Origin of the sequence: Arthrobacter sp. zg-Y1171 (assembly GCF_025244845.1) — a bacterium.
In the GTDB taxonomy this organism is placed as follows: domain Bacteria; phylum Actinomycetota; class Actinomycetes; order Actinomycetales; family Micrococcaceae; genus Arthrobacter_B.
In genome coordinates this window covers 1,020,169-1,135,511 of record NZ_CP104264.1, presented here as the reverse complement: position 1 = coordinate 1,135,511, position 115,343 = coordinate 1,020,169, and the positions used below count along the sequence as shown (strand labels likewise).

General features: G+C 66.7%; 96 protein-coding genes, 3 tRNA genes and 1 riboswitch (2 of these 100 only partly in view). Of the genes, 28 read left to right on the top strand and 71 right to left on the bottom strand.

Annotated elements, in window-relative coordinates; translation table 11 throughout:
• A protein-coding gene (locus tag N2L00_RS05275; RefSeq protein ID WP_255863375.1) for a biotin carboxylase N-terminal domain-containing protein crosses the window boundary here: on the bottom strand, positions 1 to 1,307 show its 5' portion. It extends 856 nt beyond the left edge of the window; only the first 1,307 of its 2,163 coding nucleotides appear in the window; the start codon lies at positions 1,305 to 1,307; its stop codon lies beyond the left edge, outside the window.
• Positions 1,308 to 1,313: 6 nt separating this feature from the next.
• A complete protein-coding gene (locus N2L00_RS05270; RefSeq protein WP_255767156.1) occupies positions 1,314 to 2,918 on the bottom strand; it encodes a carboxyl transferase domain-containing protein in 1,605 nt (534 codons plus the stop codon).
• A 142-nt stretch (positions 2,919 to 3,060) separates the two neighbouring features.
• On the opposite strand from N2L00_RS05270, the gene N2L00_RS05265 reads away from it, so the two are divergent.
• Entirely contained in the window at positions 3,061 to 3,687 is a 627-nt protein-coding gene (locus N2L00_RS05265) for a TetR/AcrR family transcriptional regulator (protein WP_255767155.1), read from the top strand.
• A 61-nt stretch (positions 3,688 to 3,748) separates the two neighbouring features.
• Entirely contained in the window at positions 3,749 to 4,216 is a 468-nt protein-coding gene (locus N2L00_RS05260; RefSeq protein WP_255863376.1) for a GNAT family N-acetyltransferase, read from the top strand.
• Between the two features lie 403 nt (positions 4,217 to 4,619).
• Here N2L00_RS05260 and N2L00_RS05255 read toward each other — a convergent pair whose 3' ends face one another.
• From N2L00_RS05255 to pdhA, 3 genes are read right to left on the bottom strand one after another with little or no spacing between them, the layout of a single operon-like run.
• Complete coding sequence (locus N2L00_RS05255; RefSeq protein WP_255767154.1) at positions 4,620 to 5,972, bottom strand: dihydrolipoamide acetyltransferase family protein; 1,353 nt, start codon at positions 5,970 to 5,972, stop codon at positions 4,620 to 4,622.
• A complete protein-coding gene (locus N2L00_RS05250) occupies positions 5,972 to 6,991 on the bottom strand; it encodes an alpha-ketoacid dehydrogenase subunit beta (protein ID WP_255767153.1) in 1,020 nt (339 codons plus the stop codon). Before N2L00_RS05250 ends, N2L00_RS05255 begins: the two co-directional genes overlap by 1 nt.
• Positions 6,991 to 8,133 (bottom strand): pyruvate dehydrogenase (acetyl-transferring) E1 component subunit alpha, encoded by a 1,143-nt coding sequence (gene pdhA / locus N2L00_RS05245; RefSeq protein WP_374676616.1) that lies wholly within the window; start codon positions 8,131 to 8,133, stop codon positions 6,991 to 6,993. Before pdhA ends, N2L00_RS05250 begins: the two co-directional genes overlap by 1 nt.
• Positions 8,134 to 8,299: 166 nt before the next feature.
• On the opposite strand from pdhA, the gene N2L00_RS05240 reads away from it, so the two are divergent.
• Positions 8,300 to 8,839 (top strand): Lrp/AsnC family transcriptional regulator, encoded by a 540-nt coding sequence (locus N2L00_RS05240; protein WP_255863377.1) that lies wholly within the window; start codon positions 8,300 to 8,302, stop codon positions 8,837 to 8,839.
• Positions 8,840 to 8,872: 33 nt separating this feature from the next.
• On the opposite strand, the gene N2L00_RS05235 is transcribed toward N2L00_RS05240, so the two are convergent.
• Both N2L00_RS05235 and N2L00_RS05230 read right to left on the bottom strand, forming a co-directional pair.
• Positions 8,873 to 10,429: a cation acetate symporter gene (locus N2L00_RS05235; RefSeq protein WP_255863564.1), complete on the bottom strand. Its 1,557-nt coding sequence runs from the start codon at positions 10,427 to 10,429 to the stop codon at positions 8,873 to 8,875.
• 68 nt (positions 10,430 to 10,497) lie between these two features.
• Complete coding sequence (locus N2L00_RS05230) at positions 10,498 to 10,869, bottom strand: DUF485 domain-containing protein (RefSeq protein WP_255767151.1); 372 nt, start codon at positions 10,867 to 10,869, stop codon at positions 10,498 to 10,500.
• A 224-nt stretch (positions 10,870 to 11,093) separates the two neighbouring features.
• On the opposite strand from N2L00_RS05230, the gene N2L00_RS05225 reads away from it, so the two are divergent.
• Genes N2L00_RS05225 through N2L00_RS05210 form a run of 4 tightly spaced genes read left to right on the top strand, consistent with a single transcriptional unit; the run spans position 11,094 to position 14,963 of the window.
• Positions 11,094 to 12,302, top strand: coding sequence for a sensor histidine kinase (locus N2L00_RS05225; protein ID WP_255767150.1), 1,209 nt, complete (start codon positions 11,094 to 11,096; stop codon positions 12,300 to 12,302).
• A 10-nt stretch (positions 12,303 to 12,312) separates the two neighbouring features.
• A complete protein-coding gene (locus N2L00_RS05220) occupies positions 12,313 to 13,053 on the top strand; it encodes a LytTR family DNA-binding domain-containing protein (protein WP_255767149.1) in 741 nt (246 codons plus the stop codon).
• The gene (locus N2L00_RS05215; protein ID WP_255767148.1) at positions 13,050 to 13,436 is read left to right on the top strand and encodes a hypothetical protein; all 387 of its coding nucleotides are present in this window, start codon (positions 13,050 to 13,052) and stop codon (positions 13,434 to 13,436) included. Before N2L00_RS05220 ends, N2L00_RS05215 begins: the two co-directional genes overlap by 4 nt.
• 27 nt (positions 13,437 to 13,463) lie before the next feature.
• A complete protein-coding gene (locus N2L00_RS05210; RefSeq protein WP_255767277.1) occupies positions 13,464 to 14,963 on the top strand; it encodes a cation acetate symporter in 1,500 nt (499 codons plus the stop codon).
• Positions 14,964 to 14,969: 6 nt separating this feature from the next.
• On the opposite strand, the gene N2L00_RS05205 is transcribed toward N2L00_RS05210, so the two are convergent.
• From N2L00_RS05205 to rpsB, 6 genes are all read right to left on the bottom strand, one after another.
• Positions 14,970 to 15,548: a DivIVA domain-containing protein gene (locus N2L00_RS05205; RefSeq protein ID WP_255767147.1), complete on the bottom strand. Its 579-nt coding sequence runs from the start codon at positions 15,546 to 15,548 to the stop codon at positions 14,970 to 14,972.
• 173 nt (positions 15,549 to 15,721) lie between these two features.
• A complete protein-coding gene (locus N2L00_RS05200) occupies positions 15,722 to 16,609 on the bottom strand; it encodes a phosphatidate cytidylyltransferase (protein ID WP_255767146.1) in 888 nt (295 codons plus the stop codon).
• Positions 16,610 to 16,689: 80 nt separating this feature from the next.
• Positions 16,690 to 17,247, bottom strand: coding sequence for a ribosome recycling factor (frr, locus tag N2L00_RS05195; protein ID WP_227924437.1), 558 nt, complete (start codon positions 17,245 to 17,247; stop codon positions 16,690 to 16,692).
• 202 nt (positions 17,248 to 17,449) lie between these two features.
• A complete protein-coding gene (gene pyrH / locus N2L00_RS05190) occupies positions 17,450 to 18,181 on the bottom strand; it encodes a UMP kinase (RefSeq protein WP_229953202.1) in 732 nt (243 codons plus the stop codon).
• 139 nt (positions 18,182 to 18,320) lie between these two features.
• Positions 18,321 to 19,160 (bottom strand): translation elongation factor Ts, encoded by an 840-nt coding sequence (gene tsf, locus N2L00_RS05185; RefSeq protein WP_255767144.1) that lies wholly within the window; start codon positions 19,158 to 19,160, stop codon positions 18,321 to 18,323.
• 128 nt (positions 19,161 to 19,288) lie between these two features.
• Positions 19,289 to 20,188 (bottom strand): 30S ribosomal protein S2, encoded by a 900-nt coding sequence (gene rpsB, locus N2L00_RS05180; protein ID WP_227924434.1) that lies wholly within the window; start codon positions 20,186 to 20,188, stop codon positions 19,289 to 19,291.
• Between the two features lie 444 nt (positions 20,189 to 20,632).
• Here rpsB and N2L00_RS05175 point away from each other — a divergent pair, with 444 nt between their 5' ends.
• Positions 20,633 to 21,172: a M23 family metallopeptidase gene (locus N2L00_RS05175; RefSeq protein ID WP_255863378.1), complete on the top strand. Its 540-nt coding sequence runs from the start codon at positions 20,633 to 20,635 to the stop codon at positions 21,170 to 21,172.
• Positions 21,173 to 21,273: 101 nt separating this feature from the next.
• Here the strand turns inward: N2L00_RS05175 and N2L00_RS05170 are convergent, their stop codons facing one another.
• The 9 genes from N2L00_RS05170 to N2L00_RS05130 form a co-directional block, all read right to left on the bottom strand.
• On the bottom strand, positions 21,274 to 22,458 hold the full coding sequence (locus N2L00_RS05170; protein WP_255767142.1) for an acyl-CoA dehydrogenase family protein: 1,185 nt from the start codon (positions 22,456 to 22,458) through the stop codon (positions 21,274 to 21,276).
• Positions 22,459 to 22,735: 277 nt separating this feature from the next.
• A tRNA-Ile gene (locus N2L00_RS05165) sits at positions 22,736 to 22,809 on the bottom strand.
• Between the two features lie 56 nt (positions 22,810 to 22,865).
• Positions 22,866 to 24,065 carry a glycosyltransferase gene (locus N2L00_RS05160; RefSeq protein WP_255863379.1) on the bottom strand — a complete coding sequence of 400 codons (1,200 nt, stop codon included), beginning with the start codon at positions 24,063 to 24,065 and terminating at the stop codon, positions 22,866 to 22,868.
• Positions 24,062 to 24,994 carry a DMT family transporter gene (locus N2L00_RS05155; protein ID WP_255863380.1) on the bottom strand — a complete coding sequence of 311 codons (933 nt, stop codon included), beginning with the start codon at positions 24,992 to 24,994 and terminating at the stop codon, positions 24,062 to 24,064. The genes N2L00_RS05160 and N2L00_RS05155 overlap by 4 nt, the downstream gene beginning before the upstream one ends.
• Positions 24,995 to 25,042: 48 nt before the next feature.
• Entirely contained in the window at positions 25,043 to 25,684 is a 642-nt protein-coding gene (locus N2L00_RS05150) for a CDP-alcohol phosphatidyltransferase family protein (RefSeq protein ID WP_255863381.1), read from the bottom strand.
• 36 nt (positions 25,685 to 25,720) lie between these two features.
• The gene (locus N2L00_RS05145; RefSeq protein WP_255863382.1) at positions 25,721 to 26,509 is read right to left on the bottom strand and encodes a phage holin family protein; all 789 of its coding nucleotides are present in this window, start codon (positions 26,507 to 26,509) and stop codon (positions 25,721 to 25,723) included.
• Between the two features lie 101 nt (positions 26,510 to 26,610).
• A complete protein-coding gene (locus N2L00_RS05140) occupies positions 26,611 to 28,047 on the bottom strand; it encodes a sugar porter family MFS transporter (RefSeq protein ID WP_255767137.1) in 1,437 nt (478 codons plus the stop codon).
• Between the two features lie 286 nt (positions 28,048 to 28,333).
• The gene (locus tag N2L00_RS05135) at positions 28,334 to 29,536 is read right to left on the bottom strand and encodes an NADP-dependent malic enzyme (RefSeq protein ID WP_255863383.1); all 1,203 of its coding nucleotides are present in this window, start codon (positions 29,534 to 29,536) and stop codon (positions 28,334 to 28,336) included.
• A 400-nt stretch (positions 29,537 to 29,936) separates the two neighbouring features.
• A tRNA-Asn gene (locus N2L00_RS05130) sits at positions 29,937 to 30,012 on the bottom strand.
• A gap of 834 nt (positions 30,013 to 30,846) precedes the next feature.
• Between N2L00_RS05130 and N2L00_RS05125 the strand changes: the two genes are divergently transcribed.
• Positions 30,847 to 31,293, top strand: a complete 447-nt coding sequence (locus N2L00_RS05125) for an NUDIX domain-containing protein (RefSeq protein WP_255863384.1) — start codon at positions 30,847 to 30,849, stop codon at positions 31,291 to 31,293.
• A 35-nt stretch (positions 31,294 to 31,328) separates the two neighbouring features.
• Here the strand turns inward: N2L00_RS05125 and N2L00_RS05120 are convergent.
• The 5 genes from N2L00_RS05120 to dusB form a co-directional block, all read right to left on the bottom strand.
• Positions 31,329 to 31,401, bottom strand: a tRNA-Asn gene (locus tag N2L00_RS05120).
• Between the two features lie 73 nt (positions 31,402 to 31,474).
• The gene (dnaG, locus tag N2L00_RS05115; RefSeq protein ID WP_255863385.1) at positions 31,475 to 33,520 is read right to left on the bottom strand and encodes a DNA primase; all 2,046 of its coding nucleotides are present in this window, start codon (positions 33,518 to 33,520) and stop codon (positions 31,475 to 31,477) included.
• Positions 33,521 to 33,635: 115 nt separating this feature from the next.
• Positions 33,636 to 37,037 (bottom strand): thioester domain-containing protein, encoded by a 3,402-nt coding sequence (locus tag N2L00_RS05110; protein ID WP_255863386.1) that lies wholly within the window; start codon positions 37,035 to 37,037, stop codon positions 33,636 to 33,638.
• 141 nt (positions 37,038 to 37,178) lie between these two features.
• On the bottom strand, positions 37,179 to 38,462 hold the full coding sequence (locus N2L00_RS05105; RefSeq protein WP_255863387.1) for a deoxyguanosinetriphosphate triphosphohydrolase: 1,284 nt from the start codon (positions 38,460 to 38,462) through the stop codon (positions 37,179 to 37,181).
• Between the two features lie 8 nt (positions 38,463 to 38,470).
• On the bottom strand, positions 38,471 to 39,763 hold the full coding sequence (gene dusB, locus N2L00_RS05100) for a tRNA dihydrouridine synthase DusB (protein ID WP_370647075.1): 1,293 nt from the start codon (positions 39,761 to 39,763) through the stop codon (positions 38,471 to 38,473).
• Positions 39,764 to 39,823: 60 nt separating this feature from the next.
• Here dusB and N2L00_RS05095 point away from each other — a divergent pair, with 60 nt between their 5' ends.
• Both N2L00_RS05095 and N2L00_RS05090 read left to right on the top strand, forming a co-directional pair.
• Positions 39,824 to 41,284, top strand: coding sequence for a short-chain fatty acid transporter (locus N2L00_RS05095; RefSeq protein WP_255767130.1), 1,461 nt, complete (start codon positions 39,824 to 39,826; stop codon positions 41,282 to 41,284).
• Between the two features lie 72 nt (positions 41,285 to 41,356).
• Positions 41,357 to 41,941 carry a TetR/AcrR family transcriptional regulator gene (locus N2L00_RS05090; protein ID WP_255767129.1) on the top strand — a complete coding sequence of 195 codons (585 nt, stop codon included), beginning with the start codon at positions 41,357 to 41,359 and terminating at the stop codon, positions 41,939 to 41,941.
• 65 nt (positions 41,942 to 42,006) lie between these two features.
• Here the strand turns inward: N2L00_RS05090 and N2L00_RS05085 are convergent, their stop codons facing one another.
• The 3 genes from N2L00_RS05085 to N2L00_RS05075 form a co-directional block, all read right to left on the bottom strand.
• A complete protein-coding gene (locus N2L00_RS05085; protein ID WP_255863388.1) occupies positions 42,007 to 42,912 on the bottom strand; it encodes a GNAT family N-acetyltransferase in 906 nt (301 codons plus the stop codon).
• Positions 42,912 to 44,300, bottom strand: coding sequence for a glycine--tRNA ligase (locus N2L00_RS05080; RefSeq protein ID WP_255767127.1), 1,389 nt, complete (start codon positions 44,298 to 44,300; stop codon positions 42,912 to 42,914). The genes N2L00_RS05085 and N2L00_RS05080 overlap by 1 nt, the downstream gene beginning before the upstream one ends.
• A 190-nt stretch (positions 44,301 to 44,490) precedes the next feature.
• Complete coding sequence (locus N2L00_RS05075) at positions 44,491 to 45,486, bottom strand: DMT family transporter (RefSeq protein WP_255863566.1); 996 nt, start codon at positions 45,484 to 45,486, stop codon at positions 44,491 to 44,493.
• Between the two features lie 98 nt (positions 45,487 to 45,584).
• Between N2L00_RS05075 and N2L00_RS05070 the strand changes: the two genes are divergently transcribed.
• Positions 45,585 to 45,815: an RNA-binding S4 domain-containing protein gene (locus N2L00_RS05070; RefSeq protein WP_229953222.1), complete on the top strand. Its 231-nt coding sequence runs from the start codon at positions 45,585 to 45,587 to the stop codon at positions 45,813 to 45,815.
• On the opposite strand, the gene N2L00_RS05065 is transcribed toward N2L00_RS05070, so the two are convergent.
• Entirely contained in the window at positions 45,812 to 46,474 is a 663-nt protein-coding gene (locus tag N2L00_RS05065) for an alpha/beta hydrolase (RefSeq protein ID WP_255863389.1), read from the bottom strand. The two genes, N2L00_RS05070 and N2L00_RS05065, sit on opposite strands and share 4 nt — an antisense overlap.
• 88 nt (positions 46,475 to 46,562) lie before the next feature.
• Here N2L00_RS05065 and N2L00_RS05060 point away from each other — a divergent pair, with 88 nt between their 5' ends.
• A complete protein-coding gene (locus tag N2L00_RS05060; RefSeq protein ID WP_370647089.1) occupies positions 46,563 to 47,405 on the top strand; it encodes an SGNH/GDSL hydrolase family protein in 843 nt (280 codons plus the stop codon).
• Positions 47,406 to 47,414: 9 nt separating this feature from the next.
• Here the strand turns inward: N2L00_RS05060 and N2L00_RS05055 are convergent, their stop codons facing one another.
• Complete coding sequence (locus N2L00_RS05055; protein ID WP_255863390.1) at positions 47,415 to 47,855, bottom strand: SRPBCC domain-containing protein; 441 nt, start codon at positions 47,853 to 47,855, stop codon at positions 47,415 to 47,417.
• A 117-nt stretch (positions 47,856 to 47,972) separates the two neighbouring features.
• Between N2L00_RS05055 and N2L00_RS05050 the strand changes: the two genes are divergently transcribed.
• Positions 47,973 to 48,752, top strand: coding sequence for a VOC family protein (locus N2L00_RS05050; protein ID WP_255863391.1), 780 nt, complete (start codon positions 47,973 to 47,975; stop codon positions 48,750 to 48,752).
• Positions 48,753 to 48,757: 5 nt separating this feature from the next.
• Here the strand turns inward: N2L00_RS05050 and N2L00_RS05045 are convergent, their stop codons facing one another.
• Entirely contained in the window at positions 48,758 to 49,867 is a 1,110-nt protein-coding gene (locus tag N2L00_RS05045; RefSeq protein WP_255863567.1) for a homoserine O-acetyltransferase, read from the bottom strand.
• Positions 49,868 to 49,905: 38 nt separating this feature from the next.
• Positions 49,906 to 51,222: a bifunctional o-acetylhomoserine/o-acetylserine sulfhydrylase gene (locus N2L00_RS05040; protein WP_255767123.1), complete on the bottom strand. Its 1,317-nt coding sequence runs from the start codon at positions 51,220 to 51,222 to the stop codon at positions 49,906 to 49,908.
• Positions 51,223 to 51,299: 77 nt separating this feature from the next.
• Positions 51,300 to 51,416, bottom strand: a riboswitch (SAM riboswitch).
• A gap of 160 nt (positions 51,417 to 51,576) precedes the next feature.
• On the opposite strand from N2L00_RS05040, the gene N2L00_RS05035 reads away from it, so the two are divergent.
• The 3 genes from N2L00_RS05035 (at position 51,577) to N2L00_RS05025 (ending at position 54,627) form a co-directional block, all read left to right on the top strand.
• On the top strand, positions 51,577 to 52,227 hold the full coding sequence (locus N2L00_RS05035) for a VOC family protein (RefSeq protein ID WP_229953226.1): 651 nt from the start codon (positions 51,577 to 51,579) through the stop codon (positions 52,225 to 52,227).
• 516 nt (positions 52,228 to 52,743) lie between these two features.
• On the top strand, positions 52,744 to 53,685 hold the full coding sequence (locus N2L00_RS05030; protein ID WP_255863392.1) for an endonuclease domain-containing protein: 942 nt from the start codon (positions 52,744 to 52,746) through the stop codon (positions 53,683 to 53,685).
• A gap of 264 nt (positions 53,686 to 53,949) precedes the next feature.
• Positions 53,950 to 54,627, top strand: coding sequence for an alpha/beta fold hydrolase (locus N2L00_RS05025; RefSeq protein ID WP_255863393.1), 678 nt, complete (start codon positions 53,950 to 53,952; stop codon positions 54,625 to 54,627).
• Positions 54,628 to 54,782: 155 nt separating this feature from the next.
• On the opposite strand, the gene N2L00_RS05020 is transcribed toward N2L00_RS05025, so the two are convergent.
• From N2L00_RS05020 to N2L00_RS04990, 7 genes are all read right to left on the bottom strand, one after another.
• Positions 54,783 to 56,591 (bottom strand): glycoside hydrolase family 2 protein, encoded by a 1,809-nt coding sequence (locus tag N2L00_RS05020; RefSeq protein WP_255863568.1) that lies wholly within the window; start codon positions 56,589 to 56,591, stop codon positions 54,783 to 54,785.
• Between the two features lie 47 nt (positions 56,592 to 56,638).
• Positions 56,639 to 57,427, bottom strand: coding sequence for a CPBP family intramembrane glutamic endopeptidase (locus N2L00_RS05015; RefSeq protein ID WP_255767120.1), 789 nt, complete (start codon positions 57,425 to 57,427; stop codon positions 56,639 to 56,641).
• An 87-nt stretch (positions 57,428 to 57,514) separates the two neighbouring features.
• A complete protein-coding gene (hutI, locus tag N2L00_RS05010; RefSeq protein WP_255863394.1) occupies positions 57,515 to 58,738 on the bottom strand; it encodes an imidazolonepropionase in 1,224 nt (407 codons plus the stop codon).
• Positions 58,735 to 60,171: a formimidoylglutamate deiminase gene (locus N2L00_RS05005; protein WP_255863395.1), complete on the bottom strand. Its 1,437-nt coding sequence runs from the start codon at positions 60,169 to 60,171 to the stop codon at positions 58,735 to 58,737. Before N2L00_RS05005 ends, hutI begins: the two co-directional genes overlap by 4 nt.
• Entirely contained in the window at positions 60,168 to 61,373 is a 1,206-nt protein-coding gene (locus N2L00_RS05000; protein ID WP_255767117.1) for an allantoate amidohydrolase, read from the bottom strand. The genes N2L00_RS05005 and N2L00_RS05000 overlap by 4 nt, the downstream gene beginning before the upstream one ends.
• 21 nt (positions 61,374 to 61,394) lie before the next feature.
• Positions 61,395 to 63,080 carry a urocanate hydratase gene (hutU, locus tag N2L00_RS04995; protein WP_255863396.1) on the bottom strand — a complete coding sequence of 562 codons (1,686 nt, stop codon included), beginning with the start codon at positions 63,078 to 63,080 and terminating at the stop codon, positions 61,395 to 61,397.
• 24 nt (positions 63,081 to 63,104) lie between these two features.
• Complete coding sequence (locus tag N2L00_RS04990; protein WP_255863397.1) at positions 63,105 to 63,938, bottom strand: IclR family transcriptional regulator; 834 nt, start codon at positions 63,936 to 63,938, stop codon at positions 63,105 to 63,107.
• Positions 63,939 to 64,061: 123 nt separating this feature from the next.
• On the opposite strand from N2L00_RS04990, the gene hutH reads away from it, so the two are divergent.
• Together hutH and N2L00_RS04980 are read left to right on the top strand one after the other, a co-directional pair.
• On the top strand, positions 64,062 to 65,639 hold the full coding sequence (hutH, locus tag N2L00_RS04985; RefSeq protein ID WP_255863398.1) for a histidine ammonia-lyase: 1,578 nt from the start codon (positions 64,062 to 64,064) through the stop codon (positions 65,637 to 65,639).
• Positions 65,640 to 65,726: 87 nt separating this feature from the next.
• Complete coding sequence (locus tag N2L00_RS04980; RefSeq protein WP_255767113.1) at positions 65,727 to 66,026, top strand: acylphosphatase; 300 nt, start codon at positions 65,727 to 65,729, stop codon at positions 66,024 to 66,026.
• A 217-nt stretch (positions 66,027 to 66,243) separates the two neighbouring features.
• On the opposite strand, the gene N2L00_RS04975 is transcribed toward N2L00_RS04980, so the two are convergent.
• The 9 genes from N2L00_RS04975 to N2L00_RS04935 all read right to left on the bottom strand — a co-directional run bounded on the left by N2L00_RS04975 (position 66,244) and on the right by N2L00_RS04935 (position 74,894).
• The gene (locus N2L00_RS04975) at positions 66,244 to 67,143 is read right to left on the bottom strand and encodes a hypothetical protein (protein WP_255863399.1); all 900 of its coding nucleotides are present in this window, start codon (positions 67,141 to 67,143) and stop codon (positions 66,244 to 66,246) included.
• Positions 67,144 to 67,326: 183 nt separating this feature from the next.
• Positions 67,327 to 68,451, bottom strand: coding sequence for an FAD-binding oxidoreductase (locus tag N2L00_RS04970; RefSeq protein WP_255863400.1), 1,125 nt, complete (start codon positions 68,449 to 68,451; stop codon positions 67,327 to 67,329).
• Positions 68,441 to 69,181 (bottom strand): protein phosphatase 2C domain-containing protein, encoded by a 741-nt coding sequence (locus N2L00_RS04965; protein ID WP_255863401.1) that lies wholly within the window; start codon positions 69,179 to 69,181, stop codon positions 68,441 to 68,443. The genes N2L00_RS04970 and N2L00_RS04965 overlap by 11 nt, the downstream gene beginning before the upstream one ends.
• 61 nt (positions 69,182 to 69,242) lie before the next feature.
• Positions 69,243 to 70,142: an aminoglycoside phosphotransferase family protein gene (locus N2L00_RS04960; protein WP_255863402.1), complete on the bottom strand. Its 900-nt coding sequence runs from the start codon at positions 70,140 to 70,142 to the stop codon at positions 69,243 to 69,245.
• Between the two features lie 111 nt (positions 70,143 to 70,253).
• Entirely contained in the window at positions 70,254 to 71,771 is a 1,518-nt protein-coding gene (gene gatB / locus N2L00_RS04955; protein WP_255863403.1) for an Asp-tRNA(Asn)/Glu-tRNA(Gln) amidotransferase subunit GatB, read from the bottom strand.
• Positions 71,772 to 73,274: an Asp-tRNA(Asn)/Glu-tRNA(Gln) amidotransferase subunit GatA gene (gatA, locus tag N2L00_RS04950; RefSeq protein WP_255863404.1), complete on the bottom strand. Its 1,503-nt coding sequence runs from the start codon at positions 73,272 to 73,274 to the stop codon at positions 71,772 to 71,774. It lies immediately after the preceding gene.
• 8 nt (positions 73,275 to 73,282) lie between these two features.
• The gene (gatC, locus tag N2L00_RS04945) at positions 73,283 to 73,579 is read right to left on the bottom strand and encodes an Asp-tRNA(Asn)/Glu-tRNA(Gln) amidotransferase subunit GatC (RefSeq protein WP_227924393.1); all 297 of its coding nucleotides are present in this window, start codon (positions 73,577 to 73,579) and stop codon (positions 73,283 to 73,285) included.
• A gap of 193 nt (positions 73,580 to 73,772) precedes the next feature.
• Positions 73,773 to 74,267 carry a GNAT family N-acetyltransferase gene (locus N2L00_RS04940; RefSeq protein WP_255767105.1) on the bottom strand — a complete coding sequence of 165 codons (495 nt, stop codon included), beginning with the start codon at positions 74,265 to 74,267 and terminating at the stop codon, positions 73,773 to 73,775.
• Between the two features lie 120 nt (positions 74,268 to 74,387).
• The gene (locus N2L00_RS04935; protein WP_255863405.1) at positions 74,388 to 74,894 is read right to left on the bottom strand and encodes a TraR/DksA C4-type zinc finger protein; all 507 of its coding nucleotides are present in this window, start codon (positions 74,892 to 74,894) and stop codon (positions 74,388 to 74,390) included.
• A gap of 148 nt (positions 74,895 to 75,042) precedes the next feature.
• On the opposite strand from N2L00_RS04935, the gene N2L00_RS04930 reads away from it, so the two are divergent.
• Positions 75,043 to 75,801, top strand: a complete 759-nt coding sequence (locus tag N2L00_RS04930) for a bifunctional 2-polyprenyl-6-hydroxyphenol methylase/3-demethylubiquinol 3-O-methyltransferase UbiG (RefSeq protein WP_255863406.1) — start codon at positions 75,043 to 75,045, stop codon at positions 75,799 to 75,801.
• Between the two features lie 255 nt (positions 75,802 to 76,056).
• Here the strand turns inward: N2L00_RS04930 and N2L00_RS04925 are convergent, their stop codons facing one another.
• Positions 76,057 to 77,700 (bottom strand): HNH endonuclease signature motif containing protein, encoded by a 1,644-nt coding sequence (locus N2L00_RS04925; RefSeq protein ID WP_255863407.1) that lies wholly within the window; start codon positions 77,698 to 77,700, stop codon positions 76,057 to 76,059.
• A 315-nt stretch (positions 77,701 to 78,015) separates the two neighbouring features.
• On the opposite strand from N2L00_RS04925, the gene N2L00_RS04920 reads away from it, so the two are divergent.
• Positions 78,016 to 78,174: a hypothetical protein gene (locus tag N2L00_RS04920; protein WP_255863408.1), complete on the top strand. Its 159-nt coding sequence runs from the start codon at positions 78,016 to 78,018 to the stop codon at positions 78,172 to 78,174.
• A gap of 14 nt (positions 78,175 to 78,188) precedes the next feature.
• Positions 78,189 to 78,788: a GNAT family N-acetyltransferase gene (locus N2L00_RS04915; protein WP_255863409.1), complete on the top strand. Its 600-nt coding sequence runs from the start codon at positions 78,189 to 78,191 to the stop codon at positions 78,786 to 78,788.
• 13 nt (positions 78,789 to 78,801) lie between these two features.
• On the opposite strand, the gene N2L00_RS04910 is transcribed toward N2L00_RS04915, so the two are convergent.
• From N2L00_RS04910 to N2L00_RS04885, 6 genes are all read right to left on the bottom strand, one after another.
• Complete coding sequence (locus N2L00_RS04910; RefSeq protein ID WP_255863410.1) at positions 78,802 to 79,596, bottom strand: inositol monophosphatase family protein; 795 nt, start codon at positions 79,594 to 79,596, stop codon at positions 78,802 to 78,804.
• Entirely contained in the window at positions 79,593 to 81,842 is a 2,250-nt protein-coding gene (ligA, locus tag N2L00_RS04905; RefSeq protein WP_255863411.1) for an NAD-dependent DNA ligase LigA, read from the bottom strand. The genes N2L00_RS04910 and ligA overlap by 4 nt, the downstream gene beginning before the upstream one ends.
• Positions 81,843 to 81,944: 102 nt before the next feature.
• On the bottom strand, positions 81,945 to 82,526 hold the full coding sequence (locus N2L00_RS04900; protein WP_255863412.1) for a hypothetical protein: 582 nt from the start codon (positions 82,524 to 82,526) through the stop codon (positions 81,945 to 81,947).
• A gap of 7 nt (positions 82,527 to 82,533) precedes the next feature.
• The gene (locus N2L00_RS04895) at positions 82,534 to 82,992 is read right to left on the bottom strand and encodes a hypothetical protein (protein ID WP_255767096.1); all 459 of its coding nucleotides are present in this window, start codon (positions 82,990 to 82,992) and stop codon (positions 82,534 to 82,536) included.
• A gap of 251 nt (positions 82,993 to 83,243) precedes the next feature.
• Positions 83,244 to 83,549, bottom strand: a complete 306-nt coding sequence (locus N2L00_RS04890; RefSeq protein ID WP_227924368.1) for a pore-forming ESAT-6 family protein — start codon at positions 83,547 to 83,549, stop codon at positions 83,244 to 83,246.
• A gap of 79 nt (positions 83,550 to 83,628) precedes the next feature.
• Positions 83,629 to 83,964, bottom strand: a complete 336-nt coding sequence (locus N2L00_RS04885) for a hypothetical protein (protein ID WP_255767095.1) — start codon at positions 83,962 to 83,964, stop codon at positions 83,629 to 83,631.
• 337 nt (positions 83,965 to 84,301) lie between these two features.
• Between N2L00_RS04885 and N2L00_RS04880 the strand changes: the two genes are divergently transcribed.
• Positions 84,302 to 86,650, top strand: coding sequence for an FdhF/YdeP family oxidoreductase (locus N2L00_RS04880; RefSeq protein ID WP_255767094.1), 2,349 nt, complete (start codon positions 84,302 to 84,304; stop codon positions 86,648 to 86,650).
• Positions 86,651 to 86,737: 87 nt separating this feature from the next.
• Here N2L00_RS04880 and N2L00_RS04875 read toward each other — a convergent pair whose 3' ends face one another.
• On the bottom strand, positions 86,738 to 87,055 hold the full coding sequence (locus N2L00_RS04875; protein ID WP_255767093.1) for a DUF6457 domain-containing protein: 318 nt from the start codon (positions 87,053 to 87,055) through the stop codon (positions 86,738 to 86,740).
• A gap of 143 nt (positions 87,056 to 87,198) precedes the next feature.
• On the opposite strand from N2L00_RS04875, the gene N2L00_RS04870 reads away from it, so the two are divergent.
• From N2L00_RS04870 to eccCa, 4 genes are all read left to right on the top strand, one after another.
• The gene (locus N2L00_RS04870; protein ID WP_255863413.1) at positions 87,199 to 87,576 is read left to right on the top strand and encodes a hypothetical protein; all 378 of its coding nucleotides are present in this window, start codon (positions 87,199 to 87,201) and stop codon (positions 87,574 to 87,576) included.
• Between the two features lie 5 nt (positions 87,577 to 87,581).
• Entirely contained in the window at positions 87,582 to 88,907 is a 1,326-nt protein-coding gene (eccD, locus tag N2L00_RS04865; RefSeq protein WP_255863414.1) for a type VII secretion integral membrane protein EccD, read from the top strand.
• A 91-nt stretch (positions 88,908 to 88,998) separates the two neighbouring features.
• On the top strand, positions 88,999 to 89,967 hold the full coding sequence (locus tag N2L00_RS04860; RefSeq protein ID WP_255863415.1) for a hypothetical protein: 969 nt from the start codon (positions 88,999 to 89,001) through the stop codon (positions 89,965 to 89,967).
• Positions 89,964 to 93,971 carry a type VII secretion protein EccCa gene (eccCa, locus tag N2L00_RS04855; protein ID WP_255863416.1) on the top strand — a complete coding sequence of 1,336 codons (4,008 nt, stop codon included), beginning with the start codon at positions 89,964 to 89,966 and terminating at the stop codon, positions 93,969 to 93,971. Before N2L00_RS04860 ends, eccCa begins: the two co-directional genes overlap by 4 nt.
• Before the next feature lie 27 nt (positions 93,972 to 93,998).
• Here eccCa and N2L00_RS04850 read toward each other — a convergent pair whose 3' ends face one another.
• From N2L00_RS04850 to N2L00_RS04790, 13 genes are all read right to left on the bottom strand, one after another.
• Positions 93,999 to 95,159, bottom strand: a complete 1,161-nt coding sequence (locus tag N2L00_RS04850; RefSeq protein WP_255863417.1) for an RDD family protein — start codon at positions 95,157 to 95,159, stop codon at positions 93,999 to 94,001.
• Positions 95,160 to 95,957 (bottom strand): hypothetical protein, encoded by a 798-nt coding sequence (locus N2L00_RS04845; protein ID WP_255863418.1) that lies wholly within the window; start codon positions 95,955 to 95,957, stop codon positions 95,160 to 95,162.
• 90 nt (positions 95,958 to 96,047) lie between these two features.
• Entirely contained in the window at positions 96,048 to 97,649 is a 1,602-nt protein-coding gene (locus N2L00_RS04840) for a serine/threonine-protein kinase (RefSeq protein ID WP_255863419.1), read from the bottom strand.
• Positions 97,646 to 99,166 carry an FHA domain-containing protein gene (locus N2L00_RS04835; protein WP_255863420.1) on the bottom strand — a complete coding sequence of 507 codons (1,521 nt, stop codon included), beginning with the start codon at positions 99,164 to 99,166 and terminating at the stop codon, positions 97,646 to 97,648. Before N2L00_RS04835 ends, N2L00_RS04840 begins: the two co-directional genes overlap by 4 nt.
• Positions 99,163 to 100,077: a PP2C family serine/threonine-protein phosphatase gene (locus tag N2L00_RS04830; protein WP_255863421.1), complete on the bottom strand. Its 915-nt coding sequence runs from the start codon at positions 100,075 to 100,077 to the stop codon at positions 99,163 to 99,165. Before N2L00_RS04830 ends, N2L00_RS04835 begins: the two co-directional genes overlap by 4 nt.
• A gap of 7 nt (positions 100,078 to 100,084) precedes the next feature.
• Entirely contained in the window at positions 100,085 to 102,562 is a 2,478-nt protein-coding gene (locus N2L00_RS04825; protein WP_255863422.1) for a transglutaminaseTgpA domain-containing protein, read from the bottom strand.
• Positions 102,559 to 103,917: a DUF58 domain-containing protein gene (locus N2L00_RS04820; protein WP_255863423.1), complete on the bottom strand. Its 1,359-nt coding sequence runs from the start codon at positions 103,915 to 103,917 to the stop codon at positions 102,559 to 102,561. The genes N2L00_RS04825 and N2L00_RS04820 overlap by 4 nt, the downstream gene beginning before the upstream one ends.
• A gap of 8 nt (positions 103,918 to 103,925) precedes the next feature.
• Complete coding sequence (locus N2L00_RS04815; protein WP_255767272.1) at positions 103,926 to 104,903, bottom strand: MoxR family ATPase; 978 nt, start codon at positions 104,901 to 104,903, stop codon at positions 103,926 to 103,928.
• 71 nt (positions 104,904 to 104,974) lie between these two features.
• Complete coding sequence (locus N2L00_RS04810) at positions 104,975 to 110,992, bottom strand: Ig-like domain-containing protein (protein ID WP_255863424.1); 6,018 nt, start codon at positions 110,990 to 110,992, stop codon at positions 104,975 to 104,977.
• A gap of 236 nt (positions 110,993 to 111,228) precedes the next feature.
• A complete protein-coding gene (locus N2L00_RS04805; protein ID WP_255863425.1) occupies positions 111,229 to 112,377 on the bottom strand; it encodes an adenylate/guanylate cyclase domain-containing protein in 1,149 nt (382 codons plus the stop codon).
• Entirely contained in the window at positions 112,370 to 112,939 is a 570-nt protein-coding gene (locus N2L00_RS04800) for a PH domain-containing protein (protein WP_255863426.1), read from the bottom strand. The genes N2L00_RS04805 and N2L00_RS04800 overlap by 8 nt, the downstream gene beginning before the upstream one ends.
• A gap of 34 nt (positions 112,940 to 112,973) precedes the next feature.
• Positions 112,974 to 113,861 (bottom strand): biotin--[acetyl-CoA-carboxylase] ligase, encoded by an 888-nt coding sequence (locus N2L00_RS04795; RefSeq protein WP_255863427.1) that lies wholly within the window; start codon positions 113,859 to 113,861, stop codon positions 112,974 to 112,976.
• Positions 113,862 to 113,920: 59 nt separating this feature from the next.
• A complete protein-coding gene (locus N2L00_RS04790) occupies positions 113,921 to 114,778 on the bottom strand; it encodes an NAD(P)-dependent oxidoreductase (protein WP_255767075.1) in 858 nt (285 codons plus the stop codon).
• A 264-nt stretch (positions 114,779 to 115,042) separates the two neighbouring features.
• Here N2L00_RS04790 and N2L00_RS04785 point away from each other — a divergent pair, with 264 nt between their 5' ends.
• On the top strand, positions 115,043 to 115,343 hold the start of the coding sequence (locus N2L00_RS04785) for an acyl-CoA carboxylase subunit beta (RefSeq protein WP_255863569.1). It continues 1,289 nt past the right edge of the window; only the first 301 of its 1,590 coding nucleotides appear in the window; its start codon is at positions 115,043 to 115,045; its stop codon lies off the right edge, out of view.

Here is a 115,343-nt window from a genome sequence, read left to right as displayed (position 1 = left end):
AACCGGAGGTATTCCACGTTGGTGCCGATGCCCAGCACTGCGGTACCCGCAAGCGCCGTGTCCAGGCGGGCCAGTGCGGCAGCACGGTCCGGCCCCCAGGCGATGACCTTGGCCAGCATCGGGTCATAGCTGGAGGAAACGGCCAGTCCGGGCAGCAGGGAGGAATCCACCCGGACGCCGTCGCCGGCGGGTTCGCGCAGCCACTGCACCGAGCCCGACGTCGGCAGGAAGTCCCGCTCCGGGTCCTCCGCGTAGATCCGGGCTTCCACCGCATGCCCCGTGAGGGTGACCTCTTCCTGTTTGAGGGACAGCGGATGACCGGCGGCAATGCGGATCTGCTCGGCCACCAGGTCCACGCCGGTGACCATTTCGGTCACCGGATGTTCCACCTGCAGGCGGGTGTTCATTTCCATAAAGAAGAACTCGTCCGGAGCGGCGTCGGACACCAGGAACTCCACGGTTCCCGCGCCGGTGTAATCCACGGACCGGGCGGCATTGCACGCCGCCTCGCCGATGCGTTCCCGGGTGGCCGCATCCAGCAGCACGGAGGGTGCTTCCTCGATGACTTTCTGGTGCCGCCGCTGCAGGGAGCATTCCCGCTCCCCCAGATGGACGACGTTCCCGTGCGTGTCCGCGAGGATCTGCACCTCGATGTGCCGGGGTGAGGAGACCAGCCGTTCCAGGAACAGGGTGTCGTCGCCGAAGGCCGACGCGGCCACCCGCCGGGCCGTCTGCAGCGCCGCAGGCAGGTCGGCGGGGTTCTGCACAGCCTGCATGCCTTTGCCCCCGCCGCCGGCGGAGGGCTTGATCAGGAGGGGATAGCCGACGTCGGACGCGGCGGCCAGCAGGCGGGCATCGTCCAGGCCCGGTTCGGCGATCCCGGGAACCACCGGCACGCCGTGCGCCTGTACATGGTTCTTGGCGCGGATCTTGTCCCCCATCAGATCAAGGGACCGGACCGGCGGGCCGATGAAGGTGATTCCGGCATCTGCCAGGGCGGAGGCGAAGTCCGCGTTTTCGCTCAGGAAACCGTAGCCGGGATGCACTGCCTTCGCCCCGGTGCTGCGGCAGGCGGCGAGCACTGCGTCCACGGAGAGGTAGCTCTGCCGGGCGGGTGCCGGCCCGAGCCGGACCGCGAGGTCGGCTTCGCGCACATGGCGGGCACCGGCGTCGTCGTCGCTGTAGACGGCCACCGACCGGATCCCCAGCGTCTTCAGGGTGCGGATCACGCGGCAGGCGATTTCGCCGCGGTTGGCGACCAGGACGGTGTCGAAAAGCGGTGCGGCGTTATAGGGCTGCGGGGTCATAGTCGCTCACATCCGGAACAGGCCGAAGGAGGTCTCCGGCAGGGGTGCGTTGGCGCAGACGTCCAGGGCCAGGCCCAGGACGGTGCGGGTGTCGAGTGGGTCGATGATGCCGTCGTCCCACAGCCGTGCCGTGGAGTAATAGGGGCTGCCCTGGGTTTCGTAGGTTTCGCGGATCGGGGCCTTGAAGGCTTCCTCGTCCTCCGCCGGCCATTCCTCGCCGCGGCCCTCGAGCTGGTCCCGCTTGACGGTGGCCAGGACCGACGATGCCTGGGCCCCGCCCATGACGGAAATCCGGGCCGCCGGCCACATCCACATAAAGCGCGGCGAGTACGCCCGCCCGCACATGGAGTAGTTCCCGGCGCCGAAGGAACCGCCCACCACCACCGTCAGCTTGGGAACCCGGCAGGTGGCCACCGCGGTGACCATCTTGGCGCCGTTCTTGGCGATTCCGCCCGCTTCGTAGTCCCGGCCGACCATGAACCCGGAAATGTTCTGCAGGAACACCAGCGGGATGCCGCGCTGGTCGCACAGCTCAATGAAGTGGGCGCCCTTGAGCGCGGATTCGCTGAACAGCACGCCGTTGTTGGCGACGATGCCGATCCGGTGGCCGTGCAGCCGGGCGAACCCCGTGACCAGGGTAGTGCCGTACTCCTTCTTGAACTCGTGGAACTCGCTGGCGTCCACCAGGCGGGCGATCAGTTCGCGTACGTCATAGGGGGTCTGCAGGTCGGTGGGAACGGTGCCGTAGATCTCCGCGGGGTCCTCGGCGGGCGGCCGGGACTCGGCAATGTCCCACACGGGTTCCTGCTGCGGGAAGGTCTCCACGATGCTGCGCACTATCTCCAGGGCGTGGGCGTCGTTTTCGGCCAGATGGTCGGTGACGCCGCTGGTGCGGGAGTGCACGTCTCCGCCGCCGAGTTCCTCCGCGGTGACGATCTCGCCGATGGCGGCCTTCACCAGCGGCGGGCCGCCCAGGAAGATCGTCCCCTGGTTGCGCACGATCACCGTTTCGTCGCTCATTGCCGGCACATAGGCTCCGCCGGCGGTGCAGGAGCCCAGGACGGCGGCGATCTGCGGGATCTTCCGCGCGGACATCTGCGCCTGGTTGAAGAAAATCCTGCCGAAATGCTCACGGTCGGGAAAAACCTCGTCCTGCCGGGGAAGGAAAGCCCCGCCGGAGTCCACCAGGTAAATGCACGGCAGCCGGTTTTCCAGGGCGATTTCCTGTGCCCGCAGATGCTTTTTGACCGTCATCGGGTAGTACGTTCCGCCCTTGACCGTGGCGTCATTGGACAGGATCATCACCTGCCGGCCCTGCACCAGGCCGATGCCGGCGATCAGTCCCGCACCGGGGCACTCGCCGTCGTACATGTCCGCGGCGGCCAGCGGTGCCACTTCAAGGAACGGGCTGCCCTCGTCCAGGAGACGGATGACCCGCTCGCGGGGCAGCAGCTTTCCGCGTGCGGTGTGCCGCTCGCGGGAACGCTGCGGTCCGCCGGCGGCGGCGTCCGCCAGCCGTCCGCGCAGCTCCTGTACCAGCGCCTGCTGCGCCGCGGCATTGGCGGCAAACGCGGCCGAAGCCGTGTCCAAGCCGGATTTCAGTGTCTCCATTGACGTCTTTCTGCAACAGTGGCGAGGGAAAACCAGCACTAAGCTGAGTTAATAACCCCTAACCCAAGTCAGGTTATTGGTTATTAACTCACCTGTCCACCACAATAGGAATAAATGCGCAGTCCAATCAGAAGGGGTGGGAATGGACGTAGCAAAAGACGAAGCAACAGCGGAGGCCCGAATGACCGGGCGCAGCCAAGCGAAGGCCTCCCGGCGGGCAGTAATGCTCGACGCCGCCGCATCCCTGTTTGCCGAACGCGGCTACAACGGTGTCTCCATTGAGGAGCTCGGTGCCGCCGCAGGGGTCAGCGGACCGGCGGTCTACCGGCATTTCAGCGGCAAACCTGCAGTGCTCTCCGCCCTGCTGATCGGTGTCAGCGAGGACCTGCTGGAGGGCGGGAAGGCGGTGGTCGCCGAATCTTCGACCCCGGAAATCGCCCTGCGCGGCCTGGTGGAATTCCAGGTTGATTTCGCGCTGCGACAGGCGGACGTGATCCGGGTCCAGGACCGGGATCTGGGCAGCCTGCCGGAAAGCGACGAGCGGCGGGTACGCTCCCTGCAGCGCCAGTACGTCGAGGTCTGGGTGGACGCGCTTTCCGCGCTGCACCCCGGCTCCGACCTGCCGTTGCTGCGCCACCGGGCCCAGGGTGTCTTCGGCCTGATCAATTCCACCTCCCATACTGTCCGCGGCCGGATCAGCGCCCGCGAGACGGCAAGGCTGCGTACGCTGCTCGATAGAATGGCGTGGGCGGCCTTGAACGTCCGATAGCTGTCAGGCCTGCCGGCTTCCCGGCAGGCAGAACTCCACCCCCCGAGCAGAAAGACCTGCCGTGATTGAGCTTCGTGCCGTAGTTCCCGCCGACCTGGAGGAGTTTTTCTCCCACCAGCTGGACCCGAGTGCCAACCATATGGCCGCGTTCAGCGCCAAGAACCCGGCGGACCGCGGCGTCTTTGACCACCATTGGCAGAGCATCCTGAACGATCCGACCGTCACCGTGCGCACCATTGTGGCCGACGGCGAAGTGGTCGGCAGCATCCTTGCCTACCGTGACGGCGACATTCCCGAGATCAGCTACTGGATCGACAAGGCGCACTGGGGGCAGGGCATCACCACCGCGGCGGTGGGGTTGTTCCTGGAGGAATTCGCCGAACGCCCGGTCCGGGCACGTGCCGTTGCGGACAACGTCAGTTCCATCCGCATCCTGGAGAAATACGGCTTCACCGTCATCGGTGAAACGCAGGGCTTCGCCAATGCCCGCGGCGCCGTGGTCAAGGAACTCGAGCTCGAGCTGGCCTAGCTCCCACGACTTTCCTGCCACGCAGGACCGGGAAGCGCGTGATTTCAGGGCACCGGGAACGGATTCCCTTCGGTTTGTCGGAATCCCTACGGTTTGTGACAATCCCTACGTCGCGCTGCGCAGGGATCCGGACAATCCGGAGGGATCTGGACAAAACGAAGGAAAGGCCGGGCAGCGTCCGCCCCGGGAACGGAACGGGTCCGACGTCGGCGCCCGGATAAGGCGGCTTTAATATCCCGGCGAGCTCTGCGAGCAAGGGATTTCGTTGCCGCCGTTCCGGGCACCGAAGCGGGCCCCGCCGCCGGGCACCGAAACTGGCACCGTCGCCGGGCACCGGGTGCGGCAGGGCCAAGGGCCGCCTGCGGATTTCTCCGCAGGCGGCCCTTGATGCGTCTAAACGCTTCTACGCCATGGCCAGTGCCAGTGCGGGCTCGGCCAGCACGGCTCCCACTTCGCTCAGGAACCCTGCCCCCTGCTCGCCGTCGACGAGCCGGTGGTCAAAGGAGAGGCTCAGGGTCATTACCGAGCGCAGGGCAATGGCTCCGTTGTACTCCCACGGCTGCCGGCGGACGGCCCCCAGCGCCAGGATGGCTGCCTCTCCCGGATTCAGGATGGGCGTTCCGGTGTCGACGCCGAACACGCCCACGTTGGAGATGGAGATGGTCCCGCCTGCCAGGTCCGCGGGCTGCGTCCTGCCCTCCCGTGCGGTCTGTGCCAGGGATGTCACCGCAGCAGCCAGGCCATGCAGGCTCATTGTCTGGGCATCCTTGATGTTGGGAACCATCAGCCCGCGCGGCGTGGCCGCGGCAATGCCGAGGTTCACGTAGTTGTAGCGGATGATTTCCCTCGCGGACTCATCCCACCGTGAATTCAGCGACGGGAAACGCTTCAGCCCCAGACAAACCGCCTTGGCTGCCATCGTCAGCGGAGACAGCTTCAAGCCGTTGAAGGCCGGCTGCTGCCGGAGCCGTTCCAGCAGTTCCATGGTGGGAGTGACGTCCACCGTGAGGAACACCGTGGCATGGGGAGCAGTGAAGGCGCTGGCCACCATGGCGGCAGCAGTGTGCTTCCGCATGCCGGAGATGGCGATCCGTTCCTCCCGTCCCTCCGGCACCGGCGGGGCAGGCACGGCAGCGGCGGAGTCAAATACGGACGTTGGCTCCGTTTCGGCGGCGGGTGAAGCAGCACGGACGACGTCGGTACGCACCACGAGCCCGCCCGGGCCGGAGCCCTGTACCTGGGTGAGATCCACTCCCATATCCCGGGCCAGCTTGCGGACCGGCGGGGTGGAGCGCGGACGCTCCTGCTCGGGATCAGGCGCGGGTGTAGGCACGGGTGCAGCTGCAGCCACAGGTGCAGGCACCGCGGCAGATACGGGTCCCGGGGCAGGAGCCGCCCCGCGGCGTCGTCGGGCGGGGCGGCCGGTGGCATCCGGCACCGCACCGTACCCCACCAGGTTCGGCTCCCGCTTGGCCTGCACCGGCTCACCGGCCGCTTCTGCATCGGCACCCGCAGGCACCGCTACCTCGAATGAAACGATCGGGGATCCGACCTCGACCACCGTTCCGGCCTGTTCGTGCAGGTGCGCCACTGTCCCGGCATACGGGGATGGCAGCTCCACCACCGCCTTGGCGGTTTCCACATCGGCAATTACCTGGTTCAGCTGGACTATGTCCCCCACGCTGACGTGCCAGTTCAGGATCTCGGACTCGGTGAGCCCCTCCCCCAGATCGGGGAGGCGGAATTCGCGCAGCATCAGCTCGCCGCCGATCCGGAAACGGCGCCGGCCAGGGAACTGGGCCGGTCCATGGCGCAGTCCACTCCGTCGAGGATGCGGTCGAGGTCCGGCAGGTGGTGGGACTCGAGCCGGGAGGGCGGATACGGGATGTCAAAGCCCGTGACCCGCACCGGAGCATGCTCGAGGTACTCGAAGCAGCGCTCGGTGATGCTGGCCGCGATTTCCGCGCCCAGGCCGCCGGACTGGGCCGCCTCGTGGGTGATCACCAGCCGTCCGGTCTTGCGCACGGAGGCCTCCACGGTGGCGAAGTCGACGGGTGCGAGCGAGCGCAGGTCGATGACCTCCACCGAGACGCCCTCATCCGAGGCCGCGACTGCGGCGTCACGGGCGGTGGGGACAAGAGGGCCGTAGGCGACCAGTGTCACGTCGCTCCCCTCGTTCAGGACCCGGGCGGAACCCATGGGCAGCTGCGGTGCCGCTGCCTCGTCCACCTCCCCCTTGACGTGGTAGCGCCGCTTCGGCTCGAAGTAGAGCACCGGATCGTCGGAAGCGATGGCCTGCTGGATCATTGTGTACGCGTCCTGCGGGTTGGACACGCTGATGACGCGCAGCCCCGAGGTATGGGTGAAATAGGCCTCGGGTGATTCGGAATGGTGTTCAGGTGAGCCGATGCCCCCGCCGAACGGCACCCGGATGGTCAGCGGCAGCTTCACAGCTCCGCGGGTCCGGTAGTGCATCTTGGCCACCTGGGAAACTATCTGGTCGAACGCCGGGTAGATGAAGCCGTCGAACTGGATCTCCACTACGGGGCGGTAGCCGCGGAACGCCAGCCCCACGGCTGTGCCCATGATCCCGGACTCGGCGAGCGGGGTGTCCACGACGCGCAGCGGACCGAAGTCCTTCTGGAGTCCGTCGGTGATCCGGAAGACGCCGCCGAGTTTGCCGACGTCCTCGCCCATAATAAGGACGCGGGGATCCTGTTCCATTGCCCGGCGCAGGCCGGCGTTGATCGCCCGCCCGAAAGTCATGCTGGTCATTAACGGTTCTCCTCGCCAGCGAAACCGCTGAGATAGCGCGAGTACTGCTCCTGCTGGCGGTCCAGCCAGGAGTTGGGCTCGGAATAGACATGGGCAAAAACATCCGCGGGCACCGGATCCGGCATCCCGAGGCACGCGGCGCGCAGCTCGGCAGCCACGTCGTCGGCCCGGCGGCTGGCTTCGGCGGCGAACCCGTCGGTGAACAGCCCCATGGAGGCCAGCAATGCCTGCAGCCGGGACAGCGGATCCTTTCGCCGCCACCGTTCCAGTTCGGCCTGGTCCCGGTAGCGCGTGGGGTCGTCTGCCGTGGTGTGCGGACCCATCCGGTAGGTGACCGCTTCAATGAAGGTCGGTCCGTTGCCGGAGCGGGCCCGGTCCAGTGCCTCCCGGGTTGCGGCCATAACCGCAAGGACATCGTTGCCGTCCACCCGGATGGACGGGATGCCGAGGCCCGGGGCGCGGTTGGCGATGGGTACCTGTGCCTGCAGCGTGACCGGTTCGGAGATGGCCCACTGGTTGTTTGAGCAGAAGAAAACGACCGGCGAGTTGAAGCTCGCGGCGAAGACCATCGCCTCGTGGACGTCCCCCTGGCTGGTGGCGCCGTCGCCGAAGTAGCTGATCACCGCGTCATCGGTACCGTCGCGGGTGATGCCCATGGCATAACCGGCGGCGTGCAGTGCCTGGGCGCCGATAATGACCTGGGTGGGCGCCATGTTCACTTGATACGGATCCCAGCCGGCGCCGGCATTGCCGCGCCAGACCCGCATCAGGTCGCCCACGTCCACACCGCGGCAGAAAGCCACGCCGTTCTCCCGGTAGCTGGGGAAAACGAAGTCGGAGGAGCGCAGGGACCGTACGGAGCCGATCTGTGCGGCTTCCTGGCCGAGCAGCGGAGGCCACAGCCCCAGCTCGCCCTGCCGCTGCAGGGCGGTGGCTTCGGTATCTATCCGGCGGATGACCGCCATGTCGATGTAGAGCTCCTGCAGCCGGGCGCCGTCGATATCCTCGACCCAGCGGTCATACAGGGGGTCCGGGGTACGGACGCCGTCGGGGGTGACAAGCTGTACGTATGGGTCGGTGGGTGAGCTGCCGGAGTTTTCCGGGTGCCGCACCGGGGTATGCAGGGACACTTGGATACGCATCCTTCCGTGTTTGGGCCTCTGGGGTGGCGGGGCCAAACCGACCCCGGGCTCCATTGCCCGGGTACATGTGACCCTACTCACACTCAGCACCCGGCACAACCATTCCGGCAAAGACCGAGCATCCTGCCCTGTAAACGGCCAAAACACCGTGCTAGCGTTGCGCACTATGCAGCCCCTCGACACCACGGACCTACGCCTCCTCCTTGCCCTGGCGGAGGATTCAACACGTACGGCCGTGGCCCTGGCGGCGGTCCTCGGCCTCTCCCGCAACACCGTCCAGGCCCGGCTGGCCGGACTGGAACGCAAAGGAGCGTTCCTGCCGTTTGAACGCCGGATCAGCACTGCCGCGCTCGGCTACCCGCTGATGGCGTTTGTGCATGTCCATGTCCACCAGCCGAGCCTGGCGCGGATCACCGAAGACCTGGCCGGGCTGCCCGAGGTTGTCGAAGCGCACGGCCTCACCGGGGACGCGGACATCCTGCTGCGCGTCGTAGCTGCAGACGCCGAAGACCTGTTCCGCATCAACAAGCAGATCCTCGCCGTGGACGGCGTCCAGCGCTGCGACACCAATCTGGCCATGGGTGAACTCATTCCCCTGCGCGCCGCTCCCCTGCTGCGCCGCGGAGCAGGGCTGCCGCAGCCGCCGTCGTCGGCCCCCGAACGGCGGGACCAGGCCCCGGCAACGGCAAAGGCAGGCCCCGCCTGAGCGGAACCTGCCTTTTGCCGAGGCTGTTGCCCCCTAGTGGTCGACGGCCTTCTCGGCGCCGACGCCGGTCAGGGACCGGACTTCCATCTCCGCCTGCTTGACGGCGGATTCGGTGTTCTTGTCCAGCACGGTGCCCAGCCAGCCAAGGAAGAAGGCCAGCGGGATGGACACGATGCCCGGGTTGTTCAGCGGGAACCAGGCAAAGTCCGCGCCGGCGATCATTGAAGTTTCCGCGCCGGAGACGACCGGCGAGAAGGCAATGAGCACAATCGCGGAGCCGAGGCCGCCGTACATGCTCCACAGCGCGCCCTGGGTGGAGAACTTCCGCCAGTAGAGCGAGTAGATAATCGTGGGCAGGTTGGCACTGGCCGCCACCGCGAAGGCGAGGGCCACCAGGAAGGCCACGTTCTGCCCCTGGGCGCCGATGCCGCCGAGGATCGAGATGATACCGATCACCACTACCGTGGTGCGGGCTACCTTGACCTCGCCGTCTGCGTCCACCTCTCCCTTGCGGATGACGTTGGCGTAGATGTCATGGGCGAACGAAGCAGCTGCCGTGATGGTCAGCCCCGCGACCACCGCGAGGATGGTGGCGAAGGCGACGGCGGAAATCAGTCCCAGCAGTACCGGCCCGCCGAGCGCGAAGGCCAGCAGGGGTGCTGCGGAGTTCACGCCGCCCGGAGCGCTCTTGATGGCGTCTGAACCGATCAGCGCCGCGGCGCCGTAGCCCAGGACCAGGGTGAAGAGGTAGAAGATGCCGATCAGCCAGATGGCCCAGACAACGGACCGGCGGGCTTCCTTGGCGGTGGGGACCGTGTAGAAGCGCATCAGCACGTGCGGCAGGGCGGCGGTGCCGAGCACCAGAGCCAGGCCGAGGGAGACGAAGTCCAGCTTGGAGGTGTCCGACTTGCCGTACTGCAGTCCCGGATCCAGGATGGCGGGGTTGCCGGTGGTTTCGACGGCGGCACCCAGCAGTTCGGAGAGGTTGAAGCCGTGCAGGGCCAGGACCCAGACGGTCATGACGGCCGCGCCGACAATCAGCAGGAAGGCCTTGATGATCTGCACCCAGGTGGTGCCCTTCATGCCGCCGACCAGTACATAGATGATCATCAGGGCGCCGACGACGGTGATGACCACGGATTGACCGACCTTGCTGTCAATCCCCATAAGCAGGGAGACCAGTCCGCCGGCACCGGCCATCTGGGCCAGCAGGTAGAAGAAGCAGACCGCCAGCGTGGTGATGGCTGCGGCAATGCGCACCGGCCGCTGCTTAAGGCGGAAGGAGAGCACATCGGCCATGGTGAACTTGCCGGTGTTGCGCAGCATTTCAGCGACCAGGAGCAGGGCGACGAGCCAGGCAACGAGGAAGCCGATGGAGTACAGGAAGCCGTCATAGCCGTTCACGGCGATGGCCCCGACAATGCCGAGGAAGGACGCCGCCGAGAGGTAGTCGCCGGCAATGGCGGTGCCGTTCTGCGGTCCGGTGAAGGACCGGCCGGCGGCGTAGTAGTCGGCCGCCGTCTTGTTGTTGCGGCTCGCGCGCAGCACCACCACGAGGGTGACGGCCACGAAGACACCGAAGATGACCATGTTGAGCAGGCCGGTGTCCTTGATGGACTCGGCCGTCACTTCGGTGGCGGCGGAAATGTGCAGGCTGTTCACTTCGTCTCCTCCGGGCGGCTTACTCCGTGGGCCTCAAGGTCACGGCGGAGATCCGCCGCAATCGGGTCCATCTTGCGGTTGGCGTAGCTGACGTACCACATGGTGATGCCGAACGTGCTCACGAACTGGAGCAGGCCGAGGATCAGTCCCATGTTGATGTTCCCGATCACCGGGGTCGACATGAAGTCGTGGGCGTAGTCGGCCAGCAGGACGTACGCGAAGTACCAGACCAGGAAAACCACGGCCATGGGGAAAATAAAGCTGCGCTGGCGCTTGCGGAGTTCCTGGAACTCAGGCGAGCTCTGGACGTCCCGGAAGTCCACCTGTTCCGGGTGCGCAGCGTGTGAAACCGGCTGCTCTTCAGCCATTGTTCCTCCTCTAGTGGGGCCCGCCGCGCGGCATCCACCTGTGGAGGTCAGGACACGACGCTGTGCAAGCTGTGACGCTGATCACTTTCCTATAGTCCCGGCACGGTGTCGATCCGCCGCCCCGCGGCGTCGGTGAACGGTTGGTTCCGTGCGGTGAACGGCGATGAACGGCGTTGAACAGCGATGAACGGCGTTCCGGCCGGACGGGCCGTTAGGGTTGGTCCATGCTCAGTCCCGCCGTCGATATTGCCTTGGTCTGCGCCGTTGCCGTGCTGACCGTCGCCGTCGTGGGCGCGCTGGGCTTTCGGCTCAGCCGTTCGCAGCGGGATCTGGGGTCCGACGCCGAGCAGGCCACCTACTCAACCCTCCACACGGCGTCGCTCGCCTCGGCGCATCTGCGGGCCGGCCTGACCCCGGCCGGCGCCCGCAAGGCCAGCCGGCACCTGCGCGACCTGCTGGACTGCGACACCCTGGTGATCACCGATGCATCCGCCGTGCTGGCGTGGGACGGCGCGGTCAGCGACACTCCGTTCCGCCGCCAACGGCTGTTGTCGGCAGCGGCGCTGGTGCTCGAATCCGGCCGGACACGCGTCTTCCGCGGCGCCGCACTGCGCGCCCTGGGCATGGAGGACTGCGGCGAGCTGCTGGTCTCCCCGTTGCCGGTCAACGGCCAGACCCTCGGGACCGTCGCCGTGTTCGCCCCGACCGTCCGCGCCGGCCTGGTCCGGGCAGCCAACGAGGTGGCGGCCTGGCTCGCCACGCAGGTGGAGCTGGCGGAGCTGGATGCCTCCCGCGCGCAGCTGATGGAGGCCGAGGTCCGGGCACTGCGGGCACAGATCAGTCCGCACTTCATCTACAACTCGCTGAACGCGATCGCGTCCTACATCAATACGGACCCGGCCCGTGCCCGGGAGCTGGTGGTTGAGTTCGCGGATTTCACCCGCTATTCCTTCCGCCGGCACGGCAACTTCACCACCATCGCCCAGGAACTGGAATCCGTGGACCGGTACCTCCTGCTGGAACGGGCACGCTTCGGCGAGCGGCTGAAAGTGGCCCTGCAGATTGCCCCGGAGGTACTGGGTACGGTCATCCCGTTCCTGTCCCTGCAGCCGCTGGTGGAGAATTCCGTCCGCCACGGACTGGAGACCAAGGACGGGCAGGGCCGGATCAGCATTGCCGCCGTCGACGCCGGAGCGGACGCCGTCATCACTATCGAGGACAACGGGGTGGGCATGGACCCCGAGTACCTCCGCTCCGTCCTGGCCGGCCACGCCGACGGGGACCATGTGGGCCTGCGGAACGTGGATGTACGGCTGCGGCAGGTCTACGGCGAAAAGCACGGGCTCGTCATTGACACGGCACCCGGTGCCGGCACCTTGATCACCATGCGGGTACCCAAGTCGCAGCCGGAGAACCGGCCCACGAACGCGTAACCTGTTCTCCATGCGCAAACCTCTCCGGCCGCTCACCGTGGTAGTGGCCGACGACGAAGCCCCCGCCGTCGAGGAGCTCGCCTACCTCCTGGGCCTGGATGCCCGGATCGGCACGGTCCACCGGGCCGCCAGCGGCGCCCAGGCACTGCACGAAATCGAGACCCGCGACGTCGACGCCGTCTTCCTCGACATCCACATGCCGGCCCTCTCCGGCCTGGACATCGCTAAGGCGCTGGGCCGGCGCGAGCGTCCGCCCGCCGTCGTCTTCGTGACCGCGGATGAGGACCAGGCACTGCGGGCCTTTGACCTCGCCGCCCTCGACTACCTGCTGAAACCCGTCCGGCCGGAGCGGCTCTCCGAGTCGGTCCGCCGGATCTGCGAGCTCGCGGCCGACGCCGAACCGGAGGACGCCGACGTCGTCACGGTGGTCCAGGGCGCGACGACGAGGATTATCCCCCGCGGCGACATCCGCTACGTCCAGGCGCAGGGCGACTATGCCCGGCTGCACACCGCGGACGCCAGCTACCTGATCCGGGTTCCGCTGGCGGACCTGGAGGAGCAGTGGGCCGGTGCCGGGTTCGTGCGCATCCACCGGTCCTTCCTGGTGGCCCGGACCCACATCCGCCAGGTACGGCTGACCGGAGGGCGGGCAAGCGTGCGGCTGGGCGAGGTGGACCTTCCGGTCAGCCGGCGGCATCTGCCCGCCGTGCGCAACACACTCGCCGCCGGCCGCGTCCGGCCCACGCAGTGACCGGGGAATCCACTCCCGCCGCCGAACCTGGTTCCCGGCGCGTCCGGGTGACCGCACCGGGCACGGGCGCGGCCCCGTTCCCGGTGTCCCGGGAGCTGGACGAGCAGTCCGAGGTGGGCGAGCTGATCATCGGTTCCCTGATCCGCAGCCAGCTCCGGCTGGCGCTGGTGGTGGGCGGCGGCTTCCTGCTGATCCTGCTCAGCGTTCCGGTGCTGCTGGCTTTCCTGCCCGTGATTGCCGAACTGTCCGTTTTCGGTGTCCCTGCTCCGTGGATCCTGCTCGGCGTCGGCGTTTATCCGCTGGTCATCGGTTGCGGGCTGCTCTACGTGCTGAGTGCCCAGCGGAACGAGAACCGGTACCGCGACCTGGTGGACGGACGGTAGCCGGTGAACTGGGATGTGGCCGCAGGCATGAACCCCGGCATCGGCTACACGGCGCTGGCATTGGTTTCCGCCGCGACCCTGCTGATCGGTTTCTACGGCCTGCGGATCTCGCGGACCACCAGCGACTTCTATGTTGCCTCCCGGACGGTGAAACCTTGGTGGAACGCCTCGGCCATCGGCGGCGAATACCTCTCGGCAGCCAGCTTCCTGGGTGTGGCGGGGCTGATTGTCGCTTCCGGGGTGGACGCGCTCTGGTTCCCCATCGGCTACACCGGCGGCTACCTCATGCTCCTGCTCTTCGTCGCGGCGCCGCTGCGCCGGTCCGGCGCCTACACGGTGCCGGACTTCGCCTCGGCCCGGCTGGAGTCGCTCCCCGTGCGGCGCCTCACCAGCCTGCTGGTGATCGCCGTCGGCTGGTTGTACATTGTGCCGCAGCTGCACGGTGCGGCGCTGACCATGCGCATCACCACCGGGCTGCCCGCGGAGATCGGCTGTCTGGTGGTCACCGGCGTTGTCTGCCTCAGCGTGGTGACCGGCGGGATGCGCTCCATCACGTTTGTGCAGGCTTTCCAGTACTGGCTGAAGCTGGTGGCGATTGCCGTACCGGTGCTGTTCGTCCTCTTCCGCCTCGCCGGTGACGGCCCGCCGGCCGGCGGCGGGCAGATCCTGGCGGAGGCACTGAACCCGGAAACCCACGCTCCGCTGTACCGCAATATTTCGCTGAGCATCGCCCTGCTCTGCGGCACCCTGGGACTCCCCCACGTGCTGGTCCGTTTCTACACCAACCCCGACGGCCCCTCCGCCCGGCGGACCACCCTGATTGTCCTGGGGCTGCTCTCGCTCTTCTACATCTTCCCGATCACCTACGGCGTGCTGGGCAGGATCTATACCCCGGACCTGGCCGCCGGAGGTGCCGCGGATGCGACCGTGCTGCTGCTGCCGGGGCGGGTGTTCGACGGCGCCACCGGCGACCTGCTGGCGGCCCTGGTCACGGCTGGGGCATTCGCGGCGTTCCTCTCCACGAGCAGCGGGCTGACGGTCTCGCTCGCGGGAGTGATCAGCCAGGAGTTCTTCCGCGGCAGTGTCGGCGGGTTCCGGGTCTCCGCCGTGCTGGCCGCCGTCGTCCCCCTGGTCATTGCCCTGCTGACCGAATCCTCCGCGCTGGCCGGCAGCATCGGCACGGTTTTCGCATTCACGGCCTCCACCCTGTGCCCGCTGCTGGTGCTGGGCATCTGGTGGCGCCGACTGACGGCGGCGGGCGCCGGAGCGGGAATGCTGACCGGCGCGCTGCTGTGCGGCGGGGCAATGGCCGCCGCGGCCATCCTGCCGCGGGCGGGTGCCGGCGTACCCGCCTGGATCGAACAGCCCGCGGCCTGGACAGTTCCCGCAGCGTTTGCCGTGATGGTGGTGGTGTCCCGGCTGACCGCCGGATCAGCGCCGGACGGAACGGCAAAGTTCATGGCGCAGCTGCACACGCCGGAACCACTGGATCGGCCCCGGCCGGGGACAGGAACAGGGGCCCGCTAGGACCACCTAGTCGATGGAAGCCATCAGTTCGACCACCCGGTCGAGGAAGGCATCCACCTGGCTTTCCTCGTATCCCTGCTCGCCCTTGGCCTCACGGAAGACGGCGCGGCGCACCACGTCTACGCTGAGGGGCCGGTCGTGTTCGAAGTATCCCAGGAGTTCGTTGCACAGTGCGTCAACGTCCTCGACGTTGTAACTGGTGACGCGTTTCCTTCCGGGGCGGCGGAACCGCTCCCCCGGCTTGCGGTGCAGGCGGGCCCTGAGGACCGCGGACATCCGCCCGATCTGCAGCAGCCAGGCTTCTTCGCCGCGGTCGGAAATCAGGCGGTCCCGTTCCCGCTGGGCGAAAACGTCCTCCAGCCGGTCCAGCGCGGCGTCCACCGCCTGCGGCTCGTAACCGCCCTTCGCCGGGTCGAACGCCATGGACCGGACGTCCGCGCTGGTCACCGGATTAGCCGACGTGGAATCCGAGTTGTAGTAGTTCCTGGCTTTCGTCAGGAACTCATCGACCTGGCGGATGTTGTAGCCGTAGTCCCGTCGTCCCACGCGTTCGAAAGGGGCACTGGCCTGCCGCACATCGTCCATGAATAAATTGTTCCTCTGTGGTTTTTCCCCGCGGAGTTATTGCCGCTGGAGCCGGTTGTCCCTACAGGGCGCCTGCCGGGCATCGTCTGAAAACTCTCAAACATCTTACGATGCCCGTGCCGTGGACGTGATCCGGCACACCGGCCGTTGCCGGACCGTTACGGTTGCTCCTGCTAGGAAGCCGTAGAGAGCAGCACCGACAGCAGGAACACCACCGGGGAGGCGAAGACCACGGAGTCCAGCCGGTCCATTACACCGCCGTGTCCCGGCAGGAGGTTGGACATGTCCTTTACCCCGAGTTCCCGCTTGACCATGGACTCGGAGAAGTCGCCGGCGGTGGCCGCGGCCACTGTCGCCACTGCGAGCACCACGCCGAACCACCAGGGCTGGTCCAGGAACAGGACTGCAGCCCCGACGCCGACGATGGCGGCGCCGACGGCAGAGCCTGCAAAGCCTTCCCAGGACTTCTTCGGGCTGATCTTCGGCGCCATCGGGTGCTTACCGAAGAAGGCACCTACCAGGTAGCCGAAGGTGTCATTGGAGACCACGAGCAGGAGCAGTACGGCGACTCGAACCTGTCCATCGGGTTCGCGCAGCAGCAGGAGCGCAAAGCTCAACAGGAACGGCACCCAGAGAACCACGAAAATACCGGCGAGGATGCTCTGGATCGCTTCGGCAGCGGTGTCGATGCTCCGCCACAGGAGGATGGCAACGGACGTTGCGACCATCGCAAAGGCCAATGCTTCTGTGCCGCCGAAGAACGCCGCGAACGGCAGCGCCACGGAACCGACCAGCACCGGCACCTGCGGCACTTTCATGCCGCGCACTTCGAGCGCACGGTTGACTTCCCAGACGCCGACGGCAGCGAAGCCGACCGCAATAATCACAATGGCGAAAGGGAAAAAGAGGAGGCCGCTAAGCAGGGAGCCGAGCAAGATCACGCCAACAGCGATGGCAGCAGGCAGATTGCGTCCGGCGCGCGAGACCTTTACGGGTTTCTCGGCAGACCGGCGGCCCCGGGCGGTGCGGCCGCCGACCTGTCCTGAATCAGCTGCACTCATTTCCTTGGCCTTTGCTGCTGCCGGAACTGTCTCGACGGACGGTGAACCGCCAGCCCGGGTTGGAGGCTGGGCGTCACTCATCAGACCTCGAGAAGCTCGGCTTCCTTGCGCTTGAGGAGCTCGTCAATGGAATCCGTGTGCGCCTTGGTCAGTGCATCGAGATCCTTTTCCGCACGAGCGCCGTCGTCCTCGCCCACTTCGCTGTCCTTCACCAGGCGGTCAATGCCGTCCTTAGCTTTGCGGCGGATGTTGCGGACGGAAACCTTGGCATCCTCGGCCTTGCCGCGGACAATCTTGACGTATTCCTTACGGCGGTCCTGCGTCAGCTCGGGCATGATGACCCGGATGACCTTACCGTCGTTGGACGGGTTGGCGCCGACCTCGGAGTCGCTCAGTGCCCGCTCGATGGCGCGCAGGGCGCTGACATCGTAGGGCGTGATGAGCAGTGTGCGGGCGTCAGGAGTGGCGAAGGATGCCAGCTGCTGCAGCTGCGTCGGGGAACCGTAGTAGTCCACCAGCACCCGGTTGAACAGCGCCGGGTTGGCGCGGCCTGTGCGGACGGAGGAGAAGTCCTCCTTAGCAACTTCCACCGCCTTGTCCATCTTGTCGGCGGCCTCTTTCAAGGTGTCTTCGATCACGGTCTCTCCTCATAAAACAGTGTCCACCAAGCGCTATCAGCTTAGTGGCCGGACTCTTCTATCATCCTAAGCCAAAAGGGTGCGGGTTCCCTGCACCGAGCCTGCGAGGTGAAGGGGAACCCTTTCGGCGCAAAAGGGTACGGGTTCCCTGCACCGAGCCTGCGAGGTGTAGGGAACCCGCACCCTGTATATCGCTCCAGAGTTAGTTGGAGACGATGGTGCCGATCTTCTCTCCGCGGAGTGCCCGGGTTACGTTGCCTTCACCCTCCATGCCGAAGACAACCATGTTCAGGTCGTTGTCCTTGCACATGGTCATGGCCGTCTGGTCCATAACGCGGATGTCCTGGCGCAGGGCGTCGTCGTACGTCAGGGTCTCCAGCCGTACCGCGGTGGAATCCTTGTTCGGATCGGCAGTGTAGACACCGTCCACGCCGCTCTTGGCCATCAGCACCTCGTCTGCGTGCACTTCCAGCGCGCGCTGGGCGGCGACCGTGTCGGTGGAGAAGTACGGCAGGCCTGCGCCGGCACCGAAGATGACCACGCGGCCCTTTTCCAGGTGTCGGATGGCGCGCCGCGGAATGTAGGCCTCAGCCACCTGTCCCATGGTGATGGCGCTCTGGACGCGGGTCTCGACGCCGGCCTGCTCCAGGAAGTCCTGCAGTGCCAGGCAGTTCATCACGGTGCCGAGCATGCCCATGTAGTCCGCACGGGAGCGGTCCATGCCGCTGGTGGACAGCTCCGCGCCGCGGAAGAAGTTGCCGCCGCCGACGACGATGGCCACTTCAACCTCGCCCACGGTCGCAGCGATCTGCTTGGCCACTGCCCGCACGGTATCCGGATCCACACCGAGTTTGCCGCCGCCGAACACCTCTCCCGAGAGCTTCAGCAGGACGCGTCGTCGCGGGGAATCGGTTTCTTTCAATACGTGGGCCATTGTGCCTCCCGGGCATAGGTGCTGGTGCTGCTTTTAAGACTAGTGAGCTGTTCTGGGCAGAGAAAAGGGGTGGTCACCCGTGGTGACCACCCCCTTTGCTGTGATGACGTTTCCGTCGAAACCGTTGTTACCTAACTAATTAGGCGCCTACACGGAAGCGGGCGAAGCCTGCCGGTGCAACACCGGCTTCTTCGAGAACCTTGCCCACGGTCTTCTTGGCGTCCTTGGCGAACGGCTGGTCCACCAGGACGATTTCCTTGAAGAAACCAGTCAGGCGGCCTTCGACGATCTTCGGCAGTGCGCCCTCGGGCTTGCCCTCTGCGCGTGCCGTCTCGTCTGCAATGCGGCGTTCGTTCTCGACCGTCTCTGCCGGAACTTCGTCGCGGGTCAGGTAGGTCGGGGCGTACGCAGCGGTGTGCACGGCGATGTCGTGGGCGGCGGTGGCAGCTTCTGCGCCTTCGCCGTCAACGGCGAACAGCACGCCGACCTGTGCCGGAAGATCCTTGGAGGTCTTGTGCAGGTACGCGTCGACGGTCTTGCCTTCGATGCGTGCCACGCGGCGGACGACAACCTTCTCGCCCAGGATGGCGCCTTCTTCGACAACAACCTCGGACAGCGGCTTGCCGTCAACGTTGTAGGCGAGGAGGGATTCGGCGTCGGCAGCAGCAGATTCAACTGCAGCGGCCAGGACCTTGTCAGCCAGTTCGATGAACTTCGGGGACTTGGCAACGAAGTCAGTCTCGCAGTTCAGCTCGATCATGACGCCAACCGTGCCGTCGATGACCTTGGCGGCAACCAGGCCTTCAGCGGTGGAACGGCCTTCACGCTTGGTCGCGCCCTTCAGGCCCTTGATGCGGATAAGCTCCATGGCCTTGTCGGCATCGCCGTTGGCCTCGTCCAGAGCCTTCTTTACATCCATCATGCCTGCGCCGGTGCGCTCGCGCAGTGCCTTGATATCAGCAGCAGTGTAGTTCGCCATTTGGACTCCAGTCCTCCCGTAATAAGTATTGGTGCGGTTCTGCCAGTGCGGCTGGCCGGTAAACCGGCCAGCCGCACCACAACCCATGTCCAGGGGATAACTTCCCCCGGACTAAGGAAATACGTTCTTTACTTCTCGGTTACTTCAGCGGCCGGGGCGTCAACGATGGCGTCGACATCAGCGGCGGGAGCCTCAGCAGCTTCAGCGGCCGGAGCGGCTTCAGCAGCGGGAGCTTCAGCAGCGGCGTCAGCGGCCGGGGTCTCAGCAGCACCTTCGAGGAGCTCGCGCTCCCACTCGGCCAGCGGCTCGGCCGGGGCTTCCGTGTTGCCGGACTTGTTGTGGCGGACGATCAGGCCCTCGGCCACGGCGTCGGCAATGACGCGGGTCAGCAGGTTGACGGAGCGGATGGCGTCGTCGTTACCCGGGATCGGGAAGTCGACGTCGTCCGGATCGCAGTTGCTGTCCAGGATGGCAACAACGGGAATGTTCAGCTTCTTGGCCTCGTCAATGGCGAGGTGTTCCTTCTGCGTGTCAACAATCCAGAGCAGGGACGGAGCCTTGGTCAGGTTGCGGATGCCGCCGAGGTTGGTTTCCAGCTTGGTCAGTTCACGACGGAGAAGCAGGAGCTCCTTCTTCGTGTGGCCGGAGGAAGCGACGTCCTCGAAGTTGATCTCTTCGAGTTCCTTCATGCGCTGGATACGCTTGGCGACAGTCTGGAAGTTGGTGAGCATGCCACCGAGCCAGCGCTGGTTCACGTACGGCTGGCCAACACGGGTGGCCTGCTCGGCGATTGCTTCCTGCGCCTGCTTCTTGGTGCCGACGAACAGTACGGTTCCGCCGTGGGCAACAGTGGCCTTGACGAACTCGAATGCACGGTCGATGTAGGACAGCGACTGCTGCAGGTCAATGATGTAGATGCCGTTGCGCTCGGTGAAGATGAAACGCTTCATCTTCGGGTTCCAACGGCGGGTCTGGTGACCAAAGTGGACGCCGCTGTCGAGCAGCTGGCGCATTGTAACGACGGGCATGTCGTCACTCCTTCCGGCAGCAGCCGTGCGCACGGCGCACTGGTCCTACTGCCAATTGACGGTTTTAGCTGTACGCCCGGGCGGGCGAAGCTCCTGGTATCCATCAGCCGCTGCCCCGTAGGAGCTGCGGCATGCCTCCCCTGCCGGCGTTGCCGGACCGTTGGAGATGCACCCCCTGTGACGGGGATAATTGGGATACGCGTAGTCAGCCTCCATGCCGGTGGGTGAACCCGGTGAATACCGGACAAACCCGGGACCGGACCTGGACTAAAACGTCCGGGCAGGTCCCATGGCACAGCAAGCTGCTCCGTCAAGTGTACTACAGCGCCGGACCCCCGCCATCCGGCGTCAACCTTTCCTCCCCACCCGGCTTCCGCGGCCGGGCTCCGAACAGGACGCCCGGGAAATCGGCAACGGGAGCCCGCGCGGATGCACCGTTGCTCCATGAAGCGAACACCTGTCCTGCTCCTCGCGGCGGTACTGTCCGTCCTTGCCCCCGGGTCGGTGGCAGTCGACCCGCCGTCCGCTGCCACCGCGTCGGCATATTCCCCGCCCTGGAGCTGGCCCCTGGCCCCGGAGCCTGCCCTCCTGCGGTCCTTCGATCCCCCGGCACAGCCGTGGCTGGCGGGGCACCGCGGTATCGACGTCGCCGCGGCCGAGGGCGCCGCGGTCCTGGCCCCTGCGGACGGGCGCGTCGTTTTTGCCCGCCGGGTGGTGGACAGGTCGGTCCTGACCATTGACCACGGACGCGGCTTGTTGAGCAGTTTTGAACCCGTCGAAGCTTCCGTGCCGGTGGGTACCGAAGTGCCCAAGGGCACTGCGGTGGGGTCCGTCCGGTCGGGATCGCACTGCGGCCCGGGTTGCGTACATTGGGGAGTCCGGCTGGACGGGGACTATGTGGATCCGCTCAACTATGTATCCGACCGCCGGCCCTCGGTCCTGCTTCCGGTGCCGCCGCCGGCCTCCCGTGAACCGCCCGGGTAGACATTCCGGCTAAACGCCCCGGTTAAACGTCCCGGCCGGACCCTTTGCAGGATCCGGCCGGGGTTCTTTGCTGGTCTAGCGGACGTTGATTCCGAAAGCGGCTATACGAACGCAGCCACTCCGGTGATCGCGCGTCCGGTGACCAGAGTATTGATCTCGTACGTGCCTTCGTACGAGTAGATGGCCTCCGCGTCAGCGAAGATCTTAGCCATGCCGTAATCGGTGACAATGCCGTTTCCACCCAGGATGCTGCGGCCCATGGCAACGGATTCGCGCATCCGGGCCGTGGTGAAGGCCTTGGCGAGGGCGGACTGCTCATCCTTGGCCTGTCCGAGGTCTTCGAGCTGCGCCAGGCGGACCATCATGCCCAGCGAGCTGACGGTGTTGCCCAGGATCTTCACCAGCTGTTCCTGCACCAGCTGGAAGGATGCCAGCGGCTTGCCGAACTGCTTGCGCTCTACCGCGTACTTGCGGGCGACGTCGAAGGCAGCCATCTGCTGGCCCACGGCCTGCCAGGCCACGGCAAGGCGGGTGACCTTCAGGACCTTGTTGGTGTCGCGGAAGCTGTTGGCGCCCTTGAGGTGGAACTCGTCGCTCACCACTACGTTGTCGAGGACAATGTCTGCGTTCTGGACCGTGCGCAGGGCGATCTTGTTTTCGATCTTCGTGGCCGTGTAGCCCGGGGTCTTGGTGTCCACCAGGAAACCCTTGACCTGGTTGTCCTCGAGGTCGCGGGCGTAAACAACCACCCAGTCGGAGAAGGTCGCATTGCCGATCCAGCGCTTTTCACCGTTGAGGATCCAGTTGTCCCCCTCGCGGCGGGCAGTAGTGCGGGTGCCGCCGGCAACGTCGGATCCGCCCAGCGGTTCCGTCAGGCCGAAGGCGCCGATCTTCTTCATGGCGTAGATGTCCGGCAGCCAGGCTGCCTTCTGCTCCTCGGAGGCCAGGGCCTCGATGGAGCCGGTGAAGAGACCGTCGTGGACGCCCATGAAGGTCGCGAAGGACGTGTCCGCACGCGTCATTTCGGCATGGCAGAGGCCCGCGAAAAGGTTGGAGTAACCCTGCCGGTAAACCGGGCTCATAACGTCCAGTTCGGCAATCTTGGGGATCATGTGGTGCGGGAATTCTCCGGCGTTCCACCAGTCAGCAGCATGCGGCTTGACCTCGGCTGCGAGCCAGGCACGGATCTCGTGCAGGCGGTCGCGCTCCTTGTCAGTGAGCAGATCTTCAAATGCGTAGAAGTCGCCGTCCGGGTACGGAAGGTTGTCGACGTCGATAAGTGCCATGGAAATTGTCCTTCGCTGCTGATCATCGGTGATCCGCTGGTGCCCATCCGGGAACCGGCTGAGCCCATGTTACCCACCAGTAACAACGATCACAACGTCTGCGGAAAATTGCCTCCGACGGCGTGCGGCGGCGTGCGGCCCACTGGGAGGACAGATAAGGGGCTTACGGGGTGCCTCCGGCGACATCGCAGGAATGCCCAGGCAAAAGAAAACGCCCCGGTCCGCAGACCGGGGCGTTTATCAAGGCGGATCGGGACGTCGTCCGATCCATTACAGGTAGGGCTGGTGGGGCTTGAACCCACGACCCACGGATTATGAGTCCGCTGCTCTGACCAGCTGAGCTACAGCCCCGGGTGCCCAAGAAGGCAACGATGCCATCCTAGTGGGTCCGGGGACTGGACAACCAATCAGCGCGCATCCACGCGTTTCCCCGGATCCCCGCGGTAGAGATCTTCAAAGGTGGACAACGTGGCTTCCAGGCTGTGCCGGTCCACCATCTCGCGGCTGGTCCGGCCCATCTTCGCCCGCTCGTCGGCGGGCAGCTCCAGGATTTCCGTGATGCGCCCTGCCAGCTCGGAGCTGTCGCCCGGCGTAAACAGGTAGCCGTTGCGTCCCTTGTCCACGAGGTGCGGCAACGCCATCGCATCGGCCAGCAGGACCGGTTTCGATGCCGACATCGCCTCCAACGTCACCAGTGACTGAAGCTCGGCGGTACCCGGCATGCAGAACAGGTCGGCTTTGAGGTACGCCTCGCGCAGTTCTTCATCGGAGACCAGTCCGCGGAAGACCACCCGGTCCTGCAGTCCCAGTCGCTGCACCTGGGCTTCCAGCCCGGGACGGACTTCGCCGCCGCCGATGATTTCCGCCCGCACTCCGAGGTGGGCGGGAGTCTTCGCTACGGCGTCAATCAGCACGTCCACGTGCTTTTCCTCGGCCAGCCGGCCGACAAAAAGAACCGTGGGCGCTTCGTGCGGGGGAATCTGCTCCCCGTCGCGCAGCTCGTAAACCGACGCGTCAATGCCGTTGGACAACGGCATCACGTCGTGCAGGAAGGCGTGGCGGTACATCGCCTCGGCAGCCAGCGGCGTGGGCGTGGTGACCACGTGGGCCTGGCCCATGACCTTGCCCATGTCCTTCCAGGAGTTGGTGGCGACAATCTGCTTAACCCATTTCGGGAAGGGCAGGAACGGATCCAGGTTTTCCGGCATGAAGTGGTTGGTCGCGATGACACGGATGCCGCGCTTACGGGCTTCGTAGAGCGTGTACTCCCCCACCATGTAGTGGCACTGGATGTGCACGACATCGGGCTGCACCCTGTCGAACAGCAGGGTGATTTCCTTCTTGATCTCCCAGGGCAGGCAGATCCGCCAGTATTCATGGGTAGGCACCCCGTGGGAACGGAGCCGGTGGACCGGCCACTCTCCCTCAAGGTCGCTTCGGCTGCCGCCGTTGACATCATTGGGAGCCAGTACGTGGACGTTGTGCCCACGCCCGTGCATCCCCCGGGCCAGCCGGTAGCCGAACTGCGCGGCGCCGTTCAGGTGGGGAGGATAGGTGTCACAAGCGATGAGGACAGTCAGCGGTTTGTCTACCGGGGCGTCGGTCACGTTGTAGGTCCTGCTTTCGGATTCTTTGAGGCCGGCTTCTGCCGCCTCCGCTCTTCGTTCCGACGCTGGATAACGTCAGGGTGATACCTCGAAAGGGCAACGACCCCAACAATAGCAATCAGGGCCGCCACGGACATGGCCACCGCGGCCACGGCCGGCACATCCGGCCGCAGTTCGTGCAGGACTCCGATGCCGATGGCGATCCCCACCATGGGGTCGATTACCGTCAGCCCCGCAATCACCAGGTCCGGCGGGCCGCTCGAGTAGGCGTTCTGCACGAACCAGGAACCGAGTGCACCGGCAGCGGCGATCGCCACGATGGTGTACCAGGGCACGTTCAGGAGGAACCGGCCGTTCGGGTTGAGCAGGTCCCCGGCAATGACCTTGGTCAGGACGGCAACAAAGCCGAACAGGATGCCGGCGCCGAGGATGTGGGCGATTGCGCGGAGCCGCTTGCCGAAAAGCACGTTCAGTCCGCCGAAGAAGATCACGACGACGGCGAGGATGAGGACAATGGTCACTTCCTGCCGCGGTTCCACGACCTGCTCTGAACGGGTGACCATGATGGCCAGCGACACAAAAAGCATGCTGCCGGCCACGCACGCCGTAATCGCCGCGACCGTAATGCGGTTCATGTGCAGGCCCTGGTCCCGGGAATTCACCACTGTCGTGATGACCAATGCGATGGAACCAATCGGCTGCACCACCGTCAGGGGCGCCATCGAGAGTGCAGCCACGTTCAGGGCCATGCCCGTCCCCAGCAGCAAAAGCCCGAGAAGCCAGCGGGGGTTGCGCAGCAGGCGGCTGATCTGGGAGGAGTTCAGGCCCAGGCCGCCGGTGTCCGCCTTGACGGCGCTGCCTTGGCGCTGGGCACCGAAGGCAAGGAAAAAAGCGCTGGCCAAGGCACAGGCTACGGCGATCCCTACCATCGGCCCGGTCCAGGTGCTGCCGTGCTGTGCGGGGAAACGGAGTGTGTCCTAGGGTGCATGGCCGGTTCCGGTTCCGGCCGGTACATGCTCGCGCTGGTGCAGGTATTTGCGCCACGCAGCCACGAGGTATCCGGCGGCCGCCGCAACGTGGCCGATGCAGCCCAGTGCCAGCACGGCGGAACCTGCAACCGAGAGCCAGTGGTGGTCAAATCCCTCCACCCGTTCCAGCAGCAGCAGGGGCGCACCCAACAGCAGCAACGCGGTGCGGATTTTCCCGACAATGCTCACCGGCAGGTAGGGGTTGCCCCGGAACAGCAGGAGCGAATTGGCGATCAGGACGGCGTCGGGGATGGCGATGCTCAGGATCAACCAGGCCGGTGCGATGCCGTCTGCCACAAAGGTGGCAGCCACTATGATCAGTGCCAGCCTGTCGGCGACCGGATCCAGCCACTGGCCGGTAGCGGAGACCTGGTTCAGCCGGCGGGCCAGGTAGCCGTCTATCCAGTCGGTACAGCCCACTGCCACCAGGGTGAGGAACGCACTCCCGTAGCGGTCCTGGCTGATGAACAGCACAAACAGGGGGATGCCGAGAAAGCGAAGGACCGTGACCAGATTCGGTAGGGTCCAGAAGCGTTCCAATACGGTAATTTCCGTATCGGGACGCGCTCCGGCACCGATAAATCTGATCACGGTCCGTTCCCCTCGTCAAAGATGTACGAGTACAGCTTACTTTCGCGCGAGCCGACGGGACATGAGGAGCAGTGCCAGCAGGGATGCGGCCATTACCGAAAGCGGCTGCCAGCGTTCCTTGATCATGGCCAGCACGTCGTCGGCCGTGGAGGGACCGTCGCTGCTGCTGTCCTTGCCTCGGGCTGCAGCGGCGCGGCGGGACTTCAGCTCCTGGATGCGGGCCTTGACGTCCACCTTCTCGCCGAGCCCGTCCCGGACTGCCGCGAGGTGCTCGCGGCGCTGCCGCGCACGGGTGCGCAGTTCTTCCGGAGTGGGCTGCTTCGGGCCTTCAGGCTTGTCGTCCTTCTCGGCCTTCTTGTCCTTCTTTTCCTTCGGTTCCTTGGGCTTGTCCAGCGTGGCCGGATCGAAGCTGCGGCCTTCCTTCAGCACGCCGACGTCGTAGCGGATGCCGCGGATGGCCTCCTCCGGAAGCAGCGGGAGGGTCTTCTTGAATCGGCTGTAGCCAATGAATCCGGCGATGCCTGCAATCACCAGGAACAGCGCGGCAACCAGCAGGGCAGCCAGCCAGCCCGGCAGGACCAGCGACAGTGCGAGGATGCCGGCTACCAGCAGCGAAATGGCCAGCGCTGCGACCATAAGCAGCGCCACCACCATAAACGCGGCAGCAACGCCGGCCTTGATGCCCTTTTGCTTCATTTCGGCTGTGGCGAGGGCGAACTCGTCATTCAGCTGACGCGGCGTCAGGCGGGCCATGACTTTCGCCAGCCCAACCAGCGACGAGCTTCCCGCCGTTCGCTGTGTCCGAGTGCTAGCGGAGCGGTTCATGCGCCCAGCCTCCGTCCCCTGTTCAGTATTCACCGTTGCCATAACCCCAAATTACCATTCTCCTCAGTGTTATCAGTTTGCCCATCCGCACCAGCTGCGCGTCAGGACGTTTCGAGGCCCTCGCGGTCCTCGAGTTCGCGGCCGGACAGCTCGGGAAGTTTGGTCTTCACGAACCAGAAGGACAGCACCGCGAACGCGGTAAAGATGGCGTACATGATCCAGACCCCGAAGTTATCGCTGACCCACGGGAAGGCAAGGGTAACAATGAAATTGAAGATCCAGTTGACCATCGCGCCCAGGCCCAGGGCCAGGGACCGGATGTTATTCGGGAAGACCTCGCCCAGGGTTACCCACATGACCGGCCCCCAGGTCGCCGCAAAGAAGACCACGAACAGGTTCGCGCCCACCAGGGCAACCGGTCCCCAGATACCGGGGAGGGAGACTTCGCCGTCTACGTCCACGGCCTGGAAGAACGAAACCGTGGCTGCCAGCAGGCCCACGAACATACCGGCCGAGCCGATCATCAGCAGTTTGCGGCGGCCGATGCGGTCCACGAAGGCGATGGCAACCAGCGTCATCACGACGTTCACGATCGAGGTGATCACCGACGTCGTGAAGGAATCGCTTTCGCTGAAGCCTACGGACCGCCACAGAGTGGTGGAGTAGTAGAAGATCGCATTGATGCCGACCAGCTGCTGGAATGCGGCAATGGCCATACCGACCCAGAGGATGGGCTGGAGCCCGAACTTGGGACCGCGCAGGTCCCGGAACGTCGGCTGCGGGCTCTTGAAGCTGTCGCGGATGTCGGCGATCTTGCGGTCCGTATCCGTCACACCGGAGATGCTGGTGAGCACCTTGGCGGCTTCTGCGTCGCGGTTCTTCCGGACCAGGTACTGCGGGGATTCCGGAATGGTCAGTGCCAGGACACCGTAGACAATGGCGGGGACGACGCCGACCAGCAGCATCCAGCGCCAGGCCGGCAGGCCCCACCACAGTTCGCCAAGCGCGCTGCCTGCGGTGTTCGCCAGGAAGGCGTCGGAGAGCAGGGCGGCAAAGATGCCGATCGTGATTGCCAGCTGCTGGACTGAACCCAGCGCACCGCGCCACTTTGCGGGTGCTACTTCGGCAATGTAACCGGGGGCGATGACGGACGCGGTACCGATGGCCAGGCCGCCGATCAGCCGCCACAGCATGAGGTCCCACTCCGAGAAGGCCAGTGCCGAGCCCACGGAGTTGGCCGCAAACAGCACCGCGGCACCGACCATAACCAGTTTCCGGCCCAGCTTGTCCGCCAGCTGGCCGGCAAACCATGCACCGGCAGCACAGCCGAGCAGCGTGATGGCCACGGTAAAGCCGAGGATGCCCGGGCTGAGCGTGAATTCCTCGCCGATAGCATCCACCGCACCGTTGATCACTGCGGTATCGAACCCGAAGAGCAAGCCGCCCACCGCTGCGGCAACGGTGACGCCGATCACCTTGCCGGGGTGGGCCACCCGTTCGGATCCGCCTTTGTTAGGTCCTGGCTGCGTCGCGCCCATCGACCGTTCCTCGTTTTCTACTCAACTAGCTTCGTACATGTGACTGGTGTCAAAACACTTAAGCCTACGCATAACACTAAGCATGCTTGTTCATGCACGGTAGCCGGAGCACGCCTCCAGCAACAGATACGCACCCATCGATCCGCCCCGGCTGGAGGTCCCCGCCCTGGAATTCCGGCGCAGGCACCGGGCGGAGCGCCCCGTCGGGGCACCGGAACCGTGGAAGGGGAACATGCCCAATGTCGTCCACTTCACACGGCCCCGGCTTTGCTTCGACCGCAGCCGGTTATCCTGATGCCGCCGCCACGGCTGCTGCGACCGCGGGTGCCACCCTGGGATCCAACGGGCTGGGCACGATGTATTCCGCGTGCAGGTCCTCCCCCACGAGATCCGCAATTGCCGCAGCCGCGGCAACCTTCATCCGGGCGGTGATTCGGCGGGCGCCGCTGTCCAACGCGCCTCGGAAGACGCCCGGAAAGGCCAGGACGTTGTTGATCTGGTTGGGAAAGTCGCTGCGGCCGGTGGCGACGACGGCGGCGTGCCGGCGGGCGATGTCCGGATGGACTTCGGGATCGGGGTTGGACAGGGCAAAAATGATGGCTTCGGGTGCCATGCCGGACAGGACCTCCTCCGGGACCGTTCCCGAGGAGACGCCGACAAAAACGTCTGCACCCTTCAGCGCCTCGGCCGCGCCGCCGTCGACGCCCCGCGGATTGGTCCGGGCGGCCAGGTCCGCCTTGATGCTGGTGAGTCCGCTCCGGGAATCCGAAACGATGCCCTGTGAGTCCAGCACAACGACGTCGGCAATCCCCGCCTCCCGCAGGATGTTGGCGCATGCGACCCCGGCAGCGCCGGCGCCGGAAATCACCACCCGCAGGTCCCGCAGTTCCCGGCCGGTCACGCGGGCGGCGTTGCGCAGTGCTGCCAGCACCACAATGGCGGTGCCGTGCTGGTCGTCGTGCATTACGGGACAGTCCAGCGCTTCGATCAACCGCTGCTCCAGTTCGAAGCAGCGCGGCGCGGAGATATCCTCCAGGTTCACGGCTCCGTAGCTGGGCCGCAGCCTGACGAGGGTTTCGATGATTTCGTCCACGTTGGTGGTATCCAGCACCAGCGGAATCGAGTTCAGGCCGCCGAAGGTGCGGAAGAGTGCGGATTTCCCTTCCATCACCGGCAGTGACGCGGCCGCACCGATGTCGCCCAGTCCCAGGACGGCGGTGCCGTCGCTGACCACCACCACCAGCCGGGAGGCCCAGGTGTGGGTTGCGGCCAGTTCCGGGTCGGCGGCGATGGCCCGGCTGACCTGGGCGACACCCGGCGTGTAGGCAATGGACAGGGCCCGCTTGGAATCCAGCGGCAGCCGGGTTTCCACGGAGAGTTTCCCTCCCTTGTGCGCGGCAAGGATTTCTTCGGCCGTAATGGGATCGGCACTGTTCAAATTGGCGGCGGCGGGCGCGGGCGCGGGCGAAGGAGTTTCTGATGTAGGCATAGCGGTGTGCTCCAGCTGTTGGTTCCAGGGAAGGTCCCGCCGTGCGGGCCCGGGATGAACGGGCACAGGGACGGCGGATACCGGAAGCCGTGGGGCTCCGGGCCAGAGGCAACAGGATGGGATGCCTTAGCGGCCGGGGGCGGGGTCCGGGGATGCCGGAACTGCCCTGCCGGGCGCGATAACTGCCAGTGTAAGCGCAGGAATGGGCCAGCCGTCCACTTGGCGCGCGAGCTAATCCCCCCGGGGAGCGGGTGCATCCCTGCGTTTTGTGCAGATCCCTGCGCCGCGCACCGCAGGAAACCGGACAAAGTGCGGGGATCCAGACACACCGCGGGAGGACCGCTGAAGCGCCCACGAAAAAGGGCCTGAAACACGGGAAACCCGGTCACAGACCCTTTGCTGGCTCCCCCGACTGGACTCGAACCAGTAACCCTTCGATTAACAGTCGAATGCTCTGCCAATTGAGCTACGGGGGAAAGCGGCGTCCTCAACTATACAGGAAGTTTCCGGTCCTTCCGAACCACACCTCCCTGGAGGTGTTCCACCCATTCGTACCGGTCGGCCCACCACGGCGTCGACCTACCCACCCCCGGCTGACGGGGCTGACAGCGGTTCACAACTGACCGTTGTCAACTGGTTACTGCCGTGGTTGAGCACTATCAGCCGATCGGGTAAGGGGGTTAACTCTTCCACGCCCACAAGCGCACCCGCTTCCGTGGGGATACTCGCCGGTTCCCCGTTCCCGGCAAAGACCACCTGCCCCATCTGAACGACGAGGCGGTTGTTGCCCGCCAAGCGTCCCCGGGAGTAATGATAACCAAGGTCTAGGACAGGGCAGTCGGTGAGAAACAATTCCGCTTGGGTAACAGGGTCCACTGAGGACGCACCCGGGACGGCATAGATGCTGAGGTCAACCTGCCAGAGCCCGTCCTCCCCCACTCCCGGAGTCCCGGGCTGCTTGCACCCTCTGATCACATAAGCGGGCGGTTGTCCTTGGTCCACTTGGTCCACTTGGACCGGGGTGCCGTCCGCCTCGGGGTGTTGCTTCCGGCACTCGGCAACAGGATCAGCCAGCGGCTGCAGCTCCGCTGCCAAGGTCCATGCCGCGATAGCTAAGCCAGGCACTCCCAGAACGATCTCAGGCCGCTTCCACCACCTCGCGCTCGAGTCCCTGCCGCCGCTTGTCGGCGGTTCCTCCCGCACTATCCCGCCTCGTCGACGTTCATACGGGGAGTATCCGCCCGGCTCTCCACCCCGTCAATGAATACATCGAAGAACGACCGCCGGACTCCGGCATGAGACAGTTGCGCATGATCACGCATACCCGGAAAGTCGTCTGCTATGCGGTACAGCAGGGCCACCTGCTGGTGTTTACCCATAAGGAAGTGCCCCTGGAAGTCACGGGCGTGCAGGTTCCGGCGGGAACGATCCGGCCCGGTGAAGAGCCGGCCGATGCCGCAGTCCGCGAACTGCAGGAAGAAACCGGATTACCCGGCAAGGTCTCGGCATATCTCGGTGAGTCCCGGTACGACCTGCGGCCGATGCGGCAGGAGATTGCGACCCGGCACTTCTTCCTGCTGGAGGTTCCTGCCATGGATCCGGCGGCCCGCTGGGACGCCGGCGAGCCGGATCCGGAGCACGGCGGGCCACCCGCAGCCTGGACCTGCTGGTGGATACCGCTCCCCCGGGCCCACGTCCTCGCCGCGGGCCTCGGCACCATGCTTGGCGGGCTCGGGCAGCACAAAAAAGACCCCTGACCTGCATAGCTGCAGATCAGGGGCCTTCTTAGTTGCTCCCCCGACTGGACTCGAACCAGTAACCCTTCGATTAACAGTCGAATGCTCTGCCAATTGAGCTACGGGGGAAAGCGGCAGGTTTTACTTTACAGAGATTCTGCGCCGAAACGAAATCGGCACCGTGCCGGAGGAATCCGGGCGGTTACTGGTCTCCCCGCAGGGCCCGGCGCTGCATCTCCAGCTCCATGAGCTCACGGTTGAGCTGGTGGAACAGTTCCGGATCGGCGTTGGGGTCCAGGCGCTGCAGCTGCCCCAGCTTTTCGGCCTTGAGGTGTGTCACCTGCAGTTCGAAGAGCCGGTTCAAAATGTCCCGGCAGTACAGGGCCAGCGCATCGGCGTCGCGGGCCGGCAGCGGCGTCACGGCCAGCTCGCTGACGAAACCGCGCATCGGCTCCGGCAGTTCCTCGCGCACCCGTTCCACCCAGGCGGCGGGCGCGGTTCCGGCTTCACCGGCAGCACGGATAGCGTCGTGGACAGCCACGTAGGCTGGAACCGTGAACCGGGCCGCCTTGAAGCGTTCCCATTGTCCGTCGTCGAGCATGCCCGGCTGCTGCAGGGCGACTTCCAGTGCCTGCCGTTCCATCCGGGCAGCAGGATCATTCGGGTTGGGACGGCTGAACCCGGATGACGGCTCCGGCTCCGGCTGCCCGCCCTGCTGGCCCTGCCACTGGCGCGGCGATTGCTCATCGCGCCGGCCGTACTGCTGCTGGCTGCCGCGTTGCTGGCCCCCACGCTGCTGGCCGTATTGCTGCTGGCCCCCTCGCTGGCCGTACTGCTGCCGACCCTGCTGCCCTTCCGGGCTGCGTCCGGCCGGTACCTTCTGGCCGCTATTGTCTCCGCCCGACCCCGCCGTTCCGCGCTTGGCAGCGGCATTGACCGCACGGCTGACGTCGTCGACGTCGGTACCGAGCCATCCCGCGAGTTCCCGGGCGTACGCGGGGCGCATGGCCGGGTCACGGATGTCCGCCACCACCGGCGCCGCCGCGCGCAGTGCGGAAACGCGGCCCTCCACGGTGTTGAGGTCGAACTTACGCAGCGTGGAGCGGATAGCGAACTCGAACAGCGGGCGGCGGGACGAGATCAGTTCGGCAACAGCGGAGTCGCCGTGGGTCTGGCGGATGTCACACGGGTCCATGCCGTTGGGGTCCACGGCCACGTAGGTCTGGGCGGTGAACCGTTGGTCCTCTTCGAAGGCGCGCAGTGCTGCCTTCTGTCCGGCGGCGTCGCCGTCGAAGGTGAAGATGACCTCTCCCCCGGTGCCGTCGTCGGAGAGCAACCGGCGGGCGATCTTGATGTGGTCGGTGCCGAAGGCAGTGCCGCAGGTGGCGACGGCGGTGGTGATGCCTGCGAGGTGGCACGCCATCACGTCGGTGTAGCCTTCCACGACCACCAGCTGCCGGGTCTTGGCAATGTCCCGTTTAGCCAGGTCGATGCCGTAAAGGACCTGCGATTTCTTGTAGAGCGGCGTCTCGGGAGTGTTGAGGTACTTGGGGCCCTGGTCGTCTTCGTAGAGCTTGCGTGCGCCGAAGCCGATGACAGCGCCGGTGAGGTCCCGGATAGGCCAGATCAGCCGACCCCGGAAACGGTCGTAGAACCGGGAGGCATCCGAGCCGGTGGAGAACATCCCGGTTTCGGCCAGTTCCTCGCGGGTGAAGCCCTTCGACGTGAGGTGCTTGAGCAGCGAATCCCAGCCCTGCGGTGCGTAGCCGACCCCGAAGTGCTCCGCTGCTGCCGGGTCGAAGCCGCGTTCCTGCAGGAAGTTCCGGGCAGCGGCGGCTCCCTGGGTGCCGAGCTGGCTGCGGAAGAACTCGGCCGCCACCTTGTGCGCGTCCAGCAGGCGCTGGCGTTTGCCGACGTCTTCCCGGCGCGGCCCGGTGCCGCCGTCTTCGTAGTGCAGCTCGTAGCCGAGCCGGGCGGCGAGTTTCTCCACGGTTTCGGAGAAGGTGCCGTGGTCCATCTTCTGGACGAAGGAGATGACGTCGCCGCTCTCACCGCAGCCGAAGCAGTGGTACGTGCCTACCTGGGGGCGGACATGGAAGGACGGCGAGCGCTCGTCGTGGAAGGGGCACAGTCCCTTGAAGGAACCGATACCCGCCGACTTCAGGGTCACGTAACCGTCGATCACGGCCTTGATATCAGTGCGCAGCCGCACTTCATCGATGTCTTCACGCTTGATCAGTCCGGCCATAGCATCCAGTCTATTCTTCCCCGCCAAACCGGCCCGTGGATCAATAGCGGACGCGCTCAGCGCCCGGGACCGCAGCCCCGGGCGCTGAAGACGTCCGGTGTCCGGACCTGTTGGCTCAGTCCTCCGTCCGGCGCCGGGTGAGGTAGATACCCAAGGCACCCATCAGGCACAGGCCGGCTCCAAGCGCCAGGTAGATACCAGTGGATATCGACAGGCCGGTCGATGGGAGCCCTGAACGGCCCGGCTGCTCCGGTGCAGGCACCGGGCGGGGTTCAGGCTCCGGAGCCGGAGTCGGGGCCGGCGACTCCACGAAGGCATAGGTGTTGGTCACGATGGCGGAGGCGGTGCCGTTTGCCGGCACGCTCACCGGATCGGGCAGCTCGGATTCCACCCGCACGGCAGAGGTGGCGCCGGTACTGGTTTCCGTCACCGTGCATTCGGCGCCTGCAGTAAGGCCGTCGAATTGGGTGGTCACTTCCCCCGTGGCACCGGCAGGGATGGTTACCGTCTCGTCCAGGGAGGACCCGTCCGTGCCGCACCGGACTTCCAGGACCACTTCACCCTGCTCACCCGCGGCAGCACCGGTAATGACCTTGGTGACCACCAGCACGCCCGGGTTGAAGCCGTACGTATTAGTGACCGTCAGTTCCGCACCGCCGGCGGCCGGGATGGTGACCGGGTCGGTGATCACCGTGTCCACGGAGACCGTAGCCGTGGCACCGGTTTCGGTTTCGGTGACGGTGCATTCCGTGTCGGCGGGCAGGTCCGCGAAGTTGGTGGTCACCGTTTCGGCCGTTCCGGCCGGAATGGCCACGGTTTCGTCCAGGACCGATCCATCCGGTCCGCAGGTCACCTGCAGCACCACCTCGCCCTGCGCTCCTGCCGCGTCACCGGCAAACACCTTGGTGACGGCCAGCGTACCCGGCGCAAAGCTGTAGGTATTCGTCACCGTGGCGGCGACGGTATCGCCCGCAAGAATTTCGACGTCGCCGGGCAGATCAGAGTCCACGGTGACGGCGGCGGTGGCCCCGGTCACCGGCTCCGTAATGGAGCAGGAGGCTCCTGCCGGGATATTCGAAAACTCCGCACCCACGTCTTCGGTAGTACCGGCCGGAATCTGTGAGGTCTCTTCGAACACCGTCTCCCCGTCCAGGGTGCACAGGACATCGATCTCCACCGAATCCTGGTTTCCTGCCGCCTCACCGGCAATGACTTTGGTGACGGTCAAGGACCCCGGGTTCACCGCGTAAGTGTTGGTGACGGTGGCTTCCGCCGTCTCCCCGGCGGCTATGGTCACGTCGTCGGGCAGGTCGACGGTGACACCCACCGCGGGCGTTTCACCCGTTCCCGGTTCGGTGACCGCACAGCTGGCACCTTCCGGGATTCCATTGACCGTGCGGGGAACGGTCCCTCCGGCACCTGCTTCGATCGTGATGTCCTGCCGGATCACCTCTTCTCCGTCTGCGGTGCAGACGACCTCGACAGTAATGGGCCCCTGCTCCCGGGCTGCCGGGCCGGCGATCACCTTGTCGACGGTCAGGGCACCGGGGTTCACCGTGTAGGTATTCGTCACGGTCACCTCCACACCGGCACCGGAAGGAATCGTTACCGTTCCGCCCGCAGGATCAGCCACGGTTTCCACACTGACCTGGGTGGTGGCGCCGTCGGCGGTCTCGGTGACCGTGCAGCTGGCTCCCGTTGGCAGGTTCTCGAACTCCTCGGTGGCCGGTTCAGTGGTGCCGGCCTCAACGGTCACCGTCTCGTTCAGGACTGTCGCACCCCCGGCGGTGCAGGTCACCTGCAGTGTGACGACGCCCTGCCGTCCGGCCCCGGCCCCGGCGATGTCCTTTCGGACGGCGAGGGTTCCGGTGGTGAAGGTGTAGTCATTGGTCAGGGCGACAGTAACGCTGCTTGCGGCCGGAACCGTTACGGTCCCTTCCCCGGTCACGGTAACGGCCACGGCTTCGCTTGAACCGTCAACCGTTTCCGTCACGGTACAGCTGGTGCCGGCTTCAAGGTCGGGGAATTCGGCCGCCTCGGGGGTAATGGTTCCGGCCGGAATGGTCACCGTGGTGTCCACCACGGTGGTCCCGTCCAGGGTGCAGACGACCGAGATCGTCACCTCGCCCTGTGCGCCGGCGGCCTCCCCGGTATTGGTCTTGGTCACCACCAGCGTTCCCGGCGTAAAGGTATAGGTGTCCGTGACCACCGCCGTCACAGTGGTTCCGGACACGATCGTGACGGCGCCGGGCAGGATGGTGCTGACTTGGACGCTGTCGTTCTCTCCGTTGGTCGGTTCGGTGACGGTGCAGGTGGAGCCCGCGGGAATATCGTTGAAGGTCTCGGAGAGTGTGCCGGTGGCCTCCGCGTCGATGGTGAAGGTGAACTGGTTCCCGGTGCCGCAGTCGATATTGATAACTACGGCATCCTGGCTGCCGGCGGCCGGGCCGGCAATCGTCTTCGTGACGGTAAGGGAGCCCACCTCGGTGAAGGCGGCCGCCGCCGTCGCGTTGGAGCTGAGCTCACGTGTAACCGCGAGGATCAGCTTCTGTGCATTCTCCACCCCAGGCGTTGCCGCGTCGTACAGGTAGACGTTTCCCGTGGGGACGGTGACCGCTGCCCGGGCCGTGAGGTTTGCCGGTCCTGTTGCACCCGTGTCGCTGCGCACCCAGACCTGCGTGCCGCTGGGCACCGGACTGTTCAGCGGAACGGTTCCGGCGGCGTCGGCGTAGAGGCTGAACCCCTCATCCACCGTTACTTCGATTGCATCCGCTTCCGACGTCACCGTATGCGGCCCTGCCACTTGGGTCACGGGTGCCTCCGTGACCGGCGGCGTGATGGCGATAGCCGGTGGGTCGGGTTCCTCCAAGGGGCCGGCTGCGATGGTGTCATTCACGATCGCAGCCACGGTCGAATAGAGACTGCTTTGCCGATTGAGGACAAACCCGTCCGTGAAGAACCAGATGGCAGCCTGCACAGCGGCGGCTTTGTTGTTGACGTTGCCTGCCGGGAGGTCGGTAGTCGGGTAATAGCTGTTCAGGATCCGGTTGACGTAGCCGATGTTGGGAATGTTGGACTCGTCCCAGGTGCCGTTTTCGTAGCCGATCCCGACCCGCGTGGCGGTGCGGAGATCGATGCAGTACATCTCGGCGGTGGTGGTGCCGTAGGCGTCCTGGGTATTGATGATGCCGGCAAAGCTGACGTTTTCCGTCTGGTACCCGGCCGGGACACCGGCGGGGTACGCGTCAATGGGCCAGGTCTGCCCCAGGGGCGGCAACCCTCCCGACACGCTTCTCCCGGCTCCCAGCGAGGTGATCACGATGTCCGTATTCGCCGCGTCGGCAGGCGCTTCGTTCCGCGGCGGTTCCGGAACAATCTGCGCCTGTGCCGGCACAGCCAGGGGAAACCCGGCCAAGGCCAGGGTCAGCAGAAAAACCAGTATCCGCCGGACTCGGGTCGTCCGTGTCCAGGCAAAGACATGACGTGGGCGTTTTGCAGGAGACAGCTGGCTGCTCATAAGGGTCCTCGATACGCGTGTCCGGCTGGGCATCTCCCGACAGTGGCTCGGGAGACTCTGGACGCCACACGCTAACGGCCGGTGGACCCACCGACCAGAGAGCTGCCCGAAAATGCCGTCGTCAGCCCCGAACGGCAATCCCTACCAGAGCGCCGGAACCGGTCCTACCAGCCGCTCATGCAGGGCAAGGGCCGAACCGTCCGTCAGCGAGGCCACTTGGTCGACGACGACGCGCAGCCGGGCGCCGTCGTCGGGCGCGTCCCGCCAGTCCGCCGCGAACATCGGGTCCAGGTGCTTGTCCCCGGTGGCGGAGAGCTGGGCGACAAGGGCAGTGAGGATTTCACGCTGGCGTTCGTACAGGGGCTGGCGCTGGTCAGTGGTCATGACGAACGTGGTGGCCAGGCCCTTCATGACGGCGATTTCCAGCTGGGTGACCTCGGGGACCACCATTTCGGCGTTGTACCGGGTCAGCGGATCGGTGCCGTAGATGCCCCGCGTCGCTTCGAGGGCGCTGTTGCAGAACCGGCCGATGAGCTGGCTGGTCATGTCCTTCAGGGCCGCCATCGCACGGCGGCTGCCGTCCGATTCGCGCACCCACACGTTGGTGGCTTCCAGCCGGGCGAGGGCGGCATCAATGGCCGCGGCTTCAACACCGGGCAGGTACCACTGCTGCGTGTAGCCGACCACGCGTGCACGCTGGTCGGGATTGTCCAGCCACTTGAGCTGGACGTGGCCGGCGACTATCGCGTCTTCGACGTCGTGCACCGAGTAGGAGATGTCGTCCGCCAGGTCCATCACCTGCGCCTCAAGGCAGGAACGTCCGTCCGGAGCGCCGTCGCGCAGCCAGGTGAAGACAGGGAGGTCATCCTCGTAGACACCGAACTTGGTGGTGCGGTGCCCGTTGACGATCGGAGCATCCGCAATGGACCACGGGTATTTGGTGGCGGCGTCCAGGCTGGCGCGGGTCAGGTTCAACCCGGCAGGCGTGCCGTCGGGAGCAATGATCTTCGGTTCCAGCCGGGTCAGCAGCCGCAGCGTCTGTGCGTTTCCTTCGAAGCCGCCGATCGCATGCGCAATGTCGTTCAGCGCGGTTTCGCCGTTGTGGCCGAAGGGCGGGTGCCCCAGGTCATGGGACAGGCACGCGGCGTCGACGACGTCGGGATCGCAGCCGAGCGCATTGCCCAGTTCCCGGCCCACCTGCGCCACTTCGAGGCTGTGCGTCAGCCGGGTGCGGACGAAGTCGTCCGTGTCCGGGGCGACCACCTGGGTCTTGGCACCCAGCCGGCGCAGCGCGGAGGAATGCAGCACCCGCGCACGGTCGCGGCCGAACTGCGTGCGGTTGGTGTTTTTCGCCGGTTCCGTAACCCAGCGGGCCAGGTCAACTTCGGTATAGCCTGCGGTTTGGACTGCCTGCGGGAAGGTCATGGGTTGCTTTAGCCGCCTGATACGTCGAGTTCGGCTGCCGAGATGATGGATTTCTGGGCGGCGTTGAGTTCCCGCCCGTCCAGCCAGCCTTCCGGCAACGCTGTCTTTTTGGGTGTTCCGGCCCGTCCGCGCGGTCCCTCGGCGTCTGTGCCGGGGTAGGGAGCATCGGGGTCCAGCTGGTCCAGCAGTTCACGGAGTACCGCCAGGGACGGTACCGTGGCCAGTTTAGCGCGGAGGTCTCCCCCTACTACGTAGCCCTTGAAGTACCAGGCCATGTGCTTGCGGATGTCACGCAGGGCAATCACTTCGTCGCCGAAGGTCTCCACCAGCAGTTCCGCATGCCGGTACACGCTGTCGGACACCTGCTTCAATCCGGGCCGGTGCCGCTCGGTGCTTCCCTCGAAAGCCGCTTCCAGGTCACCGAAGAGCCACGGGCGGCCCTGGCAGCCGCGTCCGATGACGACGCCGTCAACCCCGGTCTCGCGCACCATGCGGATGGCGTCTTCGGCGGACCAGATGTCGCCGTTGCCCAGAACGTTCATGTCCGGCAGGGCTTCGCGCAGTTCCGCGATGGCGGACCAGTCGGCCTTGCCGGAGTAGAACTGCGACGCCGTGCGTCCGTGCAGGGTCACGGCGGCCACACCGGAGTCGCGGGCGATCTTCCCGGCATCAAGGAACGTCAGGTGGTCCTCGTCAATGCCCTTGCGCATCTTGATGGTCAGCGGCACGTTGCCCCGGGAGGCTTCCTTCACCGCCGTCTGCACAATGGCGGTGAACAGGTCCAGCTTCCACGGCAGGGCCGAACCGCCGCCCTTGCGGGTGACCTTCGGGACCGGGCAGCCGAAATTCAGGTCAATGTGGTCGGCGCGGTCCTCCTCCACCAGGAGGCGGACGGCTGCACCGACGGTCTTGGGATCCACACCGTAGAGCTGGACGGAGCGGACCTTTTCGTCGTCGTCGTGCTTGATGATCCGCATGGATTCCGGCGAGCGTTCCACGAGGGCGCGGGAGGTGACCATTTCAGTCACGTACAGCCCTCCCCCGTATTCGCGGCAGAGCCGGCGGAAGGCCTTGTTGGTGATGCCGGCCATGGGTGCCAGGATCACCGGGGTGTCCACGGTGATCGGGCCTAATTGCAGCGGGGGAAGCTCAAGCTTGAGTTCCGGAGATAAAACAGTCACCCCTCTATTCTCGCAAGCCGATGCAAATCCGGTACCGCCCCGCGCCGAGCCCGGGCAACGCTGCCGGTGCGGGGAATTGACACCGGTTCCCTGCACCCCTAGCGTGCTGGTGATCTGCATCACTTTTCACTTCCGCATCACATCGGTTTCGCCGCTGCAACCGAAGATTCGAGGTTTCCCATGACCACCGCTGCCAAGAGCACCTCCGCACCGTCCGAGAAGGGGCTGGCCCGGGTAGCCCAGGTGATGGCCCGCTGGACGGAGAAATGGTTCCCGGATGCTTATGTCTTCGCTCTCGGCGGCGTGGTTCTTGTCGCTTTGGCGGCCCTGCTGAACGGTTCCTCGCCGCAGGCCGTGGTGGACTCCTTCGGGAACGGATTCTGGGACCTCACGGCCTTTACCCTGCAGATGGCCATGGTGGTGCTCACCGGCTACACCGTGGCCACCTCCCCGCCGGTGGCGCGGCTGATCGCCCGGCTGGCGCTGGTTCCGCAGACCGCGGCAACCGCCGTCAGCTTTGTGGCTTTCCTGTCCATGTCCGTGTCCTTCCTGAACTGGGGGCTCAGCCTGGTCTTCGGCGGGCTGCTGGCACGGGCGATTGCCCGCCGGCGCGACCTCCAGGTGGACTACCGCGCCCTGGGAGCAGCGGCGTTTATGGGGCTGGGCGCCGTGTGGGCGCTGGGGCTCTCTTCCTCAGCCGCCCAGCTGCAGGCGACGGCGGCCTCCCTGCCGCCGGCACTGCTGGAGGTCACCGGGGTGCTGGACTTCGGCAAGACCATCTTCACGTGGCAGTCCCTGCTGACCTGCGCCATCCTCATCGCGCTGACCACCCTCATTGCCCACTTCTCCGCTCCGCGCGGGGCTGCCATCCGCACGGCGCAGGACCTCGGCGTGGACCTGGACGACTCCCCGGAACCGGCGGCCAAACGCGAGCGTCCCGGCGAGTGGCTCGAGTACAGCCGCATCCTGCCGGTGCTGCTGGGCCTGCTCACCGTGGGCTGGCTGGTATCGCAGTTCGTGACCAAGCCCTTCCTGACAGTGATCTCAAGCCTGAACGGCTACCTGCTGGTCTTCCTGGTCCTGGGCCTGGTGCTGCACGGCACCCCGCGCAACTTCCTCCAGGCGGTGACCAAGGCCGTTCCGGCAACCGCCGGCATCCTGGTGCAGTTCCCCCTGTATGCGGCCATGGCGGCCATCCTGACCAAGGCGGAGGGATCGGGCGGCATGACCGTCTCCGCGCATCTGGCCGAGTTCTTCACCAGCATCGGTTCCGGCGGCGGCTTTGCCGTGGTGATTGCGGTCTATACCGTCATCCTCGGCGTCTTTGTTCCATCCGGCGGCGGGAAGTGGCTGGTGGAGGCACCCTACGTGATGCAGTCCGCCACCGACGTCGAAATGAACCTGGGCTGGACCGTGCAGATCTACAACGTAGCCGAGGCCCTGCCGAACCTGGTGAACCCCTTCTTTATGCTCCCGCTGCTGGCGGTCTTGAAGCTGCGGGCCCGGGACCTGGTGGGATTCACTTTCCTGCAGTTCACCATCCACCTCCCGGTGGTGCTGCTGCTGGTCTGGCTGCTGGGCATGACCTTCAGCTTCGAACCTCCCGTGATCCCTCCGGAGGCACCCGCACCGGCACCGTAGTCCGGCGCGGGCCCGGCGGCATCTAAGATCGAAGGGACAGTATTTCCCTTCCGCCTAAGGACCCATTACCGCATGCCCCGCGAATCCGGCACCAAGCGCGCCATCCTCGACGCCGCATTGGACCTGGCCGCCGCCAACGGCATCTCCGGAACCACCATGGACGACGTGGCCGAACGGGCCGGGGTGGCCAAGGGCAGCCTCTATTACAACTTCTCCTCCAAGGACAAGCTCTTCGAGAAGCTCCTGCTGGAGGGTGTGGGTGCCCTGACCGAGTGCCTCCGGAACGCGCGCAGCGGCCTGGCCGGTTGGCAGGCCATCGAGTCGATGGTCCGCGCCCTGCTGGAGCTGCTGTCCGAAAACCGCGCCCTGGCCAAACTCATGGCTGCGGAGATCCTGCGCACAGACCGCACCTGGCAGCACTCCCTGCACCTGCTGCGGCAGGAGGCGCTGGCCGAGTTCGTGGAGCCCATCCGTCAGACCGGCGGGCCCGCCGGCCTGCCCGACGGCGGATCGGACCGGCTGACCCTGATTGCCGGCAGCGTGTTTGGCGCCACTTTGATGGGTGCACTGGACTGGCTGGTGTTCGATCCGGAACGTTCCGTGGATGATGTGGCCGCAGCCGTGCTTTATGCGTTGTCCGGGCGGCTGCAGTCCTGACCCCTGACGCCAAAGAGGCGGCCCCCGCATGGTGCGGGGGCCGCCTCTTTTCGTTCCAGGACAGGCTAGTCGCTGAGGATCAGCGTTTCGCTGCCGACCTGCCGGGCCACGCCCGCCTTGATCAGCGGTTCCAGGGCCCGGACCACTGCGGTCATGGACTCGTCCACTTCCAGCTGCACCGGGTACTGGTACGCGAGCATCGCCACCAGGGACTCGACTGCGGCCTGCGCCTCGTCGAGGTCCAGGGTGGTGTCATACCCCACCAGCACATCGGCGGGTTCGTCCGTGCGTTCCTGCGTGTAGCTCACGGCGAAGGCGGCGATCTTCCCGCCGTCCTTCTTCGGCTTGTCCCGCAGCACCACGGCGCCGGAAGCACCGGTGGCGTCGTTGAGCAGCATCTGCTGGGCCTTGCCGAGGGTCATGTCGGCGCGGTCCCAGTCATGCACGGCATTGTAGAACTGCGTGACTGCCTGGGTGAGCTCCACCGAACCCGTGGCCGCTTCGTCCAGCTGGGGTCCGTCGTCGGTGAACACCGGCAGCTTCAGCTTGCCCGGTTCCACCAGCACCACGCAGGACCGCTGGATCGGGGCGAGCCCGGCTGCTTCGGCGAACCCGGCGGCCGGGGTACCCGGCTCCACCTTGGCGCGGAGCCGGGTCACGCCCGACGGCGCCGACTCGGCTTCCTTGCGCAGCATGCCCAGCAGGGTGGTGCCCAGGCCGGTGCGCCGGTTTTCCCGGGCTACCTCCACGTAGGCCCACAGCCGGTCCGGGTGCAGGCTCGTCTCGTAGACAACGCCGGCTGCCACCGGAATGCCGTCGTCTTCGGCCACGATGCAGCGGCTCCACGGCTCATTGGAGGACGGGCGCAGCACGGCACGGAACTGCCCGGCCTGCGCACTCTCCGGGTCGCCCCAGAGCTGGTTGAGCTTAAGATCGTCGTCTTCCCGCCATTCGCGGAACGAAATAGCCATTACGCGCCGATCAGCCGTTCGGCCAGGTAGCCCTCGACCTTGTCCAGGCTCACGCGCTCCTGCGCCATGGTGTCGCGTTCGCGGACGGTCACAGCCTGGTCTTCGAGCGTGTCGAAGTCGACGGTGATGCAGAACGGGGTGCCGATCTCGTCCTGGCGGCGGTACCGGCGGCCGATGGCGCCGGCGTCGTCGAAGTCGATGTTCCAGTTGCGGCGCAGCTGCGCGGCGAGGTCCTTCGCCTTGGGCGAAAGGTCTTCGTTGCGGCTCAGCGGCAGCACCGCGGCCTTGACCGGTGCCAGGCGCGGATCCAGCTTCAGGACGGTGCGCTTGTCGACGCCGCCCTTCGCGTTGGGTGCCTCGTCCTCGGTGTAGGAGTCCACGAGGAACGCCATGAAGGAACGGGTCAGACCGGCGGCGGGCTCGATCACGTACGGGGTGAAGCGTTCGTTCGTGGCCTGGTTGAAGTAGCTCAGGTCCGTGCCGGAGTGCTTGGAGTGCGTGCCGAGGTCGAAGTCGGTGCGGTTGGCGATGCCCTCGAGCTCGCCCCATTCGGAGCCGGCGAAACCGAAGCGGTATTCGACGTCGGTGGTGCCCTTGGAGTAGTGGCTGAGCTTCTCCAGCGGGTGTTCGAAGAGGCGCAGGTTCTCCGGGTTTATGCCCAGTTCGGTGTACCAGTTGAACCGGTTTTCGATCCAGTACTTATGCCATTCCTCGTCCGTGCCCGGCTCGACGAAGAACTCCATTTCCATCTGCTCGAACTCACGGGTGCGGAAAATGAAGTTGCCCGGCGTGATTTCGTTGCGGAAGCTCTTGCCGATCTGGCCGATGCCGAACGGCGGCTTCTTGCGCGAAGTGGTCAGCACGTTGTTGAAGTTCACGAAGATGCCCTGCGCGGTTTCGGGGCGCAGGTAATGCATGCCTTCTTCATTGGCCACGGGGCCGAGGAAGGTCTTGAGCAGGCCGGAGAATTCCTGCGGTTCGGTCCACTGGCCCTTGGTGCCGCAGTTGGCGCAGGCAATGTCGGCCAGGCCGTTTTCGGGGGCGTGGCCCTTCTTTTCCTCGTAGGCCTCTTCGAGGTGGTCGGCCCGGTAGCGCTTGTGGCAGCTCAGGCACTCCACCAGCGGATCCGAGAACACCTCAACGTGCCCGGAAGCTTCCCAGACCTGGCGCGGAAGAATGACGGCGGAATCCAGCCCGACGACGTCGTCGCGGCCGCGGACCATGTGCTGCCACCACTGCTTCTTGATGTTTTCCTTGAGTTCGACACCCAGGGGGCCGTAATCCCAGGCGGACCGGGACCCGCCGTAAATCTCTCCCGACTGGAAGACGAACCCCCGGCGCTTGGCCAGGGAGATGATGGGATCCAGCTTGGATTTGGTCGAAGCCATGGAATGGTACCGCCGTTCTTTTCGTGTCGAGGGGGCCGCTGGGTGCGGTCCTCTTCTGGTGTCCCTTGGGCATCCGCACCACCGCGAAACGGGTGCACGGTTCTGAGCCGCCGGGCAAAGCTACAACTACCAGCTTAAGGCGGCGACACCCCGCTTACCTACCGGCCCGCGCGAGCGGCGTTTTCCGCGCTCAGCGCGGGGTGGACTGCGTCCGGGGCCCGCCGGTACGACGGCGGCGGAACGGACCGCCGCCGGGCATGTTCCACGGCAGCGTGGCCAGCACGATGGCGAGCAGCGTCAGCAGCGTGCCGAGCACCGTTGCCGCCACTACTACCGAGCCCGGCGCGGGGAAGACAATGTCCAGGAGCAGCGAGCCGATCAGCTGTCCGCCGATGAGCCCGAGACTGGTCAGCAGGACTCCCAGGCTGCGCACCAGCAGGGCACCGACACCGATGAAGATGCAGCCCAGCGGCCCGCCCAGGTACAGCCACCACTCGCCGGGCAGCGGATTGCCCGGTCCCGAAACCGCCACCTTGATCCCCCACATCGCGGCCAGCAGGACGGTGCCGGAAATGAAGTTCACCAGCGTGGCGGTGATGGGGGTGCCGTAATGCATGCCCGTGGTGCCGTTCATGGCCTGCTGGAAACTCATCAGCATGCCGGCGGTCAGGGGCAGCAGCACCGGCAGGAGCCATTCGGACGGCTCTCCCCCGGCCCCCAGCTTCGGGCTGACCGCCCAGGCCACGGCGGCAATCGTCAGCACCGCGCCCACTACGCGCATCACGGTCAGCGCCTTCTTGCCGGCCGGTCCGATACCGAGCCGGTCCACCACCAGCCCGGTGAGGGTCTGCCCCGCGACGGCGGCGACGGTGAACACTGCCACGCCCAGCACGGCCACCGTCAGGGTCTGGGAGAGGACGAAGTAGCCGCCGATCATGCCGGCCAGCACGTAGTAGCGGGGAAACCGCCGCTCCCGCAGCGAGGGAATCAGCTGCCCGGCGCCGGCCCGGCCGCGGGGCAGGGCCAGGCTGATGCCGATCATAACGACCAGCCCGACCAGGAAGCTGACCAGGGCGGCGGCCAGGCCGTCGTCGAGCCGTTCCCCCAGGGCGCCGTTGACGCGGGCCTGGGACGGGATGGCAACCCCGGCAAGGAGGGACAGGGGCAGACCGATCAGCGGGGACATCCGCACAGCAGCATTTGGCACCCGACTACACTACAACTGTCAAACGGCTCGGACCGGCCGGCGGAAGCAGCGGCGGGAAAGTCGGGCAGAATGGAGGCATGAGTTCTTCCGATGCCCAAGACCTTCCCATCCGCGACGAAATGATCCGCCTGGGCCAGCTGCTCAAGCTCGCCAACCTGGCCGAGGACGGCATCCAGGCCAAACAGCTGATCGAAGACGGAATGGTCAAGGTCAACGGCGACATAGAAGAGCGCCGCGGCCGCCAGCTGCACGCCGGCGACCTCGTCTCCGTCAACGGCGAAACGGTGCGGATTACCCGCGAGGGCTAGTTCGCCCGGGTGCCCGCACGCAGCACCGTATGCACCAGGAACTCCTTCACATGGCCCAGCTCCTGCATGTTGATGCCGTGGCCCATGTTCGAATAGAGGATCTTGGTCAGCGCGGTGTGGGCATTGAGCCAGGCATGCGTGTATTCGATCCGCGGCGCGTCGATGACCGGGTCAGCCTGGTCGCGGCCCCAGAAGAACTGCAGGCCGCCCGGCTGCAGTTCGTCGTCGTGGAAGAACGGGTTGTCCTGCGAAGGGACCACAAAACCGGAGAGTCCGACGACGGCGGCAAAGTCCTGCGGCCGGTGCCGCATGAGGGTGGTGGCCACGGCCATCCCCATCGAAAAGCCCAGGAGGCTCACACTGGTGTGATTGTCCCGAACGGTGTCGAGCCACGCGGCCACGTCCGCTACCGAGTCCACCACTGCGTCCACTGAGTAATCGGCGTCGCTCATCAGCGGAAACCAGGTGTAGCCCGGCCCGGAGGGCTGCGGCGCCCGGACCGAGGCGATGGTGAAGTCCGAGGGCAGGTAATCGGCCAGCCCCATCAGGTCCTCTTCATTGGCCAGGTATCCGTGGAACAGCACCAGCAGCGGGGTGCCGGCCCGTTCAGCTTCGGGTTTGGACCAGAGGACAACAGGATTCCACGCGGATTTCGTCATGCTTTTATTCTGGCATGCCGGTATTTACAACCTACGGTCGCGTAGCCAAGGGTCGGTTTGCAAGTATTGACCGGTGAGTACAAATTCCTTGCCCGAAGCCGTTTCCGCCCCCGAATCCCGGCAGGAGCAGCAGCCGCTGCACCTGTGGTCCCGGTTCGTGGCCATGGGCGATTCCTTCACCGAGGGCATCGGCGATCCCAATCCGGACAGTCCGGGCGGCAACCGCGGCTGGGCGGACCGGGTGGCGGAGGAACTTGCTTTGGGCCAGCCCGACTTTTCCTACGCGAACCTCGCCATCCGGGGACGGCTGCTGAACCAGATCATTGACGAGCAGCTGGAGCCGGCCCTCGCCCTGAAGCCGGACCTGGTCACCATCTGCGCAGGCGGCAACGACGTGATCCGCCCCGGCGGCGATCCGGACCGGCTCGCCGAACGCATGGACGGCGCCGTGGCCCGGCTGCGCGGATCAGGCGCCGGAGTGGTCCTGTTCACCGGCCCGGATCTCGGGAGTACCCCTGTGCTGGGCAGTGTCCGGGGCCGGGCGGCCGTCTACAACGAAAACCTGCGGACCGTAGCCAAGCGGCACGGCGCCGTCATTGCCGACATGTGGGCGCTGCGCGAGTTGAATGATCCGCAGATGTGGGCTCCGGACCGCCTGCATTTCTCCCCGCTGGGACACCACACCATTGCCGCGATGGTGCTGGATACCCTGCAGGTGCCGCATTCGCTGCAGCCCCTGGAGACCAAGCCGCTGCCGGCAAAGAACTGGCGGACGGCCCGCTCCGAGGACATGGTCTGGGCCCGTGAATTCCTGTTCCCGTGGGTGGTCCGCCGGGTGCGGCACCAGTCCTCGGGAGACGGGATCTCCGCCAAGCGTCCAGAGGCCGGCCCGATGTTCGGGCAGCGGATGCCGCAGGGATCAGCTGACTAGACCTGTTTTTCAGGAACCGCCCGCCTGCTGCGCCTGGTCGGTTTTTTCGGCCTGCTCAATGAGGTTCGCCAGGTGGAAGGCCCAGCCTTCCCGGTGGGCTGCGGAGAGTTCGGCGCCCACGCCGGCGTCGAGCGCCGCAAAGCCGCTCTCGGTCACCGCTACCCCCGTGGCATCTATTTCGTCGGTCAGTTCGAAACTGACCACCGTATGGGCACCCCATTCGGGTGCGGTCCAGCGGAAGGAAAGCAGCCGGCCGGGGGCGACGGCCAGGACCGTACCGGTGGCGGTGTGCTCCACTCCGTCCTCGCTCCACCGTTCCTTCAGGGGCGCTCCCGGATGCGCGGCGAAGTCCATGTCCGGCCACCAGGACGCCCGGTTATCAACGAGCACGTGCCAGAGAACCTCCGGGGTGCACTGCGCCCGGCCGGAAAGCGAGATCCGATCTGCCATGGGGAATGTTCTCCCATGAATTGCCGCGGCGGGCAAGGGGTAGGCCCCTGTTGTCCGCCGAACGGGGTTGGTATAACTGCGGATATCCCCTGCCGTTCCTCCGGAAAAGGGCCCGCCATGCCTGCTGCACCCGAACGTTTCCCTTCCGGTTCCCCCTGCTGGGCGGATCTGGCCTCCTCCGATCCTGCCCGGGCCCGGGAGTTCTACGCCGGGCTGCTCGGCTGGGACGCCGTGGACCTGGGCAGGGAATCCGGTCATTACCTCCACTTCCGGCACAACGGAGACGTGGTGGCCGGCATGATGCAGAAACCGCCGGAGAACACGTTCCCGGATTTCTGGACGGTGTACCTTGCCTCTGACAACGCCGGCGCCACAGCCGGTTCCGCTGCCGCCGCCGGAGGACAGGTGATGCTGGACCCGGCGCGTGCCCTGGACCAGGGCACGGCGGCGGTGCTCGGCGACCCCACCGGAGCGGCCATCGGTGTCTGGCAGCCGGACACCCACCGGGGATTCGCGCGGATCGATGAGACCCGGGCACCGGTCTGGTACGAGCTCATGACCAATGACTATCCGGCGGCCCTGGCGTTTTACCGGAACGTGTTCGGCTGGGAAACGGAGGTCCTCTCAGACACGGACGAGTTCCGCTACACCACGCTGCAGAGCAACGGCCGCCCGGTGGCCGGGGTGATGGATGCCGCCGCTGAACTGCCGGAGGACATCCCCTCACACTGGGAGATCTACTTCGGCCATGCCGATATCGACGCCGCGGCCGAGCAGGCGGAGCAGCTGGGCGGATCGGTGCTGAGTGTGCCCGAGGATTCGGACTTCGGCCGGATGGTCCAGCTGGCCGACCCCACCGGAGCAGCGTTTTGGCTGATGGAGGCCCCGGACGCCTAAGCGTCCTACCCGAACACCTCCCGCTTCAAGGCACCGGAAATCTCCCGGACGCTGGTCAGGAACCCGTCATGCCCGATGGGCGCCCGAATGAGATGGACCTGCGTTCCCCGGGGCAGGGCCGCTGCCAGATCCGCCGACTGCTGGGGAAAGTAGAGCCGGTCCGATTCCACCGCGGCAATGAAGAAGTCCGCCGTCGTGCCTGCGAGCGCCGCGCGCAGGGTTCCCCGGCCCCGGGCGACGTCGTGGCTGACCAGGGCTTCGGTGAGCACCAGGTAGCTGTTGGCATCAAACCGGTCGGCCAGTTTTCGGGCCTGGTGGTCCAGGTAGCTCTCCACGGAGTACCGGCCCCTTCCTGCCGGGGAGGCGGCGCCGAAGGGGTCCTCGGAAGCCTGGGAACTGCGCCCGAACCGGTATTCCAGTTCCGGTTCGGACCGGTAGGTAATGTGCGCAATGCGGCGGGCCAGGCCGAGCCCGGCCAGCGGAGGAATGCCGTTGTAATAGTCCCCGCCGTTGAAATCCGGATCCAGCCGGATAGCGGCCAGCTGCGCCTGGGCAAACGCGATCTGCTCGGCCGTGCTGGCTGCGGTGGCTGCGATTACCCCGCAGTGCAGCACCCGGTCCGGTTCGGTCACCGCCCATTCCAGCGCCCGCGCTCCCCCGAGCGAACCGCCCAGCACGGCATGCCACCGGGCAATGCCGAGCCGGTCCGCCAGCCGGGCCTCCGCCCGGACCGAATCCCGGATGGTGACAAACGGAAACCGTGAGCCCCAGGCCAATCCGTCCGGGTCCGGCGAGGCAGGCCCGGTGGAGCCGTAGCACCCGCCCAGCATGTTGACCGAGACCACGAAGTACCGGTTAGTGTCCACGGTCCGGCCCGGGCCCACAAGCTCCTCCCACCAGCCCGGTTCGGTGCTGCTCCCGCGGGCTACGTGGGTGCTGCCGGTCAGCGCATGCGGAATCAGCACGGCGTTGCCGGCGTCCGGGTCCAGCTGCCCCCACGTCTCGTAGGCCAGGACGACGTCGGGCAGGTACCCGCCGGTTTCCAGCTCCAGTCCGCCGATGGCGGCGTACTGCAGCACCCCATCGGCGGGGTGCCGCAGCGGGGGCACCGTCAGCGGCTCGTGCCGGGGTGCCGGATGCCGGGACACAGTCGCTATGCTCCCTTGGCGGCCCGGAACCCCGCGTCAAGGTCCGCGAGGATGTCGTCGATGTGCTCGATGCCCACCGAGAGCCGCACCAGCCCCGGGCTGACCCCTGCGGCCAGCTGCGCTTCGGCCCCCAGTTGGCTGTGGGTCGTCGACGCCGGGTGGATCACCAGGGAACGGACGTCTCCAACATTGGCCACGTGCGAGTGCAGCTCCAGTCCGTCCACAAAGCGCTTGCCGGCGTCGACGCCGCCCTCGATCTCGAAGGAGACAATGGCGCCGGTGCCGCGCGGCCCGTATTTGCGGCCGCGCGCAAACCACGGGCTGGACTCCAGGCCCGCATACGCAACCGACACGACGTCGTCGTGGCCTTCGAGCCAGTTCGCTACGGCGACGGCGTTGGATACGTGCCGCTCCACCCGCAGGCTCAGCGTTTCCAGTCCCTGGGCAATCAGGAACGCGTTGAACGGCGACACCGCGGACCCGAGGTCCCGCAGCAGCTGCACCCTCGCCTTCAGGATGAAGGCCAGGTTCGCTCCGAGGGCCCCGTTGACGCCCAGGTCCCGGGCGTAGACGAGCCCGTTGTAGCTTTCGTCCGGGGTGTTGAACCCGGGGAACTTCTCCGGGTCCGCGGCGAAGTCGAAGTTGCCCGAATCGACGATGACGCCGGCAATGGCCGTCCCGTGCCCGCCGAGGTACTTCGTGGCCGAGTGGACCACAATGTCGGCTCCCCATTCGATCGGACGGATGAGGTACGGCGTCGACAGCGTGTTGTCCACGATCAGCGGCACGCCCGCCTCATGGGCCACGGCGCTGATGCCTTCCAGGTCCAGGACATCCTGCCGGGGGTTGGAGACCACCTCGCCGAAGAAGGCCTTGGTATTGGGCCGGACGGCATCGCGCCAGTGGTCCAGGTTGTCCGGGTCCTGCACGAAGGTGGTTTCAATGCCGAACCGCTTCAGGGTGTGCTTCAGCAGGTTGTAGGTGCCGCCGTAGAGGCTGGGGCTGGCGACCACATGGTCACCGGCCTGCGCCAGGTTCAGCAGCGCGAAGGTTTCGGCCGCCTGCCCGGACGCGAGCAGCAGGGCGCCGACGCCGCCCTCAAGGGAAGCGATCCGGTTTTCCACCGCTTCCTGGGTAGGGTTGCCGATCCGGGTGTAGATCGGTTCCAGTTCGGCCAGGGCAAACCGGTTCGCGGCGGCCTCTGCACTCGGAAAAACGAAGGATGTCGTCTGGTAGATCGGCAGGGCTCGGGCACCGGTGACGGCGTCGGGCTCCTGGCCTACATGGATCTGGCGGGTTTCAAATGACCAATCTGCACTCATGATGCTCCCTCAAACCAGGGGCCGCACAACGCCGCCGGGGTGCATCCGGGTACGCCGGATGTCCGGTGGGGTCGTGGGACCCGCGCTTGCCGGACGCCCGTTTGGCGTACGGCCAGGTCTTCACCCGGGGCACCCCACCGCGGTTGGAGGGTTGCCGGCCAGCAAGCCGGGGCTATCTGCTGGCACTCATGACCTGCACCCATGGAAACCGATATGCCGCCGTCGCGCAACCTCTGTGACGCACCGTGAAATATCGGCGCTTTTTCGCCGTAATTCCGAGCTGCGGCCGGGAACATTCCGCACTTAGGCTTCCCTTGGTCGAGACGCGTATCACAACGTGCCACAATGGGCCGCATGCGCTTGGACCATGTTTCTTATGCCTGTGAATCCGACGGTCTTTTGGCCACCACCGAGAGGATTGCTGCTGCTCTCGGCGCCGATTACGTGAAGGGTGGCGTCCACCCCCGATTCGGTACCCGCAATATGATCCTGCCCCTGGCCAACAACCAGTACGTCGAGGTGGTGGAGGTCCTGAACCACCCGGCGTCGGACAAGGCTCCGTTCGGCCAGGCCGTGCGCCAGCGCTCCGAATGCGGCGGCGGATGGATGGGCTGGTGTGTTGCCGTTGACGATCTCTCCCCCTTCGAGGAACGCCTCGGCCGGGCCTCCGTGCCGGGCAACCGCAAGTTCCCCGACGGCCAGGAGCTGACCTGGCGGCAGATCGGCATCAACGGATTGATCGCCGATCCGCAGGTTCCCTATCTGCTCCGCTGGGACGACGGCACCGACGAGCTGCACCCCTCCAACGCCATTCCCGGGATGCCCGGTTCGGTGAAGCTGAAGTCCCTGACCATTGCCGGCTCCGCTGCACGCGTCACCGACTGGCTGGGCCATCCCGTGGAGAAGCCGCTGGAGAACGTGGATGTCACGTGGATTGCTCCGGCGGGTACACCGGGCATCATGTCCGTCACCTTCGACACGGCGAACGGTCCTGTCGAGATCTAGCACTGGGTTTCTGCTGCCGGTTCGGGGTTTTCCTGCCGGATCCCCGTGGTCTGTCCGGCGTGTCCGGATCCCCGCGGCCTGTCCCCGCAGCCTGTCCGGATCCCTGCGGTCTGTCCCCGCAGCCTGTCCGGATCCCTGCGGTCTGTCCGGATCCCCGCCGCCTGTCCCCGCAGCCTGTCCGGATCCCTGCGGTCTGTCCGGATCCCCGCGGTCCGTCCCTGCGCTGTGTCCGGATCCCTGCGCTGCGTCCGGGTCCCTGCGGTATGTCCCCGCAGCCTGTCCCCGCAGCCTGTCCGGATCCCTGCGGTATGTCCGGATCCCCGCGGCCTGTCCCCGCAGCCTGTCCGGATCCCTGCGGTCTGTCCGGATTCCTGCACCGCGCGGCGCAGGAATTGTCACAAACCGCAGGGATCGCGACAAACCGCAGGGCTTCTCCAGGCCGAGGTACCAGAGGGTTGTCCACAATAGGGAGGCTTACCCTCGCGGGTCCGCTGTTACCCATCCATCTTTGAGCCCATGGATCCGGAGCTCATCTTTACAGCCGATGCTGAAGCCCACGGTACTGACCGTCGTTCCTTAGCCTCGAGCTGCCGGGCCGGTCAGCTGATCCGCCTCCGTACAGGTGTCTACATGCAGGCGGATGAGTGGCAGCATCTTTCCCCTTGGGAACAGCAACGCGTCCGGATTCGGGCTGCTGTGGAACAGGGACACGGTCAGCGCATCCTTATCCAGCAATCTGCTGCGGTCATGTGGGGGCTGCCGGTCATTGGACACTCTGCTGAGGTGCTGCTGTTGGCCGCACCTCCCACTCACGGCCAGCGTCGCGGCGGACTCCGATGGGTGGAGCGCCAGTTGCTCGAACCGATCACTGCCTTGGAAGAGGTGCCCCTGACGTCCCGGGCCCAGACCGTTCTAGACATGGCTGCCTATCTCCCTTTCGAGCACGCGGTTCCCGCCATGGACCACATGCTGCGGCCGGATCCCGTTCGTGGTTTGCCTCCCCTGGGAAAGGACCATCTGCGGAAAACAGCCGGGAACCTGCCCAGTCAAGTAAAGCGGCTGCGGGCTCGACAGGTCATCGACTTCGCCGATCCACGCTCCGAGTCGGCGGGCGAGTCCTATTCCCGGGCCGCCATTCACAGGCACCGCTTCCTTCCGCCCGAGCTCCAGCAACAATTCAACACCTCCGCCGGCCGCTATCGGGTCGACTTTTATTGGCGCGAGCAGAGGCTCGTCGGGGAGTTCGACGGCGCGGTGAAATACGGTCGGGGCGATGCAGCCCTTGCCCCTTCGTGGGACACACTGCGTCAGGAGAAACGGCGCGAAGATGCCATCCGCGCAACGGGGGTCAGTTTTATACGCTGGTCCTGGGACGACATCTCAAGAGAGCCCCAGCACCCTGAGTCCTTGGTACAGCGCTTGGTCCGCGCTGGTCTCCCCCGTTCCCGGCGCCGCTGATTCCCTCCGGGTTGTCCAGATCCCTGCGGTTTGTGGCAATCCCTGCTCCGCGCGGTGCGGGGATCCGGACAATCTGCGGGGATTGGGCGCAACGGCGCTTTACACGGTGCTATTTTGGTCAAAATGAGGACCATTGCCGCACCGGACGGTGCGCAGATATCTGTGCAGCTCAATCAATCGGATGAAAAACCTCCCCTTTTGGTACTTCCGGGCGGACCGTGCAGGGACCCCGCGTACCTGGACGATCTAGCCGGGCTCGACACCGTGCGTTCGTTGGCAATCCTCCACCCGAGGGGAACCCCGGCCACCGGAGGCTTGTCCCAGGGATGGTGGCGTGACGCTGCGGACGTCCTTGCTGTCGCTGATGCACTCGACCTCCACACCTTCGACATCCTCGCGCATTCTGCTGGGACCCGACTGGCTCTCGCCGTGTCGGCGCAGTATCCGGAACGTGTCCGGTCGATGGCTCTGGTGACACCCGCAGCCGCATGGTTGACCGGGGCCGATCACGACGGCCCCGTCATTGCCGCGCGAAGGGCAACACCCTTGGTCGACGCTGCCCTGGCATCAATGGCGGCGGAAGAGCCGGCAAATGAAAGTGAGTTCCAACGCGCCTTAGTACTGGAAGCCCCGGCCGGATACGCCAAGTGGACGGCAGGCACGAAGCACCACTCCACAGTTGGAGCAATGTCTCTAGCGGCGGCCTCAGCCTGGTTCAACAACATCCCCCTGGATGCCGCCCGGAGCATCACCGAATCACTCCGGCCGCCCACCTTGGTTGTAGGCGGCACGCATGACATTCTGTCCGGTGTTGACCCCGTCCGTGCCTACGCCAAAGCTCTTGGTGCTCGTCTCACAGTCCTTGAGGACTGCGGCCACTACCCCTGGATCGAACAGCCGGAAACCTTCCGGCGGGTCCTGGGTGGCTGGGTGGATCGCTGAACCCCCGTTCCCGGCGCCGCTGATTCCCTCCGGGTTGTCCAGATCCCTGCGGTTTGTGGCAATCCCTGCTCCGCGCGGTGCGGGGATCCGGACAATCTGCGGGGATCCGGACAAAGTGCAGGGACTGAGCGGATCCCGAAGGCAAGCAGCACGGGTCAGCCCCCGGCAGCCCGACGAAGCCTCGCATTGAGTCCCCGCACCAGCTCGGCGTCGAGCTTCACCACCCGGCGGTCATAGGTCAACAGCCCGTTGACCTCGTCCTCGACGTCGGTGAGCTGGGTGTAGACCGTGGCGGCAAGCCCCCGGGCCACCGCAGGTTCAATCTGCCGCCGGTGCAGCCGCTCGTAGGCGCGGGCCAGGGCACGCCGGGACCGGAACCGCCGGTAGCCGAACTCCTTGTCGTTGAAGGTGTGCCCGGGGATCCGCAGGCTGTACCCGCCGTATTCGGACAGCACCACTGCACGGCCCCCGGCCAGCCAGCCCTTCCGCAGCCGGAACGGCACAAAGTAGACGTGCACGCTCTTGAGGTCTCCCCCGCCCTGGTCATGCCAGCCGCTGGCATGGTCGATGGTCCGGGTCGGATCGAGGCCCCGCAGCAGGTCGGCGACGGCATTGGCATCGAACTGGCCCCACCCTTCATTGAACGGCACCCACACCACGATCGACGGGCTGTTGCCCAGCAGCTCCACCGTGCCGTGCAGTTCGGCCAGGAACTGTTCCCTGCCCTGCTCGTCGGCACGCCCGAAGGCGGCATAGTCGCCGTCGGCCCGGTGCGCCGCACCCACCGCGGGGGCAGTGACCACGGCGTGCTTGTAGGACGTGCCGCCGTTGACCAGGTCCTGCCAGACGAGGATGCCGAGCCGGTCGGCATGGTAGTACCAGCGCAGCGGCTCGATCTTGATGTGCTTGCGCAGCATGTTGAAGCCCAGGTCCTTCGCCGCACGGATGTCGGAGGCCAGGGCCTCGTCCGACGGCGCGGTGTACAGCCCGTCCGGCCAGTACCCCTGGTCCAGCAGGCCCGCGTGGAAATACGGCCGCCCGTTCAGCAGCAGCCGCAGGTGCCCGGCGTCGTCGGGCCCCGTGCCGACGGTCCGCAGCGCCGTGTAGCTGCGCACGCGGTCCGCTTCCTTCCCAGCGGTGAGCAGCCGCACGGCGACGTCGTACAGGAACGGATCCTCCGGGGTCCAGAGGTGCGGATCCGGAATCGGGATCCGCACCGGGTTTCCGGGAACGACGACGGCGGCCGCCACCTGCTGCCCGCCCGCGGATACGGTGACTTCCGCCTGCAGGTCAGCGCTGTCCGGGGCGGACCGGACGTCGTCGACCAGCACCGTGGCGGTCACCGAGTCCAGGTCCGGCACGAGGACCAGGCGGGAAATGCTCGCCTGCGGCACCGCTTCCAGCCAGACCGTCTGCCAGATCCCGGACTGCGCCGTGTACCAGATGCCGCCGCGGTCCAGGGTCTGCTTGCCGCGGCTGGCGGAACCGGTGTTGCTCAGGTCCCGGACCCGGACCACGATTTCGTGCTCGGCCCCGGGGGAACCGCCGTCCGGACCCGCAGCCAGCGCGTCGGTGATGTCCAGGGAGAACGGCAGGTAGCCGCCGTCATGCCCGCCCTCGGGAATGCCGTTGACCTTGACCCGGCAGCTGGAGTCCACGGCGCCGAAGTGCAGCAGTACCCGCTCCCCCGCAAAGCCCTCCGGCAGGGTCACGGTCCGCCGGTACCAGAGCAGCTGCTGCGGCTGGAGGTGCCGGTTCACGCCGGAGAGCGGCGCCTCTGGTGAGAACGGCACCAGGATGTCCCCGTCCCAGTCCCCGTCCCGTGGCGGCTGCTCCCGGCGGGCGCCGGTGATGGCGTACTGCCAGTAGCCGTTGAGATTGAGGTAGCTGTCGCGGGCCAGCTGGGGTCGGGGGTATTCCGGCAGGACGGATTCGGGGTCCAGGGCTGCACCCCAGCGGGTCATCAGTGTCACCGGGCCATCCTATGTGCCGGCGGAGTCGCGGTGCCCGTCTAGTCGCCGATCCCGATGGCAGAACCGAACAAGGCGAACCCGACAAACCCGGCAATGTCCACCAGCGCATGCGCAATCACCAGCGGCATCACCCGCCGCGTCCTGGTGTAGACGTAGCCGAAGAGCAGGCCCATCAGGAAGTTCCCGATGCCTGGGCCGATCCCCTGGTAGAGGTGGTAGCTGGCCCGGATCAGGGCGCTGGTGAGGATGATCGCCGGCGTCCCCCAGCCCAGTTGCCGCAGCCGCAGGAACAGATAGCCCACCACAATGACTTCCTCGAGCACGGCATGCCGCATGGCAGAGAGGATCAGCACCGGCAGCGTCCACCAGTAGGTGTCCAGGGCTGCCGGAACAATGGCGGTGGTGATGCCCAGTGCCCGTCCGGCGGCGTAAACGCCAAGCGTCCCGATACCGATGACCGCTGCCAGAGCCACCCCCAACGCAAAGTCGCGAAGCGGCCGGGCAAACGTGAACCCGATCCGGCGGAACGCGGATTTCCCGGGTTCGGTCAGCAGGAACAGGACCAGCGCCACGGGCAGCAGGGAGAAGAAGATCCCCAGCAGCTGGTACACCAGGTCGAAGTACGGCCGATCATCAAGGACGGGATTCAAGGTGGTGGTCTGGTCGCCCAACGGTGCCTGGGTGGCTTTCTCAATGAGTTCGACGACGGCATAGACCCCGGACCTGCCGAGCGAAAGCCCCAGCACAATCAGGATTTCGAACACCAGCATCCGGCGGGCTCGCGGATCCAGGGATTCGGCGGGGGCGGAGGGGAAGGCAGCGCGCATGGACACCATTGTGCCGGACACATCGGCATGCAGGAGGCGGGCTTACCGACTCTCGTATCGAACCTGGACCATGCCCCGCGGCCCCGCTCAGCGGCGCACCGGCACCCCGGCTCGAAACACCATGCCGGTCAGCGGCATGCCGGGCCGATACGCCAGATGGGCAGCTGAGGGCGCGTTGAGCAGCTGCAGGTCGGCACGGTGTCCGACGGCGAGCGAGCCGACAGCCCGGGCACCGTCCCGGTCGGACCCGGTGTGCACCCGCAGTGCCAGGGCGCCGCCGTAAGTGGCGGCCCGGACGGCTTCCTGCACGGTCAGTCCCATCTGGAGCACGGCGGTGGCCACGCAGAAAGCCATGGAGCTGGTGAAGGACGTTCCCGGGTTGCAGTTGGAAGCCAATGCCACCTGCACCCCGGCGTCCAACAGTTTCCGTGCCGGAGCCAGGGGTGCCCGGGTGGACAGGTCGCAGGCGGGCAGGCACGTTGCGACGGTTCCGGGAACGCCGGTACCCGGGTCCCACCCGGACCATGTGTCCGCGAGCGCGGCGACGTCGTCGTCGGGCAGGTGGTTCACGTGGTCGACGCTGGCCGCCCCGAACTCCGCGGCGAGCCGCACCCCGGCCCCCGGGCCGAGCTGGTTGCCGTGTACCCGCAGCCCCAGGCCCGCATCCCGGGCCGCCTGCAGCACCCGGCGGGACTGCTCCTCGGTGAAGGCTCCCTTTTCGCAGAAGACGTCCGCCCACTGGACGTACGGGCGCACCGCAGCGAGCATGTCGGTGCAGACCAGCTCCGTGTACTCGTCGGCGTCGGCTCCGTCCGGGACGAGGTGCGCGCCCAGGAACGTGACGGCGTCCGCCACCGTGGAGGCGATCCGGGCATGCCGGCGTTCCTCCTCCACGCTCAGCCCGTAGCCGGTCTTGGTTTCCAGGTACGTGGTGCCGCCCGCCGCGGCTTCGGCGGCACGGGCCAGGAGCATCCGGGTCAGGTCATAGTCCGACGCCGCCCGGGTGGCTTCCGTAGTGACGGCGATCCCGCCTGCTGCGTAGGCCTGCCCCGCCATCCGTGCCTCGAACTCCGCGCTGCGGTCCCCGGCAAATACCAGATGGGTGTGCGAGTCCACCCAGCCGGGCAGTCCGGCCCGTCCGCCGGCGTCGATGACCTCGTCTGCCGCCGGTGCGTTCCCCGCCGGGCCGATCCAGCTGATCCGTTCCCCCTCGAACACCACGGCCGCGTCCCGCAGCACGGGGGTATCCGCGGTGTCATCCTGGGTTGAGAGTTCGCCGATGTTCGTGATCAGTGTTGAAGCGGAGCTCATGGGCGCCGGGTTCCTTCCAAGCGGGTTTTGTCCATCGGAGCGGCCGCAGAGTCGACGGCGGCGATGGCCTCCCGCAACAGGGTGGCCGGGTTTCCCAGCGAAGTGTGTGAACCGTTCCGGGCGCGCAGCCGGCCGCCGACGACGACGGCGGTCACGTCCGCAGCCGTGGCGGAGAAGGCCAGCTGGTCGGGCCGTGACCCGGTGGTACGCAGGCTGTGCGGGTCCACGGCCATGAGGTCGCAGGCCTTCCCCGGTTCCAGCCCGGGGGCTGTGCGTGCCTGAGCGGCGGTGCCGGCGTCGGACGCGGCGGCGTGCAGTTCCGCCGGGGTAAACGCCCCGCGCCTTCCGGTCCGCATCCGTTCTCCGTATTCCAGCGCCCGCATTTCCAGCCACGGATCGACGACGGCGTGCTGGTCGCTGCCCAGCGCCAGGGCTGCCCCGGCGTTCCGCAGTGCTCCCGCCGGGCCGAGTCCGTCAGCGAGGTCCGCTTCCGTGGTGGGGCAGAACACCGCAGTGGCTCCGGCTTGTCCCAGCAGGGCGATGTCGGCGTCCGTCAGGTGTGTGGCGTGGACGGCCGAGAGCCGCGGGCCGAGCAGCCCGTGCCGGTGCAGCAGCCCGGTGGGGGTCAGCCCGGTGGCAGCGAGGCAGTCGGCGTTTTCCTGCGGCTGTTCGGACAGGTGGATGTGCAGCGGAATCCCGGCCGGGAGCCGCTCCGCGATGCGGGCCAGCGCAGCTTCCGGTACGGCGCGGATCGAGTGCAGGGCGGCCCCGACACTCACCTGCTCCGGATCGAACCGCTCCCCGACCGCCGCCTGCAGCGACGCGAACCGCTCCAGCCAGGCATCGGCGTCGGCGTCCCCGAAGCGCTGCTGCCGGGCGTCCAGCGGCGTCCCGGACCCGCCGGGCCCGAAACCGCCGGAAAGATAGCAGGTGTCCAGCAGGGTCAGCCGGATGCCGGCGGCAACTGCGGCCCGGGCCAGGGCCAGCTCCATTGCGTGCCCGGGATAGGCGGACCCGTCCGGGACATGGTGCACATAGTGGAATTCGGCCACGCTGGTGTATCCCGAGACCACCATCTCCGCGAACACCGCCGTCGCCAGCTGCTCGTAGAGTTCCGGCGTGAGGGTGCCCGCGGCCGAGTACATCTGCTCCCGCCAGCTCCAGAAGTCCCCGTCGGTGTGGGTGCGGCCACGCAGCACCCGGTGGAAGGCATGCGAGTGGGCGTTGGCGGCTGCCGGATAGACGACGCCGGACAGCACCAGGTCCCCGGGCCCGGCATCCGTACCCGGTACCGCTGCCGTGACTTCGCCGGCGGAGTCGACCGTCAGCCGGATGCCTGCCCGGATACTGCCCTCGTACCACCCTGCCTCACACCAGACGGCAGCACCCCCGGTCGGAGGACCCTCGACCAAAGCGCCTGCCGCGCCGCTCACAGCAGCGCCTCCAGCGCGTCGGCAAGCGCCACGGCTCCGGCGTCGGCGTCGTCGGCCTCCACGTGTTCCTCCGGGGAGTGCGAGATCCCGGTGGGGTTGCGGACAAACAGCATTCCGGAAGGCACATGTCCGGCGAGGATGCCGGCGTCGTGCCCCGCCCCCGTGGCCAGCACCGGCGCTCCGGGAAGAGCCAGTTCCAGGCTGCGGCCCAGTGCGGCGTCGAAGCTGACTGCGCCGGTCCAGGATTCCGGTGTCAGGGAGACGGTGCAGCCTTCGAACGCGGCGATTTTCTGCGCCTTGCCGTGGATGCTTTCCACGAGGGCCAGCGCGGTGGCGTCGTCGGGGTGCCGGGCATCGAGCCAGAGGTCCACCCGGGAGGCGATGACATTGGTGCCGCCGGGCACCGGCGCGATCCGGCCCACCGTGGCCCGGGCGCCGTCGACGGCTTCGGCTGCCTTCTGCACGGCGAGGATGATTTGGGCGGCGGCAACCATGGGATCGGCGCGGTCCGCCATGGCCGTGGTGCCGGCATGGTTCCCCTGCCCGGAAACGCTGATCCGCCAGCGGCCGTGGCCCAGCACGGATCCGCCTACGGCCACCGCCGGTCCGTCCTCGCCGAGCCCGCGGCCCTGCTCCACATGCAGTTCCACGAAGTCCCCGATCCGGGCCAGCGCCTCGTCGTCGCGTCCCAGCCGTGCGGGGTCGAGTCCGTTGGCCCGGGCGGCGTCCGCAAAGGTGGTGCCGTCCGCATCGCGCAGGTTCCGGGCCTTGTCAGCATCGATTTCGCCGGTCAGCAGCCGCGAACCCAGGCAGGCCACGCCGAAGCGGGACCCTTCCTCTTCCGGGAAGACGGTGATGGCGAGGGAGCGGTTGCGGCTGATTCCCCGCTCACGCAGCAGGTCCACGGCGGCGAGCGCGGAGGCCACCCCCAGCGGCCCGTCGAAAGCTCCGCCGCCCGGCACGGAGTCCAGGTGGCTGCCGGTCACGAGTGCCCCGCGTTCGGGTTGCCCCCACCAGGCCCAGAGGATGCCGTTGCGGTCCGTTTCCACGTCCAGTCCGCGGCTTCGGGCTTCCGCCTGGAACCACTCGCGCAGCGTCAGCTCCGGCGTGGAGAACACCGGGCGCGAGTAGCCGCCGCGCCGGGAATCCCGTCCGACGTCGGCAATGGAAGCGAGCAGGCCGGTAACAGTGTCAGTGTCCATGGTTTTCTCCAGGCGGGGTGCTTATTCGTTCATGGGGATGCGTACTCCGCGTTCGGCGGCGACGTCCGCGGCCCGGGAGTAGCCGGCGTCCGCGTGCCGCATCACGCCGGTGCCCGGATCATTGGTCAGAAGGGTTTCCAGTTTACGGGCGGCCAGCTCGGTTCCGTCCGCCACGCCCACCTGGCCGGCGTGGATGGACCGGCCGATGCCCACGCCGCCGCCGTGGTGCAGGGACACCCAGGTGGCTCCGGAAGCGGTGTTCAGCAGGGCGTTGAGCAGCGGCCAGTCCGCAATGGCATCCGACCCGTCCGCCATGGCCTCGGTCTCCCGGTAGGGAGAGGCCACCGACCCCGAATCCAGGTGGTCCCGGCCGATCACGATGGGCGCGCTCACCTTGCCCTCGGCCACGAGCCGGTTGAACAGGAGCCCGGCCTTGGCACGGTCGCCGTAGCCCAGCCAGCAGATGCGCGCGGGCAGGCCTTCAAATTCCACATGTTCGGCCGCGGCGTCGATCCAGCGGTGCAGGCGGAAGTTCTCGGGGAACAGCTCCTTGATGGCTGCATCGGTCACCGCGATGTCCTGCGGATCGCCGGAGAGCGCCACCCAGCGGAAGGGCCCCATTCCCTCGCAGAAAAGCGGACGGATGTACGCGGGGACAAAGCCGGGGAAGTCGAAGGCCCGCGCATAGCCGCCCTGGCGTGCCTCGTCCCGGATGGAATTGCCGTAGTCGAAGACTTCGGCACCCGCGTCCTGGAACCCGACCATGGCGGCAACCTGCCGGGCCATGGACTCGCGGGCCTGCTTGGTGAAGCCTTCCGGGTCCGCGGCGGCTTCGGCCTGCCAGCGGTCCACGGGGATGCCGGCGGGCAGATAGCTCAGCGGGTCGTGGGCGGAGGTCTGGTCGGTGACAATGTCGATGGTGACCTCCCCGGCCAGCTGCCGGCGCAGCAGTTCCTCGAACACTTCCGCGGCGTTGCCCACCAGCCCCACGGACAGGGCACGTCTTTCGTTCCGTGCAGCCATGACGCGGGCGACGGCGGCGTCCAGGTCCGGTGCCACCTCGTCCAGGTAGCGCTTCCCGACGCGTCGGCGCAGGCGGGCCTCGTCGACGTCGACAATCAGGACCGCTCCGCCGTTCAGCGTGACAGCCAGCGGCTGCGCGCCGCCCATTCCGCCGCAGCCGCCGGTCAGGGTCAGGGTGCCGGCCAGGGTGGCGTTTTCGTCGCCGAAGAGCTTCCGGGCCACGGCTCCGAAGGTTTCAAAAGTGCCCTGCAGGATGCCCTGGGTGCCGATGTAGATCCACGAACCGGCCGTCATCTGGCCGTACATCAGCAGGCCCTCCGCTTCCAGCCGGCGGAACTCGGGCCAGGTGGCCCAGTCCCCCACCAGGTTGGAGTTGGCGATCAGGACACGCGGCGCCCATTCGTGGGTGCGGAAAACCCCCACCGGTTTGCCCGACTGCACCAGCAGTGTTTCATCGTCGGCCAGCGTGGAGAGGGTCCGGATGATGGCGTCGTAGGCCTCCCAGCTGCGGGCGGCCCGTCCGGTGCCGCCGTAGACCACCAGGTCCTCGGGCCGTTCGGCTACTTCCGGGTCCAGGTTGTTCATCAGCATCCGCAGCGGCGCCTCGGTCTGCCAGCTGTGCGCGGTGAGGGTGGTGCCGCGGGGCGCCCGGATGCGGCGGGACGGGTCAGAGGTGGAAGACATAGCCAGACCGTAGCCCCGGGCGGTTCAGGGGTCATCCACCCCGCTGCGGACGTCTGGGATTCCAGACACATTGGGAGCAGGCTGCGGCCGGGCGCCGAGCCGGCGGGAAAGCTCTGCGGCGCACCGCAGCAGATCGGGCAGGACCTGGCCTGCCAGCGCCTGGATGCCCGGTGCCGGGGCCAGGTTGGGCGCGGTCAGGGTCAGGCCGGCGACCGCGTGCCCGGAGCGGTCCGGTACGGGCACGGCAATGGAAGAGAATCCCTCGGTGACTTCATTCTCTTCCCAGGCATAGCCGCGCCGTCGGACCTCTTCAAGCAGGCCCGGCAGGCCGGCGCCGCTGCTGCGGGAGGACCGTACCGTCCCCGGATCCGGATAGAGCGCCCGCAGCTGGGCACCGGTCATCCCGGCCAGCAGGACCCGGCCGCTGGCAGTCCGGTGTGCCGGAAGCCGGATGCCGGCGTCGGTTACCAGCGGCTGCTGGCGCGGAGCCCGTTCCTCGATCACGTAAATCACGTCCGTTCCCTGCAGCACTGCCAGATGCGCGGTGAAGCGGGTCTGCGCCACCAGCCGGCGCAGCGGGAACCGGGCAATCCGCTGCAGCGGAGCCTGCCGGGCATAGCCGGTGCCCATTTCGTGTGCCGTAGCACCGAGGGCATACCGGCGTTCTTCCGGCAGGTGCACGGCAAAACCATCGCTTACCAGCGCCGCGAGCAGGTGGTAGGTGGTGGAGCGCGGCAAGGAAAGGTCCCGCGCGACCGCGGACGCACTGACCGGACCGGCCTGCTGGCCCAGATAGCGCAGGATGGCCAGGACCTGGGCTGCGGCCGGGACCTGGACACGGGTATAGGCGGCTGGCATGTCCAGAGTCTAGGCCAGTGTCTGGGATCCCAGAAGCGGAATCTGTCCGGGTCCCTCTCCGCACCGGGTTGAAAGGGCAAGATGGATAGCAACCGGGGCCCTCCAAGCGCAGAAGGAACAAGCATGCAGCTACGCAACAACAACGTGGACGCCGCCGTCGAGCTGGGGGTTGGTCCGCTCTCCGGCGAGGATATCCTCGCCGTCGCCCGGCACGGGGTGCGGGTGGCGCTGGCTCCCGAGGCCCTGGCTGCCATGGCCTCCTCGCGCGGGGTCATCGAGGCCCTGGCCGCAGACGACAAGCCGCACTACGGCGTCTCCACCGGATTCGGTGCCCTGGCGGTCAAGCAGATCCCGCCGGAGCAGCGCATCCAGCTGCAGCGCTCGCTGATCCGCAGCCACGCGGCGTCGTCGGGCACCGAAGTGGACCGGGAAGTGGTGCGTGCCCTGATGCTCAACCGCCTGGCCACGCTGGCCACGGGCCGGACCGGAGTGCGTCCCGCCGTCGCGCTGGCCTACGCGGGGATACTCAACGCGGGCATCACCCCTGTGGTCGGCGAGTACGGCTCCCTGGGCTGCTCTGGAGACCTCGCTCCCCTCTCCCACTGTGCCCTGGCGCTGATGGGTGAAGGGGAAGTGCGCGACGCCGGCGGGCAGCTGGTGCCCGCCTCGGCAGCGCTCGCCGCGGCCGGGTTGGAACCGGTGGAGCTGCAGGAGAAGGAGGGACTGGCGCTCATTAACGGCACGGACGGGATGCTGGGGATGCTGACCCTGGCCATTGCGGACCTGCACCGGCTGCTGGCCACGGCGGATCTCGCCGCGGCCATGAGCGTGGAAGGCCTGCTCGGCAGCGACAGTGTGTTTGCCGCCGACCTCCAGGCACTGCGGCCCCAGGCCGGGCAAAGCGAGTCGGCGGAGAACATCCGCTCGGTCCTGTCCGGATCGGCGTTGATCGAGGAGCAGAAGACGGGCGGATTCACCCGGGTGCAGGATGCCTACTCGCTGCGCTGCGCGCCCCAGGTTCATGGCGCCGCCCGCTCCACGCTGCTGCATGCCGAAGCCGTGGCCGCAGCCGAGCGGGCCTCGGCCATCGACAACCCGGTGGTGACGCTGGACGGACGGTTGGAGTCCAACGGCAACTTCCACGGTGCGCCGGTGGCCTATGTGCTGGATTTCCTGGCCATCGCCGTCGCGGACGTTGCCTCCATGAGCGAGCGGCGCACCGACCGGTTCCTGGACCGGTCCCGCAGCCACGGCCTCAATGCCTTCCTCGCCCACGACCCCGGTGTGGACTCCGGGCACATGATCGCGCAGTACACGCAGGCCGGAATTGTCTCGGAGCTCAAGCGCCTGGCGGTGCCGGCATCGGTGGATTCCATCCCGTCCTCCGCCATGCAGGAGGACCATGTCTCGATGGGCTGGGCGGCGGGGCTGAAGCTGCGCCGGGCGCTGGACGGACTGACCCGGGTACTGGCCATTGAGCTGTTGACCTCGGCGCGGGGGCTGGACATGCGCGACGGCGGCACGGCCACTTCCCGCAGCGCTCCCGCAGTGACGGCGGCACGGGCCGTGATTCGGACTGTTGTCCCCGGGCCCGGTCCGGACCGGTACCTCGCCCCGGAAATCGAGGCTCTCAGGGTGCTCGTCGACGGCGGCTCCCTGCTGGCAGCGGTGGAGGCAGAGCTGGGAACCCGCCTGCACTGATTTTCGCTTCGAAGAACCTCCGGCCGTCGCGGCGCTCCCGTGCGGTCACCCCGCGCGACGCATTGGAGATGCAGCTACGCTGTCCAGATGAACGAGCAAGAGCATCCGGAAGGAACCGCCCGCCGGCTGACGGCCCGGATTACCGGGGAGGTCCAGGGCGTCGGATTCCGGTACCGCACCCTTCGGCAGGCCGTGCAGCTGGGCCTGACCGGCGTGGTCTCCAACGCGGCGGACGGATCCGTCCACGTGGTGGCCGAGGGCAGGGAACCGGCCTTGGACGGACTTCGGGAATTCCTGCGCGGCCCGAAGGCTCCGGGCGTGGTGGTCGGCGTGGAGGAATCCTTTTCCCCGGCCACCGGAGAATTCCGCGAGTTCAGCGCCGAATAGCACCGGGCCGGCAAGACCTGCGGGTTAAAAGGGAAAACGCCGGCAGACTTGGGGCTGGTTGGGGGAAACAACCCTAGTCTGCCGGCGTCCGGACCGGTCACTACTCGGTCCATTCATCACTCGCACCCTTATGAGGTACTAACGACGATAAACGGCCCGTCTGGGTAGGTGCTGAAGACAACCTGACAACTACCTGAGTATGCGGCGCCGCGGACGGTCAGGCGGCGATGAGCTGACGCGGGCCCGGACCTGCGGGACGGGTTGCACCGGCTGAGAGACCGCAGGACGGGGCACCGGCCTGGCGGGGAAGAATTTCCTGCTGGGCCGTGCGGATCCCGGGCATGCTCACTTCCGGAGCCGCGGCTCGTTCAGGCTTCTTGGTTCCGGCAGACCCGCTGCTGGAGGCCTTCTCCCCACCGGAACCTTTCCCGGCCGAACCCGGCTTCTTGCCGCCGGTGTTCTTTTTCGGAGCAGTGGAGGCCTGGCTGGCGGTGCCGCGCGAGCCGTTGTTGTTGGCGGGGCGGGACTTGGCGGCCTGTGCCTTCTTGGGCTGGGCAGGCTGCTTCGGAGCAGCCTTCTTCTTACTGGCGGACTTGTTTACGGCCGACTTGTTTACGACCGACTTGTTCACTGCGGACGTGCTGCCAGTCGACTTTCCGGGAGCAACCATCGCAGCGGCGGCGGCCGCGGACTTCTCGGCGGCCACGGCAGAGGTCATTGCAGCCGTCCGTGCCGTCAGCGCTGCGGCCACATCCAGGGCATCCACCGACTGGGGCATCCGCACGGAGACGCCGGGGCGGCCATACGGCGCGGCCGGACGGAGAGCGGCCATGATTTCTTCGGTCGCTGACCGGGTGGTGTCCACGAACACGGCGGCGGCGTTGTCATCGGGGGCGGCCTCAACCCGCTGGCGTGCCGCACGGGAGAGGACGCGGTAAAGCGCCGTAATGACAACCAGCAGGGCCGCACCCGTGCCGTAAAGAAGAATCAGGGAAAAGGCGAGCGATGTGGTCCCGCCGGAAAAGAAACCAATGCCGATAACGGCAGAAATCAGCCACAGCGTACTGAGAATTTCCAGGATGGAACGAACCCGGATGTAAAGCGGACGCTGCTGCACGCCAACAAATTTTGGCGGCAAGAAATCTGGCACTGAGACTGACCTTTCGGGCACCGAAGTTTTAATGCATTCGGGTTTTTGGGAACGCGCTTGTTAGTACAACTCTAGGCATGTCTCGGGAGCCTAATGACCATACGCGCGCACCTTGGCTGATTCGTTACGCGCCGATTGGTGAGACTTTCGTCACACTTGCACTCGAGCGGGGCTAAGGGCGTTCCGGGCCTCTTTTCCCCCGGCCTCGCCAAGCAGGATCCCTGCTGCCAGCTCTGCGACGGCGGACGAGGTCTGGAACCCGTATCCGCCTTGTCCCGCCAGCCAGAAGAACCCCGGCACGGCTGGATCCCAGCCGACCACGGGCACCCCGTCGGGTGCCTCCGTCCGCAGTCCGGTCCAGGCTCGGGCAACCCCGGTGATACCCATGGTTGTGACGCTGTTCACCACTTTCACGAGCGCCTGCACATCCGCGTTCCGTGGCCGGGCATCCTCCGCCACGCTTGGCTCACTCTCCGACGGCGAGATCAGTACCTGCCTGCCCTCCGGCCTGTAGTAGAACCGGTCAGAGGCGTCAGCCACCATCGGTGCGCCGGCTTCCAGCGGTCGCTCAACGTCGACGACGGCGGCGGTGCGGCGGTAGGGCGTGAGCCGCAGGGACTGCGCCCCAAAGACACCGGCGAGGGTGTCTGCCCAGGCGCCGGCCGCGTTGACCACCGTTGAAGCCTGGAAACGCATGCCCGGAGCAGACACTTTCCACAGCGTCCCCTCCCCTGCCTGCCGGGCAGCTTCGACCCGCTGCCCGGTGATAATCCGGCCCCCCGCTGCCAGCAGCCGTGCCCGATGGAATTCCAGCAGGGCGTCCGTGTTGCAGGACACCGAGGTGGTGTCCAATCCGGCAGCACTGAAAGTCTCCGGCCGCAGCTCCGGAGCCAGTCCCAGGGCTTCAGCCGGCATGACCGGATGCATGTGGGCGCTTGCCCTGTCCCGCACCGCCTCCTCATCCCCGATCAGCAGGAAGCTCCGGGGCGCCAGGATCGGTTCGGGCAGATCTGCTTCCGCTGCCCGAATCAATGCCAGGGTACGCAGGGTCAGGTCCTGGATAACGGGCGGACCGTAGCTGGGGATCAGCTGCCGGGCCGAGCGGGAAGACGTGTGGTAGCCCAAGGTCGGTTCAGCTTCCACCAGGACAACCCCGCCGGCCCTCCCCCGGGTTTCCGGGGATGCCGCCAGCCGCGAGGCTAGTTCGGCGGCCAGGGACAGGCCGGCGATCCCTCCGCCGATCACCAGGACGTCGCAGGAAATGTCAGCCGTCATGGGAGGTCCTTTCCAAGGTCAGGATGGTGGCGTCGTCAGCGCTTTCCCCCAGCCCCGACTGCAGCGTGCGCAGGGCCAACAGCATCTCCTGCGCGGGGACGGCGGAGCCTGCCGCCGCCAGGAAGCCGCCCGGCCCGTCGACAATGCCCAGGTCCACTGCCCGCCAGGCACCGTCGGAGGCGAGCACCACCCGCCGTGCCGGGCCGAGCCGGACTGTGCGGGCCTGGTAAGCGGCTTCGGCTTCCCGCCGGGCGACCCATAGCCGGCCCGGGGTATTGCGCAGTTCCCGGTCCAGTACCCGCATCTCGCGTTCGCGCGCCGGGTCCGCCGAATGTTCCGTGCCGATCCGGATATCGGCGGGTTCATGGGTGACGTGCACCAACGAACCGTCTTCCAGTTCCACCACCGCGTGGCAGTCCGCCAGTGCCAGGATCTCCACGCCGTCCCCGGTCAGCTGGGCCAGGCACAGGGCCGCAGACGGGAAACGGATCCGCTCCTCGCCGGCCAGGGTACGGGCCAGCTGGTCCATCCGGGTCAGGGCATCGGCCAGCACCTGCGGCGCAGGCGCAACCCCAACGGCAACCGCGGCATCAGTCAGTAACAGGTCAAGGTTCCGGGCATACCAGGCCGGGTCAGAGGGGCCGGGCAGCCCGAGCTGAGGCAAGAGGGAGCTGGCGCCGTCGATTACCCAAGCCGTGGAACCTGCGTAGCCGCAGGTGTCCTCCTGCACGTGCCCGTCGCCTTCAGTGGAAATCCGGACAGAATGCTTCCAGCTGCCTGCCGCCACCGGGTTAGAACCTCTCCCGGTCGCCGGTGAGGATCTCCATCAGGGTTTCCGAGCCCACCAGGTACAGCCCCGGGGCATCGTCGGAGTTCGCCAGCAGGATGGTGGCCATGCAGATCGCCCAGCCGCGCGCCCGCTCCCACACGTACGGGTCGCCGTCGTACTGGTCGCCCAGGCTGCGGCGGAAGGTGTCCCGGCCCTCGGCGTCGAACACCAGCCAGGCGGCAGCTAGGTCCGTGGCCGGATCACCCGCGGTGAGATCGCCGAAATCGATGACCGCCTGCAGGGTGTTGTCCTTGGCCACCAGGTTCGCCGGGTGCAGGTCGCCGTGCAGCCACAGCGGGGGCCCGGTCCAGGCCGGGATGTCCTGTGCCTGGTCCCAGAGTTCCTGCACCCTGGCGGCGTGGGGAACCATGCCGCTGTTCAACCTGCCCTGCACTGCTTCGTCCCGACCGGCCAACGGTCCGCCCCGGAACGGATTGCGGGGATAGCCCGCCGGTGCCGGCCGGTGAAAGGCGTTCAGGAAGGCGGCCAGCGGCTCGGCCAGGGCAACGTTGCGGTCCCGCGGCGATAAGGACACGTCCTGGCCGTCAAACCAGGCGGTGATGCTCCACGGCCAGGGATAGAGCTCGCACGGGGTCCCGCGGAACAGCGGGGCTGAGGTTGATACGGGCACGTCGGCGGTCAGCTGCGGGAGCCAGCGCTGCTCGTTGGCCGTGAGTCCGGCGGCGGACTGCCGGCGGGGCAGCCGGATCGCATACTCCGTGCCCAGCCGGTAAATGTAGTTGTCCCAGCCGCTGGCGGCCTGCGTCAGGGAATGCCCGCCCAGGTCCGGGTGCTGCTCCCGCACCAATTGCCGCACCAGCGCAGGGTCGGCGGAGATTTCGGCAGCGGGAAGGTTGGCCATTTCGTCAGCGTACCCGCCGGGTGTGCAGCGGGCCACACACAGCGGGCCACACACAGCAGGACCCCGACAGGCACAATGCCTGCCGGGGTCCCCCCACGATCTCTCGGTGCGTTAGCCCTGCACGCCGAGGCGTTCCAGGATCAGCTCGCGGACGCGGCCGGCGTCGGCCTGGCCGCGGGTGGCCTTCATAACCCCGCCCACGATGGCGCCGACGGCCTGGACCTTGCCGCCGCGGATCTTGTCCGCGACGTCCGGCTGGGCCGCCAGGGCGGCGTCGATCGCTTCAAGCAGGGGGCCGTCGTCGGACACCACGGCCAGGCCGCGCTTCTCGATGACTTCCTCCGGGGCGCCTTCGCCGGCGAGGACACCGTCGAGCACCTGGCGTGCCAGCTTGTCGTTGATCTTGCCGGTCTGCACCAGGCGGTCCAGTTCCACGATCAGCTCGGGCGTGACGCCGACGTCCACCGGATCCACTTCGGCTTCCTTGGCGCGGCGGGCAACCTCACCCATCCACCACTTGCGGGCCACCTGCGCGGACGCACCGGCGGCAATGGTTTCCTCGATGGCTTCCATGACTCCGGCGTTGACGACGTCGCGGAACTCGGCGTCGGAGTAGCCCCAGTCTTCCTTGAGCCGCTTGCGGCGCTCGGCCGGCGGCTCGGGCAGGCGGGAGCGCAGCTCTTCGATCCATTCCGTGGTGGTGACCACGGGAACCAGGTCCGGTTCCGGGAAGTACCGGTAGTCATCGGCGTCGGACTTGGGCCGGCCGGAGGTGGTGGACCGGGTGTCCTCGTGCCAGTGCCGGGTCTCCTGGACAATCGTGTTGCCGGAGTCCAGGACGGCGGCGTGGCGCTGGATTTCGAACCGGACGGCGCGTTCGACGGCGCGCAGCGAGTTCACGTTCTTCGTTTCCGAACGCGTGCCGAACTTTTCCTGGCCGTAGGGGCGCAGCGAAACGTTGGCGTCGCAGCGGACGTTTCCGCGCTCCATCTTCGCGTCGGAGACACCCAGGTTCTTCACGATTTCCCGGATGGCCGCCACGTAGGCCTTCGCCAGCTCGGGGGCACGCGAGCCGGCACCCTCGATCGGCTTGGTGACAATCTCGACCAGCGGCACGCCGGCGCGGTTGTAGTCCACCAGGGAGAAGTCTGCGCCCTGGATGCGGCCGGTGGCTCCGCCCATGTGGGTCAGCTTGCCGGCGTCCTCTTCCATGTGCGCGCGTTCGATCTCGACGCGGAACACGGTGCCGTCTTCAAGCTCAATGTCCAGGTAGCCGTCGTACGCGATGGGGTCTTCGTACTGGGAGGTCTGGAAGTTCTTGGGCGTGTCCGGGTAGAAGTACTGCTTCCGGGCAAAGGTGCAGGATTCGGCGATCTTGCAGTTCAGCGCAAGGCCGATGAGGATCGAGTACTCCACGGCCTTCTTGTTCACCACCGGCAGCACGCCGGGCATGCCCAGGTCGACCGGGGTGACGGCCGTGTTGGGCTCGTCGCCGAAGATGTTCGGGGCGTCGGAGAACATCTTGGTTTTGGTGTTCAGCTCCACGTGGACCTCGAACCCCAGCACTGGGTCGTACTTCTCCATGGCCTCTTCGAAGGACAGGGTTTCATCCTGGATATGGACGGACATTTACTTCACTCCTCCGAGTACGGGTGCCGAGGCCAGCAGCGGGCCGCCCCACTTCTGCTCGAGCAGGCCCTCCAGGGCTGCGCCGGCACGGTAGAGGCGGATGTCTTCGCGGGCCGGGGCCAGGAACTGGATGCCGACGGGCAGGCCGTCGGACAGGCCGCCGGGGATGGAAATGCCCGGGACGCCGGCCATGTTGGCCGGGATGGTGGCGACGTCGTTCAGGTACATGGCCAGCGGATCGTCCAGCTTTTCGCCGAGCTTGAACGCCGTGTTGGGCGAGGTCGGGGAAATGAGCACGTCGGCCTGGGCGAACGCGGCGTTGAAGTCGCGCTGGATCAGGGTGCGCACCTTCTGGGCCGAGCCGTAATAGGCGTCGTAGTAGCCGGCGGACAGGGCGTAGGTGCCCAGGATGATGCGGCGCTTGACCTCGTCGCCGAAGCCGGCGGCGCGGGTGGCACTCATGACGCGTTCGATGGTCAGCGGCGGCTCGGCGGGCAGCTCGCGCATGCCGTACCGGACGCCGTCGTACTTGGCCAGGTTCGAGGAGGCCTCGGACGGCATGATCAGGTAGTAGGCGCCGAGTGCGTACTTGAAGTTGGGGCAGGACACCTCAACGATTTCCGCACCCGCATCCCGCAGCATGTCCAGGGACTCGGTGAAGCGGGCCTGGACGCCGGCTTCGTAGCCTTCGCCCTGCAGTTCCTTGATGACGCCGATCCGCATGCCGGCGACGCTGCCGTTGCGGGCGGCGTCGGCCAGTGAACCCACGGGGTCCGTCAGGGAGGTGGAATCGCGGGGATCGTGGCCGCCGATGAGTTCCTGCAGCAGCGCGGCGTCCAGCACGGTGCGGGAGACCGGGCCGATCTGGTCCAGCGAGGAAGCCATGGCGATTGCGCCGTAGCGGGAAACGCCGCCGTAGGTGGGCTTCACGCCCACGGAGCCGGTGACGGCGGCCGGCTGGCGGATGGAGCCGCCGGTGTCGGTGCCCAGTGCCAGCGGTGCTTCGAAAGCGGCGACGGCGGCAGCGGACCCGCCGCCGGAGCCGCCGGGGATGCGGTCCAGGTCCCACGGGTTGCGGGTGGGGCCGTAGGCGGAGTGTTCCGTGGAGGAGCCCATGGCGAACTCGTCCAGGTTCGTCTTGCCGAGCATCGGCATGCGCGCGGCACGGATCTTCGAGATCACCGTGGCGTCGTAGGGGCTCATCCAGCCCTCGAGCATCTTGGAGCCTGCCGTGGTGGGCTGGCCCTTGGTGACGATCAGGTCCTTGATGGCGATGGGGACGCCGGCCAGTTCGTGCAGTTCCTCGCCGGCGGCGCGGGCCTTGTCGACGTCGGCGGCAACCTGCAGCGCCTCATCGGTGTTGACGTGCAGGAAGGCGTTGATGGCGCCGTCCACCTCCGCGATGCGGTCCAGGTGGGCCTGTGTGACCTCGACGGCGGACACTTCGCCGGAAGCCAGCTTGGCGGCCAGCTGTGCGGCGCTTGATGTAATCAGTTCACTCATGGAAGCTTTTACTCCTCATCCAGGATGGCAGGGACCTTGAAGCGGCCGGCGGCGTTGTCCGGGGCTCCGGACAGTGCTTCTTCATTGGTCAGCGTCTGCCCCACAACGTCTTCACGGAAGACGTTGACCAGCGGGATGGGGTGGGAGGTTGCCGGGATGTCCTCGCCGGCAACTTCGCTTACGGATTTGATCGAATCCACGATGACATCGAGTTCGCCGGCCATCTTGTCCAGCTCGTCGTTGGTCATCTCAATGTGGGCCAGCCGCGCCAGATGCGCCACAGCCTCACGATTGATCTCAGACATGAGTCTCCCATGCGTCTTTTAGGAACGTTTTTCGGCTTTACGCCGGTATCCGTTCCAGTCTACGGCGTTTCGGGGCAGGGCATGGAGGCCGCCGCCACACCCTGCCGGCGCGCTGCAACACGCTGCCGACGCGCAAAAGCCGTCCCGCCGCCGTCGGGCACCGGGACGGTCGGGGCCGCGTACTGATTGAGGGCTAAACGGCCTTGCGGAACACCCAGAGAATGTAGTCTTCGCCGGGAACGGTCCAGTCCCGTTCCGGAACGCGTTCAAACCCGCAGGACAGGTAGAGGGCGTGGGCGTTCAGCATGGTGGTCATGCTGGTGAGGCTGACGGCCTCGATACCGTCCTTGTTCCGGGCGTAATCGACAATGGCGTTAACCATCGCGCGGCCCACTCCCCCGCGCTGGAGGGTCGGATCCACGGCGAGCATCCGGAATTCCAGTTCGCCTTCAATGGCGATGTCCGTGTAGGGCTGGCCCGCGTAGGTGATTGCGGCGGAGGCAGCCACCTTGCCGTCGAGCTCTGCTACCCACAGCTCGGTGTGCTTGGCGCGGTCCTCGACGTTTTCCAGTTCCTTGACGTAGGGGTTGTCAGCCTCGATGTGATTGCCGTGCAGGTAAGCCTCACGGGTAATCCGGCGGATGTCGTCAAAGTCAGCCTCGGTGGCAAGCCGGATGGTGATGCTCATGCGTGGTACGAGTCCTTAAGGTGTTGGTTGAAGTGCACGTAGATTCTATCCCCGCCCCGCCGCGTTTCCGGACGGCGGTGAGGCGGCGCACACGGTTCAACCGCACCGTCGCCGGTGCGCTTACCGCCGGCGGGCTGAAGCGCACTCCACGCAGAAGCGGGTTTCGGGCCGGATTTCGAGCCGGGCCGCCGGGATCGCCGTCCCGCAGCGTTCGCAGATGCCGTAGCTATCGGTGTTCAGGCGTTCCCGTGCCTCCATCAGTTCAAGGAGCGATGTTTCCGCTGCGGCCAGGAGTGCCACCTCGTTGGCCCGCTCTACGGAAACCGTAGTTCCTTCGGGATCGTGTTCGTCGTCTGCCGGAATGTCCTTGGCGGCCAGGGTGACTTCCCGGATCACGGCCGTTAATGTGCTGATCTGCTCACGGGTGTGTTCCATCCGCTCGTCGATCAGGCGGGCGAAGTAGGCCGCGTCCAGTTCCGGCGGGGTCTGTGGAGTCAGTGGGGTCTGCGGGGTGGGCGGGGTCTGCGGGGTTGAAGTCCGCGGGGTGGGAGTCTGCAGCGCGACCGCTGTTGGCTCGGGAGTTCCGCGGATGGTTTTGCGCGGGGCCGTGGGTGCTTTCTTAGGCATGCGTTTTCCTCCTGTGACTCGATGCTGCACGGGATGCATCGGAATAAATTATCCGACGGCGGAGCGCGGAAAAGTGCCCCCGAGGACGGTCCTTTCCTCAGGGCTTAATCCCGGTAGGATTCGGGTCAACTGTCCGAAATCCGGGGGAATGATGGTTGACACGTTCTACAACGAGCCGCGGCTCGTGGCTCTCTATGACGAAGACAATGCCGGGCAATGGGACACCGACTTTTATGCCGGCCTTATCGGCGATAAGCCGCTCCGCATCGCCGACGTCGGATGCGGCACCGGCAGTTTCGCCGTGCGTCTGGCGCTGGCGGGCCACACGTTGACCGGCGTCGATCCGGCCTCCGGCATGCTGGAGGTGGCGCGGTCTCGCGAGGGCGGCGAGAGGGTCACCTGGTTGCAGGGCACCGCCGCGGATCTGCCGCAGGGTCCGTTTGATGCTGCCCTGATGACCGGGCATGCGTTTCAGTGCCTCCTGACGGAGGCCGCGATCCTCGAAACGCTGACGGCCGTTCGATCCCGGCTCGTGCCCGGCGGCACCTTCTATTTCGAGACCCGGAATCCTGCGGCGAAGGCCTGGCTGGAGTGGGACAGCGGCAATGCTGGCCCGTCGGTCCAGGAATCTTCGGCGGGAACGCTGGAGGTGGAGTGGGAGCTGATCTCGGTGGAAGACCAGCCCGACGGCGCGTTGGTCACGTTCGAGGACCGCACCGTCTTCCGGTCCGACGGCGAGCGGTTCATCAGCCGCAGCACCCTGAAGTTTGTGCGGGCAGAGGTGCTGAAGGACCTGCTGGACCGGGCCGGGTTCCGATCCGTGGACTGGTACGGGGATTGGGAGGGCGGGCCGTTCATGGAAGCGTCCAGCCGGGAGATCATTGTGGCTGCTCACCGACGAACCTAGCAGTCAGTCGGCGGCAACTCGGCTCGGAGACGGTGGGGTGCAGGTTACAGGTTGCAGGCGGCAGGTGGGAGACGGTGGGGCGGGCGGCAGGCTGGCAGGTCTGGGTTAAGTCAGGCGAGTGGCCACAATCGCACTGCCGGCTCCAGTCCGGCACCTGTCGGTAACCCCCGCTGCCGGAGGTGGCCGGAGGTGGCCCGAGCCTGCGGGGCAGCTTGGCAGTGGAGAAACCGGCAATGGTAACCGAGCCGTACCCGCTCAGAATGGCGGTGCCTGTTCCTGCCGGGACTCGTGCCGCACTGAACTCTTGGGCCTTGAATCCGTCTGGGTGAAATTCTCCTGCCGGGGATCCGTACTCCGGCTTACTGCCGGACCTGGCAGATCCAGTTCCAAGAAGGGCTCGGTCCGATAAACCCGGCCTGTCGGCGAGGTCCATTCAATTACCCCCGGCACGGATTGGGAGGCTTTCCAGTAACCCAGGGTCTTGAACCGGTGATGCCGACGGCACAGGTGTTCCAGGTTCCCATGGTCCGTGGGTCCGCCTTGGGCCCAGTCGGTCGTGTGGTCGATGTCCGAATTCGCGGTGCTCACCCGGCAGCCCGGGAACCTGCAGGTTCCGTCCCGCGCCCGGAGCCAGCGCCGGAGCCCGGCCGGGACTCTTCTGCGCCGACCCACGCCCAGGATCTCTCCGGTCTGCGGATCCTGCGCCAGTCCGGTCCATCCGACGGCGTTGCGCGCCAGTCGGCGGGCTTCTTCGGCGCTGATGGGCCCGTAGCCATGCAGTTCTGCCGGCTTGTCGTCGGCTCCGAAGAGGGTTTCGGCGCTGATCAGGACCATGATCTCCGCCCTTGGGACGATTTCCTCGTCCGGCCTGGAACGGCGATAGGGCGCACCCTCCGAAGCGCCACCAAAGCCGCTTCCTTCCTCGTCCTGGGTGGCTGCGTCAGCGCCAGTGTCAGTGTCAGTGCGCCCGGTGGTGCGTCTGACTCCGGTCCCACGCCCGGTTCCAGTCTCGTCCGGGGTTCCAGGCGAGGTGAAGAGTCCCCGACTGCTGCCCATCAACAGCTGCGCCAGAATATCCGCACGCAACTGGTCCGTGGAACGTGAATCCCCTCCCGCCTGCTCACCCCGGGCCGCAGTACTGAGTGCCGTGTAGATCTGCTGCGCTTCCGCAGCCCGTAGCCAGGCCGACAGGCAGGACATCCCGTCCTCTTCCCGGTCCAGGATGACCTTCCGCTGCTCAAGCGCGGTCAGGTGCCGCTTGCTGACGGTCTCTGGAAACTTCTTTTCCCGCAGCCGCCGGGCCTTAGCCGAGAACTGCGCCCGCGTTTGACCCTCAGCGGCCGCCAACAGGTCCGCTTCGAACCCTGGCAGCTTGTCGGGCGGAACGTTCTGGCACTGCTCCAGGACCACCTGCGCATGCTGGTACGAGAACCGTCCCTCCTCCAACCCGGCCAGCGTCGCGGAATGGGTGCCGCACAGCCGGTTGGCCTCGCTCAGCAGCCGCTGGCCCGTCACCTCCGGAACGTTCAAAATGGCGGCGCATTCCGACGCCGCAAGACTAAACGCCATACCGGGCTCGACCCTCCCCGACGCGGCCTGGAACCTGTCCCGGAAAATTTGTTCCATCCGGTGCACCAGACGGGCTTCCAGCGCCTGCGTCCACGCGAGCAGGTGCGCCATCCGGGACAGGGCTTCACCGACCGTCTGCTCGTCGAAGGCTTCAAGGTTCTGCAGGGCCAGTGTCCCAGTGAAGCCATCCGGGTAGATGTCGGCTGGACTTTCAGCACCGCCGGTAGCGGTCCCGGCATCCTTCGCTGGGTCCGAGTTGAACGAATCGTCAGACCGAGCGGATGCAGTGCCGGCAGTTCCAGTAGTCCCAGCAGCGTCGTCGACGGGCACTGCAGCGGCCTCTGCCGAGGCCTCAATCAGTTCCGCCCTATATACAGCCAGAGTGACTGAAGAACAAGGTTGCTCGCCATCACCGGCTGTGCCCTCCGACTGCTGGTTCTCACCACTCTGCTCTTCAGTTGTTGGTTCGGCATTCCCGAGCTGTTCCATACCTCAGGATTTCATCCGGCACTGACATTTCAGGCCCAAAAACAGGCTGAAAACGTAGCGCCTGAAAAACCCAAATACCCGTCTTTCGTGCCCAATTACCTACCCGCACCTGTCCCCTTTAGGCTCCGCTGAGCCGACCGAGTTCAAGAACTGACCGTGTCGCAGCCGGTGCAGGAAGCCGGATTCAGCTCCGCCCACTGGTACGGGGACTGGCACGACGGCCCCTTTGTGGAAGCGGCGAGCCGGGAGATCATCATCGCCGCCCGCTGCCAGACGAGTGCCCGGACCGCCAGGAGCGTCCGGGGAACCGGATAGGCCATCATGGTGCCATGACCGCGAATCCCACGGCCACCCGCTGGCCCGTCATCACACCCCGCCTCACCATCCGTCCCGCCGAAGCCGAAGACCTGCCGCGCATGTTTGAGTACCGACGGAAGCCCGAGGTCGCGCAGTGGATGACAGCCCAGCCCACGGACGTGGACGCCTTCGTGGAGCGGCTCCGGCAGCCGGAGCATTTGGCGGCCACCTTTGCCGTAGAACAGGCCGGAACCCTCGTCGGTGACCTTTATCTTGCCCGCCAGGACGCGTGGGCGCAGCAGGAGGTAGAGGAGTTGGCGCGCGGCACGCAGGCCGAGATCGGCTACGTCATTGCACCGGAGTTCGCCGGGCAGGGGTACGCGAGCGAAGCTGTAACTGCACTAATGCGCGTCTGCTTCGAGGACCTGGGCCTGCGCCGGGTGGTGGCGGAGTGTTTCGCCGACAACACCGCTTCCTGGCGGGTCATGGAAAAAGCCGGGATGCGGCGTGAGGGGCGGTTCCGCCAGGGGTCCCTCCACCGTTCGGGGCGCTGGCTGGATGACCTCCGCTACGCGCTCCTGGCCGATGAATGGCATGCATCCGGGGCCGGCGGAAGTGCCGTGGCAGACTAGCGTCCAGCCGCAGCTAACCCAGCAGCGCTGCCCCGGCGACAGTGACGGCGTCGAGCCGCTCGGCATCGTCGGCAGGCTGCGGCGGACGCTGGACAGGCACACCGGCTTCCTCGGCAATCAGGGCACCGGCTGCGTAGTCGTATTCGTTGAGACCGCGCTCGATATAGGCGTCCAGGGAACCGTCCGCCACCATGCACAGGTCCAGGGCCGCGGACCCCAGGCGCCGCACATCGGCGAATTGCCCGGCCAGCTGGGGCAGGGCCGCGTACTGCTCGGAACGCACCGAAGCATCATAGGAGAACCCGGTGCCCAGCAGCTTTCCGACGCGCTGGGGATCGGGACCGGTGAGCTTCCGGACACTGCCGTGCTCTGCCAGCCAGGCGCCGTGCCCGCGGGCCGCCGAATACACGCGTACCAGCGCCGGAGCGTGGACGACGCCGGCCAGCCACTCGCCGTCGTCGTTCACCGCCGCCACCGAGGTGCCGTAATAGACGATGTCGCGGATGAAGTTGGTGGTGCCGTCCAGCGGATCGATGGACCAGCGGATGCCGGAGGGATGCACCGGGACAGCCGGTTCCAGCTCCTCCCCCAGCACGACGTCGTGCGGACGCAGGCGGGCCAGGACTTCCCGGACCGCCACCTCGGCGGCGGTGTCGAAGTCCGTGACCCAGTCGCCGTCGGCACTCTTGTTCACCGCGTTGAGGCCGCCGGCAGAGCGCTGTGCCAGCACAGCGGCACCCGCTGCGGCAGCCTCGCGGGCCACTTCGAGCAGTTCCAGCGGGTCAGCTGCGTCGGGCAACGGCATCATTCGGACTCCTCGGTCGGCTCGGATTCAGGTACCGGCCCGCCCGGCACGGACCCCTCGGCCAGCAGCGTGCGGAAGCCGTCTTCGTCGATCACACGCACACCCAGCTGCTCGGCCTTGTCCAGCTTGGTGCCCGCGTTCTCCCCGGCCACCACATAGTCGGTTTTCTTGGAGACCGAGCCGGAAGCCTTGCCGCCACGGGTCAGGATGGCTTCCTTGGCCTCGTCGCGGCTGAAGTTGGGCAGCGTGCCGGTGACGACGACGGTCAGGCCCTCCAGCGTCCGCGGCACGGATTCGTCGCGCTCGTCGGCCATCCGCACCCCTGCGGCGGCCCAGGCGTCCACGATCTCGCGGTGCCAGTCCTCGGCGAACCATTCCTTCAGCGCCGCGGCGATGGTGGGTCCGACGCCGTCGACGTGCGCCAGCTGCTCTTCCGTCGCAGCCCGGATGGCGTCCATGGAACCGAAGGCACCCGCCAGGGCGCGTGCCGCCGTCGGGCCTACGTGCCGGATGGACAGGGCCACGAGGACCCGCCACAGCGGCTGGGTCTTGGCCTTCTCCAGCTCGGTAAACAGCTTGTGCGTGGTGGCGCTGGGCACGGACGGCTTTTTGGCGGTGCCCTTGGTGTAGAAGTACGGCACGAGTTCGGTGCCGTCCACCACGCCCTTCACACGCTTCGGCCGTTCGATCCGCACGTCGGCCAGGTCTTCGATCAACAGGTCGAACAGACCCGCCTCGCTGGTGAGCGGCGGGGTTTCCGGCTCGGCCGGCGAGGTGAGGGCGATAGCTGCCTCCCAGCCGAGCGCTTCGATATCGAAGGCACCGCGGCCGGCCAGGTGGAACACCCGCTCGCGCAGCTGGGAGGGGCAGGACTTGGAGTTGGGGCAGCGGATATCCACGTCCCCTTCCTTGGCCGGCTTCAATTCCGTGCCGCAGGAGGGACAGTGGGTGGGCATCACGAAGTCGCGTTCGGTGCCGTCGCGGAGTGCGACGACGGGGCCCACGATTTCGGGGATCACGTCGCCGGCCTTGCGCAGCACCACGGTGTCGCCGATCTTCACGCCCTTGGCCTTCACCACGTCCTGATTGTGCAGCGTGGCCATTTCCACCGTGGAGCCGGAGACCAGCACCGGCGTCATCATCCCGTAGGGCGTGACCCGGCCGGTGCGGCCCACGTTCACGCGGATGTCCAGCAGCTTGGTGTTCACTTCCTCCGGCGGGTACTTGTAGGCCACGGACCAGCGCGGCACGCGGGACGTGTTGCCCAAGGCGCGCTGCAGCCCGAAGTCGTCCACCTTGACCACGATGCCGTCGATTTCGTGGGAGAGATCGTGCCGGTGCTCGCCGTTGTCGGCAATGTACTTCAGCACTTCCTCATAGGTGTCGAGCACCTTGTAATAGGGCGACGTCGGCAGTCCCCACTGCTTCAGCAGTTCGTAGGTCTCGGACTGGCTCGCCACGTTGAGTCCTTCGCGTGCCCCGATGCCGTGCACGTACATGCTCAGCGGGCGGCGGGCGGTGACTTCGGGGTCCTTCTGCCGCAGGGAACCGGCAGCGGCATTGCGCGGGTTCGCAAAGGGCGCCTTGCCCGCTTCCACCATGGTTTCGTTGAGGTGCGCGAATTCCTTGGAGGGGATGAAGACCTCCCCGCGGATTTCCATTTCCGCCGGGAGGTCCTCGCCCTTGAGGGTGCGCGGGATGGAGGCGATGGTCAGTACATTGTGGGTGATGTCCTCGCCCGTGGTGCCGTCCCCGCGGGTGGCGGCCCGGACCAGTTCGCCGTTGCGGTAGAGCAGGTTGACCGCGAGGCCGTCGATCTTCAGCTCGGTGAGCCACTTGATCTGCGCACCGGGGGCAATATTTGCAACGGAGGCTTCGGCCTTGCGTATCCAGGCGTCGAGCTCATCGAGGGAGAAAACGTCCTCGAGGCTGTACATCCGCTGCAGGTGTTCCACCGGGGCGAAGGCGGCGGATACTTCGCCGCCTACTTCCTGGGTGGGTGAGTCATTGGTGACCAGCTCGGGGTGCAGCGCCTCGAGCTCTTCCAGGCGGCGGTAGAGCCGGTCGAATTCCGCGTCCGAAACCAGGGGTGCGTCTTCGTTGTAATACGCGAAGCGGTAGCGGCGCACCTGCTCAGCAAGTGTCTGGTACTCCTCGCGCAGGTCTTCTGCGGGCGGGGCGTCTGTGCTGACCGATTCGACGGCGGCTTCGGTGTCCGTGGGTTCAGGAGATGTCTTGGCTGTGCTCACCTAACCAATCTTGCCGTATCGCGTCCGGTTCCGGGAGCGGTGCGGGACTACGACGCCGGACCGGCCGGGCTGTCGTTGTCCGCATCCCGTTCCGCTTCAGAATCATAAGTCGTCGTCTTTCCGCCACGAGAGTTCGGACTTGATATTGCCGACCAAGGCAGCTTGGAGCCAACCGAAAACCGCCGACCGGGTGACGGGCTCGTCATGAAACGTATGGAACCCGTGATCTTTCAGCAACCGCTCCTTCAGTCCAAGGTCGGTGGTGAACTTGGTAATAACAGCAAGGTTTCCGCCCTGATCCTCACCATGGATCGTCACGACGCCCCTGGGGCTCAACTCTCCAGTTGCCCGCACGGCGTGAATCTTCGAAACCTCCTCATATGGAACCCTCAGCGAATGCCTGACGCCGGGCGAGGGGAACTGGTCCCCATGGTCAATCGTCATCCAGCCCACACCTGGAGAGTTTCCGCCATATTTAATAAGCAAGATCGTTCTGTCATAAGGCGTCGTCGAATCAACCTCGACTTCCTGCCCCCTCCACGTACCGTACGAACCGGTCAATTTCGTGCCGCTGGAACTCCACATAGCCAGGAAATATACCGCCGCCAAACCATTACTACCGGAATTGGTTGTTCTAAGAAACAACCGTTTCCGACGATCAAAACTGCCCTCAGACAGCGACAAACACTTCCTACTGCATCAGGTCCTTTTCTTCCATCCTGATGTCTTCCAGATCCTCCCACCGGAAGGTGCCCACATACTCAATCCGATCGACCTGGACAATCTCGGGAATTTCTCCCCGGTCAATCTTCGGTTCCTGGGCCGGGTGCGGTTCCACCCAGGCGTGAACGACGCCGTCGGCATACCTGGCGATGCCGATCTTGTTGCCATGCCACGTCGCGGTCACGGCGAGCCTCACAAAACGGTCCACCTCATAATCGGCGATTTCCAGGGTCCACGAGGCGTGCCCGCCTCGTCCATCCCTCGCCGAAATGGAGGTCCATTCCGGTCCCGGCGGCGCCGCCTCATGGAACAGAGTGATGAACCCCTTACGCAGCCGCGCAGCCCGGTACCACCGTCCCCTCCACACCGCGTATTTACCGGGCGGCAGCATACCGTTCGGAAGCGTCTCCGGTAGGGGTTGGGACACGGGACGGGAAGCTCCGCGGCGGCCTGCATCTTCGGGTCCCGGAGTTTCCTCATTCAACCGCCTGCACCCTTCTCCACATTCCATTCCCGTATCTTCCGAATAACGATAAACCCGTGTATGTGGTGCAGTTCAGGGCTGCCGAGGGGCCGGAACACATCCAAATCCCGGATAAGGCCGCTATGCACGCGTGCGCATTAAAACAACAACGGCACCGGATCCAGCCCGGCGCCGTTGTGTTGTGCAATCAGTGATTAGCCGATGTTCTGCACGGCGGACTTAGCCCGCGCACCCGCACCCGCAGCCGTCTCATCATTCTGCGACAGCGTCTGCTTCACCAACGCAATAATGTTCCGCGTCTCATTCGCTGCATTCCGGAAACGGTTCTCCACCGCCTGGTAATCCTCCGAAACACCGTCAGCCTGGAAATCCGACATAGCCGCATTCACAGCCTTCTCACGCTCACCGATCAACGACTCCAGCCGGGCAACAATCGACTGGATATCCCCCTGCACCGCAGAGGAAGTATCAGTGTCATAGCTCAAACGATCCTGGGACATGGCAAATCCTTTCAACACCGGCACCCACGCGCCGGAAAGCAACCGAACTAAGGAAGAACTAGGAAAAGGGACAGAAGAACTAGCGCGAAGAACCAAAACGCGCAGAGTCGAACGACGCCGACCCCTGCTGCTGGGCCGCATTGTCCGCAGCCTCCTGGTCACCGGTCTGGAAGTGCCGGTCCATCTCCGACTGACCCATCAGGATCGCCGAGAGGGAGCTGTTGAGCTCATTGGCAACCTCGTCCGTGCGGGCCTTGAACTCGTCAAACTTCACCCGGCCGGCACCGTTGAACTTGCCCTCCAGCGGCGCCGCAGCCTCCATCAGGCTCCGCACCAGCTGACCCAGATCCTCATTGGAGGAACTCGTCTGCTGCGTCAACGTCCCAAGGGTCGAAGAACCCATATCAAACTTCATGGCAAACCACCTTTTCGGCACCCCACGGCGCCCTCGTCCGAACTGTTCCCCCGAGCAGCCGGACGAATTCACCAAAAAGGTAAATCCCGTTCCATTTGCCGGTAACCCCCATCAAACCCACCAAAACCAACCCGGTCAAGGAAAACACATGGGCAGAACTACCCATGTGGTGTGTGCCCACGGATAACGTCCACCAATTCCGAAGGCGCCCGCCGTCGCAAGGACGGCAGCAGTCCTTGCGGCGGTGCGCCCGGACTGCTAGGCCTGTTGGTAGATAAACTGCGGTAGAAGCAGTCGCCGCCTTAGCGGCAGACATCGCGATGAAGGGAAGTGCGGCGTGGCCAGGAAAGAACCCCGCGTTAAAGAAGTCAACGAGAGCGACATAGAGGTCAAGGGACAGCCGAAGGAGTGGGCGGCGGGACTTCCTGCCGTCTACCACTCCATGAAGCCGGCGATTGAACACATGGGGCTCGCCCGCGCCTTGGGGACCACCTTCCGCATGAACCAGAAGCACGGGTTCGACTGCCCGAGCTGCGCCTGGCCCGATCCGAAGGACCGCAGCCCGTTCGAATACTGCGAAGAGGGCGTCAAAGCCGTCACCTGGGAAGCCACGCCGGTGGTTATTTCTTCGGACTTCTGGGCCGAACACAGCCTCACCGACCTGCGCGGGCGTTCGGAATACTGGTTGGGCATGCAGGGCAGGCTGACCGAGCCCCTGTACAAGCCGGCTGGTGAAGACCATTACCGGCCCGTCAGCTGGGATGAAGCACTGGGGATTGTGGCTGACCGGCTCAAGGCCCTGGATTCCCCGCACGAAGCGGCGTTCTACACCAGCGGGCGCACCTCCAACGAGGCGGCCTTCCTGTACCAGCTGTTCGTTCGCGCCTATGGCACGAACAACCTGCCCGACTGCTCCAACATGTGCCACGAGTCCTCGGGCTGGGCCATGGGCCAGACCATCGGAATCGGCAAGGCCACGGTGACCTATGACGATTTCGGCCAGGCCGACCTGATCATCCTCATGGGCCAGAACCCGGGCACCAACCATCCGCGCATGCTCACCGCACTGGAACTGTGCAAGCGCAACGGCGGCAACATCGTAGCCGTGAACCCGCTGCCCGAGGCCGGACTGAAGCGTTACAAGAACCCCCAGAAAGCCCGGGGCATCGCAGGAAAGGGCACCGAACTCGCGGACCAGTTCCTGCAGATCCGGCTCGGCGGGGACATGGCCCTGCTTCAGGCAATTTCCAAGCGGGTGTTCGAGGCAGAGGACAAGAACCCGGGGACCGTCCTCGACCACGAATTCCTCGAGGAGCACTGCGAGGGGCTGGCAGACCTCAAGGAACATCTGCTGCTGCTGGACGACGAGGAAGTGCTGGAAGCCACCGGGCTGCGCGCCGAGGAAATCGACGAACTGGCCGAACGCTACCTTCGGGCCGAAAAGGTGATCATCACTTGGGCCATGGGCATCACCCAGCAGAAGAAGGGCGTTGCCACCATCAAGGAGATCATCAACCTCCTGCTGCTGCGCGGCAACATCGGCAAGCCCGGCGCCGGCGCCGCCCCTATCCGCGGGCACAGCAACGTCCAGGGCGACCGCACCATGGGCATCTGGGAGCAGATGCCGGGGACCTTCCTGGACTCGCTCGGCAAGGAATTCAACTTCGACCCGCCGCGCGAGCACGGCGCCGACGCCGTGGAAACCTTCCTCCGGATGCAGGACGGCCGGATCAAATTCTTCATGGCACTGGGCGGCAACCTGATCTCCGCCATCTCGGACACCCACTTCGCCGAGGCCGCCATGCAAAAGACGGACATGACCGTGCAGATGTCCATCAAGCTCAACCGCTCCCACCTCGTCACCGGCAAGGAAGCGCTGATCCTGCCGGTGCTGGGCCGCACCGAAATCGACATCCAGGAAACCGGCCGGCAGTTCGTTTCGGTGGAGGACACGGTCTGCGTGGTCCACGCCTCGCACGGCGGGGTGGAACCCGTCTCGAAGAACCTCCTCTCCGAACCGGCGCTCGTTGCCCGGCTTGGTGCCCTGGTGATCGGAGACCGGATCGACGCCGACTGGGCCGGCTACGAAAAGGACTACGACCTGATCCGGGACCACATCTCACGGGTAGTGGAGGGCTGCGAAGACTACAACGAGCGGATCCGCCACGAGGGCGGGTTTGTCCTGCCCAACGGCCCCCGGGATTCGCGGACCTTCCACACCCCCACCGGCAAGGCGGTCCTGACGGTCAATGACCTGGAAGCGGTCCAGCGGCCGGAAGGCACCCTGCTGCTGCAGAGCATGCGTTCCCATGACCAGTGGAATACCACCATCTACGGGCACAATGACCGGTACCGCGGCATCAAGGGCGGCCGCCACGTGCTGTTCATGAACTCCGGTGACATCGAGGAACTCGGCCTGGCGGACGGCCAGTACATCGACATCCACGGTGTCCACCACGACGACGCCGAGCGTGTCCTGCGCAATTTCCGGGTGGTCTCCTACCCCACGCCCAAGGGCTGCGTAGCGGCGTACTACCCGGAAGCCAACGTGCTGGTACCGCTGGACCACGTTGCCGAGGGCAGCAACACCCCGGTGTCCAAGACCGTGCTGGTCAAGGTGGAACCGGCCGCACAGCAGACTGCGGGCCCGGAAGACAAGATGCGCCGCGAAACGGCGCCCGTGTAGGGGCACCGTAGGGGCACCCATGTAGGCAGCCAAACGCACAACAGGCCAGGACTTCGGTCCCGGCCTGTTGTGCGTATGGGCGTCTGCTTACTGGGCAGAGCCCTTCCAGCCGGGCTGGTCCGGGCCTTCCAAACCGGTTTCAGCCAGCTGGAAGGCGGTTTCCGCCGCTTTCCGGACCGCTTCTTCAGAGGATTTCCGCCCGCTGGTGGTGGTGAGTCCGGCTGCGTACCCGACCACAAAGGCACTGACCAGGCCCGCGTTGTCTGCAACGGTCCGGGCCGACTTCTCCGCCAGCTCCACGAGCATCTTGTGGTCCACTTCAAGATCCAGGATCTGCAGCGCCTGGGTAAGGCGCCGGCTCCAATCGTCCAGTCGGCGCTCTTCCATCTCCGGGTTGGTGCTCATTGCGGCTCCTTCATCGGTGCGTGTGCGGTGAATAATTACTCAAGCTTTAGCACCCGCGGCCCGGCATCCACAACGTACGCCGCAGCTTCGGCGGTGCGGCTCCGGCGCGTGTGACGCAGACCCCACCCGGATCGTGTAAGGATATGTCGGTACTTGTCCAAGTGGTGGGGGGACTTATTTTGGCGAGCGACTATGACAATCAGCTGATCGAATCCGTGACCGTGCGCCGGAACCGGCTGCTCGGCGCCCTGCTGTACGGGGAAAACCCGAACGAGCGCCGGTGGATGGACAGTGTGCGCCTCTTCCTGTTCAGCGTGGCTGCCGCAGCGGTCATCGCCGCGGTCTGCGTGGGGTATTCCTTCGTGAGCAACCTCCTGGAAGAGAACCGCCAAAAGCAGGAGGAGCAGCGCCGGCAGCAGAATTCGGCTGCCTACCACTCTTCGGACCCCCGCGATGCGCATTACGACGTCGGCCCCGCCGGCCGGTACAACGTTGCCTTTTCGATGCAGACAGGATCCTAGCCGCCATGGCCCATGCTTTCACCCGAGTGACACTGATCGGTTCCCGGCGCCACCTGGACCTGCTGCTGCCGTCGGACCAGCCCGTTGGCGCACTGATGCCGCAGGTCCTGGAGCTGCTGAACGACCCGCCGGCAGATGAGGTAGCCGCCAAGGTCCTGGTAGGACCCGACGGCACCGAGTTGGCCGCGGAGAGCACGCTGAGCAGTGCGGAAATAGCCGACGGTTCCTCCCTGCTGCTCTGCAACGCGTCCGAGGCGCCCCCCGCCGCCGTCGTCTACGACGTCACGGACCTGGTGGTCAGCGAGACCGAGGCCGTCTCCGGCCGCTGGACGGACAGGTTCCGGGAATTGACCGCCGGCATCTTCGCTGCCGTGGGCCTGTGGGCAGGGGCAGAGATCCTCCTGGGCTCGGTGGCCCCCGACGACGCCTGGTGGCTGTTGCTCTCCGCGTCCCTGGTGCTCCTCACGGCCGGCACTGCGCTGGCACGGCCGCCACGGACCTCGGCCATCGGTCCCACCCTGCAGGGGGCCGGCTGGCTGCTGGGCCTGGGCGCCCTGCTGCGCGGCGACCTGGAACCGGAAACAACCCTGCTGTTGTTCGCCGGACTGTCCGTGCTAACCCTTGTGGGAATGGGACTGAGTGCAGCCAACCCGCGGGCCCTCTTCACGGGCGCCGGCACCCTTGCCTTGGCCACCGTGATCTGGGCGGCGGCGGGGATCGTTTCCGAGAACCCTTCCCGCACGGCAGCGCTGGCCGCCGTGGCGAGTGTCCTCCTGCTCGGCCTGCTGCCGAAGCTGGCACTGTCCGCCTCCGGCCTGGCAACCCTGGATGACCAGCGCGCCACCGGTGGAACCATCAGCAGGACGGATGCGCTTGAGGCCGTGGCCGGTGCCCATCGGGGCCTCACCCTGGGCGCGGTCCTTACATCGGTTTCCATAGCGTTGGGGCTCTGGGTGCTCGGCACCGACACAGAGCACCAGAAATGGACGCTGTCGCTGCTGTTCGCCCTGACCCTGGCGGTCTTCCTCCGGGCCCGGTCCTTCCCGCTCGCCGCCGAACGCATTTCGCTGTACGCCGCGTCCGGAGTGGGGCTGACCGCCCTCACCCTCGCATCCCTGCGGTTCTTCTCCTCCGCGCCCTGGGCTGTGGGCCTGGCGGTGCTGATCCTTGCCGCCTGCATCGCGGTCAGCCTGACCCTTGACCTGCCGGACCACGCCGAAGCCCGCCTTCGCCTGCTGGCCAAGCGCCTGGAGACCTTCGCCATCCTGGCATCGATTCCCCTGGTCATCGGGATGTTCGGCATCTACTCCCAGCTGTTGGACAGCTTCTGATGGGCGAATCGCTTCACCCGCGGGCCTGCCCGCCATCCGCCACCTTTCATCCCGCTGATCCGGCCGCCGCGGCCGGTGGAGGACTATAGCCATGAGCTCACCCGTGAACGCCGAGCCGCTGCCCTACGGTGCCCCTGGTACCGCCACCCCGGACGGCTTCGAATCAACACCCCAGAGACTCCGCCGCACCCTGCGGACCCGTCCGGCCGAGGGCCTGCTCCGCCGGTCGGTCAGCTCCGCGGGGAACCTCTTCCGCGGGGATGATTATCCGCACCGTCTGGCCGAGGCCGCGGCCGGGGCGCAGGCCCCGGTGTCCACCGGCCGGCGCATCGCCGTCGTCGGCTCCCGCGGCGGTGCCGGAAAGACCACGCTGGCGGCCCTGCTCGGATCGGTCTACTCCTCCATGCGCACCGACGCCGTTACGGTCCTGGACAACGCTCCCTCCGGCGGCACGCTGGCGCTGCGCACCGGTGTCCCCGACGCAGCCTCCCTGGATATCGCCGCAGCCGAGCTGTCCCGCCGCCCGCCGGCGTCGCTGGCTGACCTCTCCGCGCTGCTGACCCCCGCCGGCCGCGGAAACCTGCTGGTCACCGGGCGCCGCGGCACCGGTGGACGGCCGGCCGCCGACGACGCCGCCGCCAAGGCACTGTCCCTGACCATCTCCCGGTACTGCCCCATCACCGTGATGGACTGCGGCACCGGGCTGGATCTCCCCAGCACGCGGTGGGCGCTTTCCCAGTCGCATCTGGCGGTCTTCACGACAACGGCCTCCGTGGCGGGCCTGGAAGATGCCGGCCTGTACGCCACGGCCTGGCAGCGGGACCCGGCACTGGCGGCCGTGCCGCTGCTGGTGGTGGTAGTCCGGAACCAGCCGGACGGGCCGTTCCGCGCCGACGCCGAAGCCCGCCGTCTGACGCGCATGGGTATCGACGCCGTCGGGCTGGGATATGACCGGCACCTCGCCGCCGGAGTGGAAATCAGCCTTGGCCTGCTCGCCCGGCGAACCCGTCTCGAGGCGGCCGCCCTGGCCGCCGGCGTCCTGGCGAGGGCCACGGCATGAGCGTTCGGATCCTGCACCGGCCGGCCCGGACCACGGCGCCCGCCCGCGGCCTGGAACCGTTCACCATGGACGCCCCGCCGCAGATGCAACAAGGCAAGGGCGGCATGAACATGATGTCGCTGGTCCCCCTCCTCGGCGCAGGCGTCTCCATGACGGTCATGATGCTCTTCCGCGGATCCCCGCTGGCTGCCGTGGGCGCTCTGGCCATGGTGGTCACCATCCTGGCCTCCGTCATCATGATGGTCAGCCAGCGCGGCAAGCAGGGCCGCCAGCGCAAGGAACAGCGGGAAAACTATCTCGAGTATCTGGAACGCTGCCGTGCGACGCTCCGCGCCGAGGAACACACGGCCGTCAAGGTGGCCCGGATTGCCAGCCCGCCGCCGGACGCCCTGTTCGACATCATCCGCAACACCCGACGGATCTGGGAGCGGCGCCGGCACAACGAGGATTTCCTGCACGTGCGCATCGGTACCGGTCCGCGCCAAAACCGTGAAGTGCAGATCATGAACTCCGGTTCGGCGGTAATGCAGAGTGACACCTTCATGACGACCGAATTGGAGATCCTCAAGCGGCGCTACGAGTCCAGCCCCGAACTGCCGTTGACGGTACCGCTGGACTGCGCCGGGAATGTCAGCATTGTCGGCTCAAGGGAGTTCGTGCTGCGGGTCAGCCGCCTGCTGCTGGTCCAGGGTGCGGCCTTCCATTCCCCGGAGGACCTCCACCTGGCCCTGGCCGTGCCCGAGGCCGAACGGGAAAACTGGGAGTGGGCCACGTGGCTGCCCCATCTGGCCGATCAGAAAAGCACCCACCGCACCGGACCCGTCCGGCGGCTCGCCCCGTCCATGGACGTCTTGTCGGATCTGCTGGCCGATGACCTCCACGGACGTTCCAGCCTGGCCGCGGAGTCCCGGAAAAACTTCCTGCGCGGAGGCGTGGGCACGGCGCTGCCCCGCCTGCTGGTGGTTGCCGACTCCTACGGAGAGCTGCCGGTGGAGCTGGCAGTCCCGGACAAGCAGTCCTCCCCCGGCGCCCTTGGGATCACCACGCTGTTCCTGGTGCAGGAACGCCGGCAGGAACCCAGCGAAGTGGCCATCCGCATCAGCGAGGACGGCGAGGGCTTCCGGGTGGAAAACTACCGGGCCGACCCCGTGGAGCCGGTGATCGAGGCGGGCACCCTGGACCAGTTGCCGGTCCCGCTCGCACAGTCCCTGGCCCGCAGCCTGGCCCCGCTGCGGCTCTCCCCCGATTCGATGGAACACGATTCGTCGGAAAACTCCCAGGGGTTCCTGGAAATGCTGGGCCTCTCCCCGCGCCTGGATGAAGCCGATATCCGCCGGTTGTGGAAGCCCCGCGGGGAGGTGGACTTCCTGCGGGTTCCGCTGGGTCCCGATGACCGCGGCCGTCCGGCCCTGCTGGACCTGAAGGAATCGGCACAGTTCGGGCACGGCCCGCACGGCCTGTGCGTGGGTGCCACCGGCTCCGGCAAGTCCGAAATGCTGCGCAGCCTCGTGGTGGGCCTGCTGGCCACGCACTCCCCCGAGGTGCTGGCCATGGTGCTGGTGGACTACAAGGGCGGCGCCACGTTTGCCCCCTTCGCCAACGCACCCCAGGTCACCGGCGTCATCACCAACCTTTCCGACGACGTCAGCCTGATCGAACGCGTCTATGCCAGCCTCTCCGGCGAGATCCAGCGCCGGCAGGAAGTCCTTAAGGAGGCCGGCAACCTCGCCAACATCACCGACTACCAGCTGCACCGGCAGGAGCTGCTGGCGCAGGGCAAGGACCTGGCACCGCTGCCGCACCTGGTGGTGATCATTGACGAATTCGGCGAGCTCCTGACCGCACGCCCGGACTTCATCGAGCTTTTCCTGTCCATCGGCCGCATTGGGCGGTCGATCGGCGTGCACCTGCTGCTCTCCAGCCAGCGCATCGAGGGCGGCAAGCTCCGCGGCCTGGACACCTATCTGTCCTACCGGATCGGCCTGCGCACGCTCTCCGAGGCTGAGTCCCGGACCGTGCTGGACACCCCCGATGCCTTCCACCTGCCGCCGGTCCCCGGGTTCGGGTACCTGAAGGTGGACACCACCACGTATACCCGGTTCAAGTCCGGGTATGTGTCCGGCCCGCTTGAGCTGGAAGAAGAGGACGAGCCGGAGACGGACGACGCCGGGCGGCCCGCCGTCCTGCGCGTCCCGCGGTATGCCGCGACCCTCGAAGAGGCTGTACCGCAGGACCCCGCCAAACCGGCGTCGACTTCCGGCTCCAAGCGGACCACCGGACCCACGGTGCTCTCCACCCTGATGGACACGCTCGCGAAATTCCCCCGCGCCGTCGAACCGATCTGGCTGCCGCCGCTCCCCGGAGGCATTGCGCTGGACATCGCCGCGGGCGGGCTGGACGCCACCAGCCACGGCATTCGCCTGGCTACCGGCGGCGGTTTGAAGGTCCCGGTAGGGCTGCTCGATGATCCGGCGAAGCAGTGGCAGGGCATCTGGGAACTGGACCTGGCTGCCAACGGCGGCAATGCGGCAATTGTCGGCGGACCGCAGACCGGCAAAAGCACCGCCCTGCGCACGCTCGTCGCCAGCCTGTCCCTGACCCATTCCCCGGCCGAAGTGGGTATCTACGCCATTGACCTCCTCGGCAGCGGCCTGGTTCCGCTCGAAGGGCTCCCCCACGTGGGTGGTGTGGCGGTACGCACCAACCGTGAGGTGGTCCGCCGTACGGTGGATGAAATCCTGGCCATGCTCTCCCAGCGGGAGCGGATCTTCGAGAAGTACCAGATCGACTCGCTGCCCACTCTGCGCCGTCTGTGTGCGCAGGGCGGCATCCCGGAACTGCCCAGTGCGGACATCGTGATGGTGCTGGACGGCTACGGGCAGCTCTCGGACGAGTTCGAAGAGATTGAAAAATCCGTGCATGCCCTGATCAGCCGAGGCGGCGGGTACGGCATCCATGTGGTGGTGACCTGCTCGAGGATGAACGAAATCCGCATTGCGCAGCAAAGCTTCTTCGGCAACCGGATTGAACTGCGCCTGTCCGATCCCGGGGAATCTGCGCACGGCCGGAAACTGGCCGAGGCCGTGAGCCCGGGAACGCCCGGCCGGGCACTGATGGACCGGAAGCTGCAGGGGCATTTCGCCCTTCCGCGCATCGACTCCGAATCGGACCCGGACACCGCCAACTCCGGGATGCGGGACCTGGTGGACGCGGTTTCCGCCTCCACGGACGAACGCGCCATGCAGGTCCGCGTCCTGCCGGCAGTGGTGGACGCAGCAACCGCCCCCACGCCGGCGGCCCCGGCCACGGTGCCGCTGGGCCAGCGCGAGACGGACCTGGGCACCGAGCTGCTGGACCTGCACAACAAGGAACGCCATCTGGTGATCATGGGCGACGACGGCGCCGGCAAGACCAACGCCATGCGGTCGGTGATCCGTCGCCTGGCCGAACAGCACAACGCCGAGGACATTGTGTTCGCGGTTTTCGATCCGCGGCGCACGCTCGCGGACGAGGTGCCGGACGACTACCTGGGCGGTTATGCCACCAGCGCGGCCCTGGCCGAACAGCTGGCATCCGCCGTAGCTGGGGAGCTGCAGAAACGGATCAGCGCCACCCCCGAAGAGGTCGCCGCCCTGCCCCGGGTGGTGCTGGTGATCGACGACTATGACGTACTGACCGCCGGTGGCTCGTCCCCCCTGAGCAGATTGACGCCCTTCCTGCCGCTGGCCCCGGAGATCGGGCTGCACGCCGTGCTTTCCCGCCGGGTCCGCGGTGCCAGCCGGGGCATGTACGAGTCCTTCTTCACGGCCCTGCGTGATTCCGGTGCCGCGGCGCTGATCCTCTCCGGCGACCGCGGGGAAGGCACGCTCATCAACGGTGTCCGGGCCCGGGCACTGCCACCGGGACGCGCCCAATTGGTCCAGCCCGGACGGCCGGTACAGACCCTCCAGCTGTTCTGGAACGAGACGGCCAGCGACGTGCTGGTGGGAGAACCGGCGCGCTGATTACAGGCTGGACGCGGCCCGGGACTCCTAGGCCCGGGAGACGGTGAAGCTGCGGTCACCGAAGAAAACGGTGCTGCCCGCGGGGGCAAGGACGGGGCGCAGCGGTTCAAGCTCCTCCCGCAGTCCCTGGGCGGTGACGACGGCGCTGCCGTTGGTCGAATTGCGGTCCGTCACCCAGACGCCGTTTGGATCCGCCTGCAGGTGCAGATGGGTCTTGGAGACCGAGCGGCCCATGTCCGCGAAGTCGAGTAGCTGCCCCACCGTTTCCTGGGGCTTGGTTGCCGGATTCCGCCCCAGCAGCGCGGTGCCGGTGACGACGACGGCGGCACCGTCGTCGAACTGCACCAACACGCCGGTCGAGCGGTGCCGGGACGCCACCCGGGTCATTTCCAGCTCATCGTCCGGATGCTGGGGAACGTCCGCCGGGGCAGCGGCAGCGGCCGGGGCTGGGGCCGGCACAGGGGCCGGCAGCGCCCCGGCAGTCAGCGCCGCAGCCGCCGCGCGCCGCGGGGAGACCGGAGCCGGGACGGGCGCACCAGCCGGTGCGGCAGGAGCACCAGCCACGGCGGCAGGCACGGTCTGGAACGGGGACGAAGCAGTCTGGGGGACGGCGGAAGAGGGGAACCCCGGCACCGCAGTGACCGGGGCGGCAGCAGAGCCGGCTGATGGCGCCGAGGAAGGGTCTGCGCTGCTTTCGGGGGCAGCGGCGCCGCTGGCACGGATTCCGCCCGTCAGCAGCGGATCACGGCCGGCCCGCACGTCCACCACCAGGGTGCCTGCAACCTTGTCATGCCAGCCCTGCCGCTGGTGGTTCTTATCCCACAGGTTGGAGACCAGCAGAACCACCGGCCCTACCACCACGACGCCGGACACCCCGAGCAGTGCGTTTCGCAGCAGCACGGGGACCAGCCCCGGGGCGTGTCCGTTGCCGCTGGTGGTCCGGATGCCCAAGGCGAGGTTTCCCGGGGTCTTGCCGGAACCGGCTTCCCAGATCCAGAGCCACAGCGCATATCCGCCGGCCAGTACCGCTCCCGTTGTCATCCCCAGTATCCGGGTGTCGTCGCCCCCGACCAGCGAGAACAGCCAGGTCACGGCCAGCAACAGCACCGCGGACGGCAGCGCGTCCAGTGCCTTGGCGGCCAGTCGCTGGAAAGCCGTGGCATTGACGAGGTTCGTGCTGGAGGCCATCTAGGTGTTCCTTGTCGTTCTGTTGATCGAAGTACGGGCCCCGGGCAATGCCGCTTCGGGTGCCTGCTGCTGCACGTTTTCGCGGATAGGAGCGGCCCCTGCCGGATTATCGGCAGGACGGTCCAACAGTGCCAGGTCGGCCGAGGTTACGAGCTGGGATGTTACGGCATGCTCCACCAGACGGGCCCGCCGGTTCGACGCCGGCTTTCCCTCGGCTCCGCGCAGGCCCGCCACACCCACCCGGTCCAGCTTTTCGCACACGTTATCCAGCTTCCGGTTGAACCGGGTCTGCGACCAGCCCAGCCGCTCCGCTGCCTCCGCGGATGTCGGCAGGGCACTGTAGCCGGTGCCGTCCCGCCGCAGCAGCGGTTCTGCCAGCGCCACCATCACTGCCTTCTGGGACTCGGTGAAGAGCACGGGACCGATGGTGGTGTCCCCGCCCTCGGCTGCGCTGAGGGGATCCTGCCGGAAGGTGGGCGTTTTCAGGTGCACGTCGAATTCGTAGGTGGTGGAACCGGCACTGAAGATGATCCGGGTCTGTTCAAAGACCACGGGAAGCCGGGCACCGGGAGCCAACCAGGCCTGCATACCGCCGCCCGAGTCCGCAATGGTGGCCGAAATCCGGCTGCCGATATTCGTCAGCCACCAGATGCCGTTGTCCTTGGCAATGCTCAGGAACTTCCGGTGCAGGTAGGGATTGTCATCGATAGCCAGGTCGCCCTCCCTGCCGATGCTGAAAACGGCAGGCTCCTGCGGCTCGTACCATTCGCCGCAGTACTCTATGGCAAGCTCCCCCACGCGTCTCCCCCTTGTCCGGTTGCCCGGCTTTCCGTGCGGCTCCCCCATGGCCCCGCTACGTCCTCATTGTCCATCTGCACCTGCTGCTTCTCACTGCGGCGCGCAGAACGCCACCGGCGGCGATGCTTTTCCGTTGTCCCTCGCCACCTGCACTTCTATGCAGGTCTCGCCGTCCGACGCCGGAACCTGTGCGTTGGTCTCCGGTGTCCGGATCATCTCTCCCCGGGCTGTGGCGCTGACCGTCCGCCACAGATAGATATCCCCGTCTGCGGGTTCCGGGTTGCTCCAGGTGAACAACACCGAACCGTCCGCCACAGTGGCCGCCAGCGATTCCGGCGGAAGGACCGCACCTTCGGTTCCCGCCAGGGGGTTCTGCGCGGATTTCGACGGCGTGGGCAGGACGCTCTTCGGCTCCGTCTCGGGCAGCAGCAGGGCCGCGGCGACAATGCCGACGGCGGCCGCTGCCGCTGTCACCAGACCGATGCGCAGTGCAGTCTTACCCCGGCGCCGAGGCGGTTCCGGCCAGCTGAAAGCCTGCGGAGCTGCCGGGTCCACGGCCCCCGGAACCGGTACCGCCGTCGCAAGTCCCGAACGCATTACCGTGCCCTCATGGACCGCGGCAGCTTCGCCGCCGCCGGAGGGGGCCGGGGAAACCGTGGCCGGGACCGCCGCCCGCGCCGTACCGGGCGCGCCGGTGACTGACGACGTCGGGCGCTGCAGGGGTGCCCGGCGCGGCGGCGTGGTGGTGCCTGGATCGATGGAGACGACGCGCCGGATGCGGGTGCGGTCCTCGTCCTCGCCGCTCTCCTCAGTCGGGTCCGGTTCCTGCAGCACCTCGAACGGGGTACTGGCGAGGTTCAGCTCGCCTTGGATCCGCTGCAGTGCCAGCCCGAAGGCGTAGGCGGAAGAGAACCGCGACTCGGGCGACTTGGCCATCGCCGTGGCCAAAGCCAATTCCAGGGATTCCGGGACATCCGCCCGTCCGGTGGGCCGCAGCGGCTGGCTGACGATCCGGTCGATCAGTTCACGCTGGGTATTGCCCTGCCCGGGCAATACAAACGGCGAACGCGCTGCCAGCAGGGTGTACAGGGTGGCGCCGAGGGCCCAGACGTCAACGCGGATTCCGTCCGCCCGGCCGCCGGTGAGCGCTTCCGGAGGCGACCAGGGAATGGACAGCCCCAGGTCCTCGTCCTCGGCGGCCTCGGTGGTGCCGGAAATCCCGAAGTCGGTCAGGGCGGGACGGTTGTAGTCCGTGGTGAGGATATTGGCCGGTTTAATGTCCCGGTGGGCGATCCCGGCACGGTGGGCGGTCTCGACGGCGGACGCCACCTGGATGCCGATGGTGAGCACTTCAGCCAACGGCAGGCCGCCCTGGCGGTACCTGATGTCGAGGCTGGGCCGGGAGCAGTACTCCATGGCCAGATAGGAGTGGCCTGCCTCAGTGATGTCCGCTTCATAGATGGTGACGATGTACGGGTGCGAGGACAGCTGTGCCATGAGGTTCGCTTCGGCCTCGAAACTGCGCCGGGCACTGTTGGTGCGCAGGTCCGAGAGGAGCACCTTGACGGCAACGCGCCGCCGGGGATGGTCCTGCTCATAGAGGTAGACGTCGGCAAAACCGCCGGAGCCCAGGTGCCGCAGATAGCGGTAGCCGGAGATCTCCGGCGGGGGCGCCGGAGCACGCTTCTTCATGCCAGTCCTTCGAACCGGATCCAGACGTCGTCGCCGAGCTCGGCGGTGTCGCCGTCGAGCACGATTACCCCTTCACCCTGGCCAAGGCGGTGCGGCAGCTGTCCTTCGCGGACCAGCACGGTGCCGTTGGTGGAGAACAGGTCCCGGAGCATCACATGCCATCCCTCCAGCCGGATCTCGGCGTGCGAACGGGAAATATCGCCTCCGCTGCTGGGCACCTGCACCATCCGCGGCATGTCGGAGCCCTGGGCCCTGGCCACTGACGGCTGGCGTCCAACAATAATGTTCCGGTCCAGGACCTCCGCGTGGCCGGTGGAAAACACCGCCCGTCCCAGGGCAGGACGGCTAACCGGGTGGGGCTCCTCGCCCAGCGGCTGCCCGCAGTGTACGCACACGCTGCGCGTAGGCGGATTTGCGTGCCCCTGCGGGCAGGTGCGGGCCAGAACCGTCGGGGCCGTATTCGGGTGCCCGGCAGGGGCCGGCGCCGGTGCTGCCTTCGTCAGTTCGCTGCTCATGATGGTGTCGCCGTCGTGGTCCAGGTCTTCCGGCGCCTGATCGGCAGTTGCCGCCGGTGCTGCCGCCGGTGCCGGGGCTGCAGGCACGGGGGCTGCAGCAGCCGGAACAGGGGCTGCAGGCACGGGGGCTGCGGTCGGACGCCCCGGGGCACCGACGGGAGCCGTCGAGGTGCCGCCCAGCCACGGAACTGAATCGATCAGCGCACCGGACGGCGCGTCAGCCGCCTTCGGTGCAGGCGGAAGGGATGCTTCGGCAGGCTGGAGGGTATCCGACGGGACGAAAGCCTCCTCCGGGGGACGGACGGTCTCGCTCAGGTCCGGTTCCTCTGCGGAAACCTGCTCCTGCACGGGTTCGACGGTTTGCTCCGCTGCCGGAACGGGTTCGCCGGAGGCGGCAGCGTTCCCTTCCGGGGAAGCGACCTGGATTGGTGCCGGCCGGGATTCCACCGGCTGGACAGGCACGGGCTGGACCTTCGCGGGCTGGGCTTCGGCGGGCTTCGCACCGGCGGTTTCCTGCGCACCGACTACCCGCGCCCCGACGTCCAGGGAGCCGAATTCCAGCATCGAAACCAGGGCAACGCCGCTTTCGAGCGGCAGCAGCGGATTCTCCGCGGAATTTCCGGCAGCACCAGCCGAAGCCGCGGTCTTCAGGGTGAACGAACCGCCGGCAGGCAGGACCCGCTCGCTCCAGGTGGTGACAAATTCGCCGGACGCCGCAGGCTCGTCCTTCCCGGTCTGCTGCAGTTCCAGCGGACCGCGCAGGATGACGTGCAGGCGCTCCCGGTCCCGCAGGGAAAGCACACCGAAGGAAGGCATATCGGCCAGGCTGCCGGAGAGTCCCCCGGAGACAACCGAAAAAACGCGGTCAAGTGCCGGCTCCGTGGCCAGCAGTGCCCAGATCTCCCGTACCCGCTCTTCCCCGGTGTCCGGGGGCAGCAGGCACAGCACCGCATCGCGAACCAGACACACCCACGTCCCGGGGCGGTAGCGCAGGTTTTTCATTCCTCCGGGGTCTTCCGTGATACCGCCGGGTCGGTCCCGGCACCCGCCGGGTCGGTCCCGGCACCCGCCGGGTCGCCTTCGACCGGACGCGGGCCGGTGGGCTGCTGTTCCTGGGCCCCTCCGGGCAACGTAATGGCGGCGGACTCATGTCCGTCCGGTCCGCCCTCGGCATCGATGACCAATACCGTGACGTTGTCCCGCCCGCCCGAGCGCAAGGCAGCCTGCACCAAGGCGGCACAGGCGTCCTGGGGGTTGGTGACGGACGTCAGGATCTGCAGGATGTGCCCGTCGGCAACCTCGCCGGTGAGGCCGTCGGAGCAGACCAGGAGCCGGTCCCCCGGTTCCACCGGGATCAGCCAGAAGTCCGCTTCGGCATCGTTTCCGGTGCCCAGGGCGCGGGTGACTACGTGGCGGCGCGGATGCACCAGGGCCTCGTCCGGGGTGATCTGTCCCAGGTCCACCAGTTCCTGGACCTCGGAGTGGTCCACGGTGATCTGTTCCAGCACGCCATGGCTCAGCCGGTAGGTGCGTGAATCGCCCACGTTGAACACCAGCCAGTAGGGGTTTCCCCCTTCCCGGACGAGGACGGCGCCGGTCAGCGTGGTGCCGGCCCGCCCGCCTGTGGCTTCACGGATGCGGTGGTCCGCCTCCTTGACCAGGGCCTCCAGCTGTTCGGCGGAGAACTCCGGCAGGTGCTTGCCCACTATCGGGGAATCACCAAGGGTCCGGACACAGATGCTGCTGGCCACCTCCCCCGCCTCATGCCCGCCCATGCCGTCGGCGATGGCAAAAATCGGGTCTGCGGCGATGAGCGAGTCCTCATTCAGTTCGCGGCGTAGTCCGCGGTCCGAGGCGTAGCCAAACACGGCGTGCATATCGGTATCCGGGGATGCAGTTTCGTCGGAGTTCATTCACGCCCTATCCGGAAGGTTCACTAAAGTGATCTGGCTTACGAGTTCTCTTGCTTACCCTAGCCGACGGCAGCGCCCAGCGGCCCGGGCTGAGGCGGCGGGTCCACATCCGCGCGTCGAGCAGCAGGGAGCGCGGCGAATAGCGGGCCCGCTGGCGCCGCCAGAAACCCACGGATCCTGCGAGCCTGCCCAGGTGCTCCTCAACCTGCTTCCAGTACTCTTCCACCTCGGCCTCGGAAGGTTCACCCGGGCCGAAGATACCTGCGTCGGCGCGCCGGGCCAGGAGAGCAGTCGAATCCGCCGTGACAGGGAACGCATGCTGCAGGAGGGCGGCATGTTCGCGCCGGGTCGCGTGGCTGGGCGGGCGGCTGCCGAGATCGGTGGCCAGGCTCACCACTTCCTTCCAGCCGCCGCCGACCCGCCGGGAGGGTGTGCCGGACTTCCGCCGGGACCGGCGCCGTCGGACCTTGACCAGCAGGATCAGCAACAACGGGCCCAGCAGGATGACAAGCGGCAGCGAGGCCAGGGCCACAAGGCGCAGCCAGTACCGGAACGTAGCCCAGAAGTCGTCTTCCTGCTCCTCCGGGTCCTGGGCCTCGGCCTCGGTGTCCGGAGGCAGCTCGGCAGGTTCCTGCGGCGGAGGCGGCGGCTGCAGGACCTGGGGTTTCGGCGTGGACTTCGGCTGCTGCTGCGGCGGCACCGGTTCGTTGTCCTCATCCGGGGTGGGGAAGAACGGAACCCAGCCCACGTGTTCGAACTCCACCTCCACCCAGGCGTGGACGTCGTCGCCGGTGATTTCCAGCGGCGCCGACGGATCCTTCACTTCGTCCCAATCCGGATAGAAGCCCATGACCACGCGAGCCGGGATGCCCAGCTTGCGTGCCATCAACGCCATGGCGACGGCATACTGCTCGTCGTCGCCGACCATTTGGTCCGCGTCCATCAGCCGCAGCATCCGCGCGGCTCCGTGGCCGGGCAGCGAGGGGGTCTCCCCCTCCTTGCCGTTGCTGAAGAAACCCTCCGAGGCGAGGATCTGCTGCAGGCGGCGCACGCGCTGGACCGGGCGGGACTCATCCCCCACGTAATCCGCCGCCTTCGAGCCCAGGATCGGCGGATCGTTGTAGACCCGGGGAAGCTGGGTGGAGGAGAAGCGGTATTTGGCCAACTGGGCGTCGTCGGGCTCTTCGGGGAAAAGGACACTGGCCTCATAAGTGTCCCCGGGCTGCAGCTGCGCCACCGTCAACGCCGTACCGGAGGCTTCGCTGTAGTAGAGGCCGGCGGCAAGGTCCGCGGCCCGATCACCCGATACCTTGAAGCCCGTGGCCTGCCCGCCTGCCGGAACCCAGGCGCCGCTGTACTCGCCAACGGTGAACTTCAGGTTCGCCTTGGTTCCGTCCTCGTCGGCCGTCTGGGCCAGGTCCGAGCGTGCGTCGCCCACGCGGGTGAAGTTCCCGTTGCTGCCCGGGTCCACGGTGTAGACCACGCCGTCGTAGGCGTCCAGGGCGGCCAGGCGGATGCGCTGGCCCTCGGGCAGTCCTTCCACCGTAAAGAGGGTGGTGTCCGATTCGTCCTTCACATACCGCCGGAAATCCGTAAGCGGGCTGGGATAGTCGAAGAGGTCCACGGGTGGTTCGACGACGTCGCGCAGCACCCGGCGGTCGGTGCCCTGGTCCAGCAGCGGAGCCGTTCCAAGGGACGCAGCCAGCGCTGCGGCAAGCACAGCCGCTCCGAAACCGAGCCGCCGCGCGCGGGCGGCACGGGCCGCAGCGGACGGTTGCCCGGACGCACTGCGGAGGTTTCGCCGGGTAGCCTCCCCCGCGGACGCCGCGGCAGCCGGGCCGGTGCCCTCCAGGGTAATGGTTTCAACCGTGGACCGGCCCAGCTCCCGCCGGTAAGCGAGCCAAGGCATCGTCAGGGCAATCAGCACGGCCCCGCGGATACCGGGCAGGGGCGCCTCGTCCGTGCCGAGGGCTATGCCTGCAACGAACACGGCCAGGACAGGAGCCAACACCCAATAGGGCCGGCGGGCACGCCAGGCGAGGAGCCCGGCCACCAGTCCGCCGATCAGGCCAAGCAGGAACGGCACCACCAGCATGCCTGCCGCGAGGCCCACCGGCGGCGCGATGGTCAGCAGGTCCTTCCACGCGAAAACGATGCCCAGGACCAGAACCCGGACGGAAGCGAACGAGGGAATGATGCCGGCGATGGCTTCGAGCGGTGCCGCGAAGGCGCTGCCCAGCAGTACGTAGGTGCCGGCCGCAGCGCCTGCGGTGGCCCAGAATCCCCAGCGCAGCCTGGCGGATGCTTCGGCCAGGCCCAGGCCCAGCAGGATGCCGCCGATTCCGGCTACCAGGAACCGCATGTACCAGCCGAAGGTGGGTCCGAATCCCAGGATCCCGAGGGTCAGCACTGCCGTGAGCAGCGCCCAGTCAGCCAGCCGGGGCAGCAGGGCTGCCGCCTTCGGGCCGGTTACGTTCGTGCTCACGCGACAGCCTTCCGCAGCACGCCGGGGAGGGACTCCAGGTCCCCGATGTCCAGGACCGCAAGATCGCCTATGGCGGCCAAAGCGGGTTCCAGGCCCGTTCCGCAACGCAGCGCAATACAGCGGATGCCCGGCGGCACCTTCATCGAGGCGGACCGCAGCGCGGCGCCGTTGGGTTCGGTGCCCGTTACAAGGAACACGACAGAGGCGTTGGGCACGGCATCCGCCGTGATCCGGGCGAGGTCGACGATCCCGGAAGTACGTGACTTACCCTCTGCCTCGGTCAGGCCGTCCAGCATGGCACCCGCAGCGGTGCAGCGCAGCGGCCCGTCCTGGGTCAGCACCGACAGTGCCAGCTGTTCACGGAACGCCTGGACTCCCAGCGAACCCGCAACCGACACTGCCAGTTCCAGGTCCTCCTCGGAGGTGTACTCGGCGCTGCTCAAAGACAGTGCGACCGCCACGTGGGAACGCCGGGTTTCCTCAAACTGACGGACCATCAGGGTGCCCGTCCGCGCGGTGGTCTTCCAGTGGATGTGCCGGCGGTCATCACCGGGAACATAGGCCCTGAGGGCATGGAAGGCCACGTCCGAGCTGGACAGGTCCGTAGTGGGCTCGCCTTCCAGGTCCCGGATGAACCCTGTGGTGGAACCGCTGAGGGACACGGTGCGGGGGTGCACGTACAGGTCCACGGGATCGGCCCAGATGAGCCGCCTGCCCATCAGCCGCAGCGGATCCTGGCGTACGGATTCCACGGGTCCCACTTTGATGACGGCTCGGCGGCGCGTAGGGATGCTGAAGAGTTCCTCATGTGTGTGTCCCGGACGCATGCGGGGCAGGTCGAACGCGGCGACGGCTCCGCCCACCGGAAGCTCAAAGGTCACCGGCAGCATCGACCGCGCGGCCGTGCTCGTGAAGCTGAGGCTGCCTACCGCGGCGTCGCCGACGGCAACCCGGGTGCGGGCCAGGTCCAGTGCCACGTCATAGGAGAGCCGGCCGACGACGAACGCCGTTCCCAGCACCAGCAGGACACCGGAACCTACGGCAGCAACCAGCGCCTCCTGCCAGTTGAACACGGTGCCGAGGAGAACAAGAACAAAGGTGAGTCCCACGGCCAGCCAGCCCAGCGGGCTGACGGCGGCCATGGCCGCACGCAGGCGGCGTCCTCCCGAGCCGAGTCCGGCTCCGGTCCGCTCCAGGACCGGAGCCAGGCGCCGGGCGACCGGCGCCAGTTTAGGTGCGGCGGCCCGCCAGTAAGCGGAGCGGAGGACTGCACGGCGCATTCGCAGGGCACGCCGGCGCAGGCCGACTGCGGCGCGCCGGCTCCACCGGCCGGTGCGCCCGGAAAACTTTGGCATGGTCGTCCCTAGGCCTGCGCCTGGGCCCGCTGCTGGGGTGCAGCCACGTCGGCAAGCACTGACAGCAGGACGGCTTCGGGGCTGGCTCCGGCAAACTCGGCTTCCGGGTCCATCACGAGCCGGTGGGTCCAGACGGCCGGTGCCAGCGCCTTGACGTCGTCGGGGAGGACATAGTTCCGGCCCTCCGAAGCTGCCCGGATCTTCGCGACGCGAACCATCGCCAGGGCCCCGCGGACGCTGACGCCAAGCCGTGTTTCGGTTGCCGTACGGGTGGCTGACACGAGGTGCGAGATGTACTCCAGCACTGCGGGTTCCACGTGAACGGTGGTGCCCAGCTCGGCCATGTCCCGGACCGCCGTCGTCGTGATCACCGGGGTGAGGGCCGCCGAACGGTCTCGGGTGGAGGAGCCGGAGAGCAGTTCCAGGGTTGCCTCGTGGTCCGGATAGCCGATGGAGGTCTTGATGAGGAAGCGGTCCAGCTGGGCTTCGGGAAGCCGGTAGGTGCCCGCCTGCTCGATCGGGTTCTGGGTGGCGATCACCATGAACGGCCGGTCCTGGGTGTACGTCTCGCCGTCCACGGTGACCCGGGATTCCTCCATCACCTCCAGCAACGCGGACTGCGTCTTGGGCGAAGCGCGGTTGATTTCATCCGCAAGCACGATGTTCGCGAAGATGGGCCCGCGGTGGAATTCGAACAGCTGCTGCTTCTGGTCATAGATGGTGATGCCGGTGACGTCGGAAGGCAGCAGGTCCGGGGTGAACTGGATGCGGGAGTTGGATCCCTGCACCGTGGCGGCCAGCGAACGGGCCAGCATGGTCTTGCCGGTGCCGGGGGCATCTTCAAGCAGCACGTGGCCTTCAGCCAGCATTGCGGTCAATACGAGCCGGACAACGTCCTTCTTGCCCAGCACCGCTTCACCGACGTTCGCCGTGAGCCGTTCAAAGGTCTCCGCGAACCAGGCTGCCTGTTCTTCGGTCATTGCCATCGTAGTCATTTCTCCAGTTGTTGTTCTCGAGTCGGTGTTCGGCGGGTTGGTGTTCGGCGGGTGCGGCAAGGTCAGTCTTCGTTGCCGGTGCACATGGGCAGTGCGGCGAGATTGGGCCCTTCCGCGTGGGTAACGTCGTTGGAATTCAGGTACCTCATCTCGTAGAAGCCGCCCTTGGGAATGTAAAGCCAGGTGTCCTTATTCCCGACCCATTTACAGGTGGCCTGTACTTTCGCATCGATTGCAGGGGCGCCTGTGACGCAGTACTCGCCCACAGGTTTCACCGGCCCCAGGGGGTGGCTCCAGCACGTCAGCTTGTTCACCGTGCCCTTGAACGGGATACCCGTCTTGTACTCCCTGACCGATACCTCGCTCTTGGTCCCAAGGGAGTTCACAGAGTAGGCCTCCACCTTGATCGTCTGCTCAAGCACGTTGCCCAGCTCGAGCTGGCCTGAAAGCCCATATTGGGTGAACGGCTCGTCATTGACCTTGATCCAGACCTCACGGGTGTCGTGGACGCTGGGGTCCGGCGGCTGCCAGGTCGCAACCGCATGGATGCTCTGGGGATTACCATCGGTCCCGCCGAGAACGGGTTTACCCGCCGCGCCGTAGGGTTTCACCTCTGCCGCCGCGGCGCTTTGCGGACTCTCATACCTAGCTCCGTCAAAGCTGACGGAGGCCGTGAGCGAGGCCGTAATGGCGTTACCGTTGGTGAAGCCGTACAGGACCTGGCCGTTCGTCACCGGGACGGTAGTGCCGTTGCTGAAGTACGCGTAATAGACAATCTCGCCCGCCTTGGCACCGTTCCGCTGCTCCTTGCTGAGCTCGGTGAAGGTTATCTTTACCGCTCCGCCGGCCTTGGACGTGTTGTCGGCAACCAGCGTGGGAGGCTGCGGGGGCTCCGGATTACCCCGTGCCCGGCGCGGCGCCGACATGGGTCCGGTTTCGCCCCAGCCGGAACGGTTGTGGGCGCGCACTGCATAGGAGTAATCCTCTTCCGAGTTGGACACCGTGATGGTGGTGCCCGTCTCGGCCGTGCCGGGGAAGGTTCCCACCTGCGTGCCGTTCTGGAAGACCAGCACCTCATACTTGTCGATCGGAGCGCCGTTGTTCGGTGCTGCCTCCCAGCCGATTTTGAGCTGCGATTCGGTGCCCACCGGCTGGGCGGTAATAGTGTTCGGTATGCCCGGGGCACCCGGCAGCCCGTTGGGGGTTTCCGGGACGGAATACTCGCTCCATTCCGACGGGTCGGGGGCCAGATTGCGCGCCTGGATGCGGACGCGGTAGCTGGTCCCGTTCTCGAGGGAACCCCACGTGATCGAGCCCCCTGCCGCCGGAGCGGACTTCTGCGAGACCCCGTTGGGCGGCGCCGGGGAAATCTGGAGGTCGTAACCGGTGATGGGTGAACCCTCGTTGGGCGGCGCCACCCAGTTCACCGTAAGCTCCTTGTCGCCGTAGACCAGGCCGGGCGGTGCCGGGCGGCCCGGCTGCGTATCGGGCCTGGCCACTGCAGACGTGGGCGACGGCGCGGAGGTGCCGTTAGCGTTGGTCGCCGTGACCCGGAAGACGTACTCAACGTTGTTGGTCAGTCCGGTCAACGTGCAGGTGGTGGCCGGGCAGGCCTGGCTGAAACCGTTTGCCGCAGTCACGGTGTACCCGGTAATGGGTGACCCGTTGGCCGCCGGCGGATTCCAGGCCAGCACCACGGTCCGGCTGCGGGTGGACTCAATCACCGGAGTGGAGGGCGCCGCGGGTTTCCCCTGCACCGTCAGGCGAATCTGTCCGACGGCGTTACGCCCGGGTTCGCCGGTGCGGTCCCTGATTGTGTAGCGGACGGTCATGTTGCCCACGAAGTCGGCCCCCGGCGTGACCACAACGGAGTCCCCCTGGCGCACAGCGGTTCCGTTTCCGTCCGCTGCCACGTCGACCAGTTCGAGCGGCTTGTCGTCGAAGGGATTGACGTCGTTGGCCAGGACCGGAACCGTGACGGCACGGCCCTGGACCGCATCCGGAACAATGTCGTCGTTGGCGACGGGAAGTGGGCGGTTCGAGGCCAGGACGATGAGGTCCACCCGCCCGATGACCAGGTCCCCGCGGCCGTCCGTCACCGACACCGAGAGCTCACCCAGTGTGCCGACGGCGGCGTCATCGCGTGCGCTTACCTCAAGGAGGCTTCCGTCCAGCTTCGCGTCGAAGCCCAGCGGCACCGACCCTTCCAGGCGGAACCGGAGCCGGCCTGCGTCCTCCGGGTTCGGGTCGGAGGCCAGGGAAGCCAGGTCCAGCACGGACGGGGCTTCCCCCTTTGCGGTTTCCAGGGAGCCCGAGCTGATGGTGGGCGGGAAGTTCTGGGCCGGCAGCGGAATAACGTTCACCAACACGGTCAAGGTGGCCTTCAAACCCTCCGGATCCTCCGCGCTCACGCCGTCGGTTACCTCGAAGGTGACCGAACCGAGCCCCGAATAATCCGGATGGGGAGCATAACGAAGGACGGTCGGACTGATGATCCGGACCCCGCCGTCCTTGGTACCGATGGCCTTGATGCGTTCGGCCGTGGTGACGCGCGGAGTATGCCCGTCCCGCACGGTTACCAGACTCTTGAGGTTAAGGTCCAGGGTGCTTCCGGCGCGCACTTCCAGCGGCTCGCCCTGCCGCAGCATGGGATATTGGGTGCCCAGGCCGGGTACCCAGATGATGGCGCTCGATGTTCCGCCGTCCTGGTCCACCGCCGTGTACGGGACGATCTGTGCCTCGGTTGCCAAGTCGACCCGGACGACGCCGTCGCCGGAGACGGACGCGCCCGGATGGTCCCCGAGGATCCGCACTTCCATCTCCGTGGCAAGCCCGTCAGGATCCTCGTCGTTTTCCAGTACGGGAACTTCCACGAAGCTCTGGTCACGGATCTCGCTGACGTCCACCAGATCATCACGCGAGAGCGGCGGCAGCAGCGGGGCATTCTCGTCCGACGTCACGGTCACATTGCCGGTTGTCGACGCCCCGCGGTTGTCCTTGAGTCCATAGCTGATGCTGTAAACCCCCGGTGTCTCCGGGGCGGAGAACAGCAGCCTCGGCGGATCTCCGCGGGTTTCCAGTGCCGGATGACTGCTTGTTATGGCCGCTACGTTAAGGGAAACCGGGTCCCCGTCCGGATCCGAATCGTTTCGAAGCACGGACATGGCATGGGCGCGGCCCGGCCGCAGCGCCACGACGTCATCAACGGCCACCGGTCTCTGGTTGGCCTCGGCCGCCGGGGCGATACCAACCTGCACCGTGCCGGTGTTCTCCAGGCCCAGACGGTCACGCACCGTATAGGTGAAGGTGTCCGTTCCTGCCGACTGGGCAAGGGCCGTGTAGTCAATGTAGTTGGGACCCGCGAGCGCCGCTCCCAGGGTCGGTGCGGAACCAATACCGTTCAGGACCACGGAATCGCCGTCCGAGTCCAACCCGTCCAGCGGAATCGGGATGCGCACCGTGGCGCCTGCGACCACCCGCCCTTCCACGTTCTGCGGGATGGGGGGTGTGTTTTTCTCGTCGTCGCGGGGTCGGATGTTGATGCGGACCTGGGCCGAGTTTTTCTGCCCGGACTCGTCTGAGACCTCATAGATGGCGTACACGGTCTTCGCAGTCTGGCCCGCCACGAAGCGCAGTTTGTCCTCCGAAACGAACATTTGTCCGTCGGCCGGATCCACCGACTGCGGAAGTACCGGATTCAGCGTCAGCTTCTCTCCCACCGGCGAGGAATCATTGTCCAGCACCGGGATGGTCACCACGTCCCCCACCCGGACCACCGCTTCGTCGGGACCGGTGACCGGGGGCAGCACCGTTTCAGGACGGTCAACCGGGATGACATTGACTTCACCCGTTGCCGTGGACGTTCCGTTCGAGACGGCATATTCGATCGTCATCTGCCGGTCCAGCCCCCGCACGTCATGGATCTGCAGGAGGTTGCGGTCCAGGACAGCCACGTTCACGGGCGTTTCAAGTGCAGAGGTGACGGACTGGACAACCAGCAGGCCGCCGGCCGGGTCCGTATCGTTGCCAAGCACGTCCACAAGCACGCTGCCGCCGCTGGGAAGCAGGGCGACGTCGCGCACGGCCACCGGAGCTCCCTGCCGGCCCGCAGGCTGTGCATCAACGCGGATCAGGCCGCTGGCGCTTTGCGGACCGTTCGTGACCAGGTACTCGATGTAGTAAGTCCCCGGCTCCGTGGGCAGGAAGCCAATGGAACCCGTTTGATAGTCCGGCGTCAGCGCCAGGCCGTTCTCCCCCTCCGCCTTGGCCAGCGAAAGCTGGCCGCCGGCCGGGTCCAAGTCATTCTTCAACGGGAACATCTGGATGTGCTGGTCCACCGTGGCGGTGAAGTGGTCGAAGTTCACCACCGGAGGCAGGACACCGGTGGGGCGGACGTCGAACGTCACGATGCCTTCCACCTCGTCAGTGCCGTCCGACACCGTGATCGGCACTTCCTTGATCCCCTGGGTCTTGCCGACGTCCCGGAAATCCAGCAAGCCGTCCGAGTTCGGGTGGACCTGGTCGCCGTCTTCCGTCATTTGGGCATCGGTCAGGACCAGGTCGTCCCCGTCAGCGTCTTTCCAGTCGTTGAGGATGTTCTGGCTGACGGATTTCCCCTGTTCCAGCAGGATCTTTGTGCTGCGGCGCGGCTCAGGCGGGGTGTTGGTTCCCGCGCCGGGTACCGTGACCGTCACGGTGGCCGTGTCCGTGCCGCCCCGGCCGTCAGTGATCTCGTAGGTGAAGCTGCCGGTTCCGGCCGGTGTGCCGGAGGGAATGACAATCTGCAGGGCGGCACCGTTGTAGATGGGCTGCACCGAACCGACCAGGGGCTGGCCGCCGACCACCGAAGCGGTCAGGAGGTCCCCGTCGGGGTCGCTGTCATTGTCCAGCACCTGGAGGATGGTGGTGCGTCCGGCCCGGGCGCCAAGCTGGTCATCAGCGGCCGCAGGCGGACGGTTTTCAGTGGTGCGGTCGGGCAGGGTGTTCACCGGGTTTTCGCTGGCCGACTCTTCCTCGTCGTCACTCGAATCCTGCTGGGGCGGAATGATGTCTCCCCAGTTATCCACCAGCTGCATGTTTTCGAGCACCAGCCAGACGTCACCGCCGTTGACATCGTTGAGCACCACCACGTCCCGGTTGACCCGGAACACCAGTTCGGAGGAGGCGGTGAGGTCGGGGATGTCTTCGCGGGCGTCTTCGGCATCGTTGCCACAGTTCCGCACGTGGGTTCCGGCTCCCGCCCAGGCTGCGTATACGCAGTCCCCCAGCTTCACCGGCGCGGCGGCCCCGCCGCCGGCGTCGATGTCCGTGACTTCCGGATCTCCGCCGTCGAGCGGCTGCAGGATAAGTGCTTCCTCCGTGGCTATGGCCACGAAGTCGCTCGCCGGCCCGCTCTGCTGGAGTTTGGCGTTCTTGGAGCCAGGAATGCCGACCGTGTCACCGTTGGGCAGCAGCAGCGTTTCGGTCTCCGTGTTCAGGACCACGGCCTGGTTTCCGACGGCGGCGATCTGCGCGTCCTTGAAGTCCTTCAGCGCCGGGGCTTCCTGCTCCTCGGGTTCGCTGTACCCGCCGTCTTCATCCTTCTCGAAGGTGTAGAGCATGCCGTCTTCCGGTGCTGCCACCAGCACGTGGTCACCGGCGGAAACCGCGGCAAGCACCCCGGGGTTCCCTTCCAGTACGGGCTCGGTTTCCCCGTCGCTGAAGAAACCCATCTCGCTGACAGGGGTAATCCACACCCTGCCCTGTGCCGGGTCGGTGACCGCCACGGTCTCGGTGCCGAAAGAGAAAGCGGCCGTACCGGGAAGCTGGACTTCCGCACCGCGGACCACGTTGGCCACGTCCACGGGGCTGATCTTGGACTGGTCGGTGTTGAGGTTGAAGACGGTGCCGGCGTTCTGCAGGACATCAAAATTGTCGCTGTTGGCGGTGTAGCCGCCGTCCAGAAGCTTTGAGGGGTAGTTCAGGTGGCCGACCATGCCCTGGGTCCGGTTGGTGACCCAGACACCGCCGTCGTTCAGGTCCACGTCGGCACTGGCAAAGCCGGGATAAAGCAATGCGCCGGTGACCAACGCCGTGGTCACGGCGACAGCCGACCCTACCGAGACTGCTTTCCGCCGCCTACGGCTAAGCAGACGTGCTTTTCCCCCGAGCACTGCCACGATGTTTCCCCCTGGTTATGAACCTGCACCGGAACCGTGGCTCCACCGGGGACAACGCGGCGGACACAGCAGTTCCACCGCATAGTGTTGCACAAATCCCAGGGGTGGGTGAGCTACCTCACCCGCAGCCCCGCAAAGCCGAGGGGCCGGAGGGTCCGCTAGTCCAGCACGAGGCCGGATCCGGTCCCCCGGGCCAGGGTCACCGGATGGATTTCACCGAACCCGCGCACGTTGCGCGGCTGGTGCGGGATGAGCACGAATTTGGGGTTGTCCTTCAGCGCCGCGGCAGTGGAGGCATCGGTAAGGACCGTACCGGGTTCGGCCAGGGAGGTGAGCCGGGAAGCAAGGTTGACGGTGGGTCCGTAGATATCGCCAAGCCGGGAAAGCACCCGGCCCCAGACCAGGGACACCCGGGCAGAGGGCAGCAGATCGTCCTCGGTAAAGGCCTTCGCCAGCGCCAGCGAAATCTCCGCTCCGGCCTCCGGGCTCTCGGCGTTGAAGAGGACTTCGTCACCGATGGTCTTCACCAGCCGTCCGCCGCCCACCGAGATGATCTCTGCGCACTTGTGCTCGAAACGCTGCACCATCTGGGCCAGGGTCTTCTCGTTCATTTGCCGGGAAAGGCTGGTGTAGGAGACGAGGTCGGCAAAACCGACGGCGCGCGCCAACGGCAGCGGCGCGTCATCGGAGGCGGCGTCGTCGTGGCTGGCCAGGCCTGCCTCGGCACGCAGGGCCAGGCGTTGGACGGCCGCGTTGAGCTGGCGTTTCCAGGCGTAAACGAGGGTCTTTTCGAGCGGCTCGATCAGGCCGGGAAGAGCCTCGACCAGCCGCTTGCGGGCTTCGGCGTCGGTGATACCGCGGCGGACCACCATTTCCTCCACCAGCGCTTCGACCTGCCAGACCACCATTCGGTCCGTCATCTGGCCGATGGACCGCATGATCGAGATGGCTGCATCCTCGGTGAGCTGCTCGTCGCGCACCAGTTCGATCACGGTGCTCAGGGCCTCGCGGTCCTGTTCGGTGAAGAAGACGGCGTCGTCGTCAAGGTTGGGGAAACCCATGGCCCGCCAGAGCTTGCGCGCGGAAAGCAGGGACACGCCCGCTTCGGCGGCGGCTTCACGGCGGCGAAGCGTACGCGGGCCGCCGAGCAGCTGCGCCTCAAGCTTGCGCACGTCCTCCCGGTCGATCTCGGTGCCGGTACTGGCATGGGTGTAGTCGGGACGGGGCACCGGAACGGGCTGCACGGGCGGGGTCGTTGGTTCGGGGTGGCTCGCGGAACCGAGCTCGCCGTGGCCGGTATCAGTCATCGTCCCTCCCTTCGTAGTCGTATTCCCCGTCTGTTTCCATATCTACACCATCAAACATGGCAGTCAGCGGCAGCTGACCGATGGCGGAGACCACCATGGCGCGGAAACGGTGCACCTCCGGCACCGCCGGATACTGCATAATCCGCCCATGCCCCAGGTCGAGGATGAGGGTGCCGCTGCGCTGCATCCGGTCCGTCACGGACTGCCGGATTTCCAGCTGGTAAATGGCGGCAAGGGCAATTTCGTGCTCGCGGCGCATCAGCACTCCCTGCCGCTGGATCAGCCTCCGGTCGGTGAGGATGATGCGTCCGGCCAGCCAGCGCAGCACGGGCGGAACGGCGTAGCGGGCCAGCAGCAGCACGGCCAGCACCACAACCGCCGGCTGCAGGTAGGGGCTGAATTCGGCCAGTTGTCCGGGCAGCGAGTCCCGGCTTAGCCAGCCCAAGGCGTAACCGGCCAGGGCTCCGGTGATTCCCGCAAGCACCAGTGGTTTCCACAGGGAACGGGCGTGCGGGCGGCCCGCGGCGATGATGTGCTCGCCGGGAGAGAGTTTCAGGCGCACGGGTCGCCTCCCGGCAGGCGGGTGGGTTCAGCCCTCACGGCTGCTCGGGGCGCAGGTGTACGACGTCGGCCGCGCTGACGGTATGCGTGGCGCCGGCGTCGTCGACAATGACGAGGGCACCCGTGGGCGCCAGGGCAACGGCACGGCCGGTAAGGACGCCGCCGCCGGGCAGCTGCGCGCTTACGCCGCGGCCCAGGGTGCCCAGGCGTGCCGAGACCTCGTCCCGCAGTGCCTCCCGGGATCCGGCAGGCACTGCCTCCGGATCGCCGTCCACCGAGCAGAAGGACCGGTACCGGGCTGCCAACGCCAACAGGTAATCCTGCAGCAGGACGTTCCGGTCCGTAGTGGAGGCATACTCCATCAACAGGCTGGTGGCGGTGGGGACGGGCAGGTCTTCGTCCGTGAGGCTCACGTTCAGGCCGGCGCCGACCACCACGGCCGGCGGGCCGCCGTCGGATGCCGGAACCAACTGGGCCAGCACGCCGGCGAGTTTCCGCCCGTCCACCATGACGTCGTTCGGCCATTTCAACCGGGCTTCGACGCCGGTGCGCGCCGCCACGCTTTCCGCCATGGCCAGGGCGGCCAGCAGCGACAACCAGCCATAGGAGGTTGTGGGCAGGGGGCGTCCGGACGGGCCCACCGGACGCAGCAGTACGCTGACGAACAGCGAGGAACGCTCGGGAGCCACCCAGCTGCGGTCCATCCGGCCGCGGCCTGCCATCTGCAGCTCAGCGGTCAGGACGGTCAGGTCCGCGACCTCCCAGGGGCGCAGCCGTGCGGCGTCCGCCAGATCCGTATTGGTGGATCCGGTCTCCGCCACCACTTCCAGCGCAGCGAAGGGACCGTTGGGTACCACCAGTGCCGCCCTCAGGCGGCCGGGGTCCAGGGCCGGTCTTTCCATGCTGGAGTAGTGCAGTTGCATTCTTCCGATCTTACGCGGGCGCCCCGACATTCCCTTCGCGCCCGGCCCTGCAGCGCGGGTTAGAGGAAGAAGTCCGGCATCAGCTTGTCCGCGGGCACTCCGGGAGCATAACGGCTGAAATCCGTGATTCCCTCCTCGCGCAGCACCTCTTCGTCGGTGTAGAAGTTGCCGGTGGACTGTCCGCTCGGACGGGTGAGGATCGCGTGTGCGGCGTCCGCCATGATGTCAGCGCTGCGGGAGGCCGCGGCAAGCTTGTCCCCTCCGGGCATGTTGCGGATGGCCGCGGTGTTAATGCCGGTCACCGGCCAGAGCGAGTTCACGGACACGCCGTCGTTCTTCAGTTCCTCGGCCAGGCCGAGCGTGGTGAGGGACATACCGTACTTGGCCATGGTGTACGCCAGGTAGCCGCCGGCCCACTTGGGATCCAGGTTCAGGGGCGGGGACAGGGTGAGAATGTGGCCGTTGCCGGACCGGCGCAGGGCGTCCAGGGAGAACTTGGAAAGCATAAACGTGCCGCGGGTGTTGATGTCTGCCATCAGGTCATAGCTCTTCATCGACACGGCGTCGGTGCCGGAAAGGTCGATGGCAGAGGCATTGTTCAGGACAATGTCGATCCCGCCGAACTGCTCGATGGTGGATTCGACGGCGCGGGCAACGTCTTCGTCGCGGCGCACGTCGCCGATGATCGGCAGGGCCTTGCCGCCGGCTGCTTCGAGCTGTTCGGCGGCCGTGTAGACGGTACCTTCGAGCTTCGGGTGCGGCTCCGCCGTTTTGGCGAGCATGGCGATGTTGGCGCCGTCCGCTGCTGCGCGCAGGGCAATGGCGAGGCCGATGCCGCGGCTTCCGCCGGACATCAGGATGGTGCGTCCGGCGAGGGACCGGGACGCCGTTTCCGGGGTGCTGTTGGGGATGCTCATAGCCACAGGGTAATGCACCCTGCAGCTATGTTACTAGCCAGTAACATCATGTCTCCGGAGATTCCCTTCCGGGGACCGGACCAACCGGCAGGAGACGACATTGTAGGTTTTCTACACTCTGTCCCCCCGGCGCGGCTCATTAGACTGGGTAAACCGTCACGCATTTTGTGCGGAACCTACTTAACGCCCTGCACTGCCCCATCCTCGGGATTCCCCGAAGGCGCGGCAGCGTCTGAACTGAAGCACCCGGAGGCCCCTTTGAGTATCGACCAGGACCTGTCCCTGCATACGACGGCCGGCAAGATTGCCGAGTTCCGGCGCCGGCAGGCCTCGGCAGCGGTGCCCTCGGGGCAGGCGGCAGTGGAAAAGCAGCACGCCCGAGGCAAGCACACCGCCCGCGAGCGGATCGACCTGCTGGTGGACGCCGGGTCCTTCGTGGAGTTCGACGCCCTCGCCGTGCACCGCTCCACCGCTTTCGGCATGGAAAAGAAGAAACCCCTCGGCGACGGGCTGGTTTCCGGCTACGCCACCGTCGACGGACGCCCCGTGGCCGTCTACAGCCAGG

Coding starts and splice junctions, on each gene's coding strand:
- N2L00_RS05270 (WP_255767156.1), bottom strand. CDS start 2,918: ATGGAGACACTGAAATCCGGCTTGGACACGGCTTCGGCCGCGTTTGCC.
- N2L00_RS05265 (WP_255767155.1), top strand. CDS start 3,061: ATGGACGTAGCAAAAGACGAAGCAACAGCGGAGGCCCGAATGACCGGG.
- N2L00_RS05255 (WP_255767154.1), bottom strand. CDS start 5,972: ATGCTGCGCGAATTCCGCCTCCCCGATCTGGGGGAGGGGCTCACCGAG.
- N2L00_RS05250 (WP_255767153.1), bottom strand. CDS start 6,991: ATGACCAGCATGACTTTCGGGCGGGCGATCAACGCCGGCCTGCGCCGG.
- pdhA (WP_374676616.1), bottom strand. CDS start 8,133: ATGCGTATCCAAGTGTCCCTGCATACCCCGGTGCGGCACCCGGAAAAC.
- N2L00_RS05240 (WP_255863377.1), top strand. CDS start 8,300: ATGCAGCCCCTCGACACCACGGACCTACGCCTCCTCCTTGCCCTGGCG.
- N2L00_RS05235 (WP_255863564.1), bottom strand. CDS start 10,429: ATGGTCATCTTCGGTGTCTTCGTGGCCGTCACCCTCGTGGTGGTGCTG.
- N2L00_RS05230 (WP_255767151.1), bottom strand. CDS start 10,869: ATGGCTGAAGAGCAGCCGGTTTCACACGCTGCGCACCCGGAACAGGTG.
- N2L00_RS05225 (WP_255767150.1), top strand. CDS start 11,094: ATGCTCAGTCCCGCCGTCGATATTGCCTTGGTCTGCGCCGTTGCCGTG.
- N2L00_RS05220 (WP_255767149.1), top strand. CDS start 12,313: ATGCGCAAACCTCTCCGGCCGCTCACCGTGGTAGTGGCCGACGACGAA.
- N2L00_RS05210 (WP_255767277.1), top strand. CDS start 13,464: ATGAACCCCGGCATCGGCTACACGGCGCTGGCATTGGTTTCCGCCGCG.
- N2L00_RS05205 (WP_255767147.1), bottom strand. CDS start 15,548: ATGGACGATGTGCGGCAGGCCAGTGCCCCTTTCGAACGCGTGGGACGA.
- N2L00_RS05200 (WP_255767146.1), bottom strand. CDS start 16,609: ATGAGTGCAGCTGATTCAGGACAGGTCGGCGGCCGCACCGCCCGGGGC.
- pyrH (WP_229953202.1), bottom strand. CDS start 18,181: ATGGCCCACGTATTGAAAGAAACCGATTCCCCGCGACGACGCGTCCTG.
- tsf (WP_255767144.1), bottom strand. CDS start 19,160: ATGGCGAACTACACTGCTGCTGATATCAAGGCACTGCGCGAGCGCACC.
- rpsB (WP_227924434.1), bottom strand. CDS start 20,188: ATGCCCGTCGTTACAATGCGCCAGCTGCTCGACAGCGGCGTCCACTTT.
- N2L00_RS05175 (WP_255863378.1), top strand. CDS start 20,633: ATGAAGCGAACACCTGTCCTGCTCCTCGCGGCGGTACTGTCCGTCCTT.
- N2L00_RS05170 (WP_255767142.1), bottom strand. CDS start 22,458: ATGGCACTTATCGACGTCGACAACCTTCCGTACCCGGACGGCGACTTC.
- N2L00_RS05155 (WP_255863380.1), bottom strand. CDS start 24,994: ATGGTAGGGATCGCCGTAGCCTGTGCCTTGGCCAGCGCTTTTTTCCTT.
- N2L00_RS05145 (WP_255863382.1), bottom strand. CDS start 26,509: ATGAACCGCTCCGCTAGCACTCGGACACAGCGAACGGCGGGAAGCTCG.
- N2L00_RS05140 (WP_255767137.1), bottom strand. CDS start 28,047: ATGGGCGCGACGCAGCCAGGACCTAACAAAGGCGGATCCGAACGGGTG.
- N2L00_RS05135 (WP_255863383.1), bottom strand. CDS start 29,536: ATGCCTACATCAGAAACTCCTTCGCCCGCGCCCGCGCCCGCCGCCGCC.
- N2L00_RS05125 (WP_255863384.1), top strand. CDS start 30,847: ATGATCACGCATACCCGGAAAGTCGTCTGCTATGCGGTACAGCAGGGC.
- dnaG (WP_255863385.1), bottom strand. CDS start 33,520: ATGGCCGGACTGATCAAGCGTGAAGACATCGATGAAGTGCGGCTGCGC.
- N2L00_RS05110 (WP_255863386.1), bottom strand. CDS start 37,037: ATGAGCAGCCAGCTGTCTCCTGCAAAACGCCCACGTCATGTCTTTGCC.
- N2L00_RS05105 (WP_255863387.1), bottom strand. CDS start 38,462: ATGACCTTCCCGCAGGCAGTCCAAACCGCAGGCTATACCGAAGTTGAC.
- dusB (WP_370647075.1), bottom strand. CDS start 39,763: ATGCAGATCACCAGCACGCTAGGGGTGCAGGGAACCGGTGTCAATTCC.
- N2L00_RS05095 (WP_255767130.1), top strand. CDS start 39,824: ATGACCACCGCTGCCAAGAGCACCTCCGCACCGTCCGAGAAGGGGCTG.
- N2L00_RS05090 (WP_255767129.1), top strand. CDS start 41,357: ATGCCCCGCGAATCCGGCACCAAGCGCGCCATCCTCGACGCCGCATTG.
- N2L00_RS05085 (WP_255863388.1), bottom strand. CDS start 42,912: ATGGCTATTTCGTTCCGCGAATGGCGGGAAGACGACGATCTTAAGCTC.
- N2L00_RS05080 (WP_255767127.1), bottom strand. CDS start 44,300: ATGGCTTCGACCAAATCCAAGCTGGATCCCATCATCTCCCTGGCCAAG.
- N2L00_RS05075 (WP_255863566.1), bottom strand. CDS start 45,486: ATGTCCCCGCTGATCGGTCTGCCCCTGTCCCTCCTTGCCGGGGTTGCC.
- N2L00_RS05070 (WP_229953222.1), top strand. CDS start 45,585: ATGAGTTCTTCCGATGCCCAAGACCTTCCCATCCGCGACGAAATGATC.
- N2L00_RS05065 (WP_255863389.1), bottom strand. CDS start 46,474: ATGACGAAATCCGCGTGGAATCCTGTTGTCCTCTGGTCCAAACCCGAA.
- N2L00_RS05055 (WP_255863390.1), bottom strand. CDS start 47,855: ATGGCAGATCGGATCTCGCTTTCCGGCCGGGCGCAGTGCACCCCGGAG.
- N2L00_RS05050 (WP_255863391.1), top strand. CDS start 47,973: ATGCCTGCTGCACCCGAACGTTTCCCTTCCGGTTCCCCCTGCTGGGCG.
- N2L00_RS05040 (WP_255767123.1), bottom strand. CDS start 51,222: ATGAGTGCAGATTGGTCATTTGAAACCCGCCAGATCCATGTAGGCCAG.
- N2L00_RS05035 (WP_229953226.1), top strand. CDS start 51,577: ATGCGCTTGGACCATGTTTCTTATGCCTGTGAATCCGACGGTCTTTTG.
- N2L00_RS05030 (WP_255863392.1), top strand. CDS start 52,744: ATGGATCCGGAGCTCATCTTTACAGCCGATGCTGAAGCCCACGGTACT.
- N2L00_RS05020 (WP_255863568.1), bottom strand. CDS start 56,591: ATGACCCGCTGGGGTGCAGCCCTGGACCCCGAATCCGTCCTGCCGGAA.
- N2L00_RS05015 (WP_255767120.1), bottom strand. CDS start 57,427: ATGCGCGCTGCCTTCCCCTCCGCCCCCGCCGAATCCCTGGATCCGCGA.
- hutI (WP_255863394.1), bottom strand. CDS start 58,738: ATGAGCTCCGCTTCAACACTGATCACGAACATCGGCGAACTCTCAACC.
- N2L00_RS05000 (WP_255767117.1), bottom strand. CDS start 61,373: ATGGACACTGACACTGTTACCGGCCTGCTCGCTTCCATTGCCGACGTC.
- hutU (WP_255863396.1), bottom strand. CDS start 63,080: ATGTCTTCCACCTCTGACCCGTCCCGCCGCATCCGGGCGCCCCGCGGC.
- N2L00_RS04990 (WP_255863397.1), bottom strand. CDS start 63,938: ATGCCAGCCGCCTATACCCGTGTCCAGGTCCCGGCCGCAGCCCAGGTC.
- hutH (WP_255863398.1), top strand. CDS start 64,062: ATGCAGCTACGCAACAACAACGTGGACGCCGCCGTCGAGCTGGGGGTT.
- N2L00_RS04980 (WP_255767113.1), top strand. CDS start 65,727: ATGAACGAGCAAGAGCATCCGGAAGGAACCGCCCGCCGGCTGACGGCC.
- N2L00_RS04970 (WP_255863400.1), bottom strand. CDS start 68,451: ATGACGGCTGACATTTCCTGCGACGTCCTGGTGATCGGCGGAGGGATC.
- N2L00_RS04960 (WP_255863402.1), bottom strand. CDS start 70,142: ATGGCCAACCTTCCCGCTGCCGAAATCTCCGCCGACCCTGCGCTGGTG.
- gatB (WP_255863403.1), bottom strand. CDS start 71,771: ATGTCCGTCCATATCCAGGATGAAACCCTGTCCTTCGAAGAGGCCATG.
- gatA (WP_255863404.1), bottom strand. CDS start 73,274: ATGAGTGAACTGATTACATCAAGCGCCGCACAGCTGGCCGCCAAGCTG.
- gatC (WP_227924393.1), bottom strand. CDS start 73,579: ATGTCTGAGATCAATCGTGAGGCTGTGGCGCATCTGGCGCGGCTGGCC.
- N2L00_RS04940 (WP_255767105.1), bottom strand. CDS start 74,267: ATGAGCATCACCATCCGGCTTGCCACCGAGGCTGACTTTGACGACATC.
- N2L00_RS04935 (WP_255863405.1), bottom strand. CDS start 74,894: ATGCCTAAGAAAGCACCCACGGCCCCGCGCAAAACCATCCGCGGAACT.
- N2L00_RS04930 (WP_255863406.1), top strand. CDS start 75,043: ATGATGGTTGACACGTTCTACAACGAGCCGCGGCTCGTGGCTCTCTAT.
- N2L00_RS04915 (WP_255863409.1), top strand. CDS start 78,189: ATGACCGCGAATCCCACGGCCACCCGCTGGCCCGTCATCACACCCCGC.
- N2L00_RS04910 (WP_255863410.1), bottom strand. CDS start 79,596: ATGATGCCGTTGCCCGACGCAGCTGACCCGCTGGAACTGCTCGAAGTG.
- N2L00_RS04890 (WP_227924368.1), bottom strand. CDS start 83,549: ATGTCCCAGGATCGTTTGAGCTATGACACTGATACTTCCTCTGCGGTG.
- N2L00_RS04885 (WP_255767095.1), bottom strand. CDS start 83,964: ATGAAGTTTGATATGGGTTCTTCGACCCTTGGGACGTTGACGCAGCAG.
- N2L00_RS04875 (WP_255767093.1), bottom strand. CDS start 87,055: ATGAGCACCAACCCGGAGATGGAAGAGCGCCGACTGGACGATTGGAGC.
- N2L00_RS04870 (WP_255863413.1), top strand. CDS start 87,199: ATGTCGGTACTTGTCCAAGTGGTGGGGGGACTTATTTTGGCGAGCGAC.
- eccD (WP_255863414.1), top strand. CDS start 87,582: ATGGCCCATGCTTTCACCCGAGTGACACTGATCGGTTCCCGGCGCCAC.
- N2L00_RS04860 (WP_255863415.1), top strand. CDS start 88,999: ATGAGCTCACCCGTGAACGCCGAGCCGCTGCCCTACGGTGCCCCTGGT.
- eccCa (WP_255863416.1), top strand. CDS start 89,964: ATGAGCGTTCGGATCCTGCACCGGCCGGCCCGGACCACGGCGCCCGCC.
- N2L00_RS04850 (WP_255863417.1), bottom strand. CDS start 95,159: ATGGCCTCCAGCACGAACCTCGTCAATGCCACGGCTTTCCAGCGACTG.
- N2L00_RS04840 (WP_255863419.1), bottom strand. CDS start 97,649: ATGAAGAAGCGTGCTCCGGCGCCCCCGCCGGAGATCTCCGGCTACCGC.
- N2L00_RS04835 (WP_255863420.1), bottom strand. CDS start 99,166: ATGAAAAACCTGCGCTACCGCCCCGGGACGTGGGTGTGTCTGGTTCGC.
- N2L00_RS04830 (WP_255863421.1), bottom strand. CDS start 100,077: ATGAACTCCGACGAAACTGCATCCCCGGATACCGATATGCACGCCGTG.
- N2L00_RS04820 (WP_255863423.1), bottom strand. CDS start 103,917: ATGCCAAAGTTTTCCGGGCGCACCGGCCGGTGGAGCCGGCGCGCCGCA.
- N2L00_RS04815 (WP_255767272.1), bottom strand. CDS start 104,903: ATGGCAATGACCGAAGAACAGGCAGCCTGGTTCGCGGAGACCTTTGAA.
- N2L00_RS04805 (WP_255863425.1), bottom strand. CDS start 112,377: ATGACTGATACCGGCCACGGCGAGCTCGGTTCCGCGAGCCACCCCGAA.
- N2L00_RS04795 (WP_255863427.1), bottom strand. CDS start 113,861: ATGCAACTGCACTACTCCAGCATGGAAAGACCGGCCCTGGACCCCGGC.
- N2L00_RS04790 (WP_255767075.1), bottom strand. CDS start 114,778: ATGAGCATCCCCAACAGCACCCCGGAAACGGCGTCCCGGTCCCTCGCC.